Raw genomic sequence first — 112,930 nt, 5'->3', positions numbered from 1 at the left:
AACCACCTGAACCCATCTCGAACTCAGAAGTGAAATGTAGCATCGCCGATGGTAGTGTGGGAGTTCCCATGTGAGAGTAGGACATCGCCAGGATCTTATACTAAAAAAGCCTCAACATATGTTGGGGCTTTTTTTTGCCTGAAAAAAATATATATTATACTTACGCTGGTCATTTAACCGCGTTACGGCCCTTTGGCCTAACTTAGGTTCGCAAGCTCACCATCAGGTATCTTCTGCGCAGATGAATTAGATAAGCACGTCATCGATTCCGGCAAATCGGGATATTTTCAGGATGTTTTTATGAAAAAGCCTCAACATCAGTTGTTTTTTATTTTGCTTAAACTTTCTAAAATAAACAGGCAAAAAAATACCCATGAATGGCATGGGTATTTTTTGTTAAACTTGATTTACAGTATGATGTTTTTTGCCGGAGCCCTGAGGTTGTAATTAGAAGACATACTGGAACCGTAAGCTCCTGTATTAGCGATTAAAATAACATCGCCTTCCTCTGTTTTAGGCATTTTTCTATCTATCCCTAAAATATCTCCAGTTTCACACATGGGGCCAACAATATTGGCTGTGTATTCTGCACGTTTTGATAGTTTTGATAAGTTGGCTATGTTATGCCAAGCGCCATACAATGCGGGTCTGATCAAAGAATTCATCCCTGTATCAAGGCCAATGTAACCTTGTTGCCCTTTCCATTTAGTTTGTGTTACTTTGGCCAATAAAACACCTGAATGAGCAACAATAAAACGACCAGGCTCTATCCAGATATTTATATTGGGATGTTGAGATTTGAAATCCTCTAAAATCTTATTGAAAGCTTCGAAATCTAACCCTGTATCACCTGGGTTTTCTTTAATACCTAAACCGCCACCAATGTTGAGAACAGTTGCGGTTGGAAATAAAGGTAAGCAAGACCCCAAGTAATCGACTATTCGTTTCCAATTTTCGTGGTCTAAAATGCCACTACCAGAATGGGCATGCAAGCCTTTGACTTTGATGTTGTGTTTTTTACATTGTACAGATATGGCATCTAATTCATTGGCTGGAATGCCAAATTTCGATTGTTCACCTGCTGTTCTCACATAGCGATGGTGTCCGCTACCATGACCAGGGTCAAGCCGCAACATGACTTCTTGGTCAGCAAAAATTTCTGCCCATTGATAGAGAATATAGGGGTTATCAATAGTGACTAAAATACCTTGATCGATGGCATCTATATATTCTTGTTTTGGAGCGAAATTTGGCGTGAATAATATGTTTTCCTTTGTAGATTCGCCGCAACATGCAGTAACGCGTTCGATTTCTTGTGGAGAAACGGTTTCCATTGAAACGCCTAAATCATGTATATGTTGAAGGATTTCAGGGTGACTATTGGCTTTACAAGCATAATGAATTTTGTCAACAGCTGTTAATGATTGTAGCTTGTTTACTTGAGTGGTTATAGTTTCTAAATCATAAACATAGCAAGGTGATTGATTTGAGGCAATGGTCAATAATTTGTCAGATGCAGTATGCCACCAAGGGATAATTGGAGGAGCTTGCTTGTCTTTTTGTTGCTGTAGTTGTTGCCAGCTGGGACCAAAGTTTGCCACTGTATCATCTTTAGGTATAAGAACTTCATGTAAGGCACGGCCGAGCTTGTCAGCTTGATCTTCATCGACAACAAATGTTTGGTTTAAGTCATTAGATGATTGGGTGGTAATGTATATTCGCTGATCTGCAAATGTGGAAATTACAGGTGCTATTTTATCTGCCATAGCACGGATTCTATAGCCTACTAATGTTACTGCTGAACAATTTTTTATAACTTCAACTGTGCCCATTTGCTTTAATCGTGTTGACAATTGCTGCAAAATTTCATCATCAATGCTGTTATCTGCCTTATCTAATGAAAGTGTTACATTGGTTTGAGACGTTGATATTAAGTCAACAGAGAGTCCCAGTGATTTGAAAATATTAAACATATCTCCCAAAAATCCCGCTTGATGCCACATATTTATAGATTCTAATGAAACCAAGGTCACTTGGTGACGGGTGTTAATGGCATAGACCATGGGTTTGGTAGCTTGGTAGTCATGTGATAAAACTGTACCAGGTGAATTTGGAGATTGCGTGTTTTTTATGTGTAATGGAATGTTTCCTTGTTCAAGTGGCAATATACACCTGGGGTGAAGTACTGCACCACCACTGGCAGCGATTTCTCTTGCTTCTTGGTATGCCAAGTGAAGTAATAATCTGGCATTGGGGTTGGCCCTTGGGTTTGCGCTGAAAATGCCATGAACGTCGGTCCAAATTTCTAACTTATGGGCATTTAATAAAGATGCAATATAAGCTGCAGACGTATCAGAGCCACCTCTGCCAAGCACCACTGAATTGCCATCGCTGTCTTTGGCAACAAAACCAGGCATCATATAAAGATTTTGAGACAGTTGTTCATTTAATGATTGATTATGAGTAACATCACATTTTGCGGACAGCACTTGGCTTCTTTTATTCCTTTTATCTGTTGTGCTCGCAATCAGCACTTGAGTAGGGTCAAAAGAATTGATATTGATAGATCTTTTTAAGTATTCAACACAAATTTCATGAGTAACCCATTCACCCCATGACAAAATTCCAGCTTCTTGATGAGGATTTATGTTCTTATGCGCGGTTAAAGTATTTAATTTGTTTAATGCTTGATTAACAATTTCATGGTTGATAGAAAATAAATTAGCCATGTCAAATACGCGATTATGTATGAATGACATTTGCTTTTCATCACCTGTTAACAACAGTTCTAATGCATTGGTCAATCCACTGAAAGCTGAATGAACAAGCATGACCTTGTAACCAGACTTATGGTGTTTGTCTATGATCGATAATATTTGTTGCCATTGATCAGAACCCGAGACTGAAGTCCCACCAAATTTTATGACTATCCAATTGTTCATGAGGGCAAGATTGTTAAAAAAAATAAACTTTAGAGAAAAAGCTTAAGCCATGCAAGTAATATCGTTTAATATGACAATTGAATATAAACAAGTATTAAATGATGACAGATAAAACTAAATTAAAATGGCAAGATGTTCGCTGGTTGTGTGATCCAGATGTACTAAATTTTAACAATACTACTGAAGTAGAGCCTGTGACTGAAGTGGTTGGTCAAGACGATGCATTAGAATCATTACAGTTTGCTATAGATTGTGATGCATATGGACAAAATGTATTTGTGAGGGGACTGTCAGGAACTGGCAGGATGAGCATGGTTTCAAAAATTTTAAGAGATGTGAAACCTAAGTTAAACAATAAAAAAGAACATTGTTATGTGGCAAATTTTGAACAGCCAGACAGACCCAGATTAATTTCGCTCGCAGCCGGAGAGGGTGTGAAATTTAGAAAATCAATTGATCAATTGTGTGCTTTTATCAATGATGATTTAAAGAAAACAATGGATTCAGAAGCGTTATTAAAACAAAAAAATAATGCTGAAGAACAATTACAGAAGCAACTTGATACCTTAGCAAAACCTTTTGAAAAAGAATTAGCTGAAAATGAAATGGCGATGCTTAATGTTAAAACGCAACAAGGTGAACAAACCATTATTGCACCAATAATTGATGGCAAAGTTATTGATCCAAATTCATGGCAGCAACTGATTTCTGATGGAAAGGTTGATGAAGATACTCAAAAGAAATTGATGGAAACACAACATCAATACAGCAAAAAATTAGATGAATTTGGTAGGAAAGTTAACCAAGTCAGAGAACAGGGAATGCTGGAAATCAGTAACTTAATGGAATCACACACCCGTGATGAAATTAAAAGGCAAACTAAAGGACTGAAGAGAAAGTACTCTGAACCCGCCGCTATAGAGTTTTTAGTGGATATAGAGGAAGATGTCATAGATGCATTTTTTTACAGAAGGCAAAAGAATTATGACCCTTTTGAGCGCTATGCTGTCAACGTTCTTTTGCATCAATGTAATGACGGAAAAGCACCAGTTTTAGTAGAGAGAGTACCTTCGTTACAAAACTTATTAGGTACAATTGAAAGTAAATGGGCTGAAAATGGACCGGTTATGGCAGACCACATGAGTATCAGAAGCGGTTCGTTATTGGCTGCAGATGGTGGGTTTATAGTCCTTGATGCTCGTGATTTATTAACAGAGCCAGGGGCGTGGAGAACATTGATTAGAACATTAAAGAGCCGGTATTTAGAGATAGTGCCAGCGGATATGAATTGGCCCGGGCAGCCAGCACTCAAACCTGATCCAATTCCTGTGGAATTTAGGGTTATATTGCTCGGTGATTCAGGTGTTTATTATGGTTTAGACAATCAAGATCCAGATTTTCCAGAATTATTCAAAGTATTGTCAGACTTTGATTCTGTTATTCCTCGTAATGAAATAGGCTATAAACACTACGCCGGTGTAATAGCAAAAATTATCAAGGAAGATGGGTTGTTGCCATTTAAAAATACTGCGGTAGCAAAATTAATAGAACATGGAGCCAGGGTGTGTTCTCAAGGAGGCAAACTCACTGCTAAGTTTTCAAGAATAGCTGATTTAGCACGTGAAGGCGCGTTTGTCGCATCTCAATTGGGAAATGAAGAGGTGAGCGCAGACCATGTATCAACAGCTGTTAAAAGGACAAAAAAACGGGCAGGATTGCCTGCAAGGAAATTCCAGGAAAACTTACAAAACGGCACGATAAATTTAGAAACGGAAGGCGGCGTGGTAGGACAGATCAATGGTTTGGCGGTCATTCATGCAGGGCCAATCGTGTACGGGTTTCCTTCACGAATTACCACTTCAATTGGTCCAGGCCGAGCAGGTGTAATAGACATTGAGGGGATGTCTGGTAAATCAGGGTCAATACACACAAAAGGATTTCACATTTTAGGAGGGCTGTTACGTCATTTGATGCCGGTAGAACACCCATTGACTTTCTCCGCATCTATCGCATTTGAACAAAGTTATGGAGGTATTGATGGAGATTCAGCCTCTGGTGCAGAGTTTTGTTGTTTAATTTCAGCATTAACTGGACTGCCAATTAACCAGGGATTTGCCATGACTGGAGCGATTGATCAACATGGCCGATTGCAAGCCATCGGCGGTGTTAATGAAAAAATAGAAGGCTTTTTTGACACCTGTTCACAAAGAGGGTTGACTGGCAAACAAGGCGTCATTATTCCTGCCTCAAATGCAAAAGAATTGATGCTTAGGTCAGATGTACAAGACGCTTGTCGTGCGAACCAATTTTCAATTCATGCAGTGTCTTATATCTCAGAAGCCATGGAAGTTTTGATGGAAAAAGAAGCGGGTGTTCTGATTGGAGGAGAATATCCAGATGAAAGTATCATGGGATTGGCAATGAAAAAAGCCAAAGAATATTGGTATTTAACACAGCCCAAAGGGTAAAATTCAGCTTTTTGTGACTCAGTTGATTGTGCGCTGGGTCACATTCTTGAATTAAATTTTATAAAAGCGCGATATCTTGCTGATTTTTCTTGTTATTTAAAAAATCATTTGTTAGCATTAAGATATACGAAACTTTTTCTTTTGGTACATGTCAAAAGGCATCTAAACGGTTATTGGGGATTGAAGTGGTTAAAAGCTTTTCTATCATGGCATTTATTTTGATGTTGTCTACTGTAGCGACAGCACAACAAAGTGTGAGCAAAGGATACAAACCTTTCAATTTGATAGAAAGTAACAAATCATTTAGCCAAAACAATCAATTCTTTGCCATTCCTAATACACAGCAAGGTTTCAACCAAAATACATACAACTTTCTGAACTCCCAAAATAAAGGTTACTCTGTTCATTTTAACCAAGACACTGTTTTTGGTGATGAAATAGTTATGGGTATGAAATTTTCAGACCTGCTATCTGTTAGGTTGAACTTAGTTGATGGTGATCAACCATTTTCTATTTTTTCAGGTGCAACAGGGGCCGAATTGAGAAATAAAACCAGTGACAATGACCTGACTGGCTATCAATTTGGTGTCAGTTCTGTGGTTAAAATAGGCTCTCAATGGCGATTGGGTTTTGATATGGGTAAGGGGCAGATTGATGGTGATGCACTTGGGCTTTATCAAGATGATTTGAATACAACCAGCCTAGGTTTTGGTGTTCGCTATAACCAATTTGGAGCCACAGTTAATTCTGACTTTTACAGTAGATCTTCTAATGATTTACTGGAACAGTCTACAATGGATATCACTGTAGATTGGCACTTTACCAAAGAGGGAAGTATTTCATTTGGTGCCAGAAAAAGTATAAATGAAAACTCAGGTGACTCTATTTTAGACCAGTTTACTGGTACCGTCCCTTATATCAAATTCAAACATAACCTGTAATTCATGCGCCAGACTATTTGGTTACTGCTATTGCTGTTGTTGTCTGCTTGTCATAAACAAAACACTAAACCTACGACTTTCCAAGTTAACCCCATTTCAAGTCAAAACTGGCAAATGTCGGGTAAGATGTCTTTTTCTGATGGAAATGAGGGTGGCAGTGGAAGAATAAAGTGGAAAGAAGTGGATGGCAATATCATAGCAAAATTCACTGCACCCTTAGGACAGGGTAGTTGGGATTTGGATGAGCGGCTTGGATTGATTCAGAACAATAAAGGACAATCATGGTCAGGCAGTAACATGGGAAAACTGTTAAAAGAACAACTCGGCTGGGAGGTTCCTTGGATTGCTTTAAAACAAAGCATTAAAGGTTTGGACGTTGTAAATAAGCAGACTAAAAGTGGAGATTCACTTGTGTTTTATAAGCAAGGTTGGAAGGTTGAGTGGAAAAAAATCAAAAAAGTTAATGGCTTTATGCTGCCACACAAAATCTACCTGCTTAATGAACCCTATTCAGTAAAAATAGCTGTGAAAACTTGGTTGTTAGACTGACTTTAATGGAATCCATAACAACAATTAGCCCGGCCAAAATCAATTTAATGCTGCGTGTATTAAATCAAAGGGGTGATGGCTATCATGAACTACAAACTGTATTCAAATTATTAGACTGGGGAGATCAGATGATCTTCACATTCAATGATTTGGATGGTGACTCAAAAGTATCTATAACAGGGTTCAAAAATTTATTACTTGAAAATAATTTAATCTATCAAGCAAGTGAGTTACTCAGGCCGTTTATTCAAACCCCTTTTAATGTGGCCATTGATGTTAAAAAAAGCATTCCACAAGGTGGAGGTTTGGGTGGGGGCAGTTCTAATGCGGCTACTACGCTGACCATTTTAAATGCACATTGGGGCTGTCAGTTAAGTCAAGAGGAATTGATGGCAATGGCATTAAAATTAGGGGCCGACGTTCCCTTCTTTGTGTTTGCACATGATGCCTTGGCAACAGGCGTTGGTGAAAATTTGTCACCAATTGATTTGCCAGTAAAGCATGTATTGCTGCTGTTTCCTGATTGTACAGTGACAACTGGTGATGTATTCAAAGACAGCAAGCTAAAAAGAAATCAGTTGGCAGTTTCTGAAAAGCTCGTTTTGAATGAATCATCATGGATTAATGATTGTTTGCCGGTTGTGTTATCAAACTATCCTAAAATCAAAAAAGTGTATGATGGTGCCAGTGTTGATTACAAAGTATATTTGAGTGGGACGGGTTCAACGCTGTTTATACTTTTTGATGACATTAGCCAAGCTGAAAAAGCTAAAAAAATGGCACAAGCGATATGCAAGTGCCATTTGATTAATGCAAAAAAGTAGTTAATTTACCTGATACGTTTAACTTTTACGCCTCGATTGCCATCACCTTTTAACAACCAAGAGCCCATCATCATAGGTTCTATGGTGATGTTTTGTGTTCCGTCGTTTTTGAGGTTCATGCGTCCACTTTGAATTTGTTTCCATACTTGACCATTGGTCAATTTATAAAAAGTATTTCCGAGTGGGTCTTTATAGAATTTTTCTAAAGTGGCAACTATTGTTTCCCGTTTGGATTGTTCTTTTAGCTCAAATCCTGCGTTGGACTGTCTTTCTTCTTTTTGAATGGTTTTATGTTGGGTACTTAACCACTGTTGTAGTGATTTAATTTCACTTTCAGACAGTTTATAAAGCCCTGTTTTGTTTTTGTCTGAGTCAGACATTGTTGATAAATCTAAAGTTCGATCTGCGGCAGTTGAGCTGTTTGAAAATATAAAAGCAACTATTGTAAAAATGTATTTCATACCCTGGTTTAGTTTGTCAAAGGAAATCATGATACAACAAGAAGAGTATGTGTAAATGAGAAATATGGAAAAATAGTCAAAATTGAGTAAATTTATAGCAGTTTATAACAATGATTTAACACCTAAAAATCAAAAAACAGTAAAATGCGAATTGCGAAATGTTAAAAAATATAATCCACATGATTAAGAAAATAAAACAATTGTTTATACTTTCTGCTGTCAGTGCATCATGTATGCCTGTAAATGCAGAACTGTTATTAAAGCTTGATGAAGCTACTTTGGGAAATACGCCGATGCCTATTTCTGAAAATATCGATTATGACATCCTTGGTCATCAAGTACAGGTGACAACAAAGTATCCAATGATCTGTAACCAGATAGAGGGTTCTGCTACTGCTTCTCAGTTAACTGTAGCAGTCAATTCTCCAAATAAAGATTCGGCCACTTCAGGTTTGGTTGGTTTATTACAGTCTATTGATTATGATATTGCTGGTGGAAAAATCTCAATGCAGTCTGAAAACTTGAATAAGTCCCTTTGTTTGGCTTCAACACTCCATGATGTGATACATGAATCTGCATTCGAAGGAAATGATTGGGAGCAAGAATATTCCAACCACTTTTCTTTTACTGGAATTCAAGAATCAAGACCGGTGAATACTTTATTCACTGTAGGTACTGAGTATGTCAATACTACAGGTATGGTTTTAGAGCTGGATTATATTGATTTTTGGCCTTCATCAGAATTATTGGATGTTTATGCCAATCATAATGGAACTTTTTGTGAGATATATGATGACCAAGAAGATTTGGTTGGCTCGTGTCCTGTAGACCTGAATGAAAGGGGAAAATATGCCAATATTTGGCTACAACCTGGCTATAAAATTGTAACAACAAATAATTTGGTAATTCATCCAAGTTCAGTGGTAGGAAAAAACCTGTATTTAATGACAGCTGTTTTCACCAAAGTTAATACCATTCAATCAGGAGGTCAAAATCAATCCTTTAGTGGAGTTGAATTTATAGAAGCTAAAATAAAAGTAGCGCCAACGCCTTAAAAAAAATGCTAAACTTACAGAGAGCAGCCTAAGGGCTGCTTTTTTTTTGAGAACGAAATGACTCCAGAAAGATTTAAAAATTTACAGCAGGTATTGTCACAACGTCAAATGGACTTAACTGTGTTAATGGATGGTGTGCATAAGCCGCATAATTTCAATGCCATCATTCGAACCTGTGATGCCATAGGTGTTTTTGAAGCCCATTTGGTTCCTGTTGAAGGTGGTTATAAACCTTTTTCAATTACGGCCAAAGGTGCACAAAAATATGTCTATACACACAAGCATGAAACAGTTGAAAAAGGCATTGAACATCTCAAATCTGAAGGAAAGCAAGTTTTAGCGGCACATTGGTCTGAAAAGGCAGTAGATTTTCGCACCATAGATTACACCAAACCAACAGCTATTGTTATGGGCTCGGAATTACGCGGCTTATCAAAAAAAGCAGCTGATGCAGTTGATCAACATGTGACGATTCCCATGATGGGTATGGTGGAATCTTTGAATGTTTCAGTGGCTTGTGCAGTGATATTGCATCAAGCCCAAGAGCAGCGTCTGAAGGCGGGTTTGTATGATACTCGTGCGTTGTCAGATGCAGATTATGAGCGGTTATTATTTGAATGGAGTTGGCCTAAGATTGCTAGATTATGTCGCCGTTTAAACAAGCCTTATCCACTCTTAAATGAAGATGGGGACTTTAATAAATTTTGAAACTTATCACAATGGATGATTTCTTTAATCGGGTCTGGCCAAGGCTCTTTGGTATTTAATTGCCCTTTTGAAAAGTGCGATTGAACCGATTGAATAAATGCTTGATGTCTGGTTGAGTGAATGTATTTGGATGCAAGTAAATGAAGGGTTTGGCCTGTGGCTAGGCATTCATTCACCATGTTGATGCTGTCAGATGTGACATAAAACATACCTGAGTTGACTAACAATTTTGAATATGGATTGTCTCCATCAGTTTGGTCTAGCCAAATATCGGGCGAATCCATTTGAGTGCTTTGTCTGATGATACATTTGGCCTGATGACTTAATCGAGGAGAGCCACAAATGATAATGTTAGTATGTCTTTTTTTGATTTTATCCCAGTCTTTAATCCATTGTTTTTTCCAATAGCTTTTTTCTGGATTGCCTAAAATAACGGCTGTTGATTGGCTATGGTTTGCTTGTAGTGATTGTGGTCGGATGTTGTGAATACTGCCTGTAAAGCAACATATGTTATCTCCTACTAAGCCATCATGTTTGGGCAATAACAGCAAATCATAATCTGACAACTTGCCTTTGGGGTTCAAAACATGAATGTGTTTACAACCAGTTTGTTGTTTGACTTTACCCGCGGCGGCGGCGGCTTGACGGCCACAGCTGATTACCAGATCTGGGGGCTGATTGAAGTTGGGAGAGCCATTAAGCCAATTGGTTTGTTGTATTCTGTGCCCAATCTTATTGGGCGCCAATAACTTTTGAATCCAGGTGCTTTGAAAAGTGAATATCATGGTGTGGTGAGCAGAAATATCGGCCACACTTTTGCTTTGAATTTCATGGCCTTTACGACCGTCCGAAATGACCCAGCACAGATTTACTTTATTCAAAGGTGTTCACCGTTTATAATGACCATCCCATTATAAGTGCCACTTTGTGTTTTGCAAAGCCGGTAGAAAAACGTATTTGCGAGAATGATATGACTAACAAACCAGCCAACAGTGAAAAAACATACTATGTCAGTAAATCTGACTTGCCTGTTTCGTGTCCGGGACCTGAGATGATAACCTGGAATTCTCATCCAAAAGTTTACCTTCCAATTGAAAAAACTGGCGAAGCCGTTTGTGAATATTGCGGTGCCAAATATGTACTGAAAGCCGACTAAACCATGTTGCAGCAACCCATTCGGGTGTTACAAATATTGCCTGCTTTGCATGTAGGTGGTGTGGAGCGTGGAACGCTCGACTGGGCTATTGCTTTGAAGCAAATGGGGCATATACCTTTTGTGATATCCGGTGGTGGTCATGGCGAAAAATGCTTGAAACTTAATGGAATCAAACACATCACATTGCCTGTTGGTAAAAAATCTTTAAAGTCTTTGCTTTTGGTGAAGCATTTAAGAAGATTATTTATTGAGTTAAAAATAGATGTTGTTCATGCCCGTTCACGTTTGCCTGCTTGGTTGAGCTATTTGGCGATAAAAAAAATGGCGCATAAACCTGCCTTTGTCACCACCCTTCATGGATTGCATACAGTGTCTCCATACGCCAGTGTGATGTCCAAAGGAGATGCGGTAATAGCTGTATCTAAAACGGCAAGTGCCTATTTAACAAAACACTTTAGCCATCATTTGAAAACGCCACCTGTGGTAATCTATCGTGGGATAGAACACAAAGAGTTTCCTTATGGGTTTCAATCAAGTAAAGATTGGTTAGCCCAAAAGGCACAACAATTCCCAGAACAAATGACCCTAAAGAAAGTGCTCTTACCAGGTAGGTTCAGTGAAATAAAAGGAGGAATGGGATTAATTCCTTGGTTGGCCTCAGCGGATACAAATTTTAGGTTGATGCTTAATGCCTACCCCGAAGAGAGCAAGTTCAGTCGAAAATTCTATGATGCTTTATTAAATGCTGGATTGTCCGAACGTGTGATGTGGCTAGGTATAGAAAGAGACATGAAGCAACTTTATGCATGGACAGATGTGGTTTTGTCGGTCAATAAAAAACCCGAAAGTTTTGGTAGAACAGTATTGGAAGCTTTAAGTATTGGCTGTCCTGTCATTGCTTTTAATCATGGGGGTGTTTCAGAAGTGATGTCTGAACTGTTTCCGCAAGGTTTGGTTTCTGTTAATGACTGGTCAGAGTTGTCTGAAAAAATCAATTTATTTATTCAGGATCCACCAAAGGTGTCTCCTCATGATTTATTTAGTAACACGGAGCAGTTTGAACAAACCCTAACAGTCTACAAAAGGTTGTTAAGCAAAAAATGAACATGCCCAGTGAAATCAAGCGCAAATCAGTCGATACAGACTGGGGTATAAAAACGGTATGTTTTTTGTTGTTTTTGGTTCCTGTTTTATTGCCGTTTGGACGCCTGTATGAGTTGCCGGTGTTATTGTTGTCTGTTTTCGGCTTAATTCATGCAATCAAAGGTCGGCATGAATTGTCTTCAAACCATACCGTAAAACTATTCAGTTCAGTCTATGCTTTGTATTTTTTGTTGATGTTTGTTGCATCAATAGATTCATATTGGCCTGATAAGTCCTGGTTGGTGACATGGGGGTCATTACGATTTTATTTTGCCGGTTTGGCTGTTTTGCTGTTCTGCTCTGAAAGCAAGTATAAAATACATTCAACATTACTGATGTCAATCACGGTATTGATGACATTTTGGTCAGTAGATGCCTTGGTGCAATACCTATTAGGCCATGATCTGTTCGGCATTCAATCATACCCTGGCCGATTGTCTGGTGTTTTTGGAATGAATGTTAAGTTGGGGCCGGTTTTGGCGTTATTTTTGCCTTTTGCTTTGATGTATTTAAAACAAAAATCTCCGTGGTTACGGTGGTTGGTTGTGGCTGTGTTGCTGTTGGTCATTGTATTAAGTGGAACACGTTCTGCTTGGTTGATGGCAGCTTTTGTTATGTTGGCTTTTTGGTGGACTCAAGTTAAAGGTCGTCGATTGGTGTTGATGGTTAAGTCAATGTTGTTTCTCATGGTGGCTACTTTATTATTATGGAAAGTTTCACCAGATTTTAAACAAAGACTGGAGCGCAGCGCAGCAGTCTTTCAAGGTGACAGTGCAGGTCTGGATTTTGCATTGGCTGATAGGTTACCTATATGGCAGACGGCCTGGGAAATGATTAAAGCACACCCTTTGAATGGCGTAGGACCTAGGGCATTTCGCAAAGCTTACCCCGATTATGCAGCTAGCAATGATGTCTGGCTGGCTCAAAATACCCAAGGGTTGCATGCTCACCATTGGTTATTGGAAGTGATGGCAGAAACAGGTGTGTTTGGTTTGTTGCTTTTTTCTGCCATGGCCTTTATCCTTATTCAAATCATGATCAAGCATAAATCAAACCAGTGTTTGTGGGCGCCAGCTGTGGCCTTGGTTGCGGCTTTTTTGCCGGTGGTGTCTTTGTATTCTATCTTTTCTTCATTTTGGTCAATGTGTCTTTGGTGGGTTTTGGTGTTGTTTTTTGTGGCGGTGAAAGATGATTAAAATATCGGCAGTTGTCACCAGCTTTAATTCAGAACAAACCATTAAAAAATGTTTGCAGAGCCTGGCATGGGCAGATGAAATCATTATTTTAGACTCGTTCAGTGAAGATAAAACTTTGGATTTCATTAACGAGTTTAAAGAAACATTTGCCAATAAGGTGCAGTTTCAACAAGTTGAGTTTCAAGGTTTTGCGAAACAAAAGCAAGCCGTGATAGACTTGGCTTCTCATGATTGGGTGCTGTTGTTGGATGATGATGAGTGTTTAACGCCCAAAGCGATAAAAAAAATTAAAACATGGCGGCAGTCTATACCCAAAGCGCATGCTTTTGCTTTGCCCAGAATTGAATGGGTGTTTTGGCATTGGTCTCATCCTTGGGTCAAAAGAAATGAATTCGTCAGGTTGTTTAATAAAAAACATGCTTATATGAGTCAGGACTTGGTTCATGAATCTATTCAAGTGGAAGGTAAAACTAAACGACTTTATGCGCCATTTAAACACTTTAGTGAAACATCAATTCAATTGAAGCTTGATAAAATAAATCAATATTCAGCATTGGCGGCAGAACAAAAATTTCAGAATGGTACTCGTTGTAGTGGGGTGAGGTTGATTTTTTATCCTGTGTTTTACTTTTTCAGACAGTACTTTGTCAGGCGACAAATCTTTAATGGCTTTGCCGGCCTCATCAAAGCCACTTTGAACAGTTATTATGCCTATTTAAAATACGCCAAATTGTATGAGCTTCAAAAAAAGAAAGACTGACTTTTGGGTGATGCTGGCCAAAAGGCTTTGCCAGCTTCCATTGTCGCTTCAGATGCGTGTTGGGCGAACCATGGGACGCCTGTTGTATTGGATACCTAATAAACGAAAAAAAATAGCGCATGCCAATATTAAACACTGCTTCTCTACTCTGGATGCTGCTGAGCAAACTGAATTGTTAAAAGCCAATATGGTGGCCACAGGTCAAGGTGTTTTTGAAATGATGTCAGCTTTGTGGGCGCCGGAAAAATATGTGGCCAATCGCTTTGAAATCAAAGGTTTGGGTCGGCTGAAACAAATGTTGGCTGAAGGTAAGGGTTGTCTGCTATTGAGTTGTCACACCACATCAATAGAATGGGGTATACGTGGCCTTAATCATGCTTTAAAGGCCGCAAATTTACCCGTTGGCCACATGATGGCACGAGCCAATAACAACACGCAATTAGAAGCGCATTTTGTGGTAGCAAGGAAAAAATTTGTTGATCAATTGATTGATAAAAAGGATGTGCGCACTTTACTCAAATCCATTAAATCAGGGCATGGTGTGTATTATGCACCCGACCAAAATTTTTCATACCAGTGTGAATTTATTTCTTTTTTTGAGCGGCCTGCAGCCACTGCCACAGCGCCGGCCAAACTAACCCAAAGTGCCAACATCAAAGCAGTACCCTGGTTTTGTTTCAGAACAGGCCCTGCCCAATGGGTGGTTGAAATTTGTCCAGAGTTGCCGAGCATGGGTTCTTCGGATTACAGCCAAGCATTGACCGAGATGAACCAACTGTTTGAAGAAAAAATAAGACAATATCCAGAACAGTACTTGTGGGTTCATCGGCGTTTTAAAAATCAGCCTGAAGGTGTTGAAGGGATTTATTGAAACTAATACAGCCTTATTCTTGGATGCCGCTGAGGCATCTTGTCAGCAATTTTTTGCTTTGAATCAAGGCATTGAAAAACAGATACAACAGAGCCAGGCTGTTCAATAAGCAAAACACATAAACCAAAGGTTCTGCCCAAATATTGTTCCCCGTATCAATACCATAGCCAACTTCAACCCCTCGCCAAGTCATGCCAAGTAATGCAGGTATCACTGCAAAAGCAAAACACAGCCAAGCTGCTGATTTGATAAAAGCGGTGGTGCGTTGACTCATGGTCAGGCGTCTGGATTGAATGGATTCGAGTTTGGCTTGGTATGGGTTCATTTGAGCTGGGTGTGTCGAATAACAAGAGTGTATCAACTGTATTCGGATGAATCAATTTTAAGTGGGAACTTTATTGAGCTAATAAGGCTGTATTAAGTGTGTTGGAACCAAAGAATGGTGCCGGGAATGGAATCTAACAGCTTTTTAACCCTTTGATTATTATAGAAATATAATTCAATGTAAAAATTGTACCCTCAAATGTACCATCATATATTTTTAGGACTTTTATTTTTAGCACAATTGGCCTGAATATTTTAATGATTTTTTTGAAGAAAATAGTTGGATGTATGAATAACACTTATTTTTTAATTAAGGAGCCATGAATTTTTTTTCTTTTTTGGTTAGGTTTTGATTGGCTTCTTTTGATAGTTTAGTCCAGTCATCAATACTAAGCACGTCAGGCGTCATTAAAACACCAGTGCCTTCAGGTAGCTTATCAACTGTTATTTCAGCTTCAACAGCCTTTCTACTTGCCCACTCCTTTGATTTTCTGTTATTCAGCCAATAGATACAAGCTGTTACATCTGGCGGATAGTGTTTTGTTGTTTCAATCCTTATAACTTCACCACCATTAAGAAATATTTTTTCTTCTGGGTGTTTGAAGCCAATCGCCCGTTCTGCAAGTGCAGTCTCTACTTTGCAATCAAAATAATCCTTGCCCTTTTTTAAGGACTGAAAAAACTCATCATGTTTTTGCTTCCATGTGTTGATTGTTCTTTCATCAACGCCAAAAATATCAGCCAGGTCTTTATCGGTTGCGCCGAGCTTACATATCTGTGATGCTTGTTTTGCAAATTCTGGTTTGTATTTAGTTGGTCTTGCCATTTTCGTTCCTGTTTTGATTATTTTTAACCGTGCTTGTCTATCACTTGATCACAAAATAGGTCGCGAATAAAGTTGATTGTAAATTTAATTAAACTTCTGTATTCATCATGGTGTAAATATTTTTCAAGCGCATCAACACCCAATCCAACGCCATGTGCCAATGCAGTTTTAATATGCACCCAAAACTGGTTGTTAGTCATTGCTAATAATTCAAGTGTGTTTTGATTATCCAAAACGTCATCAATGTTGTTCATGTAATCAAATACTTTGTCTTTTAACTCAGTAGGTGTCATATTTTTCTCAATGTATGTTTCTTTGTTTGTTTTCAAGTCAAGGATGGAAGCGGGGTTGTGATGCCCCGCCATAGCTATTTATATAGTTAGCATCTGACCTTCTATGATTTATTCCATTGGTCAAATTTGGGTTAAATTATTTGGACGTAACAGTTTTTGATAAACCGTTGCTCTCATTGGTTTTTAAGCCTGTTTTTAACAAGGATGCATAGGGTAGCTTTAGGTATAGGTTAGCTATAACTAATACTAAAGATAAAACTGATGCCGTGTAACTCATGTGATTTTTAAACTCCTAATGGTTGAGTAATGCATTTGTGGTGCATACTCTTTTTGTTGATAATCTTTTTTGACAGTATCAACCTGAACCATCAGCGGTTCGCGTTGCATTTTAGTTATGGGTATCTTGTCTGTTCTCAGTACTGGTGAATCAGGAAACAATGAATACCAATCTTTGAGTAAATCGCCACGCGGCTTTGCCACAAACTTACCTTTGATGCCTTGCTTATTAAGTAAGCGTTTCACGTTGTAATACTTAGGTATCACTTTGCCGAAATGTTCGCCCATGTCTGTAATGCTGAACATCATTACCACTTTAGGTACACCAAACAAGTAACCAGTTTTCCAGTTTGTGAGGGTGGCTTCATACCACCCTTTTGGAATCAGCACCAATTCACCGTCAGCGGGGTTATTCAAGTCGTGAGTTGTACAGTTTGGCTTTAGTTTAATTACATTACTCATTGGCATCACCTTTATGACCAAGGTAATGGTAAGTAGCCAAGCCATTCCGTTTCCAGTCTTGGGTTTTGATGAATATATGCCCATCTTCTTTTAATTCAGAAATTCGTTTATTTCCAGAATAAAAGCCCATTGCTTTCATTTGTTCAGAACTAATTGAACCATCACGTTGGGCGGTTTCAAGTATGACTTTCTTTTGGCTTTTACGGCTTTTGCACATCTGCCGAACCTGTTTGCCTGTTGGTGGTGGATTGCTTGGTGGATTACTGGTAGAATTGCCGCCAGTAGTGCTTTCTTTGTTTGACATTTAGATGTCTCCTTTAATCAAGGTTTTAAGAAGTGCAACTCCAAAGCTTTCAACTAACTTTTGAACGGGTCTGTTGATGGCTTTTTTATTGCGTGATACAAAATAAATAAACGGTGGTGTGTTCATATCACTCGCTCATCTTTCTTTGCTTGGATAATCTGATCAATCTCAGATTTTAAGAATCGGGTACTGCGCCCCAACTTGATTGGTGCTGGTAGGGTTCCATCAATTACCCATCGGCGCACCGTGGATTTGTGAATTTGAAAAATAGAGCACAGTTCTTTGGTGCTGTATGCTCTTTCTGTGTTTAACTGCTTTTGCATTTAAGATACTCCATTTGATTTCATTGGAGTTAATTTTAAGTGCCAAGGTTTTAAACTTCAGGTAAGGTTCTCGAATTAAATCAAGGGGTTCACTCCCCAATGTAGTTAATCATCTTCGGCCGGGATGTGGTATTGAGTTTGGCATATCTTATCAACATAGTCGGCGCTTATGCTTATTCCTGAGTTTTTAAAGATTGCAGCTGCAATTTTAGAAATAAATGAGTAGTAAGGTTTGTCTGAGTACCAACGTAAGCGTTCATTAAATATTCTGCAAAAACATTGCAAGTCTGAATTGTTTCCATTTGGTCTTTTTATGATTGGTGCAACTTGAGACATTTTTTTCAGGTTGTCACTTAGCTCAATCAAGATTTCATCAAGTGGTGGTAGGAGGTTATTTATATGCCTGTTAATAACATTCGCTTTTGTGTAAAGGGCTAAATTTATTGGTTTGATTTCTCCAGACCTTTTTATGTTTTCATATAATTGAAATGGGTCATTAACATATGAACCTAGTTCAAATGGTTGGTCATCATCCCTGTATTTTTCTTCAAGAAAAGAATTCATTTTTATAAACCTTGCAAGTTGAATTGCTGATTTTCGTGCATCTTCTATATCTGATTTTGTAGTAGTTGTTTTAGAAATGCCAATAGCAAGTTTAAGACAGCTATCTGCCAGTGATAAAGCTTGTGATATAGTTAAATTCACATTTTTTACTCTCGAAAAGGATTTTGCTATCTTGCTAACATTTTGAATACTGCATTTAGTTAAGTAATATGATAATGCTTGACCTTGTGTATCAATAAAGTCCGAACGTTCCTGTTGTAAGAAATAATCAATATATGACAACCCATCTGAAAACTTATGGGCAAGATTAGGGTTTTCTTTTCCTAAACCATTGGCTAATTTATTTATCTCGTCTAAAACGCTTGTCATCACCCTTTCCCGTGATCTCTTTCAAATATAAACCATGCCAAGGCGGTGAAAGTGTCCGCTGTTCGGTAGCTAACCTATGGCATGGCTGTTTTGCTTATTTATTTTAATCAATGTATATAACAGCTTCAAAACCTTTGTTTTTAATAATGTTTAGTGCAAGTTTGGCATTTGACATTGTAGAGAACCAAGGGCTTCGATGTTCTGTTTTGTTTCTTAGAAACAATACACAATATTTTGTCATGTTTAATACTCCTATTTTATGATTGAAACAAACGGCCACCACATAAGATTTGTGCACGGTTTACATGGTGGTGTTTGCATTTGAATCAGCTGATTGTTTCGTTTTCTTGTGTCCTATTGGCACGATATTAGAACCGTCCGCTTGATCCACAAAATCTGCCCATTGTTGCATCATTTTGGTGCGTTCGGGCATGTACTCGGCTTTGTTGTAGGTGCCGCGAATGGTGTTCTTGTCTTCATGGCTCAATTGTTTTTCTATCCACCGGCTATCAAAGCCCATTTCATTAAGGGTTGTTGATGCCAAGTGGCGGCACCCATGCACTGTATGGCGGCCATTAAAGCCCATTCTATATAGGGCAAACAGCATGGCGTTCTCACTGAAAGGCTGAGTATTTGGTTTATGTGTCGATGCAAACACAAAAGGGTAGTGCCCGGTGATGGGCTGTAATGACTTTAACGCTTCTATGGCCTGTTTAGATAGCGGCACCACATGGTCGCGCTTCATTTTCATTCTGGCCGCTGGTATTGACCATTTACCCGCTTCAAAATCAAACTCATGCCATTGGGCAAAGCGTATTTCGTTTGTGCGTTGGAAAGTATAGAGGGCAATCAATAAGCCTGTTTTTGTGGTGGGTTCTAATGTGAATGTGTTGATGGCGTTTACCAGTTCGGGTAATTCAGATAGATTGATGCTTCTGTGGTTGTTGGCTTTGTGGGTTTTCAATACCTGAGATATACCCTCGGCTGGGTTGCTTTCAATCAGGCCGCTTATTTTTGCAAAAACAAATATGCCGTTGCACCTTTGCCGTATTTTTTTGAGCATTTCCAGTGAGCCGCGTTTTTCTATGCGCCTGAGTGTGGCTAAAAGCTTTTGTGATGTGATGGTGTTGATTGGGTCGGTGCCGATGTATGGAAAGATGTTTTGCTCTAAGGTTTTCAGTACGGCTTTGGTGTGGCGTTCAGTCCATTGTTCTGATTTGCTGTCTATCCATTGTCTGGCGATGGTTTCAAAAGAGTTGGTGCCTTTGGTTTTGGCTGTTTGTTCTTTCTTTTCTTCTGATGGGTCTTTGCCCTCGGCCAATAGCTTTTTAACTTCTTGTGCCAGTTGTCTGGCTTTGGCTAAAGTGATGTGGTCAGCTCCTTTACCAAACACGCCCAAAGCAATGGTTTTTTGTTTGCCTTGGTAGCGATAATTAAGCCGCCAGTATTTAGAGCCATTTGGATGTACCAACAAAAACAAGCCGCCACCATCAAATACTTTGTATTGCTTCTTTTCATGTTTGAGGGCGTTGATGGTGCTGATGTTCAGTTTCATTGTGGTGGTACATTTACGATATACCATCAAATGTACCATCACTTTGTGTGAGTTGTAAAGAATCTTTATGAAACCTTATGCGGTCAAAGGCTTAGATATACGGTGGTTTTGTTGGGGTTTTGATGCTTGTTGAAGTGTGTTGGAACCAAAGAATGGTGCCCGGGAATGGAATCGAACCATCACGGTGTTTCCACCGGGGGATTTTAAGTCCCCTGCGTCTACCAATTTCGCCACCCGGGCTTTTTTGATGTCTCTTTTTTCGTGAGACTGCCAATTACTGCGTCTTTCGCCGCTCAAGCACATGCGTGCATTCGCGGACTCTTTCCTTGTTCTTGACAGCCTCACTGTAAAAGATAACTATCAAAAACTGTTCTGAATTTGACGGTGTCAATTTCAGGTTGCAGATTATATATCCATGTTCTGCATTTTTCATTAACTTTTTTAGAGTTAATGGAGGCTGAACCCGGAATCGAACCGGGGTACACGGATTTGCAATCCGCTGCATCACCACTCTGCCATCCAGCCTTATTTCCAGAGTTATGGGCGAACCATTCTCTCTTTAATATGAATTTAAATCAAGTCCAAACTTTGTGATTTACCACAAAAAAGGGCTGATAAATCAGCCCTTCAATATTTGGAGCGGGAAAGGAGGTTCGAACTCCCGACCCCAACCTTGGCAAGGTTGTGCTCTACCACTGAGCTATTCCCGCGTTGAGGTGGCACATTTTAGCTTGAAAGCTTTTTTTGTCAACAACCTTTTTAAACTTTTTTAAATATTTTCTTCTTTCATCATAGGAACGGCTGCCTTAATGTAAACATACATGCTGTATAAAGTCAGGCCGGCTGCTAAATAGAGCAAAATTTGACCGATGGGGTAAACCGGAATAAACCACAAATCGCTTTGGTACAACAAAAACCCTATGGCGGTCATTTGAAAAACGGTTTTGATTTTTCCAACCATGGCAACGTTGACTGTGGCGCGTTCGCCTAATTCAGCCATCCACTCACGGAGTGCTGAAATGGTGATTTCACGGCCTATGATGACTGCAATGGCAATCATCATCAAAATACTGGGGTCATCTTGTAATAAGATAATAAGGGCTGTGGTTACCGTTAATTTATCAGCTACAGGGTCAAGAAAGGCGCCAAACTTTGAAAATGTTTGGTGTTTTCTTGCAAAGTACCCGTCTAAAAAGTCGGTTATGCTGGCAGCTACAAATACCCAGCAAGCCATGTACCTTGACCATTCGAAGGGCAAGTAAAAGAACAAAATCATCACCGGAATGAGTGCAACTCGAAGGATGGTGAGGATGTTGGGTAAGTGTTTTGTCATGTAAGTGCTTAACTGTCGCTGAGTAAAAGTTGCGGTTATTTTAGCAATCCTAAACTTTGATTGTGGTATTTTTTATCAATAGCTCGTGTTTTTTCCAACCGTTCTTATGTTGTTAGCGTCTTTCATGGTATGAAAACTGAAAAAGTATTTATTGAATTATTGTTGTTGCAGGCACAACAGGGTGATTCATCGGCTTTAGACAAATTGTTGCCGATCGTTCAGCAAAAAATGATGCATTATGCGCGTCGGATAATGAATGAAAATGTAGAGGCTGAAGATTGTGTACAGGATGCGGTTATGGTCTTCTTAAAGCAATTTGTGCGCATTAAAAATACCAAAGCTTTTCATGGTTGGTTATACAAGGTGATTAACAGTCGTTGTTGTGATTATTGGCGTAAATACAAGCATGAGCAGCAAGCGGTCACACCAATTGATGAGCTGGTGGTGCAACCTGTAGAATCCGATTTGACAAGCCAGCCTGTTTTATGTGAGGTGTTTGATGTCAAGGTAGCGATGTCTCGATTATCACCTGTCCAGCGCTCAGTTATTTACTTGTTTTATTTTGAGGGTTTCAAGGTTGTTGAAATTGCTGCCATTCTTGACAAGCCGGCAGGGACAATTAAATCTCACTTATTTGATGCGCGTAAAGCCATTAAAATTTTTTTAAATCAGGAGTAATCTATGAATATTGATCAACAAATCAAACAGGCATTGAATGAAGAAATCAATGCATTTAAGTCAAACAATGACCAAATTGATGCCAACCCTTTTAAGCAAATGAAAGCGGGTTTCAGTGGCAAAATGAAATGGACCTATGTTCTGGTGATTTGTTTTAGCACATTGTTTGCCGTTGGTATGGTTTATTGTGCTTACCAGTTTTATTTGGCACAAGCATTCAAACCTTTATTGGCATGGGGAATCGGGGTTGTCATACTGGCATTATTCACACAAATAAGCAAAATGTGGTATTGGACAGAGTTGGGGCACAACCGCGTGATTCGCGAAGTGAAACTGTTGGAATTGCAAGTCGCCCAATTGACCGATCAGATGAGTAAAAAGTCGTGATAGGGGTCTGGGTTTTAAGTGTCAGACTTTTGTGCCGATTAATTTGATATTTTGCCCTTGATGCGAAATTGAACAGATTTGGGCTTGTTAAGGTTGATTGCAGTAATTTCTGACTGGTGAAAGTCACAAATTAGTTTCACAATGTACAAGCCCAAACCCAAATGTGGTTGTTCTGACTTTTCTTTTCTGAAAGAGGTCAAAGAGTCGAACAGTTGACCCAAGTGCTGTGGCGCTATTTGAGAGCCGCTGTTGGTCACGGTTAAGAGAAAATTGTTGGTTTTATTGTCTTTGGCCGTTCGAATTAAAATATGATCATCAGGGCCAATATAATCTAATGCATTTTGAATTAATTTATCCAACATTTGCGCCAATAAATCTTTAGAAGCCTTCATGTGAATTTCACCTTCATAGGATTCAAACTGAATGACTGGATGGTTGATTCGATAGGCTTCTGTTAATTCTTTTAGGAAACCGTTGATTTCAAAAACTTCCACCTCCGTTTCAGCAATGATTTGTTTTAATTTACTTAAGGCACTGAGTTGGTTGAGGATGAATTTTAACCTGTTGTTGGCGTTTAAAGCGCGTGAAATAAACTCATCTTCAGGCTGCTTCATGTGCAGCACTTCTAACGACGTGTGAACAATGCTGATGGGTGTTTTCATCTCATGCGATAGGCGTCCTCCGAGTTGTTTCAAATAAGCGGTGTATTCGTTGATTCGTCCCAGTAGTTGACTCATCCCTCGAGACAAGTCACCAATCTCGTCACTGCTGTTGATGGCAGGTAGATGGGTGTGGATTTGACCTTGGTCGTCCAAGGCGTTCTGTAGGCTGTGATTGAGCTTTTTAATTCGCCACACCAATAATGCCGCATACAAAAATGAGCCGCCAAGTAACAACAGTGCGGCCAATAAAAGCATGCCCATCACCCGCAGGAAAGTTTGCATCAAGGCGATTTGAGCATCAGCTTGTACCAAGGTGGTTTCTATTTTTCCAAAAGGCAATTCATGGATGATTTGTTGCCCATAAAAAAAACTTTCATCGGTGGCATCTTGATCAAATACCAATTCATAAAGAAATTGACTGAGCCAGTCACTGTCTTTAAGTGTTTGTTTGGCGGGTGTGGTTTGGTATAGCAAACGGCTTTTATGGTCTTTGATGACGACCTGACCATCTGACGGTTTGATGCTTTCTAGAAAACTTTGCCAGCTGCTTGAAGCTTCAAACAAAGGGTGCAAAGTGATTTGCTGGCCCTGTGTGTGGCCATGAGTCAGTGGTGTGAGTGCTTGGTTGTGGTCTATCAAAACCAGTCCGATTCGACTGAGCTGTTGAACAGGTAGCGCCACTTCAACTTGGTAGCCGCCGGCAGTTTCGTGCCAATAAGCTTGTAAAGCACTGGATACGGATGGCGTAAATACTTGTCCTACAGCTTGGCGAGCAATGGTGAGTTTTTTGATGCTGTGCTGATCTGCCAGTGCCAATACAATGCGATCAAGGCTATTGTCAGTGGCCATTTGGGGGCTGTTGTCTTTGCCTTCAATCAGCATGCGCCATTGATCATTTATTTGTGCTATCTTAAATCGCAGTTTGTAATCCACCACATGCCAAGCCAAGGTTTGCCATTCTGCATCATTGCCATCTATCTCACCAGAAGTCAGCTGTTCATAAACCAATCCTTCAATGCCTGCTGGGTTGTTGTTGGCATATTGCACCACACTTTGTTTGATGACATCGGCTTGTTTTTGGGCAGCGACCACCATGCCTTCTTGGTAAGTTTGGTTCAATTGTTTAAAAGCATACCAAGCGAGTAAAGGAAAGCTCAATGAAAGCAAGGCAATGATGCTTATCTGCCAACGAAGTTTCATGGTTTCCAGCGATAGCCCATGCCATGAACGGTGTCAATTTGATCAAATTTGGGGTCAATTTTTTGAAACTTTTTACGAATCCTTTTGATGTGGGAAGTGATGGTGCTGTCATCAACATAAATGTTGGCATCCTGCATTAACTGTTCTCGGGTTTTAACCTGTCCAGGGTGACGAGCAAGGCACAACACCATCCAAAATTCAGTGACCGTTAATTGAACCAATTGTTGCTGCCAAAATATTTGTAAATTATCAGTGAGCATCACCAAATCATGGTGTTGTATTTGTGCCTGTTCCGGCTGTGACATGGCGCTTTGCCGTCTGAAAAGGCTGGCAATTCTGGCCAGTAATTGCGGCATAGAAATGTCTTTACTCAAATAGTCGTCAGCCCCCAGCCGCAAACCAGAAACCACATCGAATTCGTCGTCACGTGCAGTGAGCATCAAAATAGGCAGGGTAGGTGACGCGTGTCGTAATTGTCTACACAATTCAAAACCGGCATCTGGGTTTTGGCCTAAACCCACATCTAGGATTACCAAATCGGGTAATTTTTGTTGAAAAAATTGCCATGCATCGGAATCATTTGAAAAACCGATGGTCTTAAAGCCATGGTTTTCAAGCGTGGCTCGGTAGTTGCTCAATAAGTCGGCTTCATCTTCTACGATGGCTATGGTTTTATTTGTAGTGGTCATTTGTCAATTATGATTACATTGCACACGAGGGGCGCTTGTTAACTTAGATTCATTGTATAATGAGACCTCTGTATAAATCGTGAATCATGTAAAAAGGTTTGAAAATCCAAATTTCAGCGTTAGAAAACTTATCAATAGCCAGCTATTACTTGCGTTTCTTGCCTTGAACTTTGAATTTTTAATTCAATTTTCCAAACACCCAGACTTATGCAGAGGTCTCATAATGCTTGGTTCAATAATATAACACTATATAGACTGGTAATAACATGCGGAAGTTGCTTAAATTTTTTTGGTTCATGACAAAGTTGGGATTGTTTTTTGGGGTTCTCGGTTTGGCAATGGTTTACGGTCTTTATAAACATTATGAGCCTGAACTTCCTTCTGTAGAGGCAATCAAAGAATACAAATTGCAGGTGCCTTTGCGGGTTTATTCTAAAGACGGCAAATTAATATCAGTTTTTGGCACCAAGCGACGCATCCCGGCTAAAATCGAAGAGATTCCCTTGAAATTAAAGCAGGCCTATCTGGCGGCTGAAGACTCTGGTTTTTATTCACATTACGGTTTTGATGTCAAAGGCATACTGCGTGCAGTGTGGCAAATTGTCACTACAGGTAAAAAGCAAGGCGGTGGTTCAACCATCACCCAACAGTTAACGCGAAACGTGTTTTTAACTTTGGATCAAACTTGGACACGAAAAATCAAAGAGCTGTTCTTGGCAGTCAAGTTAGAGCGAACCATCTCCAAGGATGAGATTCTAGAGTTGTACTTAAATAAAATTGCTTTAGGTCACCGCTCTTATGGTGTGGCAGCAGCAGCTGAAGTTTATTATGGCAAAACATTAGATGAGTTAACGTTGGCTGAAATGGCCATGTTGGCAGCACCACCCAAAGCGCCGTCTCGGATTAATCCAGTGACCAGCCCAGAGCGAGCCCTACAGCGTCGTGACTATGTATTGGGACGGATGTTGGATTTACAGTTCATTACTCAGGCTGAATATGATGAGGCCATCAAGGCCGAAGATGAGGCTTATGTGCACCAACCTGTGGTTGAATTGACTGCGCCTTGGGTGGCTGAAATGGTGCGTACAGAAATGGTAGCGCGTTATGGGGATGATGCTTATACCGACGGCTATTCTGTTTACACCACCATTGATTCTGAAAAACAGTTGGCCGCAGAAGTGGCGGTAAAGAAGGGTTTGCATGCCTATGATCGCCGACATGGTTACCGTGGTGCGGTGGCTCATCACGACCTTGGGGAAGGGGTCGATTTAGAGCTCATAACTGAAAAACTGGCCTCTTACCCTAAGCCGGGTGGTTTGGAGGCGGCATTGGTTCTCGAAATAGAAGACGAGTGGGCGATGGTTCGCTTGGGTGATGGCCAAGATGCCGAATTGACTTTTGAAAGCAGTAAGTGGGCAGTGCCATTTATAGATAACAGGCGTGTTGGTGACAAGCCCAAAGCCATGTCTGATATCATGTCGGTGGGTGATGTGGTGATGGTTAAAAGAAATGATGAAGGTGCATTTGAGCTGAGTCAAATTCCAAAAGTCCAAGGTGCTTTGGTCAGTTTGAACCCTGATGATGGTGGGCTGTATGCTTTGATTGGTGGTTATGATTATTTCATGAGCAAGTTCAACCGAGCCACACAAGCCAAAAGACAACCTGGCTCAGGCTTCAAACCCATCATTTACTCGGGTGCTTTAGACCATGGCCTAAATGCAGCAAGTATCATCAATGATGCACCGATTGTTTTTGAAGACAGCAGTTTGGAGCGCACATGGCGTCCTGAAAATTACAGTGAAAAATTCTTTGGCCCAACACGTTTACGAGAAGGTATCGTCAAGTCACGCAACTTGGTGTCTATTAGGGTGTTGCAGCGAATGGGCGTGCGCAATGGTCGAGATCATATTTTGAAGTTTGGCTTCAATGGCGATGATGTACCTGCTAATTTATCAATCTCGCTGGGAACGCCGAATGTACCCGTAATTGATATGAGTAAAGCCTATGCGGTTTTTGCCAATGGTGGTTATGCGGTTGAACCCTATCTGATAGAACAGGTGTTTGATCAAAGTGGTGCGCTGGTTTATCAGCATCGTGGTGTTGAGGTTTGTGAAACGTGTCCAGAAGTTTCTCTTGAAGCCTACAATGCAGATGTGACCATGATGGCTGAAATCAAGGCAGATGCAGAGGTGGGTTTGATTGATCACAGCGCTGATGATATTGACAGTGATGACTTACTACCTGAGCTGGCAGTCCCAGAAACAGTGGAATTAAGCGATGATGTGCTTGCCGCTCCCAGGGCCATTTCAGCCGAAAACCAGTTCATCATTGAATCATTTATGAAAGATGTAGTGACACGGGGCACAGGTGTCAAGGCGATGGCGTTAGAACGCCGTGATCTGGCAGGTAAAACGGGCACAGCAAATGAACAAAGGGACACCTGGTTTAATGGTTATCAACGCCAAGTGGTGACAAATGTTTGGGTTGGTTTTGATTCTCCAGAAACCTTAGGTCGTGGTGAAGTGGGCGGTCGAGTGGCTTTACCTATTTGGATAGACTATATGCGAGTGGCTTTGAAAGATGTGCCAGAGTGGCAAAGACCTTTGCCTCCTGGTATTGTGCAGGCGCCTGTAGATAAAACCACCGGTGCCTTGGTTAAGCGAGGATCGCCCAACAGCGTGATTGAGTACTTTAAGGCGGGAGAGTTGCCCGAAGAACAAGCGACAGAAGAACAAACAGATTATGACGATTTGTTCTGATGAACAAGCTGCTGTTCTGGATTTGATACTGGCGTCAACATCTCCATACAGGCGTCAACAGTTGACCCAGTTTGGCTTGTCATTTTCTGTTAGAGACTCGGCGGTTGATGAGGTTTGTTTAGATGATGAGCCACCCGTAGCGTTTGCCTTACGCATGGCAAAAAACAAGGCAGAAGCTGTGGCAAGTGACTTTCCGGATGCATGGGTGATAGGTGCCGATCAGGTTTGCGAATTTGAAAATCAAATCATAAGAAAACCTGGTAACCACCTGCGGGCATCTCAACAATTGGCCAATTTTTCAGGCAAAACCGTCTTGTTTCACAGCGCTTTGAGTGTTGTTCATTTGGCTTCTGGTGGCTGTATCAGCAGCAATACTCTGACTAAAGTCTGTTTTAAAAATAATTCGCAGGCAGTGATTGAGCACTATTTACACCTTGATCAACCTTATGACTGTGCGGGTTCTTTTAAAATAGAATCTCAAGGTTTACGATTAATGCATTCAGTAGAATCAACAGATCCTAGTGCTTTGGTGGGTTTGCCTTTGATTGCATTGTGTTCCGCTTTGACAACACTCGGGTATCCAAAACTGTGAGTGTTAGGCGATATATTTTATTGTTACTGGCCTCTGTACTGGTTTGGGTGTTTGCACATGATTATGCGGCTCTTCACATCAATAACAGGATTGACAGTCAATTATCAAAAGCCCAAGCCGGTGATCTGAATTTCAGTTGGGATGTTAAACAAACAGGCCAACGGGTCACTGTTTTCGGCAGTCAATTTGATGGGCAATACTTCTCAGGTAAGCAAGCAGCAGTTTCTTTAAAAATGCCTGCTTGGCCACTAATTCCGCTTTATTATCAAGATTTATCAGTCGCTATAGAGACTGATCCTGCCGCAAAATTCACCATGGCTTTGGAGACGTCTGATCCTGATGCTGGGTTGTTTTATACCGCGAAAGTTGATTTACAGCCAGGCGCTCATCAATTGCTGTTATCAGAACTGGATTGGCAGACATCTTCGGGTGATTTGGTCAATTGGGTGGCCATACCCAAGGCATCAACTTGGGTGGTGCGGCTTTTTTCTCGTCAAGAGTTGAAATGGGATATTAAATCATTGTCTTTGAATCAAACGGAAGCTTTTGGTTCGAATCAATGGCTTGCAGCTAATTGCGGGCAATGGCATCAAAAAGGGCAATGGCTGGTGTTTTGTCCAAGCAGTAATGAAATGGTACAAATTGACCATCAAGTTAACCAGAAATCAACCACCCAGCAGATCAAATTTGAAACGTTGGTTTCTTTATCTCCGTGGTTATTGTTGCTGCTGGTGGCTTTGTTGTTGGTTCTGGTGTTTTGGGGTTTGTGGGCTGCACAATTGACAGGAATAATGACTTTAAGTGTCGCTGCTTTGTTGTTGTATGTGCCTTTGGATGATGCCACATGGTTGGGTTACAAGTGGATGTCTGTGATGTTGCCAGTATTGTTATTTGTGGTTTATATAAATCGAGGTATGTGGCAGCTCAGTCAAAAAGGCAGTTTAAGAACATGGATGTTTGTTGTTGTCTTAGCTGGCTTCTTATGGTCACAAAGTGATTTTCAATGGTCGTTTTTAAACATGATGCCGGGATACTTGTTATGGGCAGGTTTTCAACAGAGTTTGATGGTCAGTTTGTTTGAGTGGGTTCGTAAACACAATCACCAGTCCATGGGTGTAATGGGCCTGTCAGTTTTTGTGGCTTGGTGTTTTGCAGTCATTCATTTGCCCAATCATTATTTAATGGTGCTGACTTTTGCGGCAGGGTTGTTTTGGATGTGGGTTTGGCAAAAGCAAAAAAACTTGATACTTATGGTATTTTCACATGCACTTTGGGCATTGTTGCTTTATCAGTGGGTGGGCGAAACCTGGCTGTATTCCGCCCGTGTGGGGTTTAATTTTCTTTGAGCTTTGAGGCCAATTGAGCCGTTCTTTTGCCTTGTGCAATGCACAGCTGTTTTTCATTGGAGTCTATGGCCCTGTTGGATTCAAATTCAGTCCAATGGGTGGCGCCATAAGGTGAGCCGCCTGATGTGGTGTAGAGCAGTGATTTTTCAGAATAGGGTAAGCCAACCATGATCATGCCGTAATGCATGAGTGGAATCATCATGTTGATGAGGGTGGTTTCTTGACCGCCGTGTAATGAAGAGCCTGTGGTAAATACACCTGCTGGCTTTCCTTCCATTGCACCAGAAAACCAAAGGTTGCCAGTGGAGTCGATAAACCGTTTCAAAGGGGATGCCATGTTGCCAAAGTAACACGGGCTGCCTAGAATCAATGCAGCACAATCTTTCATATCTTGTTCTGAAACGATGGGGTCTTGTGGTTCGGGTGCACCATCAAGATCAGATTCGACAGTTCTGATAATCGCATGACAACCGTCAACTGATTCAACCCCACGCGCAATCAAGCGGGCCATTTTTTGTGTGTTGCCGCGTTTGGAATAATAAACAATCAGCACTTGGCTCATGACAAGATTTCCAAAACACTTTCAGGTGGTCTACCGATTCTGGCTTGACCGTTGGCCAAGACTATTGGGCGTTCAATCACTTTAGGAAATTGGTGCATCATGGCTATCAGCTCATCATCAGTAAGTGCTTCATTTGAAAAGTTGTTGTCTTTGTATTCAGCCTCACCTTTTCGCATCAACTGTCTGGGTCCCATGTCCAAAGCTTTGAGTACCAGCTTGATGTCATCAATGCTGGGCGCATCTTCTAAATATTTAATGATGGTTGGCTTCAAGCCTTGTTCTTCAAGGATTGCCAGTGTGGCTCGAGATTTTGAACAGCGTGGGTTGTGATAGATTACAATTTCACTCATGGCTAAGGTCAGCATAAAAACCAGCATTTTACGCTATAATGCCTTTTTTGTCAGTTTGTGAATCATGCATAAAGAAACCTGTGAGCGTATAGAAGCGCTGTTACAAAGCTTATCCCCAACATCAGTACAAGTCACCGATAACAGTCACCTCCATGTGGGACATGAAGGTGCTAAGGATGGGGGTGGTCATTTTGCGGTCACTGTGGTGGCAGATGTCTTTAATGGTCTGTTGAAAATTAAGCGCCACAGAATGGTATATCAAGCAGTTAACGAATTGTTTGAGTCAGGTGCCATTCATGCCTTAGAAGTTGAAGCTGTCACACATGAGGAGGTCTAATGAAGCGTGTTGTTTTAATGGCATTGTGCTTGGCTGGATGTACTGAAAAGAGCGGCACTGTGAATGATTCCTCTGAGGTGTTGGCTGTGGTTGGAGATATTCCTGTCACTGCAAATGTAATGGACGTGGCTTTGAAAAGCCGAGGTCTGGTGCAAGCCGGGCCAGCTGAAAAACAGGCCGTTTTTGATGAACTAATCAGAGAAGCGGCGATGGCAAACCAAGCTGTAAAATCTGCTTTGCCCCTGAATGCAGAGCAGTTGGCATTGTTGCAATACCAACAAATGAAATACCAAGCACACAATGCCCTGGAGTCGTACTTGAAAAAAAATCCAGTGACTGATGCTGACATTGCGGCTGAGTATGAAAAAGTGATCAAAGCCACCAAAGGGCTGCAGTTTCATGTCCAACATTTGTTATTTAAGGATGAAGTTGAGGCTGTGAAGGTTCTGGATGGGATAAATGGCAATGACTATTCATTTGAACAGGCGATGACATCTTATGTGGCTGCGAGGCCAAATGTCAGGAATGTTGGTGATATTGGATGGGTGAATTTACAGCAAATGCCAGAACCTTTGCGTTTGGCTTTGGAGCAAATGTCAGTGGGTCAATTATATCCAGAAGTGGTGTTGAGCGATTTTGGTGCGCACGTACTCTATTTGAAGGACAAAAAAACAGTGGAGCCGCCCAGCTTGGCTGAAGCCAGTGCGGGGATTAAGAAAACATTGGAACAGCGGTTGAAGTCTAAGTTCACTCAGCTGGCCACTGCAAAGGCCAAGGTCAAGGTTTTGAAACAGTAAACGCCAGCAGTTTTAAGAAACAAAAAAACCAGCAAAAAAGCTGGTTTTTTTGTTTCTATTTCTTGGCAATATCAGCCCAAATCCATAAAGCTTCGGAGCTGTTCCGAACGACTTGGGTGTCTGAGCTTTCGTAAAGCTTTGGCTTCAATTTGACGGATACGTTCGCGGGTCACGTCGAATTGTTTGCCCACTTCTTCTAGCGTGTGGTCGGTGTTCATGTCGATACCGAAGCGCATACGCAATACTTTGGCTTCACGAGGTGTCAAACCTGACAATAAGTTAGTAACCGTATTGGTCAAGCCGTTAGCCGTGGTTGATTCCAGTGGTGACAAAATGTTACCGTCTTCAATGAAATCGCCCAAACTTGAATCTTCATCATCACCAATAGGTGTTTCCATTGAAATAGGTTGTTTGGCGATTTTAATCACTTTGCGTACTTTGCCCACTGGCATTTCCATCACTTCTGAAATTTCTTCAGGTGTTGCTTCACGCCCCAATTCTTGTAGTAACTGACGAGAAACACGGTTTAACTTATTGATGGTTTCAATCATGTGCACAGGAATACGAATGGTTCTGGCTTGATCAGCGATAGAACGCGTGATGGCCTGTCTGATCCACCATGTGGCATAAGTTGAAAATTTGTAACCACGTCGATATTCAAATTTTTCTACAGCTTTCATTAAACCAATGTTACCTTCTTGAATTAAATCTAAGAATTGCAGGCCGCGATTGGTGTATTTTTTGGCAATAGAAATAACCAAACGCAAGTTGGCTTCAATCATTTCTTTCTTGGCGCGTCGAGATTTGGCTTCATTGACAGTTACGGTTCTGTTGATGGCTTTGATTTCTTTGATGGTTAAATCAAAACTTGTTTCAACGCGTTGTAACTTCTTCTGAAGTCCAATCACTTCATCCTTATAAATTTCTAGAACCGTGGCTTTGGCACTGTCTTTGGCAATCATGTCATCCATGAAGTTTTCATCAGTTTCGCGGTTCATGAATCCACGGATGAATTCACGGCGAAGCATCTTGCACTCTCGGACACAAATATCAAGGATGCGCCGTTCAATTCTGCGCACCACTTCTTGCACTTCTTTGATGTCATCAACGATGTCTGTCATGGTGACAGGTGCAAATTTGAATTCGACCAAGATTTCAGAGATTTGTACCATGAAATTTTTCTGTTTCTTTTCACCGATACCGTCTTTTTCTACTGATGCCAAAAATTTGTTGAACAATTTACGCACGGCTTCAATGCGCTTGGTGACTTCATCAAACTGTAATGAAGTGTCAACTTCTTCCTCTTCTTCTTCGTCTTCGTCAACAGGATCTGTTGGTTTTTTAACCTTAGGAATGATGGCTTCAGCATGTGGGTCATAGATGTCAGTGACAAAATGTTCCTTTTTCAATGTTTCGTCCAATACATCTTGGTAATATTCCAAAATGGTGCGGATAGACTTGGGGAACAGGTAACTGGCTTCCATAATCAAGTGGTCACACTTCTCGATTCGCTTGGCAATGGCAATTTCATCTTTGCGCTCAAGTAACTCAACCGAGCCCATTTCACGCATGTACATGCGAACAGGGTCAGTGGTACGACCGATACTGGGGTCAACGGCTGAAAGTACGGCCACAGCTTCTTCTGTGGCTGTGTCATCGTCTTCCTTGGCAGTTGAGTCATTCAAAATGATGCTGTCTTCTTCAGGGGCTTCATCCAATACTTGAATGCCCATGTCGTTGATCATTTGAATGATGTCTTCAACCGAATCTGTTTCTACAATGTCATCAGGCAAATGGTCATTGACTTCTGCGTAGGTCAGGTATCCTTGTTCTTTGCCTTTTAAAATCAAAAGTTTGATTTGTGATGTTTGTTGATCTGTCGCCATATTGTATTAATTCACTTTGGTGGTCAATAAGTTAACCAGTTGTTGTTTTTCTTCAATTGTTAGCCCAGACTGCATTTGTTTCTCGCGCAGGGCGTCAATTTCTTTTTGTTGCGCTTTTTTAAGCAAGTGGTTCATCAAGTCCTTGAACTCTAATGTTTTTTGATCATTATCCAAGTGGTCATAGTGTTTGGATAATGGTGCCAAATGTTGAAAGAATGAGTCATTCCGGAAATGCTCAATCAAAGCCGCTGTGCTTATGTGGGGCTGACTTTGACAAATTTCAACGATTCTGTCAATTATTTCAACACCTTTAAACTGAAAAGCATGTAAATCAAGTGCCTCAGGAATAAGTTTGTGCAGTGTTGGCAGGTTGACCAATAGACTGATGATTTTTTTAACAGGCGATTGGCTGCTTTCTTGTTGTCTTTTGGTTTTGGCCTGAGCTTGTTTTTTGAATTGGTGTTGAGTGAGGGATTCTATTTTATTGGTCATCATTTGCCTGAAAGCGCCTTTGGGCAGTCTGTTCAAGGGTTCTTGTGCTTTGTGAAACAATTGAGCTTGCCCGTCAATGGTATCTGTTGCTATGCCAGTACTGATGTGTTCTATTAAAAATTCAGACAATGGTTTGGCTTGGTCGCACAATTCACGGAAGGCCTGTTCACCTTTTTCAAAAATATAACTGTCTGGATCTTGTCCGTCCGGTAGAAACAGAAAGCTGATGGTTTTGTGGTCCAAATATTGAGGCAGAGCGGTTTCCAAGGCTTTGGCTGCTGCTTGTTTTCCCGCGCGGTCACCATCGAAACAAAAAATGATTTTGTCCCAAACTTTAAACAGGTTTTGGATGTGTTGGGCTGAAGTGGCGGTGCCGAGTGTGGCAACGGCATTTTTTACGCCATTTTCGAACAGGGCGACGACATCCATATAGCCTTCAACCACCAGGATAAAGTTATCATCACTGTGTTTTCTGGCCAAATGAAAGGCATACAGTTCATTGCCTTTGTGAAATAATGGTGTTTCTGGTGAGTTGAGGTATTTGGGCTTTTGGTCAGGCTCAATAGCGCGGCCGCCAAATGCAATCACACGACCTCTGCGGTCATGGATGGGAAACATCAATCGGTGCCGAAATTTGTCGTAGACTTTGCCGGAATCATTGTGTGTGGTCAGTCCAGCTTGTGCCAGTAAATCATGTTCTTGAAAGTCGAATCGTTTCATGATTCCATCCCAAGCATCTTTGGCATAACCTATTTGAAATGTTTGGGCGGTTTGCCCTGAAATACCACGTTTTTTTAAATAAGAGATGGTGGGTTCATTGTCTTTCAGTTGGTGCTGAAAAATTCTGGCAGCTTTTTCGGTGATTGCATACAGGTTTCTGCTGATTTTGGGCTTGTTGCTCTTGGCCAGGGGCACTTCCATGCCGGCCATTTGAGCCAAGTCTTTGACGGCGTCAACAAAGTCCAATCCTTCATATTCCATCAAAAACCCAATCGCACTGCCATTTTTACCACAGCCGAAACAGTGGAAAAATTGTTTTTGTTGGCTGACGGTGAACGAAGGGGAGTTTTCGTTATGGAAAGGACACAAGCCTGAATAATCTTTGCCTGCCTTTTTTAATGACACACGCGGGGAAATCACATCGTATATATCGACGCGATTTATCAGATCGTCTATGAATTCATTCGGTATGGATGCCATTGCACACAATCAGTCCAAAGGGTGATTTTACAACAGCAGACAATTATGACAACAAAGATTTTACAGTTTGACTGACCACGCCCATATCGGCTTGACCTGCTATTTGTGCTTTGGCCAATCCCATGACTTTGCCCATGTCTTGCATGCCGTTGGCGCCAGACTCATTGATGATGGCTTGAACGATGTCATTGATGGCATCTTGACTGAGCTGTTCTGGTAAGTAGTCTTCTAAAACAGCGATTTCAGCCAATTCGATGGTTTCCAGATCTTCACGGCCTGCATCCTTGTATTGAACAGCAGCATCCTTGCGCTGTTTGATCATTTTACCAACGATGGATAAGATTTCTTGTTCACTCAACTCTTTGCGTTCGTCAACCTCTACTTGTTTAATGGCGGCTGTGAACATACGCAAGGTGCCAACTTTGGCTTTGTCCTTGGCTTTCATGGCTGTTTTCATATCAGCCATCACTTGAGCTTTTAAAGTCATCTTAAATCCTTTTTTAGTACATTCTGCGAGGAATACCTTCCTTAGCTACACGTCTTTGTAAACGTTTAACCGCGGCAGCTTTCTTGCGTTTTCTTTCTTGAGTTGGTTTCTCGTAATACTGACGTTTACGTGATTCTGCTAATACACCTGCTTTCTCACACGCTCTTTTGAAACGTCTTAAAGCGAAATCAAATGGTTCGTTATCGCGAACTTTTACACTTGGCATTGGTTATGATCTCCAAAAATTAAATACCCGCACTTAAGCGGACTGAAAAATAGACCGCGCATTTTAATTGTTTTGAGGGTAAATGCAAAGTGAATTTGAACTTTTTTCACTTTGTGTCATATTGGGTGTGATTTTTGACTTTTGTTTTTCAACCCCTTTTGATTACAATGTGTCAATGAAACATACATTATTACAACGATTTCAAAAGGTTGTCGAGCGCATTGAGGCATTGCCAACCCCTAAAAAGCCTGTTTTGCTGGCGGTGAGTAAAAAGCATTCAGCAGACAGTGTTCGGTCCTTGTTTGAGGCGGGTCAGCGTTGTTTTGGAGAAAGTTATGCCCAAGAAGCCGTAGAGAAGATGTCTCAGCTGAGCGATTTGGATGTTGTTTGGCATTTTATAGGACCGATTCAGTCAAATAAGACCAAAATCATTGCCTCACATTTTGATTGGGTTCAATCTGTTGATCGACTCAAAATTCTTCAGCGTTTGGATCGTCAACGGCCTGCTGACAGTCAACCTATACAGTTATTGTTGCAATTGAAAGTGGGCAATGAAGACAGCAAGTCAGGTGCTTCTGTAGAAGACATACTTATAATGTATGAAGCTGCAAAGTGCTTGTCGCATGTTGAAGTCAGGGGTTTGATGTGTATTCCGCCACCCAGTCAAGACTTTCATCAGCAGTGTCGGTATTTTGATGAGGCGTTTCAGTTGTTTCAGAAAATCAACAAAACAGATGCCAAGTTTGATGTCCTTTCTATGGGTATGAGTGCTGACATGGAAGCGGCTGCAGCCAGCGGAAGCACCATGGTTAGAATAGGCACCGATATTTTCGGTGCCCGAGTGTGACTTAATGGGGCTTGTTTAAAAAACAGTCCAATTCATTTTCCACCACTCTAAAAATTCTTCAAAATCGATTTCTTCGTTTTGGTTGGTGTCGATGGTTTCAAAGCCGCGTTCTGCATTATCTAATGTAGATGATGGTGCTAACACCTTGAGAAGTTGCATGAATTCTTTGAAGTCAATGGTGCCGTTACCGTCCTTGTCAAAAAAGGTAAAGTGGTCCTTGATTTCAATGATGTCTTCGTTTGTTAAATCTGCCATGATCGTTTTTAAATTTAAAAAGGCTATTATAAAAGCCATTGGCGGCTGTTTTGTATCTTTTTTACTGTCAATGTGTGGTGCTTTTGCTAAAATCGCGGCTCATTTTTTTAAGCGGTATCTGTTATGGGATTTAAATGTGGCATTGTGGGCTTGCCCAATGTAGGAAAATCAACTTTATTTAATGCGTTAACCAAAGCAGAAATTGCAGCTGAGAATTATCCATTTTGTACCATCGACCCAAATGTGGGAATCGTTGAAGTGCCTGATCCAAGGTTGGGCCAATTGGCAGCGATTGTCAATCCTGAAAAAATATTACCAACCACCATGGAGTTTGTTGACATCGCCGGTTTAGTGGCTGGTGCTTCACAAGGTGAAGGTTTGGGTAACCAGTTTTTATCCCACATCAGAGAAACGGATGCGATTGCGCATGTGGCGCGTTGTTTTGAAGATGATGATGTAATTCACGTTGATGGCAAAATCAATCCATTGTCAGATGTTGAAACCATTAACACTGAATTGGCGTTGGCAGACTTAGATTCGGCTGAAAAATCTTTGCTAAAAAATCAAAAAAAATCTCGTTCAGGAGACAAAGAGGCGATTCACCGGGCTAAAGTTTTGGAGCGTATCGTGGCCCATTTGTCTGACGGGCAGGCTTTGCGTTCATTGGACATGGCCAGTGATGAGTTGGATGTAATAAAGGAGTTTAATTTTATCACTGCGAAACCAATGATGTACATTGCCAATGTTGATGAGTCTGGTTTTGCGGATAATCCTTTGTTAGACCAACTGACTGAAATGGCGAACAATGAAGGCGCGATGGTGGTTCCAGTGTGTGCGGCCATAGAAGCTGAGATTGCACTGCTTGACGAAGAAGACAAAATGGACTTCCTGGCTGAATTGAATCAAGAAGAACCTGGCTTGGCGCGTGTGATACGTGCGGGTTATGAGTTATTGGGTTTACAAACTTATTTTACTGCGGGTGTTAAAGAGGTGCGTGCATGGACAGTGAGAATAGGTGCAACTGCGCCACAAGCTGCGGGTGTGATTCATACTGACTTTGAAAAAGGATTCATTCGTGCTGAAACCATGGCTTTTGATGATTTTATTGAATTCAATGGTGAGTCTGGCTGTAAAGAAGCGGGTAAGTTGCGATTGGAGGGTAAAGAATACATTGTCAAAGAAGGTGATGTATTGCACTTTAGGTTTAATGTATAAGCTTTGATTAATGAATCCATAAAAATGCCGCTGAACTCAGCGGCATTTTTATTGGTATTGTTAGTTTATATTTATGGATTATTTTGTTCAAAACCATCTTCAAATATAATGTCGCTAACAGGTATGTCGCCTGTGATGCGATAGATGTTGTTGCCTGAAGTGATGTAGATGTTGCCTGCTTCATCTTCCCCAAAACTTTTGATGTTGCCTGAAGCGCCATGACCAATCCATTCATCTTCAACCCAGCTCCCATCATTCTCAGCAATCCAAATTTGCCCTGAACAATAGTCAGCATAAAAATATCTGTTTTGGATGCTTGTGACAGGTCCTCGGTAGTTGTAACCGCCAGTAACAGAGCAGCGCCCGTTGTTGTGGTCTTTTAAAAGTATAGGGTCTTGCATGGTTGGTAGTGGATTGAGACAAGTGCTGCCGCCATTGTATGGGCCAAGTCCTTCTCGACAATTCCAGCCATAATGTTCACCACCAGCACTTGCGGCCGCTTGAAAATTAATTTCTTCTCGGGCGGAACTGCCAGATTGACCCACATCGCCTATATATAAGTCGCCGTTGTCTTTGTCGAAGCTCCAGCGCCAAGGGTTTCTTAATCCGTACGCCCAGATTTCTTTACAAGCATTAGGGTTGGCAATAAAGGGGTTGTCCGCAGGTACTGAATAGTTACCTGTTTCTTGAGGGCATTGAGCGCCTGAGTTGGGATCTGTCCCGGGGTTGGTAGGAGGGGAGTTGGTGTCCACATCGATGCGCAGCATTTTTCCTAAGGCTGAATTTAAATCTTGTGCACGACCATTGGGGTCGCCACCACTGCCGCCATCTCCCATGCCTATGTACAGATATCCATCAGGCCCAAACTCTATGTTTCCACCATTGTGGTTTGAAAAATCTTGCTCTATACGCATCAACAGGGTGGCGGTGCTTGGTTCAGCCACATTAGGGTCTTTTTTAGAAGCCTGGTAACGTTCGATAATGGTGTCGCCAAAATTTGTGTTGGCTTTTGTGTAGTTGACAAAGAAGTAGCCGTTGTTAGCAAAGTCAGGATGAAAGGCTAAGCCCAAAAGCCCACGTTCTCCGCCAGAGGCTACTTTACTGGTGATGTCCAAAAAAGGGGTGGCTATTAGGTTGTCTTGTTCGTCAATGATGCGAATGGTTCCACCTTGTGCAAGTACAAATTTACGGCCGGTTTGATCGTTGGCATGTCGAACACCAAGGTTTGAAGAAATTGAAACTATAAACTCTGTTCCAATGTCACTGGGAATGTCGGCTTGTGCGCTGAAACAAATACTGGAGAGCAGCAGCGTGTTAAAAATTTTTTTCATGTGATTAGGTTTAAATTGGGGGTGTGGCAATAATGATAGCATTATTGCTTTAATTTTTTGTTATATCTATCACGTCATGTGATAAAATTCGCGTTTCTCAAGCGGGGTGAGCTTGTGAATTAGGGTGTTTTAAATCTGATTTGGTTTTTTTTCAAATTGGGTTTGCATTCAAAATAAAACTGGTTATAATGTGCCGCCTTCGACGGTGATTATTGACCGTAAAAGAGATTATTCTCGCGAATTGGGATGTCGCCAAGTGGCTAAGGCACCAGGTTTTGATCCTGGCATTCGCAGGTTCGAGTCCTGCCATCCCAACCATATTTTGTAATGCCCGTTTTTATAACGGGCATTCTGTTATCTGGGGTTAGTGAAATGTTCGATCGTGGAATTAGACTGTTTTCTGGTAATGCCAACCCGGCATTGGCTCAGAAAATTGCCGATCACTTGGGCGTGCCTTTGGGCCGCGCAAAAGTGGGTAAGTTTTCAGACGGTGAAGTGGCCGTTGAAATTCGGGATAACGTTCGAGGGCAGGACATATTCCTGATACAGCCGACCTGTAACCCCACAGCAGATAACTTCATGGAATTGTTGGTTATGGTTGATGCGCTGAAACGTGCTTCTGCCAGAACAGTAACCGCTGTTGTTCCCTATTTTGGTTATGCCAGACAAGACAGAAGACCTCGGTCTGCTCGGGTGCCGATTACTGCTAAGGTGGCTGCTAAGATGATTGCGGCTGTTGGTGTTGATCGTGTTTTGACTGTAGATTTACATGCAGATCAAATTCAAGGTTTTTTCGACATTCCAGTTGATAATGTGTATGCATCACCTTTGACTTTGGCTGACATGTGGCAACGATTTGACAGCAAAGATGTGGTGATTGTTTCACCTGACATTGGCGGTGTTGTTCGAGCCAGAGCGATAGCCAAGCGATTGGGTTGTGATTTGGCCATTATTGATAAGCGTCGTCCAAAGGCCAATGTGGCCATGGTGATGAACATCATTGGTGAAGTGGCTGATAAAACCTGTATCTTGGTTGATGACATGATAGATACAGCAGGTACTTTGTGTGCTGCTGCCAGTGCGCTTAAAGAGTGGCAGGCCAAAGATGTGATTGCGTATTGTGTACACCCTGTTTTGTCAGGTAAAGCAATTGAAAACATAGAAAATTCAGGTTTAACGGAACTGGTGGTGACTGACACGATTCCACTGCAAGAAGCTGCGTTAAATTGTAAAAAAATTCGTCAATTGTCTGTGGCAGAAATGTTAGCAGAAACAATCAGACGCATAGCGAACAGAGAATCTGTGAGCTCAATGTACATCGATTGATCGGTGTTTTTTTGATGTCCTGGTCGCAAGGACGTCGTACTGTTTATTAGGAAAGTATTATGGCTATTTTTAAAGTAGAATCGCAATTACGCGAAGACATTGGGAAAGGTGCGAGCCGCCGCCTTCGTCACGCGGGTTTGGTACCTGTTGTTTTATACGGCGGTGACCGTGAACCAAGAAACTTGTCTTTGAACCACAACCAAGTATTGAAGTTGGTTGAAGATGAAGCATTTTTCTCAAGTATTATCGAATTTTCTGCCGACGGTGGTAAGAAGCAAAAAGTTGTATTGAAGGACATGCAACGTCATCCAGCTAAGCCTGTTGTTATGCACATGGACTTCATGCGAGTTGATGACAAACATGAAATCGTAATGAACGTGCCTTTACACTTTGAAGGTGGCGAAGAATCTCCTGCAGGTAAATCATCTCGTGTTATGTTGGATTACCAAGCTAACGAGGTTGAAATTTCATGTTTCCCTAAAGATTTGCCGGAATTTATCACTGTTGACGTTTCAACTTTTGATGCCGGTGATAACTTACATTTGAGTGATTTGAAATTGCCAGAAGGTGTGACATTGACAGCCTTTACTCATGGAGACAATGAAGCCCATGATACAGTAATTGTATCTACTTCGATTATTGGTCAAACTGCTGAGCCTGAAGAAGGCGCGGATGAGCCAGCTGCTGAAGAAGGTGGTGAAGAAGAGGCTTAATAGCTCTTCCTTGAAACTCAAAAGGGCAGTGTTTATACTGCCCTTTTTTTTGGACAAAAAATGATGAAAGTGATTTTTGGCTTGGGTAATCCGGGCAGTAAATATGAAGCCACTCGACACAATGCCGGGTTCTGGTTTCTTGATGCCTTGGCTGAAAAGTTTTCAGTGGCTTTCAAGTTGGACAAAAAGTTTAAGGCTGACGTGGCTGTGATTAACCATTTGGGGCATAAAATCTGGTTGGTCAAGCCACAAACTTTCATGAATTGTTCGGGGCAATCAGTGGTTCCTTTTTGTCATTTCTATCGCATCGATGCACCAGATGCATTGGTTGCCTATGATGAGCTTGATTTGCCTGTGGGTATCGCTCGGATCAAACTATCAGGTGGTCACGGTGGTCATAATGGTTTGCGTGATATTATCCCTGGCTTAGGTAAAGATTTCGTTCGATTGAGGCTGGGAATTGGTCGGCCTGAACGCAAAGGTGATGTGACGCCTTGGGTGTTAGGGAAGCCACCTCGAGAAGATGCTATTTTATTGGACCGTTGTCTTGATGAATGCTTGGATGTATTTGATTTGATGGTTGAAAAACAATGGCCTAAGGCAATGAACGCCTTGCACACTGACAGTTAAGCACACTTTTTATAGTTTTAGAAAGAAGTTTGAAACCAATTGACTGAAGCAATCTTTGTCAACCAAAAAGGCGTCATGTCCTTGTATTGAGTCAGTTATTACCAGTTGGCTGTCACAACCCGCTTCGGTCAATGATTGGTGCAGTTCTTTTTGTAAAAGGGTTGGGAATAAAAGGTCGGTTTCTGAACCAATAACCAAAGCCTTTTCCAGTTCTAAATTGGCCAATGGGTTGCTGCCCTTCGGGGCATAGCTGTTGCCGTCAAACCAATCCATTGCCCGTGACAAGTATAAATAGCTTATCGGATCGAATTTATGAATAAATTGGTTAGCATGGTATTCCAAATAGCTTTCTACAGGAAATTCTACGCCGAATGGTTGGTTGGGAATTTTCTTTAACGATCGAGGAAACCGTTCTCGCCACTCTTTAGCTGATCGATAACTTAACATGCCAATTTTTCGGGCAAACTTCATGCCTTCTTCTGGCCATGAATCAGCTGAGTAATGACCTTGATTGAAGTTGACGTCTTTGAGAATGGCCTCTCTTTGTAAAGACCTGATGGCGGTACTGAATGGAGGTGATGCCATTCCCGATGCTATATGAATTAAATTTTTGACATAATTGGGATGGTTCAATAACACAGCCAAAGCCGTCATGCCACCCATAGAAGGGCCAACCACACTGTGCAATTGACTTATGCCCATGGATTGGCACAATAAAACCGCCGCACGGGCAATGTCTTCTATACAAAGGTCAGGGAAATTAAAACGATAAGGTTCACCAGTTTTAGGGTTTTGAGAGCAGGGGCCAGTAGAGCCTTTGCAGCTACCGAGTGAGCTGGCACAAATAACAAACCACTGGTCTGTATTGATGGCCTTTCCGGGCCCAATCATAAACTCCCACCAACCTGAGGTGTCATTTGCACCATGGCTGGCTGCATGTGAGTCTGCCGATAAGCCATTCAAAAGTAAGATGGCATTACTGGCATCTGAGTTCAATTCACCCCAGGTTTCATAGGCCAAAATGCCTTGATTTATAGCGCCTCCTCGATGGAAGTCGAAAGGTTGTGGAAGCTGAAATTGTTTTAAATAATTGGCCATTGTCTTGTCATCAAAAAAAACGGCCTTGAGAACAAGGCCGAATTAAGATTGTACCAAACTGAATTGGATTTGTAACCTGCTTAGGTCGTATTGCGATAACGTCTTAAGAAGATGGCTATGGCTACACAGACGGCTGAAAAAACAATGCCATAAACAATTTTAGAGCTCATCAAGCCATTCAGCATTGACTTTATTATCAATTCAGCTTGTGTCATGTCATGAACACCTAGGTTGAATGACGAGAGAAAATCACTGCGGCTCTCATAAGGTGCCAGTGCGTTAATAAATATCGTGCCAATTGATTTTAATAGTTCTGCTACATTCATGAAAGATTGAGCTGAAAAACTGAAAGCAGCAAACCAGCCCCTTAAAAAGAAGACCACTGAAGGCAGGCCTACTGCCCAAATAAAGGGTCGTCTTTTCGCCCAAGATGAACACAGCAGGAGCCAGCCATAGATGGGCAGTGCCCACAAGCCTTGTACCAAGCAGCCCAAGCCAAATGCTGCCCAGTGGCTAATCAGGTCGGTGTTGGCCCACAGTAAGGTGAATGGGTTTGCGCCATGTAACAATAAGAAAATACTCAATAGAATCATAGAAACCAGTTCTGTAGCGATCAAGATAACCCAGAAACACAGTGGAGCTATGATGAGTGCTGCAGCCAACTTAGAAAGTACTGTGCTTAAGTCAGAAACAGGCAAAGATTTCCAAAACAGAATACTGAGGTCTTTGCGGTCGTCGAATAAGCTTCCCAATAAAAAGAAGAAAATAACGATGAATAAAACAAAATGATAAACACCTTCAACGCCAGTTAAGAAAGTATTGGTTATTGTGACCATGTCTTGGCTTTTCATGCTCTCCATTTGCAATAAGCCATATTCAAGACCCTGACCGCTGTTGAAATTGACATCAACTTTATCAACTAATAAATAGGCCAATATCAAAATCACGGATGTGATGATGCCTAAAATAATGGGTGTTTTGATGAAAGCGCCTCGGTGTTCCCAATATTCTCTCATTAACAATGCTTTGAATGCGTTCATGCTTGTTCCTCCTGCATCAAGGCCACAAATAGATCAGACACCGATGGGCGCTGAACCTCTCCTAAAGTTTCTAAGTAATCTCGTGATTCAGAATGAAATAACATGATGTGTTTGCCGAATACCTTACGTTCAGTCAAGGGCTTTTGTGACAGTGCAGCTTGGTAGTTTTCGCTGTTGACCATAACTTCGAAATATTGGCTGGTCAGTTCTTCCATGTTGGCATTCAACACAATTTCACCTTCTCGAATGAAAACGATATCAGTCAAGATGTGTTCAATCTCCTCTACCTGGTGGGTGGTGATGATGATGGTGCGTTCGTTATCGAAGTAGTCATTCAGCAGGTTGTCATAAAACTCCTTTCTGAACAGAATGTCTAAACCTAAAGTGGGTTCATCAAGCACCAATAATTTGGCATCAATTGACATCACAATGGCCAAATGAAGCTGTGCTGTCATCCCTTTGGACAGTTCCTTAACCTTGTGGTCCATATTGACTTTAGTGCGGCTAAGAAAGTCTTTGGCTTTTTCGATAGAAAAATTGGGGTGAGCCAATTCAGTGAATCGCAAGGCTTCTGATACTTTAATCCATTTCGGTAATACGGCAACGTCAGCAATAAAACAAATTTCCTTCATTAAATTCGCACGTTGTTTGAATGGATCTAATCCCATGACTTTTAAATCACCGTCACATGAGTCTAGTCCCAGAACGGCTTTAAGCAAAGTGGTTTTGCCCGCGCCATTAGGGCCAATCAGACCTACAATTTTACCCTTGTTGACTGTGAGGTTTACATTTTTCAAAGCCTGAAATTTTTTAAATCGCTTGTTGACGTTTTGCGCCGATAAAATCGTGCTCATTGTTTTCTCCCGAGGTGTTCTAACGATTGGATCAGTTCTTGAGTATTCAAATTAAGGTGCTCAACTTTTTGTAATATATTGGGCCAAACTTCATCTAAAAATACCGCCTGTTCTGCTGTTTTTAATTGTGCTTTGGCGCCTGTTTGTACAAACATGCCAAGGCCTCTTCTTTTTTCTACCAGTCCTTCATCTACCAGCAATTGCCAAGACTTAGAAACGGTCAATGGATTAAGTTTGTAGTCCATTGCCACTTGTCTAACGGATGGAAGGGATTCTCCTTCTGTTAATTCACCGGCAAGAATCATGTTTCTGACCATGTCTTTCAGTTGCAAATAAATGGGTTCTTTGTCATTCCAGTGGAAACTCATGGTTTTACCCTAATTGTGGAGTCAATAACTTGATGCTGTGATTGAATTCAAATTTAGGTTGTTTGATTTTAAGCTTTACACAATTTTTTTCAATCACAGGTTGCTGTTCATTTTGGTTGATGGCGTATCCTAACCCAATAGAAGAACCGAGTGATATGGCCAAAAGGCCAACAGCTAAAAAGTTTTGTTTTAAATAAGTCATGTTATGCACCTGTAGTGTTAGTGTATTACTATAGCAACACACCAAGCTAAAATCAATAGCCGGCTGGACATCAGGAGCAAAAGGTGACGAATGGCCTAGGTGAGTTTTATGATGTCTTTAGGGGCGGATTGTTGAGATATTTTGGCGTGTAGTTTGATAGCAAGCTTGATGGGAAGATGGGGTTGAAGCAACAATAAAGGTAATATCACAAACCAACGTTCAGTAATCAATGGGTGCGGAATAGTCAAAGATTCATGATTGAGTTGTTCAAGGCCATACACGAGGATATCGATGTCGATCAGGCGTTCATGCCAGCGTTTATTTTTAACTCGGCCCAATTTTTCATATTCAATTTCTTTGATGGTGTTGAGTAATTGATGCGGTGACAGTGTGGTGGATATTGTAAGTGCTGAATTGATGAAGTCAGGTTGGTCAGTGACGCCCCACGCAGGTGTTTTAAAACAAGGGGCTTGATCAATGACTGAAATATTTGGATGTGCATTAAGAAATTGCACCGCTTTCTTAATTTGTCTGTGTGGGTTGGACAGGTTGCTGCCCAGACCCAAATAAACGGTTTTAGATGGGTTCACAATTCAGTGCTGACTTTTTTTCGTTTGACCCTTTTGCCGTAAACCATGCTTTTGATGGCGTCGGGCGGCATGTTTTGAATGTTGGTCCAAAATTCTTCTTGAGAATCTAATTCAGGTTTAATTTTGGCTCTCAATAAAAGAAAGTCATACGCGGCTCTGAACCTCGGATGGTGTAAAGTGCTGAATACAGGCTTGCCGTACATCTTTTTAAATCGCAACTGCAGCAACCACATTTGACGTATTCCATTTTGTAATGCTTTTGGAATGGCTAAATGAGGTCGCTGTTGTTCCATAACCAAAGTTGTCGCTTGGTGTAAAGCATCATGTGCATTTTTGCCTTGGCTTAATACATGGCGGTAAGCCGGTAAAAATTCCAGCCACAAAACACATGCTGTTAAAAATACAGGGGTGACAGATTGACCGTTTTTTAAGCGGCTGTCGGTATTTTTAAAGGCTTGGTATAATAAAGACTTAAGGTCGTCATTGGCATGGGCTATCTTTGTTGCAGCAGGGAACAAGATGTCAAAAAGATTGAGTTCCATTAGCGTGTCAAAAGCGTGAAGCATGTTGCCACAGTGAAACAGTTTGACGGCTTCATCAAACAGCCTGGCCGTGGGCACATTTTTTAAACTGTTGCGGTTTTTAATGATTGACTGTTTCAGGTCGTCACCTAAATTGAGCCCTAATTTGGCATGAAACCTCACGGCCCTGAGCATCCTTACAGGGTCTTCAATAAACCTGTTGTCCGGTAGGCCAATCAGCTTGAGGTGACCTTGTCGAATATCACCTACGCCACCTGCATAATCCAATATGGTATCTGTGGCAATGTTGTAATAAAGTGCATTGCATGTGAAATCACGCCTTAAAGCATCTTCTTCAATGGTGCCAAAGACATTATCTCGAATGATTTGCCCTTTTTTTATCAACATGTCTCCGCTGGAGCCGCCTCTGAATGTGGCAATTTCATAGACAGTTTGTCCCATGTAAACATGGGCCAGCCTAAAACGTCGTCCGATGATGCGACATTTGTTTCTGAAAACAGTTTTGATTTCTTCGGGTGTTGCGTCAGTGGCTATGTCAAAATCTTTTGGGTGCAAGCCAAGTAATAAATCACGGACAGCACCACCAACCAAGTAAGCTTCATAGCCAGCTTGGTTAAGCAAGTGTATGATTTTTTTGGCGTGGCCAGCAATTTCCTGTTGTGGTAATTGATGCTGCTTGGCTTCGTATTGAATCAGTTGAGGTTCAGTCAAGTTCTTTTGTTTCGTTGCAATGCCTTGTAGTATAATGCCACATCATTTCAAATCAAGGAGCAATTGAATGACTTTTGTTGTCACTGAAGCTTGCATCAAGTGTAAATACACTGATTGTGTGGAAGTTTGTCCTGTGGATTGTTTCCATGAGGGCCCCAATTTTTTGGTCATTGACCCTGAGGAGTGCATTGATTGTACGTTGTGTGAGCCAGAATGTCCCATTGAGGCTATTTACCCTGAGGATGACTTACCTGAGGGCCAAGAAAAGTTTTTGGCTATCAATGAAGAGTTGTCTCAAGTTTGGCCAGTTATTACAGAAATGGTTGATGCACCAGAAGATGCGGACGAATGGTCTCAGGTTGAAGATAAGCTGCATTTGTTAGATAAAGGTGAAAAATAGTTTTATCTCAAGGCCTATTGCCCAAAAAAAGCCGCTAAATGCGGCTTTTTTGTTATAAATGCTTGATGCTTATTCTGTTGCTTTGGCAAATAAATGAGCAAATAGGTCATCGACTACATGAGGTGAGGCTGAGCTCCCATCTATTTTGGAAACTGTAATCAGGTTTCGGTTGTTTTCAACAATGCAGCTTAATTTATAATCGCCAGACTTGTCTTTATATTGACTTCGAGTGCCAAAGAATCGCTTTAAAAAACCTTTTTCGGCTAACTCACCCGCAATGGGGTCGTTGTATGTCAATGAAACTTCGCAATTTTCAGGATCTTCCGATTGTAGTTTCCAGTTATTACCCAGATCTGCAATCATTAATTCCCAAGGACTGATGTCATTGTACAATTCTATAGTGGGGCGCCCGTTGAGTTCGTTAATAACCACATCTTCATTTTGGCTTCTTTTTTTAGCAAATGCCATTTCAGGAGGTCTGTCGTTAGGAATGCCATCGTGTACTTGATTAACTTCTGGAATTGACAGCGCATTGTTGGTGTTTGGCATGTCTTTTTGCTTGTCTGAAGACAATGGCTGACTGGTGTTTGCTTGCAAGTAAGGTTCTTCTTTGACCATTTTGCTGCAAGCAGCTGTTAAGGTCAAAAGACCAATTAAAATCCAATTTTTATATTTCATGATTCATATTCCTCAATGATTTTGGCAATCAAATTTTTATGTGATTGCCCAGATAAGTTCATGGTTGTTAATGGCTTTCTGATGCCAGGGTTTATAATGTTCGCGGCCATCAAACTACTTTTAACTGGGCCGGGGTTGGGTTCTGTAGACATTAATTTAAAGGTGTCTAGCAGCGTTTGATTCAGTTCATTAGCTAAATTTAAGTCGCCTAACTGAACGGCTGTACAAACGGCCTTTATTGCACGGGGTCGGATGTTGGCTGCCACGCTGATAACACCATCTGCCCCAAACTTCATGGCCTCAAAAAAAGTATCGTCGTCACCTGATAGGACTGAAAAATTGTTCAGTTTAGATAAAGTTTCGATTCTTTGCATGTCTGGTTTTGCTTCTTTTATGCCAATGATGTTTGGGTGTTTGGCTAAAGTCTTGCTGGTTTGTGTGTCAATGTCCATTCCAGTTCGTCCCGGAACGTTGTATAAAATAATGGGTAAATCAGAGTGGTCAGCAATGTTTTGATAATGTTCAATCAATGCGTTTTGTGTGATCCGAATATAATAAGGGGTCACTACAAGTGCGGCATCGGCACCCAAATTGTAGGCCAAATTGTTTTTTTTCAATACAGCTTCGGGTGTGATGGCGCCTGTTCCGGCTATTATTAATATTTCATGACCTTCACAAATTTGCTTGCAAGTTCTTACTAGCTCTTCAAATTCTTTTTCAGTGAGCATGGCCGATTCACCAGTAGTACCGGCGACAACCAAAGCATCAGTGCCAGCCTTGATGTGCCAGTTGATGAGGTTTTCCCATTGTTCAAAGTCAATGCGACCATCTGCATCCATAGGGGTTACCAGAGCCACCATGCTGCCTGTCAAATCTTGTGAATTTATCGCTTTCATTTGTTTACTTAGCGCTTGTGTCTGCTCTAAAAAAGCGCATAATTATATGCTTTTTTCCCGTTGAAGGTATTAATCTATGGTTAAAATTGATAAGAAAGTTTGGCAGTACGCGCATAAAAGCACGAATGAGTCAGATTTAATTCTTAATGAGTTGTCGCATAAGTATGTTGTGCTGTTTTTTTACCCACGCGCAAACACACCAGGTTGTACTAAGGAGAGTGTTGCATTTGGTGAGCAGATTGAGGCATTTAATCAAGCAGATTGCGCCGTCTACGGCATTTCGGCTGACAGTTTAAAAAAGCAACAAAACTTTAAAGCCAAGTATGACATGCCAATAGACTTAATTGCAGACACAGAAGAAGTGTTGTGTCATGCATTTGACGTCATACAAGAGAAAAACATGTATGGTAAAAAATTCATGGGCATCGTACGCAGTACTTTTGTCTTGAATCAAAAAGGTGAAGTGCTTGCTGAATGGCGAAAAGTTAAAGTGCCCGGTCATGTAAAAGAAGTGTTGCAGTCTGTCACAAACTTGTAAAGCATTTTGGGTTATAATTCCGCAGTTCGCGTGCACTGAATAAAAAGGCATGCAAATAAATCATAAGGTCAGTGTTATTTTTTCTAACCCATCTGGCCAAATAAATAAGGAAGAATTATGACCCAAACAATCACAATCATTAAGGGCGATGGCATCGGCCCAGAAATCATGGATGCCACCATCAGAGTAATGGACGCGTTGGATTTAGATTTTAACTATGAGTTTAAAGATGCGGGTTTGTGCGCTCTTGAAGCGCATGGTGACTTGATGCCAAAGGCTACTTTGGACAATATCGCTAAAAACAAAATTTGTTTGAAAGGGCCGTTAACGACACCAGTTGGTAAAGGTTTTAGTTCTATCAATGTGGCTTTAAGACGACACTTTAATCTCTATGCCAATGTACGTCCTGTGGTGACATTTGAAGGCACAAAAGCCCGTTATGATGACATCGATATTTTGACTATCAGAGAAAATACTGAAGGGGCCTATTTAAGTGAAGGTCAAACCATCAGTGAAGATGGTAGCTTTGCTGAATCTAAAATCATTGTTACGCGAGAAGCATCGGAGCGGATTGTACGTTATGCATTTGATTTGGCGGTGAAAGCGGGCAGAAAAAAGGTCACGGCAGTTCATAAAGCAAACATCATGAAAACGACCTCTGGTTTGTTCTTGGATGTGGCTGAAGAAGTGGCAAAGGATTATCCTCATATTGAATTTAACTCTTTGATTGTTGATAACACCTGTATGCAGTTGGTGATGAACCCAAGTCAATTCGACATGATTGTCACAACCAATTTATTTGGTGACATCATTTCGGATCTTTGTGCCGGTTTGGTTGGTGGCTTGGGCATGGCACCAGGTGCTAACATTGGTAAAGACGCTGCAATTTTTGAAGCTGTTCATGGTTCAGCACCTGATATTGCGGGTATGAAAATTGCCAATCCAACGGCATTGATTTTAGCAGCAGCGATGATGCTCGATCATTTGAATATGACTGACAAGGCCAATAGAATCCGTCAAGCCATTAAAGGGACGTTGTTAGCTAAAGACCGTTTAACGGGTGATTTAGGTGGTACTGCAAAAACGGCAGAATTTACTGATGCCGTTATAGCGCGTTTATCAGCCTAAATATTGACAAAAAACAAATGGTATTGTGGCGTTTGTGGCTTTTTTGCAACAAATGTCACGATTCTTAGAAAAATATGATGTATATGACACACAAAAATTGACATTTTGTTGTTTTTTTGCCATCATTGCGTTTGAAGAGAAAACGTTATATAAATGTTAATAACCACGAAGAAAAAACCAGTTTTTAAGTGCGCTGCCTGTTTGGCGGCTTTGTGCTTTTCGTTATTTGTGGGTTCAAATGCAACGGCTGTTGATATTTCAAGTCCCGTTAAGGCATCTTGGTCAAGTCAAACCCACATGAATTTGGGGCATTGGCGCCATTCTATAGCTGAAAGAATTAACCCTAATTTTTATTCAGACTTAAAGTCATCGAATTTTCAGGCTGTGGCAGCAGATTTGAGCTATCAAGGTGCGAAATTTTATTTCAATGCGGATCGTTTTCAGCAGCTTAATCAGCTCATAGATGGAAAGAACTATTTTTTTACATTTGATTACGATGAGCGGATTTTACAACCAGTAAACTTTTATGATTCGACATTTAAAGTGGATCAGTTGTTAGTTAATAAAGATTCCTTCAGTAGGAGTTATATTGCTCCTGGTATTGCCTATCGAGTTAATGACAATACTGCCTATAATTTGGCGGTGGTATTTGCTCAGCAAAATTACAATGATATCAATTTTTTGGCTTCAGAAATCACCGGTCCGGATCAATTAGATTTGTATGCCGTCAGTTACAATGAAACCAGTAATGGATTGGGCTTGAACTTGGGCATGAGTCAAAAGCTTTTTAGTTGGCTCAGTGTGGAAACGCAATACCAGTCAAAAATCGATATGGATGGTTTCAGTCGTTTGGTTGGTGTGCAAGCTGATCCTGCTGATTTTGATATACCAGAACATTTATCTATGTCTGTTGGGGTGCAGCTTTCTGAACGTAATGCATTGCGTTTGAACGCCAAGCACAGCATCTATCAAGACATCAACGCTTTTGTGAGTCGCTCTTTCCCAGACATTTTCTTGACATTTTTGAATGACATGGAAAGTCCTGAATTTCAATGGGATAATCAAACCATGTATTCAATAGCATTAGAACATCAGTTTAAGGGTGGTGCAGTGGTTAATGTTGAATATTCGGGAAGGCAACAACCACCCGCTACAGATAAAAATTTAACCACTATTTTGAATGCCATTTCTGCAGAGTACAGCGTCAGAGTGGGTTTATCTACACCCATGTTTGGTGGTCAATTAGACATGTATGGCAGTTATGCGCCCAAACCATTGAATTTTGGCAGGACTGACTTTGGACAGGTAGATGACGTGTTGAAAGGCAAGCATACCGAAGCCGTCGTATCTTGGTTGTACACCTTCTGATATTGAACCAATGAATGTCATAACCAGTTGGTTTAAGAGAAATTTCTCTGATCCTCAAATTGTTATTCTTATCACTGCCTTAATTGGTGGTTTTATCTTCATTTTTTATTTTGGTGGTACTTTAGCGCCATTTTTAGCCAGTGTGGTTGTGGCTTACCTTTTGGAGAGTGTGGTAGTTCGCTTGGAAGATTTAAAGGTGCCGCGAATGTTGGCGGTGTTTTTGGTGTTTCTCGTGTTTGTCGCTGTGATGTTGCTGTTGATGCTTTGGGTGGTACCTAAGTTGACTTTACAGCTTTCAGAATTGGTCCAGCAATTACCTCATTACATCAGTGTGGGGTTGGCATTTTTAAAGACACTACCTGAAAAATTCCCTGACTTTATTGATCACGAGCAACTGCAATCTGTGATGGCTACATTGACCAATGAAATCACTTTAATGGGTCAAACTTTATTAGGAAAAACCATTTCTTCGGTGTTCAGTGCTTTTTCCGTGGCTGTTTTTATCATAGTGATGCCCATACTGGTTTTTTTCTTACTCAAGGATAAAGTGGTTATTTTACAGTGGTTTCAGCAGTTTATTCCACGTGATTCAAAGTTAACATTATCTGTATGGCATCAAATGGACATTCAGATTGGTAATTATATTCGAGGTAAGGCTTTTGAAATACTTTTGGTGGGGTTGGTCAGTTACATCGCCTTTGTTTTTCTTGACCTTAACTATGCTATTTTATTAGCAACCATAACAGGTTTTTCGGTGCTTATTCCTTTTATTGGAGCAATTGCTGTGACCATTCCTGTTGCCTTGGTTGCAATTGCACAGTTTGGCTGGAGTGGAGATTTTGCCTGGGTTATGGTGTCATACATGGTTATTCAAATGCTTGACGGAAATGTTCTTGTTCCCTGGTTGTTTTCAGAAGTCAACGATTTACATCCAGTAGCAATCATTGTCGCAGTCTTGTTTTTTGGTGGTGTATGGGGTTTTTGGGGTGTCTTTTTTGCTATCCCTTTAGCAACTTTGGTTAATGCCATCATTGAGTCGTGGCCAAAATCCATTGTTTATCCTGAAGAAGAATCACCCCAAACGTAATCTTTATGAATTCAGCAGCTGGTCTAATTGACCAGAGCGATTCAATGCATTCAGGTCATCAAAACCTCCTACATGTTTTTCATTGATGAAAATTTGAGGTACGCTGGTGCGGCCTGATTTTTTCATCATCACTTCTCGTTGTGAAAAATCTTGATCTATCATGATTTCTTTAAACTCCAGCCCTTTCTGTTTGAGCAGGCGTTTTGCGGCTACACAATAGGGGCAAATTCTGGTGCTATAAACAACTATATTATTCATGATCTTTCTCCTTACATGCAATGTTTGGGTTTAGGTAGCCCAGCATATTTGCTGGCTTGCCTTACTGGGTTGTCTGGAAATAATCGATATAAAAAGCGTGAGTCAATATCGGCGTCCAACCTTTGTTTCAATACTTTTATTAATAATCGCATGGGTGGCGTATCTTCAGTTTCATCAAATAATTGTTGTACGGCTTTGATCACTTGCCAATGATCTTTTGTGAGTTTGATTTCATCTGCTTGTGCAGTTGCTTCTGCCCAATCTGTGGTCCATGCAGCCCTGTTTGCTAAATGGCCGTGCTGATCTAAGTTCAATGACATACTAGTTCCAAGTCAGTGTGACTGGGTTTTGTTGTAACAATTTGGACCACCGTTGGTGATCGATTAAGTTTGACTTCATGCCAATATGGGGCTGGCTATCAGTTTTTACAACATAAACGTTGGCGTTTGGCCAAGTGTTCATGACTTTGGTTAATGAGGTTTTGTCTATGTAACCAAATAAAAGCAATTTATCCTCAGCGCTGACCAATGGGTGCCATGTATCAAAAGATGAGACGTCCAGCCATTGGTGAATGTGTAAAACCGGGGCTTTGTCTGGTGAGATTAAGTTGTGAAATTGCTGCCAGTTGATGGGTTTGGATGAAATGGGTGGTGGCGATCCAAGATGATAACAAGCATCCAATTCGTACAATGCCAAAGACTGCCACTGCTTGTCAGTCCAGGTACAATTCTCAAGGCTGCCTGGCAGCATGACCAAACTCAATGGCATGTCAAAATTTAAATAACTTAAAGCCAGTAAGTATTGCGCATCCCAATCAGCTTGTGAAAGTAGAGGGGATAAAGGCATGATTGTGTTTTTGTGTTTGTGCATTATCAAGGAATTGTTACCAATTGATCGGCTTGCTCTAACAGTTGCATCCAGCGAGCCATGCCTGTGACATCAAATACACTGTTTGTGTCATGATTGATGTTCATCTGCTGTGTTAGGGTGCTGCATACCAGTAATGGTGCTATTGAAGCATCCCAATCAATCCAATCATGTCGGTTGTTTATTTCAGCAATGTTACTGCAGCTGCCATAGAAAAAAACTGCCACAAGTTCATGACCAGATAGCAATAATTCATCACACAATTTCCTGGCATGGTGTTGACTGACTTGCCAGTTGTGATTAGGGTGAACTTGTATGGCGAATTTCATGTCTGATATTATACTGACTAACAGTCCTTGGGTTAATACAAACATAATGAAAAAGTTAACGTTATATTAATTGAAAGGTTTTAAAATGAGACTATGAATAAATACCTACTGATACTGACATCCCTTTTGTGTTTTGTTGCATCTGCGCAAAACGAATTGAAACTACCTGACTTGGGCAACCCCTCTGACCAAGTTTTGTCTCCAGATCAAGAGGCCCTGTACAGAAAAAACATCAGGCAACAAATGTACCAATACAGCTTTATGATGACTGACCCCTTCATTGCTGATTATATTGAGCACTTAGGATATCGTTTGGTTACCCATTCTGATAATCCTGAGCAAGATTTTGAGTTTCATTTGATTCCGGCTGACGTCATCAACGCGTCAGCTTATCCTGGTGGTTTGATTGTGGTTTACTCAGGCTTGCTGTTAGAAACTGACACAGAAAGTGAGCTGGCAGGTGTGGTTGCACATGAAATAGCTCATGTCAATCAGCGTCATATTTCTCGCATGATGGCAAAGCAAAGGAAGTCAATTGCGCCATTATTACTTGGTATGGTGGCTGCAGTGGCTGCAGCGCAGACTTCATCTAGTAGTGATGCTCCAATTGCGATAGCCGCGAGCATGCAAGCGATGCAAGCTCAAATGCAAATTAACTTCACAAGGTACCATGAATATGAAGCGGACCGAGTTGGTATTCAGACTTTATACAAGAGTGGTATGAATCCAGAGGGGATGGCCTCGTTCTTTTCAAAACTGATGAAGAAAAACAGGATTGATCCACGGTATAGCTTGCCCGAATATTTAAGTACACACCCTTTGTCCATCAATCGGGTTACTGAAGCAAAGAACAGAATCAAAAACTATGAAGTTAAAGAAACAAAAGAATCAGAATTGTACCCATTTATAAAAGAGAGGATTCGAGTGCTAACAGCTGAAGAATTTGATCATTTGAATGAATATTACCGAGATACCAAAGTGGTAAATTCAGCCCTCATGTATGGAAAAGCGCTACAACAATTAAAGATGAATCAGTTTGATCAAGCATTGGCAACCATTTCGATAATCAAAGCCCCTAAAGAAGCCCAACACCTAATTGACGCTTTGCATGCAGAGGTGCTTTCAGAGCAGAACCCAGAAGTCACTCTTGAGGTGGTACAAAATTTAATTAAAAAATACCCGGCCAGCAGCAAAATCAAAGAGGCCGTGGTGAAAAAATTAATCCAACAAAACAGCAATGACGCTTTGAAACTGGCCATCAAATTGTTGAGGGACTTAACGTTACAAGATGATCAGAACCCACATTACCATGACCTGTTGTCTATTGCTTATTATAACGATTTGAACACCATAGAGTCTGGTATGTCATTGGCAAGAAAGTCACATTTGTTGGGTTTGAATTATCGTGCCGTTAGGGTATTAAAAAACCTCAAAAAAGAAAAACTGGATTATTATCAGCAAGCCGAAGTTGATGCACTAATCAGCGCTTGGGAACCCTTAATCAGTGAAGAAGAGCATGCTGCCGAACAAGAAATGAACAGAAGAGGTCGTCGATAGGTTGTTTTGCTTTACCTGGTGGTTATTTTTTATTACAATGCGCGATTGATTTAATTTTGAAGAGCACGTCATGGCACGAGTTACTGTAGAAGATTGTTTAGAAAAGGTACCTAATCGTTTTGATTTGGTGTTGATGGCAGCGAAACGCGCCCGTTTGATAGCCAATGGCCAAACACCGATGTTGGACGAAGAAAATGACAAGCCAACAGTTTTGGCTTTGCGAGAAATTGCTGAAGACAAAATCAACAACGAAGTACTGGAAGAATTAGAGTTAGAAGCGAAGCGCGCAAGAGAATTGGAAGCTTGGAATGCCGCGGCAGAAACGCAAGAAAGCGATGAGCTTGAATGACATTGAATTCAATGCAATGACAAAAGGGGTTTGGATGTGAATGGATTGTCTTTCACATCCCAAACCATGAGCCACAAAGCAGTACAGGCTGCTTTCAAGCTGCTCAAAGAAAAAACCAACGCCTACCTTAATACCCAAGAAAAAGAACAGCTGCGTAAAGCCGTTCATTTTGGCGCGTATTGCCACGAAAAACAAATCCGTAAATCTGGCGAACCTTACATCACACACCCCATCACCGTGGCAGCCATCCTGGCGACCTTGCGTGTTGATGTGGATACATTGATAGCTGGTGTTTTACATGACACCATAGAAGATACCGATGCGACATATCAACAATTAACCGGAGAGTTCAATGCAGATGTCGCCTACTTGGTAGAAGGGGTTACCAAGCTAGATAAAATCAAATTCAGAAACATCAAAGAAGCACAGGCAGAAACTTTTGTCAAAATGCTGTTTGCGATGGCTGAAGACATCCGTGTCATTATCATTAAATTGTCAGACCGTTTACATAACATGCGAACCATTTCAGCCATGAGTGTTTCGGGTCAGCGCAGAATTTCTCAAGAAACCATTGATGTTTACGCGCCAATTGCCGAACGATTGGGTTTGAAATCAATACAAAAAGAAATGGAGCGCCACGCTTTTCAAGCATTGCATCCGAACCAAAGTGCCGAAGTTGAAACAACGATTGCGCGCATTGCTGGAAACCGTAAAAAAGCGGTAGACAGGATTCGGAAAACGATAGAAAAATCATTGTTAGAATCTGGTATGGCGGCCAAAGTCGTGGCCAGACAAAAGTCAGCTTATAGTGCTTACAAAAAAGCACAGCTTAAAAAGCTAGAAATTGAAGACATCCATGATTTATTCGGTGTCCGCATCATTGTCAAAGAATTACCGCAATGTTATTTGGCCTTAGGCATCATTCATAACATATACCCACCGAATGAAAATGGTTTTAAGGATTATATTGCGGTGCCAAAACAAAATGGCTATCAATCTTTGCATACGGTGGTTACTGGACCCTATGCACTGAAGTTAGAGGTGCAAATTCGTACCGAAGAAATGGACCATTTGTCTGAGGCAGGTGTAGCAGCACACTGGATATACAAGCAAAAAGATGGCAACACCAGCCCGTCATTAAATAAAGCCAGAAATTGGCTGAATTCCTTGCTGAAGTTACAAAAAGACTCCGTCAGCTCATTAGAGTTTTATGAGAATTTGAAAAAAGACCTTGGGACAGATGAGATTTATGTGTTCACTCCAAAAGGTGATCTGATTCAGTTACCCAAACGCTCAACCGTATTGGATTTTGCATTTGGCATCCATACTTCAGTAGGCTCACACGCAGAATCAGTTCAGGTTAATGGTGAAACCAAAAGCTTGGCACACGAACTGAAAACGGGTGACACGGTCAGCATCAAAACTTCAGATGACTTAAAGGTTCATGCAGATTGGTTGCGTCATGTGCGTTCAAGCAAAGCACGAACAGCCATCCGAAAAGAGTTAAAACAAATTGAAGACTCTGATGCCATGATCTTGGGCCACCGGATGTTGGATAGAGCACTGGATACTTATGACCACAGTTTTGAGCAAGTGGACAATAAATCAATCAAAAGGGCGCTCAAACATTACCAATTGAACAGCTTAGATGATATGTTAAAAGCCTTTGCCTATGGTGAATTGTTGCCATCTATAGTGGCAAAGAAAATGCTGCCCATGATGAAACAACGCAGAATCTCAGGTGATTATATTCCGAAGGAAGCTTTGACGATTGACGGTTCTGAAGGCAGCATTGTGCATTACCCTAATTGTTGCCAACCGTTGCCCGGCGATAAAATTATGGGACATTTAAGTCAATCTAAAGGTGTGGTCATTCACAGAAACAACTGTACCAATTTAAGAGAAATCAGCAAAAATAATCCAGAACGGTTATTGATGTCATCTTGGGCCCTGAAAACACGTGGTGTGTTCAAATCCACATTGGTGGTCGATGTAATCAATAAGACCGGTGTACTGGCTTCTTTGGCTGCGGTGATTGCCGAACAAGGTGTTAATATTGTTTCGATTGACCAAGCTGATAAAGATTCAGGTTTCACAGAGTTGGTTTTTGAAGTGAATGTGGAGAATAAACCACATGCTGAAGATTTGATGAATAAACTGCAGTCACACAGAGACGTACTTAACGTCAGAAGGAAATACGATGAAAAATACCATTAATACAGAAAATGCACCTGCTGCTATTGGCACCTATTCACAGGCCGTCGTTCACAATGGCACTTTGTTTACATCAGGTCAGATTCCAATTGATCCAGCCACAGGTGAAATGCTTGAGCATGACTTTGAAAAACAGGCGCACCAAGTATTTAAGAATTTGATTGCGATTGCTGATGCCGCGGGCACATCGTTACAAAATGCGATTAAATTGAATGTGTTTGTGCAGGACTTAGAAAATTTTGCTGCTTTGAACACCATCATGGGCCAATACATACAAGAACCTTATCCAGCAAGGGCAGCCATTCAAGCCGCCAGACTGCCTAAAGATTCTATGATTGAAATAGATGCCATCATAGCGATGGAGTGATGCAGTCAATATAAATCACAATGGAATTGGAGCAGCTTAAAGGTGTCGGAAAAGCCTCAGTTGAAAAATTGAATCAACTGGGCATTCATGAAGTCACCGATTTGCTGTTCCACCTGCCTTTGCGCTACGAAGACAAAACCCGCATCACGGACATTGCGGATGCACAGGGTTTTCAGTATGCACAAATTGAAGGTTTTATCACCAAAAGTTACGTCACCCAAGGTAATAGGCCTATTTTGGTGGTTGAAGTTGCCGATGATTCATCATCAATTCAACTTAAATTCTTCAACTTCTATTATTCTCAAAAGCTAAAAATGAAGCAAGACCTGCGGATTCGCGCATACGGTGAAGTGCGTTGGGGCATGCAAGGCAAGGAAATCATACACCCAGAGTTTGAACTGTCACCGAAATCTAAATTGGCAGACAGCTTGACCGCGATTTACCCCAAGACAGAAGGCTTGAGTCAAAAGTTGATTCAAAAAGCCTTGATACAAAGCATGGCCTTGTTGTCTAAAGGCGAGTTGCAGTTATCTGAACTGCTGCCAGCGCAGTGGTTGTCATCACAAGATTTGCCGACCTTAGAAGAGGCATTGATTCAGGTGCATACGCCAGCACCAGACACCAACCTCACCGCCTTGATCAACAACCAACACCCAGGGCAACAGCGTTTAAAAGTGGAAGAAATGTTGGCCCATTTTCTAGCCCTGCATCAAGTCAAAAGCCAAGCACAAAGCCACCCAGCACCCGAATTGCCCATCACCGCGCAACAAGCAAAATCATTGACCGACAAGCTGCCTTTTACCCTCACAGGCGCACAACAGCGTGTGGTAGCAGAAATACACAAAGACATGGCAGGCCAGTTGCCGATGCAACGGTTGGTACAAGGCGATGTCGGCAGTGGTAAAACCGTGGTAGCAGCGATGGCCATACAAGCGGCATTGAGCCACGGTAAACAATCGGTGATGATGGCCCCGACTGAAATTCTGGCAGAACAGCATTACCTTGGGCTTCAAGAGTTTTTCGAACCCGAGCATATCGCCTTTTTAAGTGGCAGCATCAAAGGCAAAGCCCGTGAAACTGTCTTGGAACAGATTGCCACAACGGCACAAGTGGTCATTGGAACCCATGCGCTGTTCCAACAAGATGTGATTTATCGAGATTTGGCATTGGTGGTGGTTGATGAACAACACCGCTTCGGCGTCCACCAAAGACTGGCCTTAAAACAAAAAGGTGCCGACAAAGGCGAAGTGCCGCATAATTTGATCATGACCGCCACACCGATACCGAGGACATTGGCACAAGTGGCCTACGCCAACCTCGATATATCTGTGATTGATGAACTGCCACCGGGCAGAAAAGCCATCAACACCGTTTTGATTTCCAATGACAAAATGCCACAACTGGCCGAACGCATCATCAAAGCCTGTTCAGCTGGGGAACAAGCCTATTGGGTTTGTACCTTGATTGAAGAATCAGAAAATCTGCGAGCCAAAGCCGCAGAAGACACTTACCAAGAATTACAAGACTGGTTTCCAGATATAAAAATAGGTCTGGTTCATGGCCGGCTCAAAGGTGATGAAAAGAAACAAATCATGGCCGAATTCAAAGCCAATCAAATTCAATTACTGGTGGCAACAACGGTCATAGAAGTCGGTGTCGATGTGCCGAATGCCAGTTTGATGGTGATAGACAATGCCGAACGCTTGGGCTTGTCACAATTGCACCAACTGCGTGGCCGCGTCGGTCGGGGTAACCGCCAAAGTCATTGCGTCTTGATGTACCAAGGCCCATTGAGCCAAAACGCCCAAACCCGCCTACAAACCATGCGCAACAGCAACGACGGTTTTGAAATTGCGCGCCAAGATTTAAAGCTGCGAGGCCCGGGCGAAATTCTCGGCACCCAGCAAAAAGGCAGCATGGCTTTCAGGCTATCGGACCCTGAAAAAGATGCCGAATTATTTGAAACCGCCAGAGCGCTGGCCGATATGATGCTGAAAAAACACCCAGAAAACTGCAAAAAACTGACCCAACGCTGGCACCGAACGGGGCAAGAATTGGCTAAGGTTTAGCGTGGTTTGGGTGCCAGTTCTTTTGGATGGACACCATGTTGAAAGGGATGCGCTTCCTGATATAGTTTATAGTTTATATTTTATTTTGATTTGGGTTTAATGTAGGTGTACTTACACTTTGGAATTCTGCAAAGCAGTGATACAGCATAATTGCCTGCTGCTTTGTGGTATTTGAGCAGCATGCTTTTGCTAATAGTTAATGGCTGCCCAACAGTCAGTTTTAGTGTAGATGCTTGCTCAGCAGTTTTTTTATCTACGATGCCAGCTCTATGAACCAAGCAATTGCGTAGCTGATGCATTTCTATCAGTTCAGCTTTGACGTCATTTGCAACTGGTGCACTTAAATCAAAGTATGCCCACTTACTTTCGATATATTCAACAATGTTGTTTCCAGAAGTTTTCCAGCCTTTTAAGAAGAACCGCAGTTCATCTTCATCAGTTTCTCTAGCCAGCTGCCCTTGCCATTTTTTGGTGAGTTTTGCCGAAGCTATTATATCTTGCCGAACTTCGGTTTTGAGCAGTAATTTAGTTTGAATGTTTTCTATGGATGTTAGCAATGAATTCCACATCGCAGTGAGAATTTGGCTGTTTGTTTTTGAAAAATCATCAACTAATATTTTATTGGTTTGTTGAATTGTAGCTTTTGTGTGTTCTTCCAAGTAATTGATACCTTTCATTAATTCTGTTTGTTGATTAACTTCTGGTATTTTTTTAATTGTTTTGAGAAGTGATGGTGTATTTCTAAGAGCCGTAGTGGATTGTTCAATATGTGTAGCAATCATTAACTGGTCATTCAGCTCATTAATCAATCTACCAATTGGTGACATAAAATCATTTGGTTGTTCTGTTTTGTTCATCTTCATTTCCAATTTAAAGGGGGCTTACACTTTCAATTAAGTCACACCACAAGAGGCCCAATTTAATAGTTAAACTTTTGTGTATCTTTTAGTTATTTCAACTAAAGCAGATGTCTGACTTCGGGCAGGTATTTTTCAAATGAACCTGTGTTGAAGACCACCACTTGGTCCTTCGGCTTGATGTAGCCTTGTTCTACCAATGGGTCGATGGCAGCCAGACAAGCGGCCCCTTCTGGGCATATCCACCAGTGTTTTTCTTGCCAGATATGGGACAGTTGTTGCGCTATGTCTTGTTCTGAAATGGCCACTGATGTGCCACCACTTTTTTTGACGATATCTACCACTTTAAAATGTCCGACGCCGCCTGCCACGTTCAAGCCTACGGCCAGTGTTTTACCAGCGTCTGTGGCTTCGGGTTCAAACAGGTTTTTATCGATGGCGTTTTTAACCGGTGGTGTGGCAGCGGACTGAACAGCGATGATTTTCGGTCTTTCTGGACCAATCATGCCCAAAGCTTCTAATTCATCAAAGGCTTTCCACATGCCGAGTATGCCGGTGCCGCCACCGGTGGGATAGAGGATGACATCAGGAAGCTGCCATTGGTCTGACATCAAGTTGGGTTCAGCCAGTTCCAGCCCCATGGTTTTTTTACCGTCTATGCGCCAGCCTGGCTCTTGGAAGGTGGCGACATTGAAGTGGCCTTGGGGAATGAATTTTTCCTTCATTAATAAACCGGCTTCTTTGATGGTGCCTTTGACCATTTCAAGTTGAATGTTAGGGTTTTTCCTGCTCAAAGCGGCGACATTACCAATGATAGGTGCAGGTGTGTCATCGGGCATGATGATGGTGGCTGCGATGCCCGTGTGGTCTGCATAGCGAGCCAATGAATCACCCGCATTGCCTTGTGTTGGTACCACCAGTTTATCCAGTTTGTGATGTTGTGCCATGTTGATGACCACCGCCATGCCGCGGTCTTTGAAACTGAGTGTCGGGTTTTGGCCAAAGCCTTTGTGTCCTTTGCCTTCGTCTTTGATGAACAGTTCAAAGTTGTGTTGTTGTGCCAATGGGTGGTCATTGTAATCAAGTAGTGGCGTGTAACCTTCCTCAAGGGTGGTGTAACCTTCAGATATGGGTAATAAACCAGAAAATCGCCACATGTTTTTTCTGTCGGGTTGATACCAGTCGGTGTTTTTTATGCGGTCTGTATCGTAAACAAATTGTAAGGGTCGGTTGTCTTTTGGACACAGGTTCATGACTTGGTCTAAGTCGTAATGTGCGTCGCAGAAAGTGCAGGTCAGGTGTGCGATGTGTGGGTTCAGTTTCATGAATGATAGCCTGTGGATTGAGTTAGGACATGAGTATAACAAAAGACGGACTTTTGAGTTTCATCAATGAAATAACTGCTCGGAAAGCACAATGCTGCCTTTCAGAGGTAAATTTTTGATATGATAATAAAACAGCAGAGAGAGGTGAATCATGAAAAAATACATACCATTGGCACTACTGGCCGTCATCGTTGGGTGCGCATCAAAACCCATAGACCCATTAGATCCTAGTACAGACCTGAATCAAGACCGAGTCATTCAATGCCCGATTGGTTACCATATGGAACAATCCACCAGTATCATTGTGGCCACTAAAGACAAGGATAAAAAGCGCGGTCAAACTCAGACGGAAGAAAAGTGCGTCCCAGATAATTGATGATGACAATTAAGCTCAACGGGTAATTTTCATGTGTGGTGCATTTCATTTGGTTAAGGAAACCAAAAGCCTGGATTTAATGGCTTATTTGGGTACACCTGAATTTTCTGGTAAGGGCTTGTGTGTGCCGGCATCTGAAATTGAAATTGTGTTGGAAAATTCGCAAGGCAGAGAATGTCGTAAGGCAAAGTGGTGGTTGTTACTGGGTAAAGACGGTAAGCCGAACTATCATTATGCCACTTTCAATAGCCGCTCAGACAAGCTGGCATCTTCTTTCTTGACCCAAAAGCCATTCAAAACGTCACGTTGTATTATTCCTGCCAGTGCAGTGATCGAAGGGCAGAATAAAAAATACCACACCGTCAGTCGAGTGGGTCAGGCTTTGGCATTGGGTGGTTTGTATAAGACCTATGAAGTTGATGGTGAATTGATTACCACAGCATCTGTGATCACCTGTCCGGGCAACCCTAAATGGGCAAACTTTCATGCCAAATCTACGCCATTGATGCTGGATACCAGTGATGAAGATTTGATTGATATGTGGTTGGATCCGGGCTTTCATCAAACCGAGGCATTTAATGACGCATTAAGTGGCCGGTTATTTTTTGATCTGAACATCACGCCAATAACGGCTGCCCGTGACTTAACCGCCACGGGTGCTTCATTCAATTGTCCTGCAGATTAATTACTGTTGTTTTATCTGTAAAGTGCTTCTTCACCTGGAACGCGATAGAGTACAGAATTTTTACGGATGACTTCAGTTTTGAAGTTTTCAGAAGTCAGTTCACAGTACAATTGATAATTTATCTTTTTAGGCATGTCAGTTGTTTCTAATTTCGTAGGTATGGCTGGAACGTCTATGACTTCAGTCAGTTGATAACTTAATTCTGGCAATTCGATACCATCAAAGGCCAAGGTGTTGTCGTTGTCAGTCCCCAAATCACAACCTATGACGCCATTGATTCTGTTCTCTTTTTGTCTGTGGGTCAGTCTGAGTTTCCAAGCCGCATTAGAGAAGTTGACCGACACGATTTCAATGTCACTGGGCAATTCGTTAACGGGTTTTCTGGGGATGCCACTGCTGCATGCAGACAACAGCGAAATGGTAAGTGAAAGTAAGCAGATTTGAATTTTTTTGTTTATCATAAATTTATTGATGTTTTAGTTTAGTGTATTTTTTTTGGGTCAAGTGCATCTTGAACGGCATCTGAAAATAAATTAAAGCCGATAACCAGGACGAATAAGAAGCATGAAGCGGCTGCAAAATTATTGAAATAACCGGCTTGAATGTCATTGGTGGCTTCTGAAATCATCAGTCCCCAGCTGATGCCGTTTTTCACACCCAGCCCCAAAAAGCTTAATATCACTTCGGTTTTAATGGCGGCTACAAAAGTAATGGTGCCTTGAACCAAAAGTAAGTGTGAGGTGTTGGGTAAAATGTGTTTGAAAATAATGCCAGGTGTTTTTACACCCAAACTTTGAGCCGCTTCTACGAACTCTTGTTGTTTCAGTTTGATCACTTCGGCACGAATGATGCGGGCTGTGGTGGTCCAAAAAACAGCCACCATGGCCACATGCATGGCAAAGATTGATCCTTGCATGGCATAAGCCACTGCAGCAACAAATAAGTAAAAAGGGATGGAATCAAGTACCCCAAGCAGCCAAAGGACGATGCTGTCGATCCAACGGCCACTGAAAAAGCCTGCCCAAGCACCCAGTATCGCACCAATTAGGGTTGATAAAACAGTGACGGTGAGTCCTACTTCAAATGCGACTTTTGTACTGTATATGGCACGTTCTGCCACATCTTGTCCAATGGCGTTGGTACCAAACCAATGTTGCCAAGAAGGCGATTGTTGAAAGGCGTCTGTGGTGGTTCCCCAGTCACCGCCCCAAAGGCCAAACCAAACCCCCAAAGCAATACCCAGATACAACAGCACTATGATGGCGCCGCTGATGCCCATGCGGTCTTGTTTGAATTTAACCCACGATTTGTGCCACAAAGATTCAGGATTCAACTGGATGTTTTGCCTGTGATTCATTTCAATGTCGTTCACTTTAATTCAACCCGTGGATCAAATGCCCGATACAATATGTCGGTCAGTAATAAAATCACAACAAACAAGGCAGCAGTTAAGCCGACTACGGCTTTGAGTATGGGTTGGTCGCCGGCAATGATGGCATCATAAGTGACTTGACCCACGCCAGGAATACCGAAATAACTTTCAATCAATAAGGACCCAGATACCACCACCAAAGGGATAGAAAACATCACCCGCGTGATGATAGGAACCATGGCGTTTTTTAACACGGCTTTGTACATGATGTGTTTTTGTGAATGGCCAAAGGCACGCGCTGTGCGCACGTGGTCTTTGTTGATTTCTTCGACCAGAACGGCCCGATAAAATCGCGTGTTGTAACCCAGTGCCACAAAAACTGTTGCCAGTGTGGGGACGGTGACGAATTGCAAATACTGCCACCATGAAAAAGTACCATCTGCTGAATATATATTCCATCCACGAACTGGGAATAGGTTCATTCCATATCGAGAGGAGAGCATGATTTGGAAGGCAATGATGACCACCAAAAATGACACGCTCATACCAATAACAGCACCAGTCATGATGGTTTTGTCTATCCATTGACCTCGATGAGCTGTAGCCCAAAGTGCCAATATGACGGCCAATAGGTTGCCAAGGATAAAGCCGGGCAGTGTCAGTTGTAGTGAAACAGGTATAGACTGTGCCAGCATGTGAGAAACGGGTTGATCTTTGACCATAGAAAAACCAAAATCTAATGTGATGAGTTCCATCAAGTACTGGCCATAACGGACAATGAAAGGTTGGTTATAACCCAAGGTTTCGCGAACCTGTGCTATTTCTTCAGCCGTAGGGTTTTTCCCCAGTTGTTCATAGGTGAGGTCTGGCCCAAAGTAAACCATCAATAGGAACGACACCAAGGTCACGCCCAATATCAGCGGTATGCCTCCTATGAGTTTTTTGAGGGCAAATTTGAGTAAATCCATGGTTTATTTCACATCAACGTATCTGATGTGCCCACCGCCCAGCATCTGCCTGTCAGGGTAGGTGATGACATTTTTGTGCCAAAGGTGAATTTTGTTGCGTGATAAACCAGATACCAATACACAATCATCAACCACCATTTGGTTCATTTCTCTGTATATCTTGGTCCTTTCAGGTGATGGTTGCATCACGCTGGCTTTTTCATACAAAGCATCGTATTCGGGATTTTGATAGTTGAAGTTGTTAGAGCCAGGGGATTGATTGGGGCCGTAGAGCAGTTGTAGCGTGTTCTCAGCATCTGGATAGTCCAAAGTCCAAGCCATGAAGAAGAAGGGTGCTTCACGGTTTTTAATGGCTTTGTTGAATGTGCCAAAACTGGGGTAAGGGTGGTATTCAATTAAATGTAATGGGTAGCCCATTTTGTTCATGAAGCCACGCATCTGCTCAAAAAATTGTTTGTTCAATACACTGCCCGCGACATGGTACTCAAATACCGGTAAGTTCGTCGCATCCCAGCCTTGATCAGTCAACATTTGTTTGGCAGCTTCTACATCTAAGGTGACGGAGTCATAAGACTGGTTTGGGTCAAATTCTGATACTGATGGGGTTATGATGCCTGGGAAAATGGTGCCGAGGCCAAAGTAAAAGGCGCGATTTTTTTGTTCCCAATTGTGGCTTCTTTGAATCGCACATCGCAAGGCTTTACTCTTGGCGTCATGTTCTGGGTCGCCATTGATGCCAAAATCTGGGTCATCCATATTAAATCCGCCATAGACAAAGCCAGCTTCCATGCCATATCGGTAGTTGAAGTTTTCCGTGATTTGTGGGTGCAATGTCAATGGACTTTTGCTCAGGATGACCGTGTTTTGTTTGTCTTTTGGAACGGTGGTGTACTGAATTTCATCGCCTTTGGTGAAGGAGTTCCAACGAGATGTAGATTCTTTAACAAAGTGAATTTCTAATTTATCGATGAAAGGCGGGTTTTTACCATCTAAAGAATCAATGCCTGTTTTACCATGAATGGCTTCGTCATAGCCTTCATAATGTATGTCAAAAGGTTCTTTTCTGAAGTCTGGGTTCTTGTCAAAGTAAGCCACTTCAGAATCGAATTTATCCAGTATGAATGGACCTGATCCTATGGGCTTGGAGCCAAACTCTTGCCCTAGGGCATCTACCACTTCTTTTGGTACCACAGCTGAAAAAGCTTGAGCAAAAGTGTAAGTTAATTGAGGGTAGGGCTTTATCAATTGTATTTGGATGGTTTGTGAGTCCAAGGCAGTAAGACCAGATATGGCTCTATTATAATCTGCGCCGTCTGCTTTCCATTGGTCTAATCCTTGAATTTTACCTTGCCATAACCAAGCACCAGAAGCGCGGTTATTGGGGTCAAAAGTTCTTTTAATAGAATAAACAAAATCTTCGGCGACCACTTCACGTCCTTTGTTGTTGTCTAGACCAAAAGCGGCGTGGTCATGAAAGGTGACACCTGATTTAATTTTGATGGTGTAGGTGAGGCCATCATCACTGATGACTGGCATTTCTTGAGCCAAATTGGGTTTCAGTTCATAAGGCCTTTTAAGGTATTTATAGGTATAAAGTGTGTCAAAAATATTGGTGACGACAAAGCTGGAATATTGGGTGGCTGCTTTGATGGGATCTAAAGATGTGGGCTTGCCGTCTTCAGAGTGGCGGTAAGTTTTGATACCGTCAATGACAGAAGATTGATTGGAAAAAGTCACATTGTCTTCGTTTTTTTGACATGCAGACAGCAACAATATAAAACAAAGGAGGTTGATTTTTTTGTTCATTGTTGAGGGCATCGCGAGATATAAAAAAGCAATGATTATAGCGCACTGAAGGCTTTGTGGTAAACTCAACTTATGAACAACAAAGACAAAACTTATACATCATTCAAAAGCTTCTACCCTTATTACCTTTCTGAACACGAAAATTTAATCTGTCGCAGGCTTCATGTTGTTGGTTCGACATTGGTGCTTTTCTGTTTAGTTTATGCACTGTTAACTCAAATGTGGATGCTGTTACTGTTGTTACCTGTCTTGGGCTATGGTTTTGCGTGGGCGGGTCATTTCTTTTTTGAAAAAAACAGACCAGCCACTTTCACTTATCCTTTGTATAGTTTTTTGGGAGATTGGGTGATGTATTGGCAATACATCAAAGGGGAAATCAAACGCTGACAATTAGGCTTTTTGAGCAACAGTGATTCGGTCATGACCAGCTAAATCTTTGTGGGTGATGACATTTTTATAGTCTTCAGCTTTTAATATTTCTCTGACAGCAGGGCCTTGGTCATAGCCATGTTCTAACATCAATGTCGCTTTTGATTTTAGGTGGTTTTTGGCTTGATTCGCCAACTTTTCTAGATCGCTTAATCCTTTATTATCAGCAGTCAATGCCGAAATAGGCTCATAAGCTAGGTCTGCTAAATGGTGGTCCTGAGGGTCAATGTAAGGCGGGTTGCTTACAATCAAGTCAAACTTAGCATTTTTAGGTACAGCTGAAAACCAATCGCTGTAGAAAAAAGAGGCGTTTTCAATGTGATTTCTTACGGCATTTTTTTCTGCCACCGCCAAAGCAGCTTTTGATAAATCACAGGCTTGAACTTGGCTTTCTGGCCACTCTTTTGCCAATGACAGGGCAATGGCTCCGGTGCCGGTGCCCAAATCCAATAAGTTGTTGGGACGGTGTTCAAGTACCAAGGCCAGTTCAATGATTTGTTCAGTCTCTGGGCGTGGAATCAAGGTGTCTTGGGTGACCAAGAGGTCCAGAGTCCAGAACGCTTGGTGGCCTAAAATATAAGCGATGGGTTTGCCTTCTTGGGCTTCTTTAACCCACTTTTTGAGGGTGTTTACCTGATCTTCTGTGAGGTGTTCATCAGCATGAGAAAATAACCAACTTCGTTCAACTTTTAAAGCACCCAATAACAAAAGCTCAAGGTCGAAACGCTTGAGCTTGGTGTTTTGTTGTTGGCTTTTTAGCCAAGCATTGATGTCAATCAAAGGAGTGATTAACCAAAGCTGCCATTAAAAAGTGAATCTTTGCCGGCATTGGCTGACGAATCAAAAGAACTGTTTGATAAAACATCACTTTCAAATGGTGCTGCACTGATGACATCAACTTGCGCCTGTTGGATTGGCATCATTTGTTGCTGGTTGCTGCTTAAATTAGGTAATGCAACAACCACGGCCAAAGCAAAAGCACTGGCGGTTAGGGTTGTTTTGAAGGGGTTACTTAACCAATTAAACCAACTGCTTACCGATTGATTTGTAACAGATTGGGCTATTTGTTCACTCCAGGATTTGGTTGAAAAAGCCGCTTTCATGGCTTGTGCAGCAGTGAAGTCATTAAGTAACGCTTCTGCTTTTTGTAAACGTTGACTTGATGCCTCAGCACTTGATAAACAATCCCCAGCGGAAACTGCTGATTGTGTATTCATGCTGCTGCTTTGAAATAACTCTTGTAGTTGTTGTTCAGTTAACTTCATAATCAATATTCATCTGTTTAAGTTTGTCTTTCAATGCAGTCATGCCACGTTTAGATAAGTTTTCTGCCTTATAAAATGCCCAACCTGTCATGTCGCACATTTCTTTAACAGAATAGCCTTGTAAACGCATCTTGACTGCTATTCTTCGACTTTCAGGTAAAGATTCAATGGCTTCAAGAATCAAAGCTTGTGTTTCTTTTCCTGCTACCTTTTGATCAGGTTCAGTACGTGAACTGACCAATTCTTGACGGTAGTCGTCTTCATCGGATTGATCAGGCATGGAAACATCCATCAGGTGTTTTTTATGCTTTCTGGCCAAGTCAATAATGACGTTTGCTGTCGTTCTGTATATATATGACGAAAGGTTTTCTATTTCTCGGTCACCTTGTAGCAATTTTAATACACGAATAGAAACTTCTTGAGTGACATCATCAGCTGTGACGCCCTGAATATTGACCGTTTGCGAAGACACCGCTTTTTTTATCAGGTGTTGGTGTTGTAAAAAAATTTGTTCTAACTTTTTTTTATTCACGGTTCAACGGCTCAACTCATAAAGGAGTAAATCACACCTTTGGTATTCAACAGGTGGTGTTTTTTAGCATATTGTAATGCAGTAAACCCCTTTTTATTGGTTAAATTACTGAGGGCGCCTAACTTTAAAAGTTCGTGCGTCAGGTTAGCAATTTGACTGTCATCTGCATTGTAGGCTTTTTCTTTGTGTGCGCCACACAATATATGTAATGGCGTATTACCTTCTTTATCTGTTTGGTTGATGTCCAACCCTAAGTGATGAATGACCCTCACAGTGTCTTTGGCTTTGATGATGTTACTGTAATATTCTGCTGCCAACATCACGTTATGATATAAATTTAATTGGCTGGGGTCTAAAGTATTGACTGGTGCTCCGGCATCCGCCAATATGCTGACAATCCCAGCATTCCATTGGGCGGCAGCTAAAGTGATGTATGGGTATTTGCCAGGACCAATTGCTGCTGGATTGGCTTGTTTTTTAATCAGCAAGTCAACCACTGATTTAGAATTGCTGATGATGGCACTCGACAATGCCGTAGAACCATTATGAGAGCGGTGTTCGATGTCGGCTTGGTTTTGGATTAGAAATGAGGCGACAGCTCGGTTGCCACTGCCAGCGGCATGTATCAATGCAGTACAGCCTTTAGAGTCAACCTCATCGACAGTTAAACCTTGGATTTTTAATTTATTGAGCAGACCTAAGTTGCCTGAAGTGGCAGCCTGGAACCATGAGCTGAGCTCTACACTTAACTGTTTGGATTGAGTGTCTTGTAGCTGATTACTGCTGCGATCATCAGCTGTTTCAGAATAAGACTTTGTGGGTGTTTTTTCTTCATTTAGGGGCCTTTGTTTTATTGTGTTTTTTTCAGGCTGAATTGCCACTTCTATGGGGTTGCTCGGCGCAAAAATAGGTAATTCCATTTGTTTTTCTGCTTCAATATGCGCTTGAAGGACCTTATATATTTTAGGGTGTTTGCTCTGGCTGATACTCAAAGATGTATGGCCATGATTGTTCTTGTGATTCAAGTCCAACTGTTGTTGTAAAAGTTTTTTGATTAACCTGGGATTAGGTGTCGAATTTTGTAGCAATAAGGTCATGGCATTATCGCCTTGAGCTGTTATTTGATGCGGATCAGCCCCATTCTTCAATAAGGTGTCACAGTTTTTCAAGGACTGGTTAACCACTGCATCAAGGAATGCACTCATCCCAGAGTGATCTGTTGCATTGACATTGGTGGCATTTTTAATGAGGTAGGTCAGTTTTTTTTCATGACCTAATAGTGCGGCAGTCATTAAGGCTGTTCGGTCTTGTGTATCAACCGCTTCGGTGTTTCCCGTGTGGGCGAACACAATTTCTAAACCAGTGGTGTTGTCTTTGCTGTATTGTGCTGCAGCAATAATGGGGGGTGTTTTTTTATTCAAAGGCAAGTTATTCTCTTTGAATAAATAACGCACAATTTGCCATCGGCCATGCTTTAACGCGGTGTTTAATGGCGCAAAGAGTGGGCTGTCAAATAATTGAAAATCAATGCCTTCTGACAACAGTTCTTTCAACTGTGCCAACTGTCCATTGCGACAACACTTGATGATGCTTTTTGCTTGTTCTGGAAGTGGCGTTGTCATGGTACTTATCCTTGGTACGACATGGCTTTGTGTTTCAGTGATTGAATGTCAATGTAGCCGATAGCCCTGTGTCCTGATTCCTGCTGATGTCAATTTTCCAATTATACAACTCACACAAACGTTTTACGATAGCTAATCCAATGCCCGAGCCTTTGCTGGTGGATTTACCTACTCGATAATGACGTTCGAATAATTTGGGTAATTCTGACTCAGTCACCCCGATACCTTCATCTAAGACCGTGATGCTGTTTTTATCGATGATCACTTTGATGACGCCTTCGGGTGTATATTTAATGGCATTGCCAATTAAGTTACTCAATACCACTGAAACCACGGACTCAGGTGCTTTGACTTGCAGCCAATCATTTTCTATGACTTCAGTTGTCACTGGTTTTAATCTCAAAGTAGGCTCAAATCCTTCAATGATGTCTTTGATAATCAGTGCCGGTTGGGTTCGTGCTAAATCATGCTGCTCTTTACGCTCTTCTCTGGCCAAAAGCAACAATGTCTCAATCAACTCTGTTGACTGTTTAACAGCGCGCTCAATGCGATTGATGCGGTCAAATTCCTTTTCTGTTAAGCCCGGTTTTGATGCAATTAATTCAGTGGTGGACTTGATCACAGCAAGCGGTGTACGCAATTCATGACTGACATCGGCATTGAATTCTTTGTCTCTGGTAACGTAGTCAGTCATTTTTTCTGCATAACCATCTAATGCGGTGGCAATCTTGCCTACTTCATCTTCGCTGAAATAGGGAGCCAGTGGTTCTGGGTGCATGTCATGGATGGTTTGGTCACTGGTTAAGTGATCTAACTTCGAAGCCAAATCACTCAATGGTTTTAGTGCTTTCTTGGAAACGATGAGGGCCAACAAGTATGCTAGTAATAGAAAAATGATGGCAATTCCACCAAAGGCACCATAAATCAGCGTGTTGTCTTGATTCATGTGACTGATGTCAAATTTGATATATGCCCAGACCGGTTTACCTTCAATTTGATGATTTTTATTAACCGCAACAATATAACTGCGGCCATCCTCTTTAAGGATGTGTTTGCCATTCCTTAAATCAGCATAGTGTAAAGGCAGATCAAGATGGAAATTGTCAGGTGTGGTTAGAATGCCTATGACATTTGTAGATAAGGGCTGATTGATCATCTCTTCAGGATTCTCAGAGAATTTTTTCATGTAACCCTCTAAGTCATCCAAAATGGTCTGAGCAATCAAGTCAGTTTGCATGCTTTGTCGCACAGACAATGACGTCACTGCAAACAGTGACGTCAAAAGTGAGGAAAATGCCAAAAAGCCGATAATAATTCGGCTTTTGATGCTATTCTTGAACTTCATCTGGATCTGAAATATGGTATCCGATGCCGTGTCTGGTGTGTATTAATGCTTTGTCAAATGGTTTGTCGATGATGGTTCGTAATCCATGGATGTGCACGCGCAGTGAATCTGAATCAGGCATTTCTTCACCCCAAACTTTGACTTCCAGTTCTTCTCTTGGCACCACATAAGGACTGGCTTCCATCAGGATTTTTAAAAGTTTCAAACCAGTTGGGTTCATCTTTAATGGTTGACCTGCTCTTTTGACGGTCAAGCTGTTGAGGTTATATTCTAAATCTGAAACCTGAAGTTCTCTATTGATTTTCTCTTTTTGGCGACTGCCAAGAACTGAAACTCGAGCTTCTAACTCTTGTAGGGCGAAAGGCTTTACCATGTAATCATCGGCGCCAAACTCAAAGCCTTCTAGTTTTTGTTCCAGGGTATCTCGGGCAGTAAGCATAATGATGGGTGTGTTTTTCTTTGCATCAGAACGCAACTTTTTACACAGGTCAAGGCCATCCATACCAGGGAGCATCAAATCAAGAATGATAACGTCAAAGTCATTGGTAACAGCCAAATGCAATCCGGTGATGCCATCACCGGCATAATCAACAATGTGGTCACGGTCTTCAAAGTAATCAACGATATTGGCCGCAATGTCGGTATTGTCTTCTACAACTAGTATTTTCATGGTGTTTTTTTACGCTATTTTAATGTTTTATAATTGTTTTGGGTAAAAAAAATCCCAAGACATTTTCATAACGCCTTGGGAAAATAAGAATGCCCTTCTTACGTGTCATTATCATTTGGAGAACAATGACGATGGAGCCATTATATTAAGAACTTGGTTAAGCCAATGTTAGAGAGTTGTTAAAATTTTGTAAGGCAGGCACTTATGCTAAAATGCCGTTTTATTTTGATGCTGAACCATGATCAGATTCACAGTGATATTCCTTTTTTTACTGCTTTCATTGTTTTTGTTGAACATTACAGAAGACGTAAGGCAAGCTGTTATTTTACCGTTCACCTCTGGTATTGCCAGTTTTTGTAGCTGGTTGGTTCAATTGTTTGATGCGGATGTTGTGGCACAAGGAGATGTTATCCGTGATATCAAAACGGGTTTAGCCATTCAAATCGCTCCAGGGTGTAACGGGGTAGAGGCTTTAATCATCATGTTTTCTGCCATCATGGCATTTCCATCACCTTGGGTATATAAACTGAAAGGCATATTGTTAGGTTTTATTGCCATTCAAGGGTTGAATACAGTTCGCATCATCTCTTTATTTTATTTATTACAGTGGGATAAGGATTGGTTTGAATGGTTTCACCTGTATTTGTGGCAGGCGCTGATCATATTAGACGCATTGGTCGTTTGGTTGGTTTGGCTGAGGTATTTGCCTAAAAAAGAGTTGGAAGCTGATTTGGACGGTAATCAAGCCTTGGCTTGATTGATGATTTCAATCAGCTGCACAGATAAGTGTTCAACGGTGCTGTCAATGGCCTGACAATCACCTAAGCGGTTTTCTAGTTTTAAGCAATGTTCGCTTATGGCGTCAAATCCATAGCTGCCTGCAGAACCGTTTAATTGGTGGATAACTTGATAAAGCGCTGAATGATTGTTGTCATTCAGCGCTTTTTTTATGGCCAAACACTTGTCGTCAAATGTTGACAAGTATTTGGCTTTTAATTGTTCAAAAGGGTCAGTCAATGATGCTGATTTGAACAGTTGTTGTGACTTCAAATTCACCATCGGTAATGGTGTAAGTGAACGTGTCAGTTCCACACCAGTTAGCAGGTGGTGTGTATGTCATGCTGCCATCAGCTTGAATGTCAGTAACTGTGCCTAATGCATTACTTGAGTCAACAGAAACTAAAGTGATGTTGTCACCGTCAGGATCAGTGTCATTTTCAAGTGGGTTGATGACTTTGGATTGATTAACAATCGTGAAATATGAGTCAGCTTGCGCCACAGGCGGCTGGTTGTTGCCCACAGGCGGTCCGCTGGTGACGGTCACAACAATGGTTGCTGTTGCTGTGCCACCATCTGCATCAGTGATGGTGTATGTAAACTCAGTTGTGCCTGTATAGCCATTCAGTGCTGTAATCGTTAAAGTACCGTTTCCATTGTCAGCAATTTCTAAATCTGGATTGCTGTTATCGATAGAGGTCAATGTCAAGTCGGACACCTCGCCATCTGGGTCATAATCATTGGTTCTATAGTCTACAATGCTGGCCACACCAGTTTGAATGTTTGCAGAATCAGCAGTTGCAACCGGTAGCATGTTGTCAACAGTGACGGTCACAGTAGCAGTCGATGTCAGTCCGTCATTGTCTTCTACAGTATAGGTAAAAGTTTCGGTACCAATAAACCCTGGGTCTAAAGCGTATGACAGAGAACCACCGTTATTACTGACTGTTCCATTACTGGGTTGTGTGTTGTCAATGATGGTCAGTGTGTCACCCGCGTCAGGATCTGAATCATTGGCCAATACGTCTAACATCATAATGACAGTCGTCCTAGGAACAGAAAAGCTATCGTCATTGGCGCTAGGCGCTTGGTTTAAATAAACCTTTTCACCTAAAGAGGTGTTGGTTTCAGTTTCTTGGTATTTGTAAACGTCAACTGTACGCTTGTGTTTAGCAGGCGTGTTCAGCGCACGATTAATCCATGCGGCAGGTGCTTCAACTTCTTTAGTCACCCATTTCATGGGCAGGTCTTCATCAGCAATATCCACTTCTTTGAACTCTTCCTCAATGGTTAAGAAAGATATTTCAACGCGTCTGTTTTTAACTTTTTCTACAGGGTCATTGTTGTCAAATTTGGGTGCTGTTTCACCTTTACCTGAAGCCAAAATGGCAGCTTCTGCAACACCATTGCGGGCTAAGAAGTTTTTGGCACTTTCAGCACGCCTTTCAGATAAATCTTGATTGTATGATTTTGATGCAATGTCACAGGTATGGCCAACAATACTGATGCTGCTGGCTAGGTCAGTCTCTTTCAACGCGTCGATTAACTTCATTAACTCAGATTCAGCGTCGTTTCTGATGACATCAGAATCTAAGTCAAAGAAAGCGGTAGAGGCCAAGCTGATTTCATGTTGAACAACTTTTCGGTTTTCAAGTTTCAATTGCGCCAAACGCTCTTCATCTATCACCTGAACTTCTTCAGCTACTGTTGTGGGTTGGTGGTTTTTGCCGAAGTCATACCGATACATGACGTTCGCTCTTGTATCTGACTTATCGGTTTCAAACTGTCCACTTTTACTGATTTGTTCAACATTCAATGCCAAACTGTGTGGTGAGTCTTTAAAGTATTTTTCCAAATTGACACTGCCTGTGAATTGGTCAGAACCAAAGTCACCTTCTTCGTAGTCTAGACCACCTGTCAGTCTGAACATGCTTTGTTCAAAGTATTTACCTAAGCGGCCACCCAGTCCCCAGTCATAGGGGTGTTCAAAGGTTCTTATGATGGTTTCTATGTCTTGAGCTTGTGAAAAGTCACCTATGGTATCGCTGCCAAACAAGGTGTTATTGGCAACAGTGACACTTGTGTTGGCCAGTCGTTCACCCGTGATGGCCTTGCTGCCATTCACATTCCAGAAAAAGTCTTTTGCTTCTGAACCAAAGCCCAAAGTAAATTTACGGTCATCAAATGTGTTTTGATCGACTGCTGCAAAATATTTCCAAATACGCAAATTATCTTCATTGGTGATTAAGTCACCTTTTTGATTGGCTCCAGATAAACGATGGAAATCCAGCTTCAAGCCACCCGCGCCATCGGAGTACCAAAACTCACCCATCCAGTTGCGGTTCCAGTCGGTATGAAATGATTTCAGAAAGTCGGCAACAATTTCTCCTTCATTATCAACGCCAATGCCCAGTCTGCTGTCATCTCCAGCGTAAGCAAAGTTGATTTGATCTTCAGATCCTGTGATGTTTGTTTGGTCTTGTGCTCCGGCTTGAGCGGTGAACATGGCAGCCGCTAATAAAGCCCATTTTTTCGTGTCCATGGAAATTCCTGTTAATAACGCTAATGTTGGTATTTTAACAAGCTTTTACTTTGATGTCATAACTGAAATGTTAATTGACGTTTTTCAGGTTGTTAATTAAAGATTGTTCAATCTGAGCTGTTTGTTCATGGGGTCGGGCAATGATGGCTGCAGACCCTTTATCCAAGGCGATAATTTTTCCTTTGAATCCACTCATTTGCATTTTTATCGTGTTTTCAACAGTTGAGTGAGGCATATAAAGTACGGTGATGGGTTGATTATAATCATTCATAAAGACCATGCGTGCGCCTTCACCATCTAAAGTTGGGCACAGCTTCATAAAATGTACACGCCCAAGGTCGTTGGAAATTTGTGTGCCTAAACTGGCAAATAAAGGCTTTAACTGGTCGTGAGGAATCTCATCTTCGGACATATAAACGGTGGGTTCCATGACCAATGCTTCGTTGATAAAATCTTCTAAGTCGCTGGTTGGTTTGGGTCCAAAAAAAAGCAGGCTAATGGTCATGATGATTGCCACAGAAGCTGCAGCAGCCCAATAATGTGGTGCGCTGATGCTTCTGGTGGCAAAGCTTTGATTCATGATGACAGCATTCTTGAAGTGCGGAGGTACTTCGATGTTCAAGGCATCAGCCAACACTTGTTCTTCAGCCATGGCTTTGATATAGGCGGCTTTACACATGGGGTCATGGTTACGGGCGTGGATAAATGCAGGATCGTCTGCATATGGGTTGGCATCGAGTGTTTGTTTGAATTCAGTAAAGTTCATGCCTGATTTCCTATTTGGCTGTTTTTTTCTAATTTAGATTTTAATTGTTTTCTGGCGCGGAATAATTGTGTCATAACTGCAGAATGCGAAACGCCTAACTGCTCAGCAATTTCGTCACAACTGAAACCGCCAATGATTTGAAGTAACAAAGGTTCTGCGTATTTAGGCTCCAGAGCCATCATGGCGTTTTGAGTGATTTTTATGTCCATGACTTGTTCAGGTGTGCGGTGTTTAATGTCTTCTATGTCATAGTTTAGATCGTCTATGCTTTGGGTGATGGGGCGTTTTTTTTCAAACTGTCGGGCAAACTCGCGTCTTAAAATGGTAAAAACCCAACTCTTGGCAGCCTTTTCATCTTTCAATGAATTAATGGAGCGCCAAGCACGGAGGTATGTTTCTTGCACTAAGTCTTTAGCCATGTGCTCATCTTTACCTAACCAAAAAGCAAAACGATAGAGGTCATCATACAAGTGGCCAAGTAAAGCGTCGAATTTACGTTGTTTATTGTTCATATGCCAAAAGACCTGTTCTTAGCTAATATATTTCAAAAATAGTTCAACTATTGTATCCTTTCGCTTCTTTAAAACGACTAATAACCATGAAAGCCCACATAAAAATTATCACATTGGCATCGTTTGTGTTTGTTTCAGCCTGTCAGAATGAAACTACAACAGAGACTCAAAGGGTAGAAAAAGCGATTGCCAAAGAAATCACAACAAAGGAAAAACATGATATGAAACCTTTTGATACGACAATCAAAGCACCTCAGCCTAAAAAAGTGCCGCACACTTTTACACAACACGGAGATGAACGAATTGATAACTACCATTGGTTACGTGATGACAGCAGAGAAGATGAAGACGTGTTGGGCTATTTGAATGCTGAAAATGATTACGCAGATGCCCAAATGGCTGACAGTGTTGCGTTGACTGAAAAAGTGTATGAAGAAATTGTGGGTCGCATGATTCAAGACGATGAATCTGTGCCAGTGAAATTAAAGAATTATTGGTACTACTCACGCTATGAATCAGGAAAAGAGTATCCTATTTATGCGCGCAAGTTGAATGACATGGCAGCTGATGAAGAGGTGATTCTGGATGTTAATATTTTGGCCAAAGACCATGCCTATTACTCAAGTAATAACCAAGCCATCAGTCATAACCATGAAATTTTGGCTTACTCAGAAGATACGGTTAGCCGTCGAAAATACAATCTATATTTCAAGGACTTAAATACAGGTAAGCTGTTACCTGATGTGATTGAAAACACGACAGGATCTGTGGCTTGGGCGAAAGACAACAAAACCCTGTTCTATACCCGAAAGCATCCAACCACTTTATTGCCTTACCAGGTGTATAGACATGTCTTGGGTACGTCAGTAGAAGACGATGTGTTGGTTTATGAAGAAGCTGATAACACGTTTTACATCAGCTGTTATACATCAAGATCTAATGACTTTATCATGATTCAAGCAGGCTCAACCACCAATTCAGAGGCCATGTATTTATCAGCAGATGACCCACTGGGTGAATTTAAGTCAGTTTTACCCAGAGAAAAAGACCATGAATACGAAGTAGAAGACTTCAACGGTGAGTTCATCATCAATACCAATTGGCAGGCGAAAAATTTCCGCATCATGAAAACCAAGATTGGTGCCGATGCTGATAAGTCTTTGTGGAAAGAAGTGGTGCCACACGATGATGAAACCTTGATTTATGGCGTAGAAACATTCAAGGATTGGCTCGTGATTGACCAAAGAAGCAGTGGTTTGAAACACATCAAAGCCATCAATTGGACTTCTGGCGAATCTAAAGTTTTGGATTCTGAAGAAGCAGCTTATACGATGTGGACTGACAATAACCCTGAACAAAGCCACAATGTTTTGCGGTACAGTTACAGCAGCTTGACGCAATTAAGTAGTATTGTTGAAATTGACTTAGATACTGATGAAAAAACAGTCTTGAAGCAAAATAAAATCAACGGTGAATACCATCCTGAAAAATACCAGTCAGAAAGGTTTGAAATCGAAGCCCGTGATGGTGCGATGGTGCCGGTATCTTTGGTGTATAAAAAAGATATAGGTGAATTGAATAAACGTCCTTTGTTGGTTTATGCCTATGGCTCGTATGGTTCTTCAGTTGACCCATATTTTTCATCTAGCAGGTTGTCACTGTTAGATCGTGGGTTTGTTTTTGCGATTGCACACATTCGAGGCTCTCAAGCCAAAGGTCGTGCCTGGTATGAAGATGGAAAAATGTTTAATAAAATAAACACGTTTACTGATTACATTGATGCCACCCAAGCGTTGTTGAACAAAGGTTACGGTGACCACAAAAGGGTTTATGGTTGGGGTGGCTCAGCTGGTGGCTTGTTGATGGGTGCTGTGGCTAACATGAATGGCATGTTATACCACGGTTTGATTGCGGCAGTGCCTTTTGTTGATGTGGTAACCACCATGTTAGATGAAGACATTCCATTGACTACCGGTGAGTTTGATGAATGGGGTAACCCAAAAAACAAAGACTCTTACGACTACATGTTGTCTTATTCTCCATATGATCAAGTCAAAGCACAAGATTACCCCAATATGTTGATTACGACCGGTTTACATGATTCTCAAGTGCAGTACTGGGAACCAGCAAAGTGGGCGGCAAAACTCCGTGAACTGAAAACAGATGATAATGTGTTGATGATGAGAACCAATATGGACACCGGCCACGGTGGTGCATCTGGTCGATTTGCCAGTCAAAAAGAAACCGCGCAGGATTATACGTTTTTACTGAAACTGGCCGGTATCAAAGAATAAAATAATAGAAAATACCCGTGGTGCATTTGGGAGTTTTTCCAACAAAAAAACACCGTCATTACCCGGCTTGACCGGGTAATCCATAGCGAAGCGGGTTCAAACGAAGTTTGAAAATAGACAAAATTCAATAAAATGCGATATTTTTCAAGTTTGCCTGCTTCAAATGCACCACGGGTAGAAAATATTAATGATTAAGTCGTAAATGAAAAAAGCACAGCCTAAACAAGCTGTGCTTTTTTTTGGCTTTTATTTATCGTGGCCTCGTTGGTTCAGAAGAAAAACGGGTCAAAGGTACGCCATCCATTTGCCATACACCATTGATGGGCTGAGGAAAAGTGATGTCGCTGTCCCAATAGGGGTTGTTGCCGAATGACATCAACATGCTGCCAGCGGGAGCGGCCTCAAAATCAGAAACACCAGAACAACTGGGACACAAGGTGTCACTGGTGACATATAAATAATCAAACTGGAGTGGAGACTGGCCTTCAAAAGGTGTGCTGATCACCCAGCGTGGTTCGCCCATTTCATCATAAATAAAGGCGATTGAAACTGAGGTTTCTCCAACAGTGGCCAAACTGATGCCCCAACCTGGGCCGTCAGGCCTGCCCCACAGGCCCGTATAGTTGTTGATTTCTGGTTCTCCATTGAAAGGGTGCCATTCAATCAATTCGGTACCAGACAATAATCCAACTGACCAAGTGATTTCAGCTTGTCGTTCATTCAGAAAAGTGATGTCCAAGGTGCCAATATCATCTAAAGTTACGGTATCGATGTCTAATTGTTGTGTTTTGCCAAGGCTCGAATAGTAATTGAAACCATCCAAATCACCGGCACTGATGTACCAGGTAGGCTGTCCATTGCTGTCGAAAGTGTACCAAATCACGTTCAGTCGATTTCCCACCACTTCAATATCAAAACCACGGCCAGCCGACGATTGAGCAAACCATTGTCCGGCATTGGGTCGAATCACTTTGCCTGCATCGTTGTGGAAGCGGTCTTGAAGGCTGGGTACCAACAAAGTCTTGTGAGGTTTGTTTAAACCCAATCCATCCACAAGCACGCCCAAATAGTCACCATTGATGGCATCAAAGCGGTGAATTTTATTGTCGTCTTTGGTGGCAACTAACAGCACATTGTCTTGGGTGACGTTCATGCCAGAAGGTTTGCCTAGTCCGAGAACGGTCATGTTGGCAAAAATACCCAGCATTTCACCGCTGTTCTCATTGACTTCAATCAGTTGTTTTTTTTGGTAATCAGAAACCAGCAAATGGCCATTGGGTAAAATGGTCATATCGACGGCTTCGCGGAAATTAAGTGGACTCAGTTGATTGAAACTGCCGTTGATGCCTCTATAAATGCGACCTTCGAGGCCGAGCAAATAGAAGTTTGAATCATATTCTATGTCAATAAATGACTCTTCTCTGGATGAAGAAGTGACAAACCAATCACCTTGTTCACTGATGGCCCTGGGGTTTTGTGTCTCGAATAAGCTTAAAGTGCCTCGATCAATCTTTGAAACCAACAAAGGCATGCCACTGGGTTTAAATAAAGCCGTTGGGAAACCAGTTCCTAAACTGGTCTGAGCGACAGCGCTTTGGGGGTAAGCGGGTATCAACATGTCGCTGCCATCACGTTGCATCAAGTTCTTCACTTTGACACCGCTGGCGCTGGTGTAATAAAGCAGTTGATTTTCTGCATCGTAGCTCATGTCAGATTGAAATGTCAGCAAACCATCTTCAGGTAGCACTTCAATGCCTAATGATCGTCCTGTTTGGGCATCAAAACGCAAAATGCGGTTGTCACCCTCATTGATGACCAAAAGGTCTTGTCGGTAGACAATCACACCGTCCAACAGGTCTTCGGTGCCATCATTGTCGTCATCGCGATCTGCATGATCGCCTGTGCCATCGTTATCAAAATCATGTTGTTCCGCCGGGTTGTTTGGAAAAGCATCACCGCCATCGCCCACACCATCTGAGTCACTGTCATTTTGTTCTGAAGCATTCAAAGGGAAGGCGTCATTGGCATCACTTCTACCATCACCGTCATCGTCATTGTCACTGTTGTTACCAACCCCATCTTGATCAGAATCTGTTTGTTCTGCGGGGTCATTGGGAAAAGCATCGCTGTTGTCGCCTGTGCCATCCAAATCTGCATCGGCTGATTCGCTGGCATCAAAAGGGAAATGGTCATGCCAATCATTGACACCATCATGGTCAAAATCTCGTTCACTTCTTTGGTAGTCAGCAGGTTGTGGCGCAGAACTGCTGTTGGGCATGTAGTTGGCCACTGAATTCATGGTGCTGTTGATGACTGCGGTGTTGTTACTCGGTTCCGAACCACTGCTGACGCCACAAGCATAACCACCACACATCAAACTTGGGTTAGAAAACATCGGCATGCGTTTGCTTCTGTTGTTTTGGCCAGTACCAAAAGACCCCATCACGGTGTTGAATTGAAACATTTTAATAAAGGCTGAACCTTGTGCTTGGAATGTGCCACCACCGGCACCGTATTGGTGTGCCGCTCCCAGGTTATGACCAATTTCATGAACAAACACTTGGTCCGAACACAGTGACCAACTGCTCATGCCATCGGACACCATGTTCATGCCATAACTGGCATCGAAGCCTGGTGTTGGGTAATAAGCCAAGCCACAGTTGCCACGAGTTTGGATGTCATGTGGCCTGATGGCGATGATTAAATCTGCACCTGTGTTCTCACGCATTTCTGGTAAGTCTTGAAGGCCTGTAAATACCGCTTGATTGCTGATGGTAGAACGCATGTGTGAAAGCATGTCGTTGTTTGAGTTGTTGTGATTGTAGGGCAGTTCTTCGATACCGACCAAGCGAGCTGCTAAATCCAGACCTGAATTGGCAAAGGTTTGGTTAGCCACGTGCATGTAGTGATTGATGCGTGTTTGCATCAGGTTACCGGGGTAACGCAAAGCCAAAGCGCGGTTGTGGACGACCAAAATATCAATCACCGTCCCAGCGGCTTGTTTATTGGCTATGGGTAAGTCTTTTAGGGTTTCGTGGCTGTGGTGTTCTGTGCCGCAAGCATCTTGTATCAGGTGGTTGGAGGGTAGCTCAATCAGCCACGAACCGGATTTGTCTGTGGTAAATCGGTAGTCTTTACCTTTGTGGTGCCAATCGCCGAATATGCTGTTGTTACCAACCGTGACATTGATGTGGCCAAATTCATTGTGTTGTTCAAAGCTGATGTCACCATTGGTTGACTTATTCTTTTCTAAGCCTTGTGGAATGGTAAATTCGGCATTGAAAAGGGGCAGCGTGAGCTTGTTGCTTTTATTTTTTAGTTGTTGTGTTAATAGTGGATGATAAGCATCTGCAGCCAAACCGGGATAGGCTTCGGGTGTCGCCCAAACATGTGGTGAAACAAAAAGTAAACAGGCTAGGATTTTTGATTTTTTCATGGTTGTGTTGCCTTATGGTGGTGTTAAAAAATGAATCAAAAGCGGGTTCAAGTGTTGGTTTATTCTTGATTTTAGCAAAAGCCACCGTAGATTTCACAAACACCATGCGATTTGATGGCGAATTGATTGGGAAAAGCCGGCAGCTTAGGTATAATCTCGAACTTTTACAAACCCCTGTTTACAGCATGGAAAACAGCCAAAAATCAGCACTGACGTTTCAAGAACTGATACTCAAATTACAACAATTCTGGGCCGATAACGGCTGCGTCATCATTCAACCATTGGACCTAGAAGTCGGCGCGGGCACTTTTCACCCAGCAACTTTCTTGCGTTCTATTGGCCCTGAGCCTTGGAATGCGGCTTATGTGCAACCTTGTCGCCGCCCAACCGATGGCCGATACGGTGAGAACCCAAACCGCTTACAACATTATTACCAGTTTCAAGTGGCCTTGAAGCCATCGCCTGATAACATTCAGGAGTTGTACTTGGAATCTTTGAAAGCCATTGGTATTGATGTGTTAGAGCATGACATCAGGTTCATCGAAGACAACTGGGAATCACCGACTTTAGGTGCTTGGGGTTTGGGCTGGGAAATTTGGTTGAATGGGATGGAAGTCACGCAGTTCACTTATTTCCAACAAGTCGGCGGCATCGAGTGTAAACCAGTGATGGGTGAAATCACTTATGGTCTTGAAAGGTTAGCCATGTATTTACAGAACAAAGACAGCATCTTTGACTTGGTGTGGGCAGAGACACCGAACGGCACGGTCACCTATGGCGATGTCTATCACCAAAACGAAGTGGAACAATCAACTTATAACTTTGAACACGCCAATGTGCCTGAATTATTCAAAGCCTTCGATGAAGCTGAAGCGGCTTGTTTGACCTTGATAGAAAAAGAACTGCCTTTACCGGCTTATGAAAAAGCATTGAAAGCATCGCACTTGTTTAATTTGTTGGATGCGCGCAAAGCCATCAGCGTAACAGAACGCCAACAATTTATTTTGAAAGTGCGTCACATGTCGAAATCTGTGGCCCAAATGTATTACCAATCACGCGAAGCCTTGGGTTTTCCGGGTTGTAAAAATCAATCGGCAAGTCAAAAAAACAAGGAGGTTAAGTAACATGGCTGATATATTATTTGAACTGGGTTGTGAAGAATTACCTCCAAAAGCCTTGTACGGTTTATCAAAAGCCTTATTCGATGGCGTTTGTAAACAATTAACAGAACAAGGATTTGCCTTTGCTGAAGATTCACGTTGGTATGCATCACCCAGAAGGTTGGCATTTATCTTGCGTGATGCCAGTGAGCAGTTAGAAGACAGCACAACAGAAAAACGAGGCCCTGCAGTAGCTGCTGCTTTTGATGATGAAGGCAACGCCAAACCAGCCGCCATGGGCTTTGCCCGATCTGTTGGTGTTGATGTCAGTGACTTACAAAAAGTCATGACAGACAAAGGCGAATACCTCAGTTACCAAGTCACTGAAAAAGGCCAGCACATCAATGACGTGTTGCCAGCTGTTATTACACAAGCAATTAAGCAACTGCCTATCCCTAAACCGATGCGTTGGGGTAACAATGATTTTGCCTTTATCCGTCCGGTTCATTGGATGGTATTGATGAATGGCGAAACAGTTTTGAACATGAATCTGTTTGATGTCCAATCTGGTCAACAAACCCGCGGACACCGTTTTCATAACAACACTTGGGTCAAAATCCCAACGGTGCTTGATTATGTTTCGGTATTGCAAGAAGCGCAAATCATGGTTGATCATTTAGAACGTGAAGCTTTGATCACTCAGCAAGTCAATGATGCGGCAGAAAGCGTCAATGGCACGGCTTTGATTGGTAGCGCTTTGTTACAAGAAGTCGCCAGCATCACAGAAAAACCTGTGGCCGTATTGGGCGATTTCTCAACTGACTTTTTATCGGTGCCGCGCGAAGCTTTGATTTCGTCGATGGAAAAGCACCAAAAATACTTCGCCATAGAAAACAGTGAAGGGCAGTTGATGCCCCATTTCATCGCACTGGCGAACATAGATTCAAAAAACCCAGCAGCTGTGAAAAAAGGCTTTGAAAAAGTCATCACGCCCAGATTGGCCGATGCCCGTTTTTTCTGGGAAAAAGACAAAGCACGTCCATTATCGGACAACACGCCTTTGCTTGAAAAGATGGTGTTCGAAAAAACATTGGGCACCATTGCTGATAAAACTGTTCGGATTGCCAAGCTATTGAACTGGTTGGCGCCTCAGATGAATTTTGATGCCGCTGAAGGTGACCGAGCTGCTGAACTGTTGAAATCAGATTTGATGTCAGACATGGTTGACGAGTTTCCAGATTTACAAGGCTTGATGGGCGGCTATTATGCCGCAGCCCAAGGTGAGTCTGTTGATGTGGCGAAAGCCATCCGTGACCAATATTTGCCTAAATTTGTAGGCGATGCGCTTCCTGAAATTGCTTTAGGACAAGCAGTCTCTATGGCGGATAAGATGGACACCTTGTGTGGTATCTTCGCTGTCGGCAAAAAGCCATCAGGTTCAAAAGATCCCTTTGCCTTACGTCGTGCGGCTTTGAGTGTGCTGGCAATTTTGCAACAAAAAGCCATCAATGTTTCAGTGCCTGAAATGGTCAAACAAATGATGTCATTCATGCCGGTTGAAGACACTGCTGATGCCGAAGAAACGGTGAATCAATTCATCCAACAACGCTTGAAGCAGCAATATAAAGACAACGGCATTGCATACGATGTGGTTGAAGCGGTTTTGGCCACCGACAGTGACAACTTACCAGACATCGATGCACGCATTGAAGCCTGTCAGTCATTCAAAAAAGCAGCTGAAGCAGGCAGTTTGATTGAATCTAACAAGCGCATCAACAACATCTTGGCCAAAGCAGAAATCACTGAAGCTTCAGCGATTGATGTCGGTTTGTTTGAAGCAGACCAAGAAAAAGCCCTGTTCGCGGCATTAAGCGAAGTCCAAGATCAAGTGGCGCCCTTATTCGACCAAAAAGCCTACAGTCAGTGTTTACAGCAGATGGCTTCATTGGCCGAACCTGTGGCTGAGTTCTTTGAACACGTGATGGTTAATGCCGATAACGAAGCAGTAAAAAACAACCGCCTGGCTTTACTTCAAGCCATGCAATCGCTGTTCAACCAAGTGGCGCAGATTTCATTGCTGGTTAAGTAAACTTTAAATCGTCACTCCCGCGTAAGTGGGAGTACGATTGAAAAGCACATTCGTGCAGCAAAGATAGACCTAAAGTCGGATATTCTTCAGCAAGGGAATGACGGAAGTAATAATGGTACTTACTTTCAGATCATAAACAACACACCAGCGAAGGCAAGCGTGTTGTTTGAAATACCATCTTACGCAGCAAGTACATTAAGGTGTTTTCAGTTGACTATTGCCAACCACCGTTGTTCCAATTCATTTGATTCCAGTTCCATGAAGTGTCGTCGCATATCACTTGCAAAGTGCTGGCGCCACCTGGGGATATCACACCTTCGTTGTTACTGACCTCGCAGCTTTGCTGCTGTGGGATGTTAGGTAGATTGATTATGGTTACCGCCCAATGACTGCCAAATCCCACATTTGTAGCAAACACAAAACCACCGTTATCATCAATACTTAGCAGTTCTGTTTGGTTATTTACCGAGAGTTCCAATGTAAGCCCTGTGTTTAATACTCCACTGGCAGTACCTGCAACCAGAGCGTTGGCTTCAAAACTTGATTTATATATCAAATCTGTAGCATACAATTGCGTTGAAAAAAGGCATAGAAACAATAATTTTTTCATGTATAGCTCCTTAATGATTTTGATATAATGAACCAGCTGCCCAGTCATCAACATTGTTAGCAGTTCTTGTCAATCCGCCACTGACAGTTGAGTTATTTCCTTTTGCATTATTACTTTTGCCTCCATTGACAGATGAGTTTATTCCTGCAGCATTATTTAAAGTACCACCACAGACTGATGAATTTTCTCCTCTAGCAAAATTAAAGAAGCCGCCGCTGATTGAGGCTTTACTTGCCAGTGCTTGGTTATCACCACCGCCACTTATGGAAGAATAAGTTCCAGTTGCATTGTTAGTCCAGCCGCCACTGATGGATGAAAAATTTCCAGATGCAGCGTTGTTCCACCCTCCACCTACAAATGAATAATTTCCTGAAGCCTGATTGTTTTGGCCACCATTTACAGATGAATGAGGTTCAGATGCTGTATTACTTGAGCCTCCACTGACTACTGAAAGAGCACCTGATGCTGTATTATTTTCGCCACCGCTTATGGATGAGAAATTGGCTGTAGCGTTATTGTACTGACCCGCGCTCACAGAAGAGGCAGCCCCATGTGCCGTGTTTCCCTCACCGCCACTGACAGATGATTGGGTGCCAGAAGCTGTGTTATCCAGACCACCGCTAATAGATGAAGCATTACCTGAAGCTATATTAGTTGAGCCGCCACTTACTGATGAAACTGATCCAGATGCCGTATTAAATGAGCCGCCACTGACAGATGAATTAGCTCCTGACGCCGTGTTAAGCATACCGCCAGATATGATTGAATTTGTGCCCGTGGCGTAATTAAACCGCCCACCTAAAACAGAAGCAAAATTACTGTTTGAGGTATTTGATTGACCTGCAATAATGGCACCATTGTCATCAAAAGAATTGTCCTTTCCGAGGATTAAATTATGAGAGCCAGCAATGCTGCTTGTCGCCCAAATGCCTCCTTCGCCGACGCAAGCCGTTTCATCTGTGAGTGATGGGATGTCACAAAAGAAGTCTGTAATATTTAAATTTTCGTTATAGCCTATGATTAAATTGCCCAATTGGTTTTTTTGATCAGTTTGGCCGGTGCCGTTGATAATTTGCACATTGATGGCATCGAAAACAGCCGTATCTATGCCATTAAATGTACTCAGGAATAAATAACCATCTAATGACAACACAGAATTGCTGGCCACAGCATGGAGGCTGCTTTCAAGCGTAGAGATGGTTTGGATGGCAGTGTCTAGTTCATTTGTTAGTGTTGCTATGGTTTGATTGGTAACAATTTGTGCTGCTTCTAAATCGTTGAGTCTTGATTCCAATAGAGCAAAGTTGGCATTAACATCACTCGCAGTGGCTGGGGTGTTGGGCAAAAACTCAATGAGGCCCTTCCCACTTGCTGAAGCTTGGCTCGCTGCCGCATGTAAGGTAAACATTAGTAGTAGATGGTGTTTTTTCATGAGGATCCTCAAAATATAGTTTAATAGTGAGGGGTATTACAGCAAGTGACGAGACTTAAAAGTTAGCAATATAAGAGCAATTGTTTGTCATTTTGAGCGCTTAATGTTTTTTTCAATTTGTTAACTAAGTTTTGTGTGAAAAACATTTTTCTCGCTGAAACAAAATCATATATACTGAAAGTGCTTTAAAAAAACCGACTTCACTATCAATTACATCCTGTTCCTGATTGTTTTTTACACTGCCCAGTTGCAAGCCGAAAACTATGCTGAGATTGGTTTACCTGTGGTGGAGGTTTATGACTCTTTTGTTCATAAAGGGGCGAATCAAAACTGGTGGCTTGCACAAACTAAAAATGGTCTGATTTATAACGGATCAGGTACCGGGTTAAATGAGTGGGATGGTGAACAATGGCGGATGTATCATACACCGTTTAAGTCACGCATTCGTGCGGTATCTATTTGGACTGATGAACGGATTTATGTGGGTACTAATAATGACATAGCTTACTATCATGCCAACGAATCGGGTAGTTTAGTTTACCAGTCTTTATTGAGTGACTGGCCTTCTGCCGAAAAACAGTTTGGTGAAGTTTGGTCAGTGGCTTCAAACAAACATGGTGTAATGTTTTTAACCAGCCAATCATTGATGTTTTGGGATGGGGTGAAAATACACAAGATTGATACGTTGTTTGGTTCGCATAGAATATTCAATGTTGATGATGTTTTCTATTTTAAAACCACTTCTGACCCGCATTTATACACCATTAACGTTCAGCCCGATATTGAAATCAAGAAAACGGGCATTCAGTTGGATGAAAAAATATCACTGAGAAAAGTACTCAGAAATCCGCAGGGCAACTTGGTCTTGTTTACCGCAATAAATGGTATTTACGAAATCATTGATAATCAGGTTGTTCAAAGGTTAGAACCACAATATCTGCCAGATGAAGTCAATGTCTTTAATGCTTTTCAAGCCAGTGATGGGTATTATTATTTGACCTCTTTATTTCATGGTTTATTCATCGTTAGCCCTGAGTTTAAATTGGTCAAACACTATAGACAGGAGCATGGACTTGGCACCAATACACTGTTATCGGTGATGGAAGATTTTCAACAGAATATCTGGATTTCAGGTGTTCCTAATATCATTAAAATGGTGCCTCCACACCGCTTCAGTCGTTATGAGACAGAAGACAAATCGAATTTGAGTGAAGGTATCAGCCTGATAAATAATCGGGTGATTACCTTTGGTGAGGGTGTTTATGAATTACAAATCGGTGCTTCAGCCGTTAATCCAGCTTCTTTCATACCTGTTACAGACCACAAAAATAATATTTGGGATACCATTGAGTATAAAGGTCATTTGCTTTTTTCAGGAACAGGTGGGGTTTTTGCTTTGCTTAATACTGAAGGTGGTGGATATGCCAATAAAACTCAATTGCTAGAAACACAATTTGCCAAACACCTCGCGATTGATGAGGCTACAGATACGTTGTTTGCTTCGTCTGCTGAAGGTTTATTTAGAATTCACTATAACAACAATCAATGGCAGGTAGATAAAATACCTGGTACTGATAACGACTTACATTTTATGGCCATTGATGAAGGTATTGTTTGGGTCGGCACTGCCACTCAGGCGTTGTATAAAATTGAGCATGCTCAGGATGACACTCGTGCCAATATAATCACTGAATTTGATGGTAACGATGGTTTAGGTAAAAATAATGTAGTGCCCTTTGTTATTTCTCAAGGGATGGTATTTGGGACTAATGATGGTTTGATGGATTACCAACAAGGCCGCCAACCTGAATTGCAGTTTATTGAAACTTTACCAGATATTTTTCACAGTCCAAATAAAGATGTTTATCGTGTGTACGAGGATCAGCAACAAATGCTGTGGTATCGAATTGCTGCACACACAGGTTATGCCAGCTTGGATCAAAATAATCAGTGGCAAACCCATGAGCATCTGTTTAAATATTTTCCGGATTCAGGTTATAAAGACTTTATTAAAACTGCTGAAAACGTCCTGTGGTTCAGTATGGCCAATGGCAATATATTTCGCAGCAATACGGACTTAATTAAATCCATCCCACCTCAGGGTAAGTTGAATATTCGTCAAATAATAAATTTGGATACAGAGGAACAAATCTACGGTGGTTTAGGTACTCCGCATTTAACGGAATTAACTCAGGATAACAATTCTATTCGCATTCAATTTGCCATGGCGGATAACAGTATATCTAACGCAAAAGATGGCAATCAAGTGCTTTACCGACATCGTTTGTTGGGTAGTGGTGTTGACAAATTTTCAAAATGGTCAGCAGAAAACAGTAAAGATTTTACCTTGTTAAAAGGTGGGGAGTACCAGTTTGAAGTTCAAGCCAAAGATGCTTGGGACAGGGTCAGCAGTAGCCACATTGATTATCATGTATTGCCGCCTTGGTATTTAACTAAAACGGCATGGTTAATCTATGCATCGATTGGATTGTTGCTACTGGTTCTGTGCTCATGGATTACACAAAAATGGCGCACTCAAAGGTTGCGGTTAAGGAATGAAGAGCTGGTACAACAAGTCTCACAAAGAACTGCAGAGGTTCAGGCTCAAGCCAATAAACTTAAGCAACAACAAATACTCAAAGATCGATTCTTTACCAATGTATCTCATGAGTTCAGAACACCGCTTACCTTAACCATTGCGCCTTTGGAAGCTTTCCTCAATGACAATAAAGATATGGACAATACCGTGCTTCATCCCATCAGGACGGCATTAAGAAATTCGAAAACCATGCTATCTCTGGTCTGCCAGGTATTGGACCTTAATCGATTGGAATCTGGCCAGTTTCAACTAAAAGTGGCACGGTATGATGTTGCTGATTTGATTCTAGGCGCCATTGAAAAATTTCAACCATGGGCCCAGCAGCACCAACAAGAATTGACAGCCGTTTATAGTGATGAGCCTTGCTGGTTGTATTTTGATAAAGACTTGATAGATAAATGCCTTTCTAACCTGATTTCAAATGCCATCAAGTACAGTGGTGATAAAACCCGCATAGAAGTTTCATTGGTAAAAAGTGGTGAATACACAGGCATTAAAGTTGATGACAATGGCAGAGGCATTAATCCAGAATTTGAAAACAAGTTGTTCCAAAGGTTTAGTCAAGATGAAGCCTCTGAACAAATATCAGAGCCAGGTACAGGTATTGGCTTGGCATTGGTGAAAGAATTGATTGTATTGCATCATGGTCATGTAGAACTGGTCAATCATTCTGCGCAGCTTACGGAGAATAGATGCCTTAATATGGATATAAATAAAAGCACAGGTTGCGCATTTATTTTGTGGTTGCACAATGATCAAGGTGTATTTAACGCATCACAAATTGTTGAACCTATTGCCCTTGAAGCAGGTTTTGATGCCGATAAAGTCAAGTTACCACCAGTAATTTCAGAAGTGAACGATAAAGAATCTGAAGCAGGCGAAGACATTACCTCCATATTGATTGTTGATGATAACCAGGAGTTGAGAGCGTTTATTGCTGCCAGGTTGTCCACTTATTACAGGATTATAGAAGCTGAAAATGGCCAACAAGGTATCAGTATGGCTACCTTGAATTTGCCGGATTTAATTATTTCGGATGTGATGATGCCTGTTATGGATGGGCTGCAAATGGTTAAAGAACTGAAAAACAATAAATCCACTCAGAATATACCGGTTATCATATTAACTGCCAAATCCACTAAGAGAGAAACTGTTGAGGGATTACAGGTCGGTGCAGATGACTATTTGAGTAAACCTTTTGACACATCAGAACTGATTGTCCGCATAGCGGGTATTATCAACAGCAGAAAACAGATCAGAGCAGCCATAAAACAGGAATTAACGCAGCAATTTGCGGGACTAAAAAACTGCGATGAATTCGTTGATAAACTTAAGGGTGAAATATTATCTGGATTGTCTGATACCAGTTTGTCAGTGGAGTCACTGTCTGCTGTGATGGGTATGAGTCGTTCTTCACTCAACAGAAAATGCCAACAAGAATTAAACAAAAGTACCGGACAAATCATCACTCAATTTAGAATGCAACAAGCCCACAGTTTATTGAGCTCACGACAATATACTGTCAGTGAAGTGGCTTATGGTACCGGATTTGATTCTTTGGCATATTTTTCACGCACTTTTAAAAAACATTTTGGCAAAACCCCGAGTGAAATTTGCAAACCTAAATTGAGTTGATAAGCATTCAGGTTTATGGATTTGGTCACTGGTATCAGGTGTCTTTTACCATCCACCCAGATAGAAATATGGCAAATAATTGAATTTAAAAATCAATATTACTCGTTTATATGCTGACTTAGACTACTACAATGAGCATCATCGTTTTAGCCACAAAAAAATTTGGTATTTCTTACCGTGAGCATCACTGGTTGGTTCGGGCATCGAAAAACACATCACTCATCGCATTATGCTTTGTTATTACTCGTCAATATGCCCAGAAAAATTTTAAAGCAGGACTGCTAACAGTTTGCTCGGCTTCTCTTCTCTTCACATCACTTCAAATTTTAGCTGACAATTATTAACCCATTAAATGAGCGCTGTTGTTTGGATAATAATCAGTCAGTACACGGTGTAAAATAAACCCATGCTTGATAAAATAAAAAAGCCATTTTGGCTACTGTTGGGGTTCATTTCAGTGGTTTTGGCGGTTGTTGGTGTTATTTTGCCTTTATTGCCGACCACGCCGTTTTTGCTTTTGGCGGCTTTTTGTTTTTCACAATCATCGACCAAAGCACATCAATGGCTGATCAATCACCGTTTATTTGGTCCATTGATTAATGACTGGCAGCAACATGGAAAGATCAGGCGGAAGGTCAAAGTTGTGGCATTATCCACCATGGCATTGATGCCGATATTGAGCTGGTTTTTAGGTGCGTCGTACTGGGCTTTATGGGCACAAACTGGCGTTTTGTTATTGGTCGCAAGTTTCATAATAACCAGGCCTGAATAAGTATTTAAATACAGGCCCTTTTAAACAGTCACAGCGATTGGTTTTATAACCAATTAAAAACCAATTAAGGACACACACTTGATGAGAAGTTGAAATCAATTTTCAGCTTATTTTTCTGCCCTACATTTGGTTGATATTTGGATTTTGTTACTAGATTTGGGGGAAAATTGTTAGTTTGGCTCAGAGAAATTGGTTATTTTTCTGTTTCGCCAGATTCTGTCCGAGCGGAAGGTCTTCACAGAATTGACTGGTTAACTCTAGATTGATAAATTGAGGCTATTCAAGGGCAGGTTTCAGTATCATTCCCATTGAGCATTGTTTCTTCGTTTTACGAGAAAACTCTTTAAGCTGAGCAGTAGTTCCAACAGCAGAAAAATTCGTCTGGAATGAATTTTCACGCAAGCCCCGAAGGGGTGAGTATCAGGGATGGTACGAAAAAAAGCCTACAGATTTAAAACCTCTTAATTCTTCTAGCCACATGTCTGAACTGATTCCTAACTGATCAATGGTACTGGCTGAATCGTTGGGTATAAAACAGCGCTTATCGTCTCTAACACAACGCCCTGATTCATCTATCAAGTCGATGTAGCTAGAAAGGTAATAAGGCAAACCATTGTCACCTTTACCAAAAGATGACAGCCATGTATTTTTGTTTTCAATACGTTTTTGAATTGAAATGTAATCCGAACCACCCAAAGCCTTGGCCACGCACGGGCGTTAAATTTTTAAAGGCTTTTTTCACTTCGTGAAAGTCGTCATTAAATAATTTAACTTTGCTCCAGCCCGAATTGGATTCAAATCAACATAGGCCATACAACAAGGAAGGTTGGGCTGAGCTACGCGAAGCCCAACACTTTGTCTTAATGCCGGTGACGAACAGGTGAAGATTAACCGCCTGGCTTTACTTCAAGCCATGCAATCACTGTTCAACTAAGTGGCGCAGATTTCGTTGTTGGTTAAGTAATTTAGCAGAAAGGGAAAGCAAAACCATAATAAGTCATCATGTGACTCACATGTTGGCTTTTTATATTCAAAACCCACCCTAAAAACTAATATAGGACATAAAATAAGTCTATTTCAGCAAGCCCTCTGTTTTCATTCTTTTATTTTATAAATGCCAAGCAAATTTTTGATCAGTTGTTATTGGTATGCCTTATTTGATATAAATGACTCTTATTTGGCTATTAACAATTAACTTTACCATGAAAGCGTATCAAAAATGGATTGACCAGTTGGGGCTGTTGCCACACCCCGAAGGCGGATTTTACAAAGAAACCTATCGATGTCAGGAACACATTTCAGCGGTTCATTTGCCTGATCGTTTTGATCAAGCACATTGCTTTTCTACTGCCATCTATTACCTATTGAATGCACCGAATTTTTCAGCGTTTCACCGCATCAAACAGGATGAACTGTGGCACTTTTATCAAGGCCGCCCTTTAACCATTCATGTCATCAATGCATCAGGAAATTATCAAAAGATGTTATTGGGTGATGACCCTAGCCAAGGTCAATCTTTTCAACATGTGGTAAAGGCCGGTGATTGGTTTGCCGCCAGTGTTGATGATGAAAATTATGCTTTGGTGGGCTGTACTGTCGCGCCTGGATTTGAGTTCAATGATTTTGAATTGGCTAAAAAAAATGAGTTGTTATCCCAATACCCTCAGCACAAAAGCGTAATTGCATCGTTGTGTATTGCTTAATCACTGCATCTTTGGCCAATTGTTCAATGACTGACAACAGCAGTGATGCTTCAGGCGAAAAGTCAAAATGATGGCCATATCAACCATGGCAATGATGACTGTTTTCAGCTGTAAATAAAGGTGTGGCACAACGCTTTTCTTACGAATAATGAAGTCAACTGAGCATGTTTTCATTCAGCTCAAAAAGTTTTTCAAATTTTGGCATATAATAAAAAACGATTGCCATTTCATTGACTAAATTATTGAATCTATGACTGTACCTGAACCATCAACTTCTCACATTTTACCTGATCGAATTAAACTTGATCGTTCATTTGATATTAACCGTCTTTGCAGCGATGTAAAAGAAGTGGTTTCCACTCTGCAACAACAATTTTATATCTATTACAGCGCCATTCCGCTTGCCAGAAATGTCGCGCAGCCTTCGACACACGACTGGGCAGCAGAACCTATGCTCAAGGGTTGTCATTACCTTCAAGAAATATTTTCAGGCTTTGAGACAGAAATAACCAGTATCCGATTAATGCGGCTTGAAGCAGGTGCCGTGCTCAAGGAGCATACTGATCCGACTTTGGATGCCGAACTCCGTGAAGTGGTGCGTTTGACCCTTCCAGTTTTTTCTGATGACTTGGTGGCATTTTATTTGAACGGGACAGTGGTTCCAATGCAGCCTGGTGAGCTTTGGTATTTGAAGCTGAGCGAACGGCATTCTGTTGAAAATAACAGTGCTGTCGAACGCATCAATATGTCAATCGATGTCGCATGGAACCCATGGGTGGAACGCTGGTTGAACGCAAATGTGACTGGATAATCTGAGTAACAGATTTTGAATACCTACCACTTCATCTTATTTTTTGAAGCCAAAAATTGAATTACTCAGCTTTATTCAAGGAGTGTGGCAAAGCGTTGAAGTTTTGGCTGGTAAGGTTCGAGCGCTGTAAAATATCGTGATGATGACTCAGTTAAAAAAAACGATGTGGTTATTACTTGGGTTTCTTTCGGCGGTTCTGGCGGCCATTGGCGTAATTTTGCCTTTGTTACCGACCACGCCGTTTCTGTTGTTGGCGGCTTTTTGTTTTGCGCAGTCATCAGAAAAGGCGCATCAGTGGTTGCTGAATCACAAAACCTTTGGTCCTTTGATCAATGATTGGCAAGAACATGGACGCATCAGAAGGAAAATCAAAATAGTTTCTGTTTCCATGATGATAATTATGCCTCCGTTGAGTTGGCTACTGGGTGCGCCCCTGTGGTCAGTTTGGGTTCAAATTGCGGTTTTGTGTTGTGTCTCTGCTTTTATCCTCACACGTCCAGAATAAACGCACAGCATTTGCCTTGCATTGATTTTACAGAGGCTTTCTTTTAAAATCATAAGGAAAATCAGGGGGAAGGGTTATGAAAGCCAGCATCAAAATTCGTCAGCGGATGTCTTGAAATGATATTGCGGAGTGTTATGAAACACATAAAAGACCAAAATTGGTTTGCCGTGTTATTAGATTTTCTGATAGTAGTCATTGGTGTCTTTATCGGCATTCAAGTGTCGAATTGGAACCAAGAAGTCGCGGGTAAAAAGCAAGCCATAGTCCTGTTGAGCCGATTACACAAAGATGTCAGTAATGACATCAAATTACTCGATACAGAAATTGAATACCAAAAGGTGGTGAGACAATATGCCATGACTGCGGTGGATGCTTTGAATGGCGTTAATGAGGTCAATGACGAACAATTTGTCATCGGTGCCTATCAAGCATCGCAGGTGAATGGCATTTGGGCAAACCGAGCCACATACGATGAAATGCTCAGCACAGGCCAATTTAACTTGATCAAAGATGAAGGTTTGAAGTCCATGATCTTTGGCTACTTTGCGGTTGATAATGCCAACCTTCCCTTTATGACCAGAGTGGCACCTTACAGGGAATATATCAGGGGACATATGCCAGTGCTTATTCAAGATGCCATCAAAGCACAATGCGGTGATGTGGTTTTAAAAGTGGCCCATTCTTTCTCTGCCGCCCTACCAAAGACTTGTGATTTAGATGTGCATGATGAGGTAATCAGTCAAACGGCTCAATCACTCCGTTCTTTACCAGACATGTTGTACAACTTACAGTTTCAAATCGCGGTCAATGACACCAAAGTGTTTAATTTCCACAATACCAAGAGTGAAAGCATGAAGCTATTGCAAGCGATAGAAAGGCACCTACCATGAGCTTAATCACAGAACTCAAACGCCGCAATGTTTTCCGAGTTGCTGTTGCTTATTTGGTGGTCGCTTGGCTTTTGGTGCAAGTGCTCAGCATTGCCACGGCTGTTTTTGAAGCGCCAGATTGGGTGATGAAGTTATTCATTACCATGACGGTGATTGGTTTTCTTCCCACCGTTATTTTTTCATGGGCGTTTGAAATAACTTCAGAGGGGATCAAACGTGAAACCGAAGTGGTTCGCGATGAATCCATCACGCACATCACCGCCAAGCGTTTGGACTATATCACGCTGCTTGCGGTTTCGTTTTTGGCTGTTCTGATCATTTGGCAACAACAGTCTGGCAAGCCGAATTCACAACAACATGCGGTGAATAAATCACAGCCCATTCAGGCAACAGTTGAAGCATCAACATTTGATTCCATTGCTGTTTTGCCTTTTGCCAACCGCAGCCACCAAGAAGGTGACCTGTTCTTTACCGATGGCATTCACGATGACATTTTGACTCAATTGGCAAAAATCAGTGCCATCAAGGTGATTTCAAGAACCTCGGTGATGCCTTATCGCTTGGTCAATAAAAGCATCCAGCAGATAGGTAAAGAGCTGGGTGTGTCGGTGATTTTAGAAGGAGGCGTTCAGCGGGCTGGCGATCAAATTCGCATGAATGTGCAATTAATCAATGTCAGCAATGACCAGCACCTTTGGGCAGAAACCTATCAGCGTGCAATGACCATTGACAATATTTTTGACATCCAATCTGAAATCACAAGACACATCATCACCGCGATCAAAGGTGAGTTGTCACCCCATGAGCAGGCCATTCTGAATGAGCAGCCGACCAATAGTCTGAAGGCTTGGGAGCTGGTTTCTCAAGCCAATGCTTCGATTCGAGCCAGTGGTTACAATGCTGAAAAATTTGCTTTTGCACAGGGTTTCATCGAAGAGGCGATTAAAGAAGATCCCAGTTTTGTTAAGGCGTGGGTTTTGTTGGCCAAAGTGCACAGCTTGTTGTATTGGATTGGTTATGACCCCAGTAAAGAGCGACAGGATTTGGTCAGACAGGCATTGGATGAGGCGAAAAAATTGGCACCACGATCTGCTGATGTTTTGGCGACTGAAGGTGAATACCATTATCGAATCATGCTTGATTATGAAAAAGCCTATGACCTTCAGAAACAGGCATTGCTTTTGAAACCCAATGATGCAAAAACATTGTTGGCTTTGGGTCTGAGTGAGCGGCGTTTGGGTCTGTGGCAACAAGCAGTTGCCAGCATGAAAAAAGCCCATGAATTAGACCCAGGTGATGCCAATTACCTCAGTACGGCAATTGATACTTTGGGCTTGGTCAGGGATGTTGAGGGTGTGTCTGAATTATTGGCCATGGCATTAAAACGCTTTCCTGATGACAGCGATTTGGGCGCGATGGCGGTGGATGCGCAGGTGTGGGGACATGGAGATTTAGAAAAAGCACGAATCATTCTTGATGGCGTTCCGGCCAACAGCGGTGACATTTATGTTGGCGTGGCACTTTCTCTGTTGTGGATGGAACGTGATTTTGAAGGTGTTATCAAAGCCACTGAAACGCCTGAAATTGAGGATTTTTTTTCCATGTATCCGGCTTTGTTGGCACTTGAGCAAGCCAAGGCCTTTGAATTCCTAGGCAACCATGAATTGAAAAAATCTAAGTTAGAAAAAGCCAAAGGTTTAATTGGTGAGATAGATCGCAGCAAAGGTGCTTTTGATTTGTCTGTGGATTTAAACACCTTGGGTTTGGTGAAGGCGATGGAAGGTGCGACAGAAGAAGCCATTGCTTTGGCGAATGAAGCCATGGCACTGTTCCCATTAGACAAAGATGCAGTGGATGGTTCCTTGGTTCACATGTCCGCAGCTTACATCAAAGCCACAGCAGGGCAAACTGATGCCGCATTGAACATGGTGGAACAATTATTGAAAACACCAGGTGGATTTAAACGTTGGCACTTGTACCTAGATCCGCAATGGGATTTACTGCGTGACAATGAACGATTCAATGAATTGATAAAACCAGATACCCTTTAAGTGAATGATTGTTCAAGCTATAATCATTGAATGTAAATCAACCCAATGGGGAATGGCTTGACCAAAGAAACGCTGACTAAAATCATCAACACCAAGCTGTTGCAAGAAGTACCGATTGAGCTTTATAAAGAGCTCAAGGATTTGGCGCGCCATGCCTTGCGTTCTGGCCGTCAAAATGCTACTTTGGACACCAATGCCGTGGTTCATGAGGCCATCATCAAAATTTATGAAAAACAATCACTGCATTTCCAATCTCGTGGTCATTTCTATGCCCTGATGTCACAAATCATGCGCCACACGGTGATTGATTATGCCCGTAAGAAGAATGCAGAAAAGCATGGAGGGGGCCTACAACAAGTGGGCATCACGCAAATTGATGCAGGGGCCGACACGGAAAACATGGGTTTAAGCCAAATCTTGGCCATGGATGCGGCCATGGAAAATTTAGCAAAGATGGATGCCAATTTAGAAAAAATGGTGGTGATGCGTTTTTATGGTGGTTTGAACCTCAAAGAATTGGCCGACAGTTTTGAGGTTTCTGAAAGCTCCATCAAGCGATCTTTGCGCACCGCACGCGCTTTTTTGAAAACCCAAATGGCTTAAGATGTCAGACACGGGTTTTCAACAGGTCAATGATTGGTTTCAAAAATTGGTTGATTTTAGCGCAGATGAACAGCAACAGCAGTTAGAAGCCATCAAACAAAAAAATTTGCTATTGCCTGATCAAATCACTTTGCTGATGGGTATGTTACAAGCCGATGCAGGGGATGAGTCTTTGCCGGAAAATATTAAAGAAGTGACAGCAGAGTGGCATGAGCAAGATGCCAGTTTGCAAATGAATGAAACGCCTCATTTGGGCAATTATCGATTGATTAAGCCCATTGGTACGGGCGGGATGGGGCATGTTTATCTTGCTGAACGTGCTGATGGCAGCTATAAAAAGCAGGTGGCCATCAAAATATCTCAGTTCCAAGTCAAAGAGTCAATGGTCAAACGCTTTGAAAATGAGCGACAAATTTTGGCTAAACTCAATCACAGCCACATTGCCCAATTATTGGATGGTGGTGCGGCAGCAGATGGCCGCCCATATTTGGTTATGGAATATGTGAAAGGTAAAGACATCGCTCAGTATTGCATTGACAGAAAACTGGGTTTGCGCGCACGCTTGCGTTTGATTTTACAAGTATGTGAAGCGGTGTCCTATGCGCACCAACAGTTGGTACTCCACCGCGACTTAAAGCCAAATAATATTTTGGTGAATGACCAAAACCAAGTGAAGTTGTTGGATTTCGGTATTGCCAAATTATTAGATGCAGAGGGCGAACAGCTAACCCAAACGGCCACCCAAGTCATGACGCGTAGTTATGCCAGCCCAGAGCAAATCAAAGGCGAACAAGTCACCACCAGTACTGATGTGTTCAGCTTGGCCGTTGTGGCTTATGAGCTGTTGACCGGTTACCACCCTTATCCATACCAAAGTGGTTTAGAGCGTGACCAAAACGTAGTGTCAGGTCAATTTCGGAAGTTCAAGAAACAAACGGGCAAAACCAAAGCCATGTACCCGGAGTTAACCACCATTGCGAATGAGCGGCTGAAAGGTGATATTGAAAACATACTGCACAAAGCGTTGTCTCCATTGCCTGAAAATCGTTACCCCAGTATTGAAGCTTTTGCTGAAGACATTCGGCATTTTCTGTATAACCGACCCATCATGGCGAGAAGACCTTCAGCATGGTACCTATTTAAAAAAATGGTGCAAAGACACAAGGCGGTATTTACAGTGTCGACAGTTGCTTCATTGTTGCTGATTTATGCCACTATTTATTCTTTAAACTTGGCCAGAGAAGCAGAGTTTCAAAAACAGGTGGCACAAGAAGAGGCGGCTGAATCGCAACAGGTGACGGAACTGTTAACCAATATATTCTTAAAGGCCAACCCTAACAATAGACAAACGGAATTGACGGCCCAAGATTTGTTACTTCAGGGATTTAAGGAAGTGAAAAATGGCTTAGTGGGCATGCCTGAACAACGTTTTGCACTGATGAACTCAATATTAAGTAGTATGTATTCATTAGGTTATTTTGATTCTGTGGTGTCTAATTTCGATCATGCCTATCCTGAGTGTGTTGACATTTTGGGTGCGGCAGATGAGGCCTGTCAATCAATTTTACTGGTCACGTCTATGACTGCTACCAGGTTACAGAAAAATGAAGAGGCTGTCAGATTGTTGGAGATAGCTGAAAATAACACCACAGTAAATGACGAAGAATTGCGATTGCGGATATCGACCAGTAAATTCAGTTCTTTGATGAATTTGAAGCGAGCTGAAGAAGCTAAGGATGCAGCATTATCAGCTTTGGCATTGATGAATAAACTGAACAAAACTGAAGTAGAGAAAGTTGATATTTACAGTGATTTAGCAGTGTTTTCAACCCATCAGGGGGATTTTGAAGCGGCACAAAAATATTTTGATTTGTGCCTGGAATTCCTTGATAACGAAGGTAAAGATAACGCTGATTTCCGTTCTATTTACCATGCCAATTACGGATTTTTCTTTTATAAACAGTTGCGTTTTGATGAGTCATTGGTTCAAAGGCAGGCTGCTGTGGATGTGGTGAAAGGACGAAGTAACTTACCCTCTTTGGATTTGGCATGGGCTTTAGAAGCATTGGCAATGACGCAGTTTTATGCTGCTGATTTGGGTGCAGCTATAGAAACGGCAGAACAAACTTTGGCCACACATAACCAGTTGGATAGTGAAACTCATCAAGCGCAATACGATTTGATGCTCTATCTTGCAGAATTCAATTTTTTGGCAGGGCGTATAGCTCAAGCTGAAGACTGGTTTAAGCAGGTGGTAGAGAAGCATGAGTCTGACACAAGGTGTCGATATGAGTTGGCACAAACCATGTTGTCCATGAATACAAAACAAGCGCGCATGAAAGTCAATGAATTCGCTGCTTGCATTGAACATACTGATTTCAAACCTTTTCCTGAAATATATTGGCATCTACTAAGCTATATTGCCCGAGTAGATGCTGGTAAACACAAACAATGGCTTGAGCAATACTGGACAGAAAATCCAAAGATGGCTTTGGCATTGAAAAGTTATTTTGTAAAAATAAAAAATAATTGACCCGTTTTTAATTTTTTCCTCGGTGGTTCTGACATAACGAATCTAAAGAGGAAATATCATGAAACATAAATTATTAATTTTAACCGCAGCATTGGCTTCACAAGTACATGCTGAAGACAATCAAATCCAAGGCGCACCTTTCTTAACTGTTGGTAATGGTGGAACTTGTGACTACAGCAGTATCCAAGCTGCCATAGACAGTACGCTAAGTAATGTCATTCGCATAGCAAGTGATAAAGTTTATAACGAAAATATCACCATTGATGACAGGAATATGGTGCTGACTGGTGGGTATGCTGATTGTTCAGGCGCCAATAATAACATCACAGATTTATCATCAGCCGTCATAGATGGTGGTGGTAGCGGTGCTGTGGTTTCGGTTTCAGGCAACAGCGAAGAAAGAAGTGTTGATATTCGTAATTTACTTATTGGAAATGGCACTTCAGGCCTGATGTCCACTGCCGATGTTCAATTGAATGTTGAAAATGTCACTTTAATAAACAATGATAATGTAGGTGCTTTTATTTTTGGTGGTGACAATAATGTTTCTTTTGTAGATGTGGTTGTTAGTTCCAATGATGGTTCTGGAATTATTTGTGCGGGCCAAGAAAATATTTTAAATATCCAAGGAGAAAGCTTAATTTCAGATAATGACACTTCGAATTCAGGTGGTGGTCTTTTGATAACAGGGGGTTGTAAAGCTAACTTATTCGCACCTGTAAAAGTTAAGGACAACAGCTCAGTTGGAGATGGTGGAGGCATAAAAGTTGCAGATGGTTCTATTGTTAACCTGAATGGCATTGAAATTTTAGGGAATGAAGCAGGCAGTGATGGTAATGGATCTGGAAGTGGTGGCGGTGTTAGTGTTTCAGGCGAATTTTCTATTGTAAATGCTGTGAACTCAAAGTTCAGAGATAACAAGGGTCATACTGGTGGAGCCGTTGAAGCATTTGATCAAGGCCAATTCACAAGTTATGCAGCCAATACATTGGCAAATCCGTGCCATACACCAGGCAGTTGTACCGACTACCGTGGCAACACTGCAGGCAATTTAGGCGGTGTTTTTGCGGCTACTCAAAATGGAAAAATAACTGTACTGCATGCAAACATCAAACATAACGGTCTTCTAGGTGACAATGGTTTGATTGGATTTGCTTCACTGGATGGCGTCTTAAAAATAGAAGGCAGCATGATTGTCAAGAATGGAACTGACAGCTTTCCGGGAATCAATTTATTTTATATTAATGGCGGTGTTAACCAGGCATCAGCCATTTCATTGAATCATGTAACCATTGCCAGTAATGAAATAACAGAGTCGGTTGTTCATAACAGTGGCGGGATATTTGCAATGAATTCTTCGATAGTTCAAGAAAGTGTAGATGTGTCAAAAACTACCAATGCGGCATCGCATGATTTTGAATGTGTAATAGCACATGAAACCAGTTCATTTTCAGCCGGTGGTACTGTCACAATTGATGATCCGGAATTTATCAATCCGCTAACAAATGACTTTCACATCAAGCCAACATCACCAGCGATTGATTACTGTTATGCTGCCGAACCTTTAACTGTTGAACTGGGATATGACATGGACTTTGAGGGCCGTAACTATGATGACCCGAATGTAACGAACTTACATGGTACGTATGACATCGGCGCAGACGAGTACCGTTGGGATAATGATTTGATATTCATGAATGGTTTTGAACAAAACTGATTGTTTTAGGAAAAATAAAGCAATTAATGGGGTGATTGGCCGGCTTATTAAGCCGGCCTTTTTTATTATGGTTCTACATTTGACTTGGTGCTTGTGTCATGAAATTTTAATTTCCAGAACTTGATGGTAATTGGCACTGAAATATTTAGCAAAAAAGCCGTAATCATCAAAGTATAAAAAACCTCGAGGGTGAAGATTTGGTACTGGATAAAAGCAATGTTCATTACCACAAAAGCCAGCTCTGCCCGACCCAGCATCCCAAAACCTATCATCCAGCTGTCTGGCCATGAAAAATTACCTGTATATTTGGCGGACAAGCCTGCGGATAAAATTTGACCAGTAAACAGGCAAGCAAATAATAAAACGGCCTCTGGTATGACATTGATTAATAAATCCATGTCAAAGACTAAATGGGTGCCCATGGTGACAAAAAACACAGGACCAATCCAAGTGAAAGCGACGTTATCAATGATTTCACGGGCGTTTTTATAATAGTCTTTTTTATGTTCTTGGTGAAAGTCAAAATATTCACTTCGTATAACCAAACCAGCCATATAAGCCCCAATGGCTGGGTGAAAACCGAACTCATGGGCGAGTAATCCGACAGATACAGCAATTAACAAAAGTGACAATATGACATATTCTCCTTGTGCCATAGACAGCAAACCACGCAGGTTAATTTGTCCAATCAGTGGCACCTTTTTTACCCAACCTGTACTGGTCGGAAACAACCACTTACCTATGATGACCACAATCATAAAAAACAGAATGGCTTTGCCCAGGATGAAGCCAATACCTGTGACGCTGAAATTGCTTTCCCCTGCCGCTATAGGAACTAAAATGGCCACCAATGCCAAAGAGGCAATGTCATCTAAGACTGCTGAAGTCATGATGCCGGTTGCGGCGGGTGTGGTATTCAATCCTTCAGATTTCAGTGAGACCATGGTCAAGGACACAGCCGTTGCTGTCATCGCCAGTCCGCACAGCAGTGATATGTTCGGATCATGCCAATACATCCATGACAATAAATAAGCAATACAGAAAGGAATCAATGCACCAAAAAAAGCAATGCCCCAAGAGCGCTTGATGCTCTTGATGAACTTGTGCATGTTTTCTTCAAAGCCAAGGGCAAACATGATGATAATGATGCCAAGTTCTGACAGGTCTTTTATAAATTCTGGTAATTCTTTAGGAAGCAATCCCACATTAACTAAGAATGTACCAAAGAATAAAAACCACAAAACCGGCGTTAATCTGGTGACTTGTGCCAAAATAGCCGCAAAAAACACGCTGACCCAAATAATAGACAGCAACATCAAATCATGCATAGTTTTTAATTCCTATAGTTGAAGACACTGGTTTATTTGTATAAACCAATAACTGATAGTATATGACATCAGTCAGAGAGCATGGTCGACTCAATCATAAAAATTTAAAGGCTTTCTAGTCAGCTTGGTCATTTACATTTTTTAAATGCTTATCAATTTCTTGTTTACTTAAAAAGCTGGCTTCAAATGAATTGATGATGAGCTGTTTGACTTCAGTGTCAGATAAGCCTACGGCTTGTTTCAACTGCCTAAAATTATCATTGATGTAGCCACCAAAATAAGCCGGGTCATCTGAGTTGATGGTGGCTTTTAGGTCTTTAGCCAACATGGCTTTTATGGGGTGATTTTTTAATTCGTCCACCACGCACAGTTTTAAATTAGACAAAGGGCAAACGGTCAGGGCCAAGCCTTTGTCGACAATAGTCTGAACCAGTTTTTCATCGTCCAAACAACGGTTGCCATGATCAATGCGATCAACTTCAAGTAAATCAATGGCTTGCCAAATGTATTCAGCCGGACCTTCTTCTCCGGCATGTGCGACAATTTTGAATCCATCTTTCTTGGCTTGTTGAAACAAGCGTTGGTATTTTTCAGGTGGGTGACCCACTTCTGATGAGTCTAAGCCGACACCAATAATTTTGTCTTTGTGGCGTAAAATGTCTGGGTAAATATCAAAGCCAGCCTGTTCTGGTAGATGGCGCAAAAAGCAGGCAATGATGCGAAATGTGATGCCCAATTGCGCTTCGCCGTCTTTGAAAGCACGGTAGAAACCATTGATTACGGTATCGAATGTAATGCCACGGTCAGTATGTGACTGTGGGTCGAAGAATATTTCTGTGTGAACGATGTGATCTTCTTTGGCTTTAAGCAAATAAGCCCATGCCAAGTCATAAAAATCTTGCTCGTTTAGTAAAACCGCACAACCTTGGTAATAAATATCTAAAAAATCTTGCAGGTTGTTAAAATCGTATTTGGCTTTTAACGCCTCAACTGAATCATAAGGCAGTGCAATGCCATTGCGTTCAGCAATGTTAAACATCAACTCAGGCTCAAAACTGCCTTCTATGTGCATGTGAAGTTCAGCTTTAGGTAAGGTGGCATAGGACATGTTATTTTCCTTTTGTCTCATTGGCATTGAGTTGAAGTTGATGTGATATGGCGGCTTTCATGATGTGGTAAGTCATGTTCTGTTCCAGAACACCGCGAACCAATTGACTGCCAGCACCAGTGGCGTAAATGATGACATCTTCACCTGAGTGTGTTTCAGAGTATAGGGGAACCGTGGCTGCTTGCTTATACTCTTTGTGCTCTGTATCAACATGAGTTAAGTCGGGCCGTTCGTCACCATTGACATAACCTGGTCCATTGGCGTAGCTTAAAGTGGTCATGGGTTTGCCTTGGGCATCTTTTTGCAAAGTTTTGCTGGGATTGCCTTGGTCATCAGGAACCACAATTTTTCCTAATATGGGATTTCCCTTTTGGGCATAGCCACTCATAGACATGGTGTGCGCATGGTCTGCAGTCACCATAATCAAGGTTTCATTCAAATCCACCATGGATAACGCATTTTCAATCGCACTTGAAAAAGCAACCGTGTCATGTAACGCTTTTTTGGCGTAACCCGCATGGTGACCGTGGTCAATTCGACCACCTTCAACCATCAAGAAAAATGGTTTGTCGTCTTTTTGTAAAATTTGTAAAGCTTTGGCAGTCATTTCTTTTAAAGCAGGCTCACCGGCTACATCATTTTTACGGTCAATTTCATACTGCATGTGGCTGGGTTCAAATAAACCCAGTAAATGATCTGTTTTTGAAACATCTAAGGCATCAAATTGTTTTTGATTCCATACATAGGCAGCATGGTCATGCTTTTTAAGCCATTGTGAGGTTAAATCTCTCTGATCCTTGCGCTCACCTTTTGCAAGTAAGAGGTATTCTGGATCGGCTTTTTTAGTGCCAATGAAGTTTTTACGACCACCGCCCATGGCCACTTCAAGACCATCGCCATGCGGGTAATCAATCAACTGTAAGGCTATGTCTTTACAGTCTTTGCGGTATTTTTTTGGGATGTCACTGTCAGCTTCCCAGCCACGTTTTTCTGAATTGGCATAAGTGGCCGCAGGAGTGGCATGAGTTAAACGCGCGGTGGTCACAATGCCTGTTCTAAAACCAGCCAGTTCCGCCTCAGTGAGTAATGAAGTGGTGTGGTGTGCTTTCGGGCCGCATTCGCCAATTTGCACACGTTCATCGACACTGATGGCCCCGGCTTTGGTTTTGATGCCAGTGATCATCGCACTCATGGTGCCGGCAGAATCTGGGGTTTGTAAGTTGGTGTTATAGGTTTTAGATAAAGCCGTGTATGGAAATTTTTCAAAACTGAGTAAATTCTCTTCACCATCTTCACCCTTTTGTTGGCCTTGATAAATGCGGCTGGCGGTTATGGTGGCTAAACTCATACCATCACCAACGAAAAAGATGATGTTTTTCGCTTGCTTTGGAAAGTCCGCTTGTGCTTGAAGTGCTTTGATCTTTTCTTGGCCTTGTCTATACCACTGATTATCTGTGTGAACAGTGTTGTTTTCAGAAGCTATTGAGATACCTGTTGATAGTAGGCAGAGTAATACCAGGTGCTTCATAATAGGTTTGATGCAAAGTGATAAATATTTAATAAAGCCAGGGCGATCATAATCAACCATGTGATAAGCGTGCCGTAAAAACGACCAAAGCTTTTACCCTTTTTGTTCGCCAAACCCAAAGGGTGAACAATCCGAGCGAAAACCAGTAAAGCACCAAAGGCGTGCAAAAGGTATATGGAGCCGCCATTGATTTCATAAATGGCAAAGAGGATCAATGTGATGGGCACATATTCTGTGGCATTGGCTTGAGCGCGGATATGGCGGATGCCAGTTTGGCTGCCGCCATCACCTAAGTCAACACCGTCTGTGCGACGAAATACGACCACATTGTAGGCCAGCCAAAGCAAGATTAAAGCCAAAATTGAAGCATATAAAGCAGTGATGTGTAACATGATTAAACCTCTTTGTTCAGTTGTGTGATGGTGTTTTTAACACTGTATTTGTTGTTCTCAAAAGCAATTTCAGCCACAGAAAAATCTGGGTCGTGGGTGAAAAATAAACTGTGTCCGGCTTCTAAGTGTCGCTTTAAAAACAATGATTTTTCATCGATTAACTGCTCAGGAAAACGGTCATAACCCATAGAAATCGGTACATGAATCCAAGCCGAACCTGGAATCAAATCAGTAGCAAAAACCAAGTCAGCAACGATGCTGTGCATCAAGCCAATGGTGTGGCCTTCACTGAATTCAAACTTCACAGCGTCACCCAGCAGTTCATGGTGGTCCGCATCAACCAAATGCAATCGACCGGATTGTTCTAATAAATCATTCAGTACAGGAATAAAAGAAGCTCGGTCTCTCGGATGTGGATGGGTAGCGCGTTGCCAATGTGTTTTGCCCACCAAGTATTCCGCATTAGGAAAGGCCAGTTGAGGTGCAACGCCTTCCTGCCATGAAGTCAACAATCCACCGGCATGATCAAAGTGTAAATGGCTCAACACCACCACATCGATGTCTTCGGGTGCAAAGCCCAAATCCTTCAAAGAGTCCAATAAAACATGGCCTTGTTGATAAACGCCAAAGCGTTGTTTCATTTTGGGTTCAAAGAAATCGCCAACACCGGTTTCAAACAGCACATTTTTGCCGTTCAAGCCTGTGACCAATAAGCCACGACAGGCCAGTTCCATGCGGTTGTGTTCATCGACTTCAACCCAACGTGACCACAAAGCTTTGGGTGCATTACCAAACATCGCGCCGGCATCGAGTTTTTGTCGGTTGCCTTCAATTGAATAGATTTTCATCAGCTGATTATACGAAATTTACAGGGTGAAAATATAGCAATTTGATAGTGGATTTATTGATAAAGACAATAGGGTATGGTGTTATATGATTTGTATAATAATAAAATAAGGCCCTTCAGCACAAGAGCTGAAGGGCCTAGTTTATTGAAGTGATTATATCAGTTTACAGGTTCACAGAATGGTGAGCCATCAAAGCCATTGCTGAAGATATAATCTCCACTTATGGTGTAGTCACAGTCTAGTTCTACTGTAATTACATCATCTCCAGAAATACTGCCACTTTCTTGTGAAAGTGTACATTCTTGAATGGGTGACTGTGGTTGTGAAAATACAGTAACTGAGTAAGCTGATAGATCATCTAATGGCGTATTGAAAGCGAATGGGCCATTACAAGTTATGATTTTATTATCTTGCATGTTGTTTTGCAGTATCACCATGCTGTTTTTCAATAATCCAGATACAGTTCCTCCAACAAAATAAGTGTTGGTTACACACTCGACTGTTAACAACAAGTCATTGTTGATATTGCCTGTTGGGTCAGTAACATTACAGGTTTGGTTGGGTGATGTGGGCTGTGTTAATACAGACACATTGTAAGAAGTACCTTCATCCATCGCGGTAGCAAAAGTACTTGAGCCATTGCTCATGACTGTAAGGTCATCGCCACTGTTGTTTTGAAATACAACTGAATTACCAGCGGCTAATCCAGTTACATTAACGCCAATATCATACTGTGTCGTACAAGCCACGGCCAATTCCACATTGCCACCGGCCAGATTACCCATTGGTCCAGTGACCACACAGGTTTGGTTAGGTGAAGTAGGTTGTGTTAAGACAGAAACATTGTATGCAGAGCCATCATCTAAAGCGGTAGCAAAAGTGCTGACGCCATTGGCATTGACATTCAAGTCATCACC

111 protein-coding genes, 4 tRNA genes, 1 rRNA gene and 1 pseudogene are annotated in these 112,930 nt (G+C 41.7%); 52 read left to right on the top strand and 65 right to left on the bottom strand.

What is annotated here, in order from left to right; all coding sequences use genetic code 11:
* Nucleotides 1-93: ribosomal RNA gene (rrf, locus tag FET73_RS14060) — 5S ribosomal RNA — on the top strand; the annotation flags it as partial.
* Nucleotides 94-407: 314 nt separating this feature from the next.
* On the opposite strand, the gene FET73_RS14055 is transcribed toward rrf, so the two are convergent.
* Entirely contained in the window at nt 408-2,942 is a 2,535-nt protein-coding gene (locus FET73_RS14055) for a bifunctional aspartate kinase/diaminopimelate decarboxylase (protein WP_154224611.1), read from the bottom strand.
* A 101-nt stretch (nt 2,943-3,043) separates the two neighbouring features.
* Here FET73_RS14055 and FET73_RS14050 point away from each other — a divergent pair, with 101 nt between their 5' ends.
* The 4 genes from FET73_RS14050 to ispE all read left to right on the top strand — a co-directional run bounded on the left by FET73_RS14050 (nt 3,044) and on the right by ispE (nt 7,724).
* Nucleotides 3,044-5,410, top strand: a complete 2,367-nt coding sequence (locus FET73_RS14050; protein ID WP_179952308.1) for a Lon protease family protein — start codon at nt 3,044-3,046, stop codon at nt 5,408-5,410.
* Nucleotides 5,411-5,595: 185 nt separating this feature from the next.
* Nucleotides 5,596-6,351 carry a hypothetical protein gene (locus FET73_RS14045; RefSeq protein WP_154224609.1) on the top strand — a complete coding sequence of 252 codons (756 nt, stop codon included), beginning with the start codon at nt 5,596-5,598 and terminating at the stop codon, nt 6,349-6,351.
* Between the two features lie 3 nt (nt 6,352-6,354).
* A complete protein-coding gene (locus tag FET73_RS14040; protein WP_154224608.1) occupies nt 6,355-6,900 on the top strand; it encodes an outer membrane lipoprotein LolB in 546 nt (181 codons plus the stop codon).
* Between the two features lie 5 nt (nt 6,901-6,905).
* A complete protein-coding gene (ispE, locus tag FET73_RS14035; protein WP_154224607.1) occupies nt 6,906-7,724 on the top strand; it encodes a 4-(cytidine 5'-diphospho)-2-C-methyl-D-erythritol kinase in 819 nt (272 codons plus the stop codon).
* Nucleotides 7,725-7,729: 5 nt separating this feature from the next.
* Here the strand turns inward: ispE and FET73_RS14030 are convergent, their stop codons facing one another.
* Nucleotides 7,730-8,185 carry a hypothetical protein gene (locus FET73_RS14030; protein ID WP_154224606.1) on the bottom strand — a complete coding sequence of 152 codons (456 nt, stop codon included), beginning with the start codon at nt 8,183-8,185 and terminating at the stop codon, nt 7,730-7,732.
* Between the two features lie 179 nt (nt 8,186-8,364).
* Between FET73_RS14030 and FET73_RS14025 the strand changes: the two genes are divergently transcribed.
* Nucleotides 8,365-9,240 carry a hypothetical protein gene (locus tag FET73_RS14025; protein WP_154224605.1) on the top strand — a complete coding sequence of 292 codons (876 nt, stop codon included), beginning with the start codon at nt 8,365-8,367 and terminating at the stop codon, nt 9,238-9,240.
* Nucleotides 9,241-9,297: 57 nt separating this feature from the next.
* A complete protein-coding gene (gene trmH / locus FET73_RS14020) occupies nt 9,298-9,948 on the top strand; it encodes a tRNA (guanosine(18)-2'-O)-methyltransferase TrmH (protein WP_154224604.1) in 651 nt (216 codons plus the stop codon).
* Here the strand turns inward: trmH and FET73_RS14015 are convergent.
* Nucleotides 9,906-10,829, bottom strand: coding sequence for an ELM1/GtrOC1 family putative glycosyltransferase (locus tag FET73_RS14015; RefSeq protein ID WP_154224603.1), 924 nt, complete (start codon nt 10,827-10,829; stop codon nt 9,906-9,908). The genes trmH and FET73_RS14015 overlap by 43 nt on opposite strands.
* Before the next feature lie 89 nt (nt 10,830-10,918).
* On the opposite strand from FET73_RS14015, the gene FET73_RS14010 reads away from it, so the two are divergent.
* From FET73_RS14010 to FET73_RS13990, 5 genes are read left to right on the top strand one after another with little or no spacing between them, the layout of a single operon-like run.
* Nucleotides 10,919-11,104 (top strand): zinc-finger domain-containing protein, encoded by a 186-nt coding sequence (locus FET73_RS14010; protein ID WP_154224602.1) that lies wholly within the window; start codon nt 10,919-10,921, stop codon nt 11,102-11,104.
* 3 nt (nt 11,105-11,107) lie between these two features.
* Nucleotides 11,108-12,208 (top strand): glycosyltransferase, encoded by a 1,101-nt coding sequence (locus tag FET73_RS14005; RefSeq protein WP_154224601.1) that lies wholly within the window; start codon nt 11,108-11,110, stop codon nt 12,206-12,208.
* Nucleotides 12,205-13,443, top strand: a complete 1,239-nt coding sequence (locus FET73_RS14000; RefSeq protein WP_154224600.1) for an O-antigen ligase family protein — start codon at nt 12,205-12,207, stop codon at nt 13,441-13,443. Before FET73_RS14005 ends, FET73_RS14000 begins: the two co-directional genes overlap by 4 nt.
* On the top strand, nt 13,436-14,203 hold the full coding sequence (locus FET73_RS13995) for a glycosyltransferase family 2 protein (protein ID WP_154224599.1): 768 nt from the start codon (nt 13,436-13,438) through the stop codon (nt 14,201-14,203). Before FET73_RS14000 ends, FET73_RS13995 begins: the two co-directional genes overlap by 8 nt.
* Complete coding sequence (locus FET73_RS13990) at nt 14,178-15,074, top strand: lysophospholipid acyltransferase family protein (RefSeq protein ID WP_154224598.1); 897 nt, start codon at nt 14,178-14,180, stop codon at nt 15,072-15,074. Before FET73_RS13995 ends, FET73_RS13990 begins: the two co-directional genes overlap by 26 nt.
* Before the next feature lie 13 nt (nt 15,075-15,087).
* Here FET73_RS13990 and FET73_RS13985 read toward each other — a convergent pair whose 3' ends face one another.
* The 13 genes from FET73_RS13985 to pgsA form a co-directional block, all read right to left on the bottom strand.
* Nucleotides 15,088-15,399, bottom strand: coding sequence for a hypothetical protein (locus FET73_RS13985; RefSeq protein WP_154224597.1), 312 nt, complete (start codon nt 15,397-15,399; stop codon nt 15,088-15,090).
* Nucleotides 15,400-15,708: 309 nt separating this feature from the next.
* A complete protein-coding gene (locus FET73_RS13980) occupies nt 15,709-16,224 on the bottom strand; it encodes a helix-turn-helix domain-containing protein (protein ID WP_154224596.1) in 516 nt (171 codons plus the stop codon).
* A gap of 23 nt (nt 16,225-16,247) precedes the next feature.
* Entirely contained in the window at nt 16,248-16,517 is a 270-nt protein-coding gene (locus FET73_RS13975) for a hypothetical protein (protein WP_154224595.1), read from the bottom strand.
* Between the two features lie 273 nt (nt 16,518-16,790).
* On the bottom strand, nt 16,791-17,255 hold the full coding sequence (locus FET73_RS13970) for a hypothetical protein (protein WP_154224594.1): 465 nt from the start codon (nt 17,253-17,255) through the stop codon (nt 16,791-16,793).
* On the bottom strand, nt 17,248-17,559 hold the full coding sequence (locus FET73_RS13965) for a helix-turn-helix domain-containing protein (protein ID WP_154224593.1): 312 nt from the start codon (nt 17,557-17,559) through the stop codon (nt 17,248-17,250). The genes FET73_RS13970 and FET73_RS13965 overlap by 8 nt, the downstream gene beginning before the upstream one ends.
* Nucleotides 17,560-17,685 (bottom strand): hypothetical protein, encoded by a 126-nt coding sequence (locus FET73_RS15415; RefSeq protein ID WP_281347670.1) that lies wholly within the window; start codon nt 17,683-17,685, stop codon nt 17,560-17,562.
* Nucleotides 17,682-17,882: a helix-turn-helix transcriptional regulator gene (locus FET73_RS13960; protein WP_154224592.1), complete on the bottom strand. Its 201-nt coding sequence runs from the start codon at nt 17,880-17,882 to the stop codon at nt 17,682-17,684. The genes FET73_RS15415 and FET73_RS13960 overlap by 4 nt, the downstream gene beginning before the upstream one ends.
* Before the next feature lie 105 nt (nt 17,883-17,987).
* Nucleotides 17,988-18,815, bottom strand: coding sequence for a hypothetical protein (locus tag FET73_RS13955; RefSeq protein WP_154224591.1), 828 nt, complete (start codon nt 18,813-18,815; stop codon nt 17,988-17,990).
* 301 nt (nt 18,816-19,116) lie between these two features.
* A complete protein-coding gene (locus tag FET73_RS13950) occupies nt 19,117-20,397 on the bottom strand; it encodes a tyrosine-type recombinase/integrase (RefSeq protein WP_179952306.1) in 1,281 nt (426 codons plus the stop codon).
* A 126-nt stretch (nt 20,398-20,523) separates the two neighbouring features.
* A tRNA-Leu gene (locus FET73_RS13945) sits at nt 20,524-20,610 on the bottom strand.
* A 211-nt stretch (nt 20,611-20,821) separates the two neighbouring features.
* A tRNA-Cys gene (locus FET73_RS13940) sits at nt 20,822-20,895 on the bottom strand.
* Nucleotides 20,896-21,005: 110 nt separating this feature from the next.
* Nucleotides 21,006-21,080 (bottom strand) — tRNA-Gly (locus tag FET73_RS13935).
* Between the two features lie 59 nt (nt 21,081-21,139).
* Nucleotides 21,140-21,703, bottom strand: coding sequence for a CDP-diacylglycerol--glycerol-3-phosphate 3-phosphatidyltransferase (gene pgsA / locus FET73_RS13930; RefSeq protein WP_154224589.1), 564 nt, complete (start codon nt 21,701-21,703; stop codon nt 21,140-21,142).
* Between the two features lie 129 nt (nt 21,704-21,832).
* Here pgsA and FET73_RS13925 point away from each other — a divergent pair, with 129 nt between their 5' ends.
* A complete protein-coding gene (locus tag FET73_RS13925) occupies nt 21,833-22,381 on the top strand; it encodes an RNA polymerase sigma factor (RefSeq protein ID WP_154224588.1) in 549 nt (182 codons plus the stop codon).
* A gap of 3 nt (nt 22,382-22,384) precedes the next feature.
* Nucleotides 22,385-22,768 (top strand): DUF6768 family protein, encoded by a 384-nt coding sequence (locus FET73_RS13920; RefSeq protein ID WP_154224587.1) that lies wholly within the window; start codon nt 22,385-22,387, stop codon nt 22,766-22,768.
* Nucleotides 22,769-22,806: 38 nt separating this feature from the next.
* On the opposite strand, the gene FET73_RS13915 is transcribed toward FET73_RS13920, so the two are convergent.
* On the bottom strand, nt 22,807-24,630 hold the full coding sequence (locus FET73_RS13915; RefSeq protein ID WP_154224586.1) for an ATP-binding protein: 1,824 nt from the start codon (nt 24,628-24,630) through the stop codon (nt 22,807-22,809).
* Nucleotides 24,627-25,319: a response regulator gene (locus tag FET73_RS13910; RefSeq protein WP_154224585.1), complete on the bottom strand. Its 693-nt coding sequence runs from the start codon at nt 25,317-25,319 to the stop codon at nt 24,627-24,629. Before FET73_RS13910 ends, FET73_RS13915 begins: the two co-directional genes overlap by 4 nt.
* Before the next feature lie 296 nt (nt 25,320-25,615).
* Here FET73_RS13910 and FET73_RS13905 point away from each other — a divergent pair, with 296 nt between their 5' ends.
* From FET73_RS13905 to FET73_RS13895, 3 genes are read left to right on the top strand one after another with little or no spacing between them, the layout of a single operon-like run.
* Entirely contained in the window at nt 25,616-28,078 is a 2,463-nt protein-coding gene (locus FET73_RS13905) for a penicillin-binding protein 1A (RefSeq protein WP_179952305.1), read from the top strand.
* Nucleotides 28,062-28,670, top strand: a complete 609-nt coding sequence (locus FET73_RS13900) for a Maf family protein (RefSeq protein WP_154224583.1) — start codon at nt 28,062-28,064, stop codon at nt 28,668-28,670. The genes FET73_RS13905 and FET73_RS13900 overlap by 17 nt, the downstream gene beginning before the upstream one ends.
* Nucleotides 28,667-30,016 (top strand): CPBP family glutamic-type intramembrane protease, encoded by a 1,350-nt coding sequence (locus FET73_RS13895; protein WP_154224582.1) that lies wholly within the window; start codon nt 28,667-28,669, stop codon nt 30,014-30,016. Before FET73_RS13900 ends, FET73_RS13895 begins: the two co-directional genes overlap by 4 nt.
* Here FET73_RS13895 and wrbA read toward each other — a convergent pair.
* Together wrbA and arsC are read right to left on the bottom strand one after the other, a co-directional pair.
* Complete coding sequence (gene wrbA / locus FET73_RS13890) at nt 30,003-30,578, bottom strand: NAD(P)H:quinone oxidoreductase (protein WP_154224581.1); 576 nt, start codon at nt 30,576-30,578, stop codon at nt 30,003-30,005. The two genes, FET73_RS13895 and wrbA, sit on opposite strands and share 14 nt — an antisense overlap.
* Entirely contained in the window at nt 30,575-30,928 is a 354-nt protein-coding gene (gene arsC, locus FET73_RS13885; protein WP_154224580.1) for an arsenate reductase (glutaredoxin), read from the bottom strand. The genes wrbA and arsC overlap by 4 nt, the downstream gene beginning before the upstream one ends.
* 64 nt (nt 30,929-30,992) lie before the next feature.
* Between arsC and FET73_RS13880 the strand changes: the two genes are divergently transcribed.
* Both FET73_RS13880 and FET73_RS13875 read left to right on the top strand, forming a co-directional pair.
* Nucleotides 30,993-31,265, top strand: coding sequence for a BolA family protein (locus FET73_RS13880; protein WP_154224579.1), 273 nt, complete (start codon nt 30,993-30,995; stop codon nt 31,263-31,265).
* Nucleotides 31,265-32,062, top strand: a complete 798-nt coding sequence (locus FET73_RS13875; protein ID WP_154224578.1) for a peptidylprolyl isomerase — start codon at nt 31,265-31,267, stop codon at nt 32,060-32,062. The genes FET73_RS13880 and FET73_RS13875 overlap by 1 nt, the downstream gene beginning before the upstream one ends.
* Nucleotides 32,063-32,133: 71 nt before the next feature.
* Here the strand turns inward: FET73_RS13875 and rpoD are convergent, their stop codons facing one another.
* From rpoD to rpsU, 4 genes are read right to left on the bottom strand one after another with little or no spacing between them, the layout of a single operon-like run.
* Nucleotides 32,134-33,948, bottom strand: coding sequence for an RNA polymerase sigma factor RpoD (gene rpoD / locus FET73_RS13870; protein ID WP_154224577.1), 1,815 nt, complete (start codon nt 33,946-33,948; stop codon nt 32,134-32,136).
* A 6-nt stretch (nt 33,949-33,954) separates the two neighbouring features.
* Nucleotides 33,955-35,640, bottom strand: coding sequence for a DNA primase (dnaG, locus tag FET73_RS13865; RefSeq protein WP_154224576.1), 1,686 nt, complete (start codon nt 35,638-35,640; stop codon nt 33,955-33,957).
* A 43-nt stretch (nt 35,641-35,683) separates the two neighbouring features.
* Nucleotides 35,684-36,127, bottom strand: coding sequence for a GatB/YqeY domain-containing protein (locus tag FET73_RS13860; RefSeq protein WP_154224575.1), 444 nt, complete (start codon nt 36,125-36,127; stop codon nt 35,684-35,686).
* A 13-nt stretch (nt 36,128-36,140) separates the two neighbouring features.
* Nucleotides 36,141-36,353: a 30S ribosomal protein S21 gene (gene rpsU, locus FET73_RS13855; RefSeq protein ID WP_154224574.1), complete on the bottom strand. Its 213-nt coding sequence runs from the start codon at nt 36,351-36,353 to the stop codon at nt 36,141-36,143.
* A 175-nt stretch (nt 36,354-36,528) separates the two neighbouring features.
* Here rpsU and FET73_RS13850 point away from each other — a divergent pair, with 175 nt between their 5' ends.
* Entirely contained in the window at nt 36,529-37,200 is a 672-nt protein-coding gene (locus FET73_RS13850) for a YggS family pyridoxal phosphate-dependent enzyme (RefSeq protein WP_154224573.1), read from the top strand.
* A 15-nt stretch (nt 37,201-37,215) separates the two neighbouring features.
* Here FET73_RS13850 and FET73_RS13845 read toward each other — a convergent pair whose 3' ends face one another.
* Nucleotides 37,216-37,455: an EF-hand domain-containing protein gene (locus tag FET73_RS13845; RefSeq protein ID WP_154224572.1), complete on the bottom strand. Its 240-nt coding sequence runs from the start codon at nt 37,453-37,455 to the stop codon at nt 37,216-37,218.
* A gap of 123 nt (nt 37,456-37,578) precedes the next feature.
* On the opposite strand from FET73_RS13845, the gene ychF reads away from it, so the two are divergent.
* Nucleotides 37,579-38,670: a redox-regulated ATPase YchF gene (gene ychF / locus FET73_RS13840; RefSeq protein WP_154224571.1), complete on the top strand. Its 1,092-nt coding sequence runs from the start codon at nt 37,579-37,581 to the stop codon at nt 38,668-38,670.
* A 71-nt stretch (nt 38,671-38,741) separates the two neighbouring features.
* On the opposite strand, the gene FET73_RS13835 is transcribed toward ychF, so the two are convergent.
* Nucleotides 38,742-40,001 (bottom strand): PQQ-dependent sugar dehydrogenase, encoded by a 1,260-nt coding sequence (locus tag FET73_RS13835; RefSeq protein ID WP_179952304.1) that lies wholly within the window; start codon nt 39,999-40,001, stop codon nt 38,742-38,744.
* Between the two features lie 242 nt (nt 40,002-40,243).
* Here FET73_RS13835 and FET73_RS13830 point away from each other — a divergent pair.
* The 4 genes from FET73_RS13830 (at nt 40,244) to pth (ending at nt 42,670) form a co-directional block, all read left to right on the top strand.
* Nucleotides 40,244-40,319 (top strand) — tRNA-Gln (locus tag FET73_RS13830).
* A gap of 54 nt (nt 40,320-40,373) precedes the next feature.
* On the top strand, nt 40,374-41,327 hold the full coding sequence (locus tag FET73_RS13825; protein WP_154224569.1) for a ribose-phosphate diphosphokinase: 954 nt from the start codon (nt 40,374-40,376) through the stop codon (nt 41,325-41,327).
* A 59-nt stretch (nt 41,328-41,386) separates the two neighbouring features.
* Nucleotides 41,387-42,040: a 50S ribosomal protein L25/general stress protein Ctc gene (locus tag FET73_RS13820; RefSeq protein WP_154224568.1), complete on the top strand. Its 654-nt coding sequence runs from the start codon at nt 41,387-41,389 to the stop codon at nt 42,038-42,040.
* A gap of 63 nt (nt 42,041-42,103) precedes the next feature.
* Nucleotides 42,104-42,670, top strand: a complete 567-nt coding sequence (pth, locus tag FET73_RS13815; protein WP_218944352.1) for an aminoacyl-tRNA hydrolase — start codon at nt 42,104-42,106, stop codon at nt 42,668-42,670.
* 9 nt (nt 42,671-42,679) lie between these two features.
* Here pth and metX read toward each other — a convergent pair whose 3' ends face one another.
* The 7 genes from metX to pcnB all read right to left on the bottom strand — a co-directional run bounded on the left by metX (nt 42,680) and on the right by pcnB (nt 48,075).
* Nucleotides 42,680-43,768 carry a homoserine O-acetyltransferase MetX gene (gene metX / locus FET73_RS13810; RefSeq protein ID WP_154224566.1) on the bottom strand — a complete coding sequence of 363 codons (1,089 nt, stop codon included), beginning with the start codon at nt 43,766-43,768 and terminating at the stop codon, nt 42,680-42,682.
* An 80-nt stretch (nt 43,769-43,848) separates the two neighbouring features.
* Complete coding sequence (locus FET73_RS13805) at nt 43,849-44,808, bottom strand: hypothetical protein (RefSeq protein WP_154224565.1); 960 nt, start codon at nt 44,806-44,808, stop codon at nt 43,849-43,851.
* Entirely contained in the window at nt 44,805-45,662 is an 858-nt protein-coding gene (locus FET73_RS13800; protein WP_154224564.1) for an ABC transporter ATP-binding protein, read from the bottom strand. Before FET73_RS13800 ends, FET73_RS13805 begins: the two co-directional genes overlap by 4 nt.
* A complete protein-coding gene (locus FET73_RS13795; RefSeq protein WP_154224563.1) occupies nt 45,659-46,030 on the bottom strand; it encodes a GntR family transcriptional regulator in 372 nt (123 codons plus the stop codon). Before FET73_RS13795 ends, FET73_RS13800 begins: the two co-directional genes overlap by 4 nt.
* Before the next feature lie 4 nt (nt 46,031-46,034).
* Entirely contained in the window at nt 46,035-46,232 is a 198-nt protein-coding gene (locus FET73_RS13790) for a hypothetical protein (RefSeq protein ID WP_154224562.1), read from the bottom strand.
* Nucleotides 46,233-46,327: 95 nt separating this feature from the next.
* Nucleotides 46,328-46,822 carry a 2-amino-4-hydroxy-6-hydroxymethyldihydropteridine diphosphokinase gene (folK, locus tag FET73_RS13785; RefSeq protein WP_154224561.1) on the bottom strand — a complete coding sequence of 165 codons (495 nt, stop codon included), beginning with the start codon at nt 46,820-46,822 and terminating at the stop codon, nt 46,328-46,330.
* Nucleotides 46,819-48,075 carry a polynucleotide adenylyltransferase PcnB gene (gene pcnB, locus FET73_RS13780; RefSeq protein WP_154224560.1) on the bottom strand — a complete coding sequence of 419 codons (1,257 nt, stop codon included), beginning with the start codon at nt 48,073-48,075 and terminating at the stop codon, nt 46,819-46,821. The genes folK and pcnB overlap by 4 nt, the downstream gene beginning before the upstream one ends.
* 67 nt (nt 48,076-48,142) lie before the next feature.
* Here pcnB and fdxA point away from each other — a divergent pair, with 67 nt between their 5' ends.
* Nucleotides 48,143-48,475 carry a ferredoxin FdxA gene (fdxA, locus tag FET73_RS13775; RefSeq protein WP_154224559.1) on the top strand — a complete coding sequence of 111 codons (333 nt, stop codon included), beginning with the start codon at nt 48,143-48,145 and terminating at the stop codon, nt 48,473-48,475.
* Between the two features lie 69 nt (nt 48,476-48,544).
* On the opposite strand, the gene FET73_RS13770 is transcribed toward fdxA, so the two are convergent.
* Complete coding sequence (locus tag FET73_RS13770) at nt 48,545-49,153, bottom strand: hypothetical protein (protein ID WP_154224558.1); 609 nt, start codon at nt 49,151-49,153, stop codon at nt 48,545-48,547.
* Nucleotides 49,150-50,049 carry a 4-hydroxy-tetrahydrodipicolinate synthase gene (gene dapA / locus FET73_RS13765; RefSeq protein WP_154224557.1) on the bottom strand — a complete coding sequence of 300 codons (900 nt, stop codon included), beginning with the start codon at nt 50,047-50,049 and terminating at the stop codon, nt 49,150-49,152. Before dapA ends, FET73_RS13770 begins: the two co-directional genes overlap by 4 nt.
* A gap of 76 nt (nt 50,050-50,125) precedes the next feature.
* Between dapA and FET73_RS13760 the strand changes: the two genes are divergently transcribed.
* The 4 genes from FET73_RS13760 (at nt 50,126) to FET73_RS13745 (ending at nt 54,170) form a co-directional block, all read left to right on the top strand.
* Nucleotides 50,126-50,587 carry a peroxiredoxin gene (locus FET73_RS13760; protein ID WP_154224556.1) on the top strand — a complete coding sequence of 154 codons (462 nt, stop codon included), beginning with the start codon at nt 50,126-50,128 and terminating at the stop codon, nt 50,585-50,587.
* A 117-nt stretch (nt 50,588-50,704) separates the two neighbouring features.
* Entirely contained in the window at nt 50,705-51,715 is a 1,011-nt protein-coding gene (locus FET73_RS13755; protein WP_154224555.1) for an isocitrate dehydrogenase, read from the top strand.
* A gap of 153 nt (nt 51,716-51,868) precedes the next feature.
* Nucleotides 51,869-53,083, top strand: coding sequence for a hypothetical protein (locus FET73_RS13750; RefSeq protein ID WP_154224554.1), 1,215 nt, complete (start codon nt 51,869-51,871; stop codon nt 53,081-53,083).
* 10 nt (nt 53,084-53,093) lie between these two features.
* Complete coding sequence (locus FET73_RS13745) at nt 53,094-54,170, top strand: AI-2E family transporter (protein ID WP_154224553.1); 1,077 nt, start codon at nt 53,094-53,096, stop codon at nt 54,168-54,170.
* Nucleotides 54,171-54,173: 3 nt separating this feature from the next.
* Here the strand turns inward: FET73_RS13745 and grxC are convergent, their stop codons facing one another.
* From grxC to FET73_RS13725, 4 genes are read right to left on the bottom strand one after another with little or no spacing between them, the layout of a single operon-like run.
* Nucleotides 54,174-54,428, bottom strand: a complete 255-nt coding sequence (gene grxC / locus FET73_RS13740; RefSeq protein WP_154224552.1) for a glutaredoxin 3 — start codon at nt 54,426-54,428, stop codon at nt 54,174-54,176.
* A gap of 11 nt (nt 54,429-54,439) precedes the next feature.
* Entirely contained in the window at nt 54,440-54,748 is a 309-nt protein-coding gene (locus FET73_RS13735) for a TusE/DsrC/DsvC family sulfur relay protein (protein ID WP_154224551.1), read from the bottom strand.
* Between the two features lies 1 nt (nt 54,749).
* The gene (locus FET73_RS13730; protein ID WP_154224550.1) at nt 54,750-55,298 is read right to left on the bottom strand and encodes a hypothetical protein; all 549 of its coding nucleotides are present in this window, start codon (nt 55,296-55,298) and stop codon (nt 54,750-54,752) included.
* A gap of 2 nt (nt 55,299-55,300) precedes the next feature.
* Nucleotides 55,301-55,624: a hypothetical protein gene (locus FET73_RS13725; protein WP_154224549.1), complete on the bottom strand. Its 324-nt coding sequence runs from the start codon at nt 55,622-55,624 to the stop codon at nt 55,301-55,303.
* Nucleotides 55,625-55,717: 93 nt separating this feature from the next.
* Here FET73_RS13725 and FET73_RS13720 point away from each other — a divergent pair, with 93 nt between their 5' ends.
* The 5 genes from FET73_RS13720 to recG all read left to right on the top strand — a co-directional run bounded on the left by FET73_RS13720 (nt 55,718) and on the right by recG (nt 62,180).
* A complete protein-coding gene (locus FET73_RS13720; RefSeq protein ID WP_154224548.1) occupies nt 55,718-57,181 on the top strand; it encodes a M48 family metalloprotease in 1,464 nt (487 codons plus the stop codon).
* 70 nt (nt 57,182-57,251) lie between these two features.
* Nucleotides 57,252-57,530 (top strand): DNA-directed RNA polymerase subunit omega, encoded by a 279-nt coding sequence (rpoZ, locus tag FET73_RS13715; RefSeq protein WP_154224547.1) that lies wholly within the window; start codon nt 57,252-57,254, stop codon nt 57,528-57,530.
* A 36-nt stretch (nt 57,531-57,566) separates the two neighbouring features.
* Nucleotides 57,567-59,747: a RelA/SpoT family protein gene (locus tag FET73_RS13710; RefSeq protein ID WP_154224546.1), complete on the top strand. Its 2,181-nt coding sequence runs from the start codon at nt 57,567-57,569 to the stop codon at nt 59,745-59,747.
* Complete coding sequence (locus tag FET73_RS13705; protein WP_154224545.1) at nt 59,731-60,111, top strand: RidA family protein; 381 nt, start codon at nt 59,731-59,733, stop codon at nt 60,109-60,111. Before FET73_RS13710 ends, FET73_RS13705 begins: the two co-directional genes overlap by 17 nt.
* Nucleotides 60,112-60,131: 20 nt before the next feature.
* On the top strand, nt 60,132-62,180 hold the full coding sequence (gene recG / locus FET73_RS13700; protein WP_154224544.1) for an ATP-dependent DNA helicase RecG: 2,049 nt from the start codon (nt 60,132-60,134) through the stop codon (nt 62,178-62,180).
* Nucleotides 62,181-62,260: 80 nt separating this feature from the next.
* On the opposite strand, the gene FET73_RS13695 is transcribed toward recG, so the two are convergent.
* Together FET73_RS13695 and FET73_RS13690 are read right to left on the bottom strand one after the other, a co-directional pair.
* Nucleotides 62,261-63,037 (bottom strand): hypothetical protein, encoded by a 777-nt coding sequence (locus tag FET73_RS13695; protein ID WP_154224543.1) that lies wholly within the window; start codon nt 63,035-63,037, stop codon nt 62,261-62,263.
* Nucleotides 63,038-63,138: 101 nt separating this feature from the next.
* The gene (locus FET73_RS13690; protein WP_154224542.1) at nt 63,139-64,362 is read right to left on the bottom strand and encodes a threonine synthase; all 1,224 of its coding nucleotides are present in this window, start codon (nt 64,360-64,362) and stop codon (nt 63,139-63,141) included.
* Between the two features lie 151 nt (nt 64,363-64,513).
* On the opposite strand from FET73_RS13690, the gene FET73_RS13685 reads away from it, so the two are divergent.
* Both FET73_RS13685 and FET73_RS13680 read left to right on the top strand, forming a co-directional pair.
* A complete protein-coding gene (locus tag FET73_RS13685) occupies nt 64,514-64,738 on the top strand; it encodes a hypothetical protein (protein ID WP_154224541.1) in 225 nt (74 codons plus the stop codon).
* A gap of 31 nt (nt 64,739-64,769) precedes the next feature.
* Nucleotides 64,770-65,423, top strand: a complete 654-nt coding sequence (locus FET73_RS13680; protein ID WP_154224540.1) for an SOS response-associated peptidase family protein — start codon at nt 64,770-64,772, stop codon at nt 65,421-65,423.
* A gap of 11 nt (nt 65,424-65,434) precedes the next feature.
* Here FET73_RS13680 and FET73_RS13675 read toward each other — a convergent pair whose 3' ends face one another.
* Genes FET73_RS13675 through FET73_RS13660 form a run of 4 tightly spaced genes read right to left on the bottom strand, consistent with a single transcriptional unit; the run spans nt 65,435 to nt 69,569 of the window.
* Nucleotides 65,435-65,884, bottom strand: a complete 450-nt coding sequence (locus FET73_RS13675; protein ID WP_154224539.1) for a hypothetical protein — start codon at nt 65,882-65,884, stop codon at nt 65,435-65,437.
* 20 nt (nt 65,885-65,904) lie between these two features.
* A complete protein-coding gene (locus tag FET73_RS13670) occupies nt 65,905-66,780 on the bottom strand; it encodes an ABC transporter permease (RefSeq protein ID WP_154224538.1) in 876 nt (291 codons plus the stop codon).
* A gap of 11 nt (nt 66,781-66,791) precedes the next feature.
* Nucleotides 66,792-67,763, bottom strand: coding sequence for an ABC transporter permease (locus FET73_RS13665; protein WP_154224537.1), 972 nt, complete (start codon nt 67,761-67,763; stop codon nt 66,792-66,794).
* 3 nt (nt 67,764-67,766) lie between these two features.
* The gene (locus FET73_RS13660) at nt 67,767-69,569 is read right to left on the bottom strand and encodes an ABC transporter substrate-binding protein (protein WP_179952301.1); all 1,803 of its coding nucleotides are present in this window, start codon (nt 69,567-69,569) and stop codon (nt 67,767-67,769) included.
* A 72-nt stretch (nt 69,570-69,641) separates the two neighbouring features.
* Here FET73_RS13660 and FET73_RS13655 point away from each other — a divergent pair, with 72 nt between their 5' ends.
* On the top strand, nt 69,642-69,956 hold the full coding sequence (locus FET73_RS13655) for an Mpo1-like protein (protein ID WP_154224535.1): 315 nt from the start codon (nt 69,642-69,644) through the stop codon (nt 69,954-69,956).
* 3 nt (nt 69,957-69,959) lie between these two features.
* Here FET73_RS13655 and prmC read toward each other — a convergent pair whose 3' ends face one another.
* The 6 genes from prmC to FET73_RS13625 are packed head-to-tail and all read right to left on the bottom strand — an operon-like array spanning nt 69,960 to nt 75,432.
* Entirely contained in the window at nt 69,960-70,778 is an 819-nt protein-coding gene (prmC, locus tag FET73_RS13650; RefSeq protein ID WP_154224534.1) for a peptide chain release factor N(5)-glutamine methyltransferase, read from the bottom strand.
* A gap of 8 nt (nt 70,779-70,786) precedes the next feature.
* Nucleotides 70,787-71,263 (bottom strand): hypothetical protein, encoded by a 477-nt coding sequence (locus FET73_RS13645; RefSeq protein WP_154224533.1) that lies wholly within the window; start codon nt 71,261-71,263, stop codon nt 70,787-70,789.
* Entirely contained in the window at nt 71,250-71,795 is a 546-nt protein-coding gene (locus FET73_RS13640; protein WP_154224532.1) for a sigma-70 family RNA polymerase sigma factor, read from the bottom strand. Before FET73_RS13640 ends, FET73_RS13645 begins: the two co-directional genes overlap by 14 nt.
* 11 nt (nt 71,796-71,806) lie before the next feature.
* Nucleotides 71,807-73,417 (bottom strand): ankyrin repeat domain-containing protein, encoded by a 1,611-nt coding sequence (locus FET73_RS13635; protein WP_154224531.1) that lies wholly within the window; start codon nt 73,415-73,417, stop codon nt 71,807-71,809.
* 34 nt (nt 73,418-73,451) lie between these two features.
* Nucleotides 73,452-74,762 carry a sensor histidine kinase gene (locus FET73_RS13630; RefSeq protein ID WP_154224530.1) on the bottom strand — a complete coding sequence of 437 codons (1,311 nt, stop codon included), beginning with the start codon at nt 74,760-74,762 and terminating at the stop codon, nt 73,452-73,454.
* Nucleotides 74,746-75,432, bottom strand: coding sequence for a response regulator transcription factor (locus tag FET73_RS13625; RefSeq protein WP_154224529.1), 687 nt, complete (start codon nt 75,430-75,432; stop codon nt 74,746-74,748). The genes FET73_RS13630 and FET73_RS13625 overlap by 17 nt, the downstream gene beginning before the upstream one ends.
* Before the next feature lie 238 nt (nt 75,433-75,670).
* Between FET73_RS13625 and xrtH the strand changes: the two genes are divergently transcribed.
* Nucleotides 75,671-76,189, top strand: coding sequence for an exosortase H (gene xrtH, locus FET73_RS13620; RefSeq protein WP_154224528.1), 519 nt, complete (start codon nt 75,671-75,673; stop codon nt 76,187-76,189).
* Here the strand turns inward: xrtH and FET73_RS13615 are convergent.
* The 4 genes and pseudogenes from FET73_RS13615 to FET73_RS13600 form a co-directional block, all read right to left on the bottom strand.
* On the bottom strand, nt 76,174-76,488 hold the full coding sequence (locus tag FET73_RS13615) for an Hpt domain-containing protein (RefSeq protein ID WP_179952300.1): 315 nt from the start codon (nt 76,486-76,488) through the stop codon (nt 76,174-76,176). The two genes, xrtH and FET73_RS13615, sit on opposite strands and share 16 nt — an antisense overlap.
* Nucleotides 76,442-78,751, bottom strand: a complete 2,310-nt coding sequence (locus FET73_RS13610) for an Ig-like domain-containing protein (RefSeq protein WP_154224526.1) — start codon at nt 78,749-78,751, stop codon at nt 76,442-76,444. Before FET73_RS13610 ends, FET73_RS13615 begins: the two co-directional genes overlap by 47 nt.
* A gap of 70 nt (nt 78,752-78,821) precedes the next feature.
* Complete coding sequence (locus FET73_RS13605) at nt 78,822-79,517, bottom strand: DUF3379 family protein (protein WP_154224525.1); 696 nt, start codon at nt 79,515-79,517, stop codon at nt 78,822-78,824.
* A pseudogene (locus FET73_RS13600) lies at nt 79,514-80,032 on the bottom strand (sigma-70 family RNA polymerase sigma factor); the annotation flags it as partial. The gene FET73_RS13605 and the pseudogene FET73_RS13600, both read right to left, overlap by 4 nt.
* 83 nt (nt 80,033-80,115) lie before the next feature.
* Between FET73_RS13600 and FET73_RS13595 the strand changes: the two are divergent.
* Nucleotides 80,116-82,323: a S9 family peptidase gene (locus FET73_RS13595; protein WP_154224523.1), complete on the top strand. Its 2,208-nt coding sequence runs from the start codon at nt 80,116-80,118 to the stop codon at nt 82,321-82,323.
* A 250-nt stretch (nt 82,324-82,573) separates the two neighbouring features.
* On the opposite strand, the gene FET73_RS13590 is transcribed toward FET73_RS13595, so the two are convergent.
* On the bottom strand, nt 82,574-85,759 hold the full coding sequence (locus FET73_RS13590; RefSeq protein ID WP_154224522.1) for a zinc-dependent metalloprotease family protein: 3,186 nt from the start codon (nt 85,757-85,759) through the stop codon (nt 82,574-82,576).
* A gap of 185 nt (nt 85,760-85,944) precedes the next feature.
* On the opposite strand from FET73_RS13590, the gene glyQ reads away from it, so the two are divergent.
* The gene (glyQ, locus tag FET73_RS13585; protein ID WP_154224612.1) at nt 85,945-86,883 is read left to right on the top strand and encodes a glycine--tRNA ligase subunit alpha; all 939 of its coding nucleotides are present in this window, start codon (nt 85,945-85,947) and stop codon (nt 86,881-86,883) included.
* Between the two features lies 1 nt (nt 86,884).
* Complete coding sequence (glyS, locus tag FET73_RS13580) at nt 86,885-88,948, top strand: glycine--tRNA ligase subunit beta (protein WP_154224521.1); 2,064 nt, start codon at nt 86,885-86,887, stop codon at nt 88,946-88,948.
* 214 nt (nt 88,949-89,162) lie between these two features.
* On the opposite strand, the gene FET73_RS13575 is transcribed toward glyS, so the two are convergent.
* Nucleotides 89,163-89,558, bottom strand: coding sequence for a hypothetical protein (locus tag FET73_RS13575; protein ID WP_154224520.1), 396 nt, complete (start codon nt 89,556-89,558; stop codon nt 89,163-89,165).
* A gap of 10 nt (nt 89,559-89,568) precedes the next feature.
* Complete coding sequence (locus FET73_RS13570) at nt 89,569-90,990, bottom strand: hypothetical protein (RefSeq protein ID WP_154224519.1); 1,422 nt, start codon at nt 90,988-90,990, stop codon at nt 89,569-89,571.
* 247 nt (nt 90,991-91,237) lie between these two features.
* On the opposite strand from FET73_RS13570, the gene FET73_RS13565 reads away from it, so the two are divergent.
* Together FET73_RS13565 and FET73_RS13555 are read left to right on the top strand one after the other, a co-directional pair.
* Nucleotides 91,238-95,224: a hybrid sensor histidine kinase/response regulator transcription factor gene (locus FET73_RS13565; RefSeq protein WP_154224518.1), complete on the top strand. Its 3,987-nt coding sequence runs from the start codon at nt 91,238-91,240 to the stop codon at nt 95,222-95,224.
* Between the two features lie 406 nt (nt 95,225-95,630).
* Entirely contained in the window at nt 95,631-95,996 is a 366-nt protein-coding gene (locus FET73_RS13555) for a YbaN family protein (RefSeq protein WP_154224517.1), read from the top strand.
* Nucleotides 95,997-96,416: 420 nt separating this feature from the next.
* On the opposite strand, the gene FET73_RS13550 is transcribed toward FET73_RS13555, so the two are convergent.
* The gene (locus tag FET73_RS13550) at nt 96,417-96,704 is read right to left on the bottom strand and encodes a hypothetical protein (protein WP_154224516.1); all 288 of its coding nucleotides are present in this window, start codon (nt 96,702-96,704) and stop codon (nt 96,417-96,419) included.
* Between the two features lie 494 nt (nt 96,705-97,198).
* On the opposite strand from FET73_RS13550, the gene FET73_RS13545 reads away from it, so the two are divergent.
* From FET73_RS13545 to FET73_RS13510, 8 genes are all read left to right on the top strand, one after another.
* On the top strand, nt 97,199-97,699 hold the full coding sequence (locus FET73_RS13545; RefSeq protein WP_154224515.1) for a cupin domain-containing protein: 501 nt from the start codon (nt 97,199-97,201) through the stop codon (nt 97,697-97,699).
* A 250-nt stretch (nt 97,700-97,949) separates the two neighbouring features.
* Nucleotides 97,950-98,510 (top strand): aspartyl/asparaginyl beta-hydroxylase domain-containing protein, encoded by a 561-nt coding sequence (locus FET73_RS13540; protein WP_154224514.1) that lies wholly within the window; start codon nt 97,950-97,952, stop codon nt 98,508-98,510.
* A 163-nt stretch (nt 98,511-98,673) separates the two neighbouring features.
* A complete protein-coding gene (locus FET73_RS13535; RefSeq protein ID WP_246172763.1) occupies nt 98,674-99,015 on the top strand; it encodes a YbaN family protein in 342 nt (113 codons plus the stop codon).
* A gap of 134 nt (nt 99,016-99,149) precedes the next feature.
* Nucleotides 99,150-99,905 carry a DUF6090 family protein gene (locus tag FET73_RS13530; protein WP_179952298.1) on the top strand — a complete coding sequence of 252 codons (756 nt, stop codon included), beginning with the start codon at nt 99,150-99,152 and terminating at the stop codon, nt 99,903-99,905.
* On the top strand, nt 99,902-101,956 hold the full coding sequence (locus FET73_RS13525; protein WP_154224511.1) for a hypothetical protein: 2,055 nt from the start codon (nt 99,902-99,904) through the stop codon (nt 101,954-101,956). The genes FET73_RS13530 and FET73_RS13525 overlap by 4 nt, the downstream gene beginning before the upstream one ends.
* Nucleotides 101,957-102,013: 57 nt before the next feature.
* Entirely contained in the window at nt 102,014-102,559 is a 546-nt protein-coding gene (locus FET73_RS13520; protein ID WP_179952297.1) for an ECF-type sigma factor, read from the top strand.
* A 1-nt stretch (nt 102,560) separates the two neighbouring features.
* On the top strand, nt 102,561-105,092 hold the full coding sequence (locus FET73_RS13515) for a serine/threonine protein kinase (protein WP_154224509.1): 2,532 nt from the start codon (nt 102,561-102,563) through the stop codon (nt 105,090-105,092).
* Between the two features lie 58 nt (nt 105,093-105,150).
* Entirely contained in the window at nt 105,151-106,809 is a 1,659-nt protein-coding gene (locus FET73_RS13510; protein ID WP_154224508.1) for an autotransporter outer membrane beta-barrel domain-containing protein, read from the top strand.
* Between the two features lie 65 nt (nt 106,810-106,874).
* On the opposite strand, the gene FET73_RS13505 is transcribed toward FET73_RS13510, so the two are convergent.
* The 6 genes from FET73_RS13505 to FET73_RS15100 all read right to left on the bottom strand — a co-directional run.
* The gene (locus FET73_RS13505; protein WP_154224507.1) at nt 106,875-108,137 is read right to left on the bottom strand and encodes a cation:proton antiporter; all 1,263 of its coding nucleotides are present in this window, start codon (nt 108,135-108,137) and stop codon (nt 106,875-106,877) included.
* Nucleotides 108,138-108,252: 115 nt separating this feature from the next.
* Nucleotides 108,253-109,245, bottom strand: a complete 993-nt coding sequence (locus FET73_RS13500; protein ID WP_154224506.1) for an adenosine deaminase — start codon at nt 109,243-109,245, stop codon at nt 108,253-108,255.
* Nucleotide 109,246: 1 nt separating this feature from the next.
* Nucleotides 109,247-110,773, bottom strand: a complete 1,527-nt coding sequence (locus FET73_RS13495; protein WP_179952296.1) for an alkaline phosphatase family protein — start codon at nt 110,771-110,773, stop codon at nt 109,247-109,249.
* The gene (locus tag FET73_RS13490; protein WP_154224504.1) at nt 110,770-111,165 is read right to left on the bottom strand and encodes an MAPEG family protein; all 396 of its coding nucleotides are present in this window, start codon (nt 111,163-111,165) and stop codon (nt 110,770-110,772) included. Before FET73_RS13490 ends, FET73_RS13495 begins: the two co-directional genes overlap by 4 nt.
* 2 nt (nt 111,166-111,167) lie before the next feature.
* The gene (locus FET73_RS13485; protein WP_154224503.1) at nt 111,168-112,013 is read right to left on the bottom strand and encodes an MBL fold metallo-hydrolase; all 846 of its coding nucleotides are present in this window, start codon (nt 112,011-112,013) and stop codon (nt 111,168-111,170) included.
* 158 nt (nt 112,014-112,171) lie between these two features.
* Nucleotides 112,172-112,930 (bottom strand): hypothetical protein (locus FET73_RS15100; RefSeq protein ID WP_218944350.1); only part of this gene is annotated, 759 nt, incomplete at its 5' end.

Origin of the sequence: Marinicella rhabdoformis (assembly GCF_009671245.1) — a bacterium.
Classification (GTDB): Bacteria; Pseudomonadota; Gammaproteobacteria; order Xanthomonadales; family Marinicellaceae; genus Marinicella; species Marinicella rhabdoformis.
The sequence above is the reverse complement of the archived record's forward strand: the minus strand, read 5'-3'. Positions and strand labels throughout refer to the sequence as shown.

Coding starts and splice junctions, on each gene's coding strand:
- FET73_RS13545 (WP_154224515.1), top strand. CDS start 97,199: ATGAAAGCGTATCAAAAATGGATTGACCAGTTGGGGCTGTTGCCACAC.
- glyQ (WP_154224612.1), top strand. CDS start 85,945: ATGGAAAACAGCCAAAAATCAGCACTGACGTTTCAAGAACTGATACTC.
- FET73_RS13675 (WP_154224539.1), bottom strand. CDS start 65,884: ATGATAAACAAAAAAATTCAAATCTGCTTACTTTCACTTACCATTTCG.
- FET73_RS13645 (WP_154224533.1), bottom strand. CDS start 71,263: ATGAAGTTAACTGAACAACAACTACAAGAGTTATTTCAAAGCAGCAGC.
- FET73_RS13730 (WP_154224550.1), bottom strand. CDS start 55,298: ATGCACAAACACAAAAACACAATCATGCCTTTATCCCCTCTACTTTCA.
- glyS (WP_154224521.1), top strand. CDS start 86,885: ATGGCTGATATATTATTTGAACTGGGTTGTGAAGAATTACCTCCAAAA.
- FET73_RS14040 (WP_154224608.1), top strand. CDS start 6,355: ATGCGCCAGACTATTTGGTTACTGCTATTGCTGTTGTTGTCTGCTTGT.
- FET73_RS13725 (WP_154224549.1), bottom strand. CDS start 55,624: ATGAAATTCGCCATACAAGTTCACCCTAATCACAACTGGCAAGTCAGT.
- rpsU (WP_154224574.1), bottom strand. CDS start 36,353: ATGCCAAGTGTAAAAGTTCGCGATAACGAACCATTTGATTTCGCTTTA.
- FET73_RS13605 (WP_154224525.1), bottom strand. CDS start 79,517: ATGAACTTTACTGAATTCAAACAAACACTCGATGCCAACCCATATGCA.
- FET73_RS14005 (WP_154224601.1), top strand. CDS start 11,108: ATGTTGCAGCAACCCATTCGGGTGTTACAAATATTGCCTGCTTTGCAT.
- FET73_RS13685 (WP_154224541.1), top strand. CDS start 64,514: ATGAAAAAATACATACCATTGGCACTACTGGCCGTCATCGTTGGGTGC.
- FET73_RS13590 (WP_154224522.1), bottom strand. CDS start 85,759: ATGAAAAAATCAAAAATCCTAGCCTGTTTACTTTTTGTTTCACCACAT.
- FET73_RS13680 (WP_154224540.1), top strand. CDS start 64,770: ATGTGTGGTGCATTTCATTTGGTTAAGGAAACCAAAAGCCTGGATTTA.
- FET73_RS13920 (WP_154224587.1), top strand. CDS start 22,385: ATGAATATTGATCAACAAATCAAACAGGCATTGAATGAAGAAATCAAT.
- dnaG (WP_154224576.1), bottom strand. CDS start 35,640: ATGGCATCCATACCGAATGAATTCATAGACGATCTGATAAATCGCGTC.
- FET73_RS13760 (WP_154224556.1), top strand. CDS start 50,126: ATGGTTAAAATTGATAAGAAAGTTTGGCAGTACGCGCATAAAAGCACG.
- dapA (WP_154224557.1), bottom strand. CDS start 50,049: ATGAAAGCGATAAATTCACAAGATTTGACAGGCAGCATGGTGGCTCTG.
- FET73_RS13655 (WP_154224535.1), top strand. CDS start 69,642: ATGAACAACAAAGACAAAACTTATACATCATTCAAAAGCTTCTACCCT.
- FET73_RS14050 (WP_179952308.1), top strand. CDS start 3,044: ATGACAGATAAAACTAAATTAAAATGGCAAGATGTTCGCTGGTTGTGT.
- FET73_RS13490 (WP_154224504.1), bottom strand. CDS start 111,165: ATGTTACACATCACTGCTTTATATGCTTCAATTTTGGCTTTAATCTTG.
- FET73_RS13950 (WP_179952306.1), bottom strand. CDS start 20,397: ATGGTATATCGTAAATGTACCACCACAATGAAACTGAACATCAGCACC.
- FET73_RS13495 (WP_179952296.1), bottom strand. CDS start 110,773: ATGAAGCACCTGGTATTACTCTGCCTACTATCAACAGGTATCTCAATA.
- FET73_RS13795 (WP_154224563.1), bottom strand. CDS start 46,030: ATGAGTTTCCACTGGAATGACAAAGAACCCATTTATTTGCAACTGAAA.
- FET73_RS13575 (WP_154224520.1), bottom strand. CDS start 89,558: ATGAAAAAATTATTGTTTCTATGCCTTTTTTCAACGCAATTGTATGCT.
- FET73_RS14025 (WP_154224605.1), top strand. CDS start 8,365: ATGATTAAGAAAATAAAACAATTGTTTATACTTTCTGCTGTCAGTGCA.
- FET73_RS13540 (WP_154224514.1), top strand. CDS start 97,950: ATGACTGTACCTGAACCATCAACTTCTCACATTTTACCTGATCGAATT.
- ispE (WP_154224607.1), top strand. CDS start 6,906: ATGGAATCCATAACAACAATTAGCCCGGCCAAAATCAATTTAATGCTG.
- FET73_RS13625 (WP_154224529.1), bottom strand. CDS start 75,432: ATGAAAATACTAGTTGTAGAAGACAATACCGACATTGCGGCCAATATC.
- FET73_RS13750 (WP_154224554.1), top strand. CDS start 51,869: ATGTTAATAACCACGAAGAAAAAACCAGTTTTTAAGTGCGCTGCCTGT.
- FET73_RS13925 (WP_154224588.1), top strand. CDS start 21,833: ATGAAAACTGAAAAAGTATTTATTGAATTATTGTTGTTGCAGGCACAA.
- FET73_RS13695 (WP_154224543.1), bottom strand. CDS start 63,037: ATGAACAAAACAGAACAACCAAATGATTTTATGTCACCAATTGGTAGA.
- FET73_RS13845 (WP_154224572.1), bottom strand. CDS start 37,455: ATGGCAGATTTAACAAACGAAGACATCATTGAAATCAAGGACCACTTT.
- pgsA (WP_154224589.1), bottom strand. CDS start 21,703: ATGACAAAACACTTACCCAACATCCTCACCATCCTTCGAGTTGCACTC.
- FET73_RS13910 (WP_154224585.1), bottom strand. CDS start 25,319: ATGACCACTACAAATAAAACCATAGCCATCGTAGAAGATGAAGCCGAC.
- arsC (WP_154224580.1), bottom strand. CDS start 30,928: ATGAGTGAAATTGTAATCTATCACAACCCACGCTGTTCAAAATCTCGA.
- FET73_RS13800 (WP_154224564.1), bottom strand. CDS start 45,662: ATGAGCACGATTTTATCGGCGCAAAACGTCAACAAGCGATTTAAAAAA.
- FET73_RS13990 (WP_154224598.1), top strand. CDS start 14,178: ATGAGCTTCAAAAAAAGAAAGACTGACTTTTGGGTGATGCTGGCCAAA.
- wrbA (WP_154224581.1), bottom strand. CDS start 30,578: ATGAGCCAAGTGCTGATTGTTTATTATTCCAAACGCGGCAACACACAA.
- FET73_RS13915 (WP_154224586.1), bottom strand. CDS start 24,630: ATGAAACTTCGTTGGCAGATAAGCATCATTGCCTTGCTTTCATTGAGC.
- FET73_RS14030 (WP_154224606.1), bottom strand. CDS start 8,185: ATGAAATACATTTTTACAATAGTTGCTTTTATATTTTCAAACAGCTCA.
- FET73_RS13790 (WP_154224562.1), bottom strand. CDS start 46,232: ATGACTTATTTAAAACAAAACTTTTTAGCTGTTGGCCTTTTGGCCATA.
- FET73_RS13665 (WP_154224537.1), bottom strand. CDS start 67,763: ATGGATTTACTCAAATTTGCCCTCAAAAAACTCATAGGAGGCATACCG.
- grxC (WP_154224552.1), bottom strand. CDS start 54,428: ATGAATAATATAGTTGTTTATAGCACCAGAATTTGCCCCTATTGTGTA.
- FET73_RS13515 (WP_154224509.1), top strand. CDS start 102,561: ATGTCAGACACGGGTTTTCAACAGGTCAATGATTGGTTTCAAAAATTG.
- FET73_RS13485 (WP_154224503.1), bottom strand. CDS start 112,013: ATGAAAATCTATTCAATTGAAGGCAACCGACAAAAACTCGATGCCGGC.
- FET73_RS13770 (WP_154224558.1), bottom strand. CDS start 49,153: ATGAAATATAAAAATTGGATTTTAATTGGTCTTTTGACCTTAACAGCT.
- recG (WP_154224544.1), top strand. CDS start 60,132: ATGGAATTGGAGCAGCTTAAAGGTGTCGGAAAAGCCTCAGTTGAAAAA.
- FET73_RS13500 (WP_154224506.1), bottom strand. CDS start 109,245: ATGTCCTATGCCACCTTACCTAAAGCTGAACTTCACATGCACATAGAA.
- FET73_RS13985 (WP_154224597.1), bottom strand. CDS start 15,399: ATGAACCCATACCAAGCCAAACTCGAATCCATTCAATCCAGACGCCTG.
- FET73_RS13995 (WP_154224599.1), top strand. CDS start 13,436: ATGATTAAAATATCGGCAGTTGTCACCAGCTTTAATTCAGAACAAACC.
- FET73_RS13805 (WP_154224565.1), bottom strand. CDS start 44,808: ATGAACGCATTCAAAGCATTGTTAATGAGAGAATATTGGGAACACCGA.
- FET73_RS13610 (WP_154224526.1), bottom strand. CDS start 78,751: ATGGACACGAAAAAATGGGCTTTATTAGCGGCTGCCATGTTCACCGCT.
- metX (WP_154224566.1), bottom strand. CDS start 43,768: ATGGCCAATTATTTAAAACAATTTCAGCTTCCACAACCTTTCGACTTC.
- FET73_RS13960 (WP_154224592.1), bottom strand. CDS start 17,882: ATGCAAAAGCAGTTAAACACAGAAAGAGCATACAGCACCAAAGAACTG.
- FET73_RS13860 (WP_154224575.1), bottom strand. CDS start 36,127: ATGACTTTAAAAGCTCAAGTGATGGCTGATATGAAAACAGCCATGAAA.
- FET73_RS13690 (WP_154224542.1), bottom strand. CDS start 64,362: ATGAAACTGAACCCACACATCGCACACCTGACCTGCACTTTCTGCGAC.
- FET73_RS13530 (WP_179952298.1), top strand. CDS start 99,150: ATGAAACACATAAAAGACCAAAATTGGTTTGCCGTGTTATTAGATTTT.
- FET73_RS13825 (WP_154224569.1), top strand. CDS start 40,374: ATGTTCGATCGTGGAATTAGACTGTTTTCTGGTAATGCCAACCCGGCA.
- FET73_RS13835 (WP_179952304.1), bottom strand. CDS start 40,001: ATGAAAAAAATTTTTAACACGCTGCTGCTCTCCAGTATTTGTTTCAGC.
- FET73_RS14055 (WP_154224611.1), bottom strand. CDS start 2,942: ATGAACAATTGGATAGTCATAAAATTTGGTGGGACTTCAGTCTCGGGT.
- FET73_RS15415 (WP_281347670.1), bottom strand. CDS start 17,685: ATGAACACACCACCGTTTATTTATTTTGTATCACGCAATAAAAAAGCC.
- FET73_RS13850 (WP_154224573.1), top strand. CDS start 36,529: ATGAAACATACATTATTACAACGATTTCAAAAGGTTGTCGAGCGCATT.
- rpoZ (WP_154224547.1), top strand. CDS start 57,252: ATGGCACGAGTTACTGTAGAAGATTGTTTAGAAAAGGTACCTAATCGT.
- FET73_RS13630 (WP_154224530.1), bottom strand. CDS start 74,762: ATGAAGTTCAAGAATAGCATCAAAAGCCGAATTATTATCGGCTTTTTG.
- FET73_RS14000 (WP_154224600.1), top strand. CDS start 12,205: ATGAACATGCCCAGTGAAATCAAGCGCAAATCAGTCGATACAGACTGG.
- FET73_RS13535 (WP_246172763.1), top strand. CDS start 98,674: ATGTGGTTATTACTTGGGTTTCTTTCGGCGGTTCTGGCGGCCATTGGC.
- FET73_RS13570 (WP_154224519.1), bottom strand. CDS start 90,990: ATGAAAAAACACCATCTACTACTAATGTTTACCTTACATGCGGCAGCG.
- FET73_RS13555 (WP_154224517.1), top strand. CDS start 95,631: ATGCTTGATAAAATAAAAAAGCCATTTTGGCTACTGTTGGGGTTCATT.
- FET73_RS13980 (WP_154224596.1), bottom strand. CDS start 16,224: ATGGCAAGACCAACTAAATACAAACCAGAATTTGCAAAACAAGCATCA.
- FET73_RS13635 (WP_154224531.1), bottom strand. CDS start 73,417: ATGACAACGCCACTTCCAGAACAAGCAAAAAGCATCATCAAGTGTTGT.
- FET73_RS13510 (WP_154224508.1), top strand. CDS start 105,151: ATGAAACATAAATTATTAATTTTAACCGCAGCATTGGCTTCACAAGTA.
- trmH (WP_154224604.1), top strand. CDS start 9,298: ATGACTCCAGAAAGATTTAAAAATTTACAGCAGGTATTGTCACAACGT.
- FET73_RS13905 (WP_179952305.1), top strand. CDS start 25,616: ATGACAAAGTTGGGATTGTTTTTTGGGGTTCTCGGTTTGGCAATGGTT.
- FET73_RS13720 (WP_154224548.1), top strand. CDS start 55,718: ATGAATAAATACCTACTGATACTGACATCCCTTTTGTGTTTTGTTGCA.
- FET73_RS13735 (WP_154224551.1), bottom strand. CDS start 54,748: ATGTCATTGAACTTAGATCAGCACGGCCATTTAGCAAACAGGGCTGCA.
- FET73_RS13595 (WP_154224523.1), top strand. CDS start 80,116: ATGAAAGCCCACATAAAAATTATCACATTGGCATCGTTTGTGTTTGTT.
- FET73_RS13670 (WP_154224538.1), bottom strand. CDS start 66,780: ATGAATCACAGGCAAAACATCCAGTTGAATCCTGAATCTTTGTGGCAC.
- FET73_RS13505 (WP_154224507.1), bottom strand. CDS start 108,137: ATGCATGATTTGATGTTGCTGTCTATTATTTGGGTCAGCGTGTTTTTT.
- FET73_RS13975 (WP_154224595.1), bottom strand. CDS start 16,517: ATGACACCTACTGAGTTAAAAGACAAAGTATTTGATTACATGAACAAC.
- xrtH (WP_154224528.1), top strand. CDS start 75,671: ATGATCAGATTCACAGTGATATTCCTTTTTTTACTGCTTTCATTGTTT.
- FET73_RS13705 (WP_154224545.1), top strand. CDS start 59,731: ATGAAAAATACCATTAATACAGAAAATGCACCTGCTGCTATTGGCACC.
- FET73_RS14010 (WP_154224602.1), top strand. CDS start 10,919: ATGACTAACAAACCAGCCAACAGTGAAAAAACATACTATGTCAGTAAA.
- FET73_RS13965 (WP_154224593.1), bottom strand. CDS start 17,559: ATGTCAAACAAAGAAAGCACTACTGGCGGCAATTCTACCAGTAATCCA.
- FET73_RS13900 (WP_154224583.1), top strand. CDS start 28,062: ATGACGATTTGTTCTGATGAACAAGCTGCTGTTCTGGATTTGATACTG.
- pth (WP_218944352.1), top strand. CDS start 42,104: ATGAAAGTGATTTTTGGCTTGGGTAATCCGGGCAGTAAATATGAAGCC.
- FET73_RS13970 (WP_154224594.1), bottom strand. CDS start 17,255: ATGAGTAATGTAATTAAACTAAAGCCAAACTGTACAACTCACGACTTG.
- FET73_RS13755 (WP_154224555.1), top strand. CDS start 50,705: ATGACCCAAACAATCACAATCATTAAGGGCGATGGCATCGGCCCAGAA.
- rpoD (WP_154224577.1), bottom strand. CDS start 33,948: ATGGCGACAGATCAACAAACATCACAAATCAAACTTTTGATTTTAAAA.
- ychF (WP_154224571.1), top strand. CDS start 37,579: ATGGGATTTAAATGTGGCATTGTGGGCTTGCCCAATGTAGGAAAATCA.
- FET73_RS13875 (WP_154224578.1), top strand. CDS start 31,265: ATGAAGCGTGTTGTTTTAATGGCATTGTGCTTGGCTGGATGTACTGAA.
- FET73_RS13820 (WP_154224568.1), top strand. CDS start 41,387: ATGGCTATTTTTAAAGTAGAATCGCAATTACGCGAAGACATTGGGAAA.
- FET73_RS13660 (WP_179952301.1), bottom strand. CDS start 69,569: ATGAACAAAAAAATCAACCTCCTTTGTTTTATATTGTTGCTGTCTGCA.
- fdxA (WP_154224559.1), top strand. CDS start 48,143: ATGACTTTTGTTGTCACTGAAGCTTGCATCAAGTGTAAATACACTGAT.
- FET73_RS13880 (WP_154224579.1), top strand. CDS start 30,993: ATGCATAAAGAAACCTGTGAGCGTATAGAAGCGCTGTTACAAAGCTTA.
- FET73_RS13745 (WP_154224553.1), top strand. CDS start 53,094: ATGAATGTCATAACCAGTTGGTTTAAGAGAAATTTCTCTGATCCTCAA.
- FET73_RS13955 (WP_154224591.1), bottom strand. CDS start 18,815: ATGACAAGCGTTTTAGACGAGATAAATAAATTAGCCAATGGTTTAGGA.
- FET73_RS13525 (WP_154224511.1), top strand. CDS start 99,902: ATGAGCTTAATCACAGAACTCAAACGCCGCAATGTTTTCCGAGTTGCT.